This is a genomic window from Aeromonas genomosp. paramedia (genome assembly GCF_023093515.1).
In the GTDB taxonomy this organism is placed as follows: domain Bacteria; phylum Pseudomonadota; class Gammaproteobacteria; order Enterobacterales; family Aeromonadaceae; genus Aeromonas.
In genome coordinates this window covers 225,790-338,743 of record NZ_JAAROG010000001.1, presented here as the reverse complement: position 1 = coordinate 338,743, position 112,954 = coordinate 225,790, and the positions used below count along the sequence as shown (strand labels likewise).

109 protein-coding genes and 1 pseudogene (2 of these 110 running past the window's edge) are annotated in these 112,954 nt (G+C 63.3%); 36 read left to right on the top strand and 74 right to left on the bottom strand.

The genetic code is table 11. The features are described 5' to 3' along the window. The 12 genes from HB860_RS01720 to rlmD form a co-directional block, all read right to left on the bottom strand. Window positions 1-64: the beginning of a YqaA family protein gene (locus HB860_RS01720; RefSeq protein WP_162519102.1), read on the bottom strand. It extends 518 nt beyond the left edge of the window; 64 of the gene's 582 nt are visible here — the first part of the coding sequence; it begins with the start codon at window positions 62-64; its stop codon lies beyond the left edge, outside the window. Further along, entirely contained in the window at window positions 61-678 is a 618-nt protein-coding gene (locus HB860_RS01715; protein ID WP_005332743.1) for a protein-L-isoaspartate(D-aspartate) O-methyltransferase, read from the bottom strand. Before HB860_RS01715 ends, HB860_RS01720 begins: the two co-directional genes overlap by 4 nt. A 4-nt stretch (window positions 679-682) precedes the next feature. Next, the gene (surE, locus tag HB860_RS01710) at window positions 683-1,444 is read right to left on the bottom strand and encodes a 5'/3'-nucleotidase SurE (RefSeq protein ID WP_205642448.1); all 762 of its coding nucleotides are present in this window, start codon (window positions 1,442-1,444) and stop codon (window positions 683-685) included. After that, window positions 1,425-2,483, bottom strand: a complete 1,059-nt coding sequence (truD, locus tag HB860_RS01705) for a tRNA pseudouridine(13) synthase TruD (RefSeq protein WP_247625599.1) — start codon at window positions 2,481-2,483, stop codon at window positions 1,425-1,427. Before truD ends, surE begins: the two co-directional genes overlap by 20 nt. Continuing rightward, window positions 2,483-2,959: a 2-C-methyl-D-erythritol 2,4-cyclodiphosphate synthase gene (ispF, locus tag HB860_RS01700; RefSeq protein ID WP_247625548.1), complete on the bottom strand. Its 477-nt coding sequence runs from the start codon at window positions 2,957-2,959 to the stop codon at window positions 2,483-2,485. The genes truD and ispF overlap by 1 nt, the downstream gene beginning before the upstream one ends. A gap of 79 nt (window positions 2,960-3,038) precedes the next feature. Further along, entirely contained in the window at window positions 3,039-3,749 is a 711-nt protein-coding gene (gene ispD / locus HB860_RS01695) for a 2-C-methyl-D-erythritol 4-phosphate cytidylyltransferase (protein WP_247625547.1), read from the bottom strand. Beyond that, entirely contained in the window at window positions 3,742-4,059 is a 318-nt protein-coding gene (gene ftsB, locus HB860_RS01690) for a cell division protein FtsB (RefSeq protein WP_025328246.1), read from the bottom strand. Before ftsB ends, ispD begins: the two co-directional genes overlap by 8 nt. 288 nt (window positions 4,060-4,347) lie before the next feature. Next, complete coding sequence (eno, locus tag HB860_RS01685; protein WP_139434028.1) at window positions 4,348-5,646, bottom strand: phosphopyruvate hydratase; 1,299 nt, start codon at window positions 5,644-5,646, stop codon at window positions 4,348-4,350. Between the two features lie 89 nt (window positions 5,647-5,735). Then, window positions 5,736-7,373 carry a glutamine hydrolyzing CTP synthase gene (gene pyrG / locus HB860_RS01680; RefSeq protein WP_139434027.1) on the bottom strand — a complete coding sequence of 546 codons (1,638 nt, stop codon included), beginning with the start codon at window positions 7,371-7,373 and terminating at the stop codon, window positions 5,736-5,738. A 141-nt stretch (window positions 7,374-7,514) separates the two neighbouring features. Further along, window positions 7,515-8,312, bottom strand: coding sequence for a nucleoside triphosphate pyrophosphohydrolase (gene mazG / locus HB860_RS01675; protein WP_247625546.1), 798 nt, complete (start codon window positions 8,310-8,312; stop codon window positions 7,515-7,517). Between the two features lie 179 nt (window positions 8,313-8,491). Continuing rightward, the gene (gene relA, locus HB860_RS01670; protein WP_005332770.1) at window positions 8,492-10,702 is read right to left on the bottom strand and encodes a GTP diphosphokinase; all 2,211 of its coding nucleotides are present in this window, start codon (window positions 10,700-10,702) and stop codon (window positions 8,492-8,494) included. A 251-nt stretch (window positions 10,703-10,953) separates the two neighbouring features. Further along, window positions 10,954-12,276 (bottom strand): 23S rRNA (uracil(1939)-C(5))-methyltransferase RlmD, encoded by a 1,323-nt coding sequence (gene rlmD, locus HB860_RS01665; protein ID WP_247625545.1) that lies wholly within the window; start codon window positions 12,274-12,276, stop codon window positions 10,954-10,956. A gap of 272 nt (window positions 12,277-12,548) precedes the next feature. Here rlmD and barA point away from each other — a divergent pair, with 272 nt between their 5' ends. From barA to HB860_RS01645, 4 genes and pseudogenes are all read left to right on the top strand, one after another. Next, on the top strand, window positions 12,549-15,269 hold the full coding sequence (barA, locus tag HB860_RS01660) for a two-component sensor histidine kinase BarA (protein WP_247625544.1): 2,721 nt from the start codon (window positions 12,549-12,551) through the stop codon (window positions 15,267-15,269). 63 nt (window positions 15,270-15,332) lie between these two features. After that, window positions 15,333-15,818 carry a DUF1456 family protein gene (locus tag HB860_RS01655; protein ID WP_139434022.1) on the top strand — a complete coding sequence of 162 codons (486 nt, stop codon included), beginning with the start codon at window positions 15,333-15,335 and terminating at the stop codon, window positions 15,816-15,818. A gap of 41 nt (window positions 15,819-15,859) precedes the next feature. After that, window positions 15,860-16,777 carry an N-acetylmuramoyl-L-alanine amidase gene (locus HB860_RS01650; protein ID WP_247625543.1) on the top strand — a complete coding sequence of 306 codons (918 nt, stop codon included), beginning with the start codon at window positions 15,860-15,862 and terminating at the stop codon, window positions 16,775-16,777. A gap of 33 nt (window positions 16,778-16,810) precedes the next feature. Continuing rightward, a pseudogene (locus tag HB860_RS01645) lies at window positions 16,811-16,939 on the top strand (N-acetylmuramoyl-L-alanine amidase); the annotation flags it as partial. Between the two features lie 63 nt (window positions 16,940-17,002). Here the strand turns inward: HB860_RS01645 and pdxJ are convergent. From pdxJ to rpoE, 10 genes are all read right to left on the bottom strand, one after another. Further along, window positions 17,003-17,740, bottom strand: a complete 738-nt coding sequence (gene pdxJ / locus HB860_RS01640) for a pyridoxine 5'-phosphate synthase (protein WP_041205039.1) — start codon at window positions 17,738-17,740, stop codon at window positions 17,003-17,005. An 84-nt stretch (window positions 17,741-17,824) separates the two neighbouring features. Continuing rightward, entirely contained in the window at window positions 17,825-18,535 is a 711-nt protein-coding gene (gene recO, locus HB860_RS01635; RefSeq protein ID WP_005332779.1) for a DNA repair protein RecO, read from the bottom strand. Continuing rightward, entirely contained in the window at window positions 18,536-19,435 is a 900-nt protein-coding gene (era, locus tag HB860_RS01630; protein WP_139434018.1) for a GTPase Era, read from the bottom strand. A 61-nt stretch (window positions 19,436-19,496) separates the two neighbouring features. Beyond that, on the bottom strand, window positions 19,497-20,168 hold the full coding sequence (gene rnc / locus HB860_RS01625) for a ribonuclease III (protein ID WP_111910479.1): 672 nt from the start codon (window positions 20,166-20,168) through the stop codon (window positions 19,497-19,499). Further along, entirely contained in the window at window positions 20,169-21,092 is a 924-nt protein-coding gene (gene lepB / locus HB860_RS01620; RefSeq protein WP_139434017.1) for a signal peptidase I, read from the bottom strand. It lies immediately after the preceding gene. 3 nt (window positions 21,093-21,095) lie between these two features. Then, a complete protein-coding gene (gene lepA / locus HB860_RS01615; protein ID WP_139434016.1) occupies window positions 21,096-22,889 on the bottom strand; it encodes a translation elongation factor 4 in 1,794 nt (597 codons plus the stop codon). A 170-nt stretch (window positions 22,890-23,059) separates the two neighbouring features. After that, window positions 23,060-23,521, bottom strand: coding sequence for a SoxR reducing system RseC family protein (locus HB860_RS01610; RefSeq protein ID WP_247625598.1), 462 nt, complete (start codon window positions 23,519-23,521; stop codon window positions 23,060-23,062). Between the two features lie 90 nt (window positions 23,522-23,611). Beyond that, window positions 23,612-24,592: a MucB/RseB C-terminal domain-containing protein gene (locus HB860_RS01605; RefSeq protein WP_025328262.1), complete on the bottom strand. Its 981-nt coding sequence runs from the start codon at window positions 24,590-24,592 to the stop codon at window positions 23,612-23,614. A 21-nt stretch (window positions 24,593-24,613) separates the two neighbouring features. After that, window positions 24,614-25,201, bottom strand: coding sequence for an RseA family anti-sigma factor (locus HB860_RS01600; RefSeq protein WP_139434015.1), 588 nt, complete (start codon window positions 25,199-25,201; stop codon window positions 24,614-24,616). 23 nt (window positions 25,202-25,224) lie between these two features. Further along, on the bottom strand, window positions 25,225-25,806 hold the full coding sequence (gene rpoE / locus HB860_RS01595; protein WP_005332791.1) for an RNA polymerase sigma factor RpoE: 582 nt from the start codon (window positions 25,804-25,806) through the stop codon (window positions 25,225-25,227). A gap of 181 nt (window positions 25,807-25,987) precedes the next feature. Between rpoE and nadB the strand changes: the two genes are divergently transcribed. Further along, window positions 25,988-27,595, top strand: coding sequence for an L-aspartate oxidase (gene nadB / locus HB860_RS01590; protein ID WP_247625542.1), 1,608 nt, complete (start codon window positions 25,988-25,990; stop codon window positions 27,593-27,595). Window positions 27,596-27,662: 67 nt separating this feature from the next. On the opposite strand, the gene HB860_RS01585 is transcribed toward nadB, so the two are convergent. Together HB860_RS01585 and HB860_RS01580 are read right to left on the bottom strand one after the other, a co-directional pair. Next, the gene (locus HB860_RS01585) at window positions 27,663-28,037 is read right to left on the bottom strand and encodes a protein YgfX (protein WP_247625541.1); all 375 of its coding nucleotides are present in this window, start codon (window positions 28,035-28,037) and stop codon (window positions 27,663-27,665) included. An 18-nt stretch (window positions 28,038-28,055) separates the two neighbouring features. After that, entirely contained in the window at window positions 28,056-28,325 is a 270-nt protein-coding gene (locus HB860_RS01580) for a succinate dehydrogenase assembly factor 2 (protein ID WP_025328266.1), read from the bottom strand. Between the two features lie 119 nt (window positions 28,326-28,444). Here HB860_RS01580 and ygfZ point away from each other — a divergent pair, with 119 nt between their 5' ends. After that, entirely contained in the window at window positions 28,445-29,350 is a 906-nt protein-coding gene (gene ygfZ, locus HB860_RS01575; protein WP_282101148.1) for a tRNA-modifying protein YgfZ, read from the top strand. Window positions 29,351-29,356: 6 nt separating this feature from the next. On the opposite strand, the gene HB860_RS01570 is transcribed toward ygfZ, so the two are convergent. Beyond that, entirely contained in the window at window positions 29,357-30,238 is an 882-nt protein-coding gene (locus HB860_RS01570) for a LysR family transcriptional regulator (protein ID WP_247625539.1), read from the bottom strand. Window positions 30,239-30,370: 132 nt separating this feature from the next. Between HB860_RS01570 and HB860_RS01565 the strand changes: the two genes are divergently transcribed. Continuing rightward, window positions 30,371-30,808, top strand: a complete 438-nt coding sequence (locus HB860_RS01565) for a PACE efflux transporter (protein WP_247625538.1) — start codon at window positions 30,371-30,373, stop codon at window positions 30,806-30,808. A 77-nt stretch (window positions 30,809-30,885) separates the two neighbouring features. Here the strand turns inward: HB860_RS01565 and HB860_RS01560 are convergent, their stop codons facing one another. Beyond that, entirely contained in the window at window positions 30,886-31,227 is a 342-nt protein-coding gene (locus HB860_RS01560) for a hypothetical protein (RefSeq protein ID WP_025328270.1), read from the bottom strand. Window positions 31,228-31,421: 194 nt separating this feature from the next. On the opposite strand from HB860_RS01560, the gene cutA reads away from it, so the two are divergent. The 4 genes from cutA to HB860_RS01540 all read left to right on the top strand — a co-directional run bounded on the left by cutA (window position 31,422) and on the right by HB860_RS01540 (window position 34,544). Further along, on the top strand, window positions 31,422-31,739 hold the full coding sequence (gene cutA, locus HB860_RS01555) for a divalent-cation tolerance protein CutA (protein ID WP_139434009.1): 318 nt from the start codon (window positions 31,422-31,424) through the stop codon (window positions 31,737-31,739). Then, a complete protein-coding gene (locus HB860_RS01550) occupies window positions 31,736-33,511 on the top strand; it encodes a protein-disulfide reductase DsbD (protein WP_247625537.1) in 1,776 nt (591 codons plus the stop codon). Before cutA ends, HB860_RS01550 begins: the two co-directional genes overlap by 4 nt. Beyond that, window positions 33,512-34,045: a GNAT family N-acetyltransferase gene (locus HB860_RS01545; protein WP_247625536.1), complete on the top strand. Its 534-nt coding sequence runs from the start codon at window positions 33,512-33,514 to the stop codon at window positions 34,043-34,045. Between the two features lie 79 nt (window positions 34,046-34,124). Beyond that, window positions 34,125-34,544 carry a hypothetical protein gene (locus HB860_RS01540; protein ID WP_139434006.1) on the top strand — a complete coding sequence of 140 codons (420 nt, stop codon included), beginning with the start codon at window positions 34,125-34,127 and terminating at the stop codon, window positions 34,542-34,544. Window positions 34,545-34,573: 29 nt separating this feature from the next. On the opposite strand, the gene HB860_RS01535 is transcribed toward HB860_RS01540, so the two are convergent. The 9 genes from HB860_RS01535 to HB860_RS01495 all read right to left on the bottom strand — a co-directional run bounded on the left by HB860_RS01535 (window position 34,574) and on the right by HB860_RS01495 (window position 44,428). Next, window positions 34,574-35,878: an NAD(P)/FAD-dependent oxidoreductase gene (locus HB860_RS01535; protein ID WP_247625535.1), complete on the bottom strand. Its 1,305-nt coding sequence runs from the start codon at window positions 35,876-35,878 to the stop codon at window positions 34,574-34,576. A 210-nt stretch (window positions 35,879-36,088) separates the two neighbouring features. Continuing rightward, window positions 36,089-37,168, bottom strand: a complete 1,080-nt coding sequence (fbaA, locus tag HB860_RS01530; protein ID WP_005332814.1) for a class II fructose-bisphosphate aldolase — start codon at window positions 37,166-37,168, stop codon at window positions 36,089-36,091. 116 nt (window positions 37,169-37,284) lie between these two features. Next, complete coding sequence (locus tag HB860_RS01525) at window positions 37,285-38,448, bottom strand: phosphoglycerate kinase (RefSeq protein ID WP_202047212.1); 1,164 nt, start codon at window positions 38,446-38,448, stop codon at window positions 37,285-37,287. A gap of 66 nt (window positions 38,449-38,514) precedes the next feature. After that, window positions 38,515-39,525, bottom strand: coding sequence for an erythrose-4-phosphate dehydrogenase (gene epd / locus HB860_RS01520; RefSeq protein ID WP_139434003.1), 1,011 nt, complete (start codon window positions 39,523-39,525; stop codon window positions 38,515-38,517). A 49-nt stretch (window positions 39,526-39,574) separates the two neighbouring features. Next, window positions 39,575-40,504, bottom strand: a complete 930-nt coding sequence (locus tag HB860_RS01515; RefSeq protein ID WP_247625534.1) for an ROK family protein — start codon at window positions 40,502-40,504, stop codon at window positions 39,575-39,577. A gap of 187 nt (window positions 40,505-40,691) precedes the next feature. Then, the gene (gene hemE / locus HB860_RS01510; protein ID WP_247625533.1) at window positions 40,692-41,759 is read right to left on the bottom strand and encodes a uroporphyrinogen decarboxylase; all 1,068 of its coding nucleotides are present in this window, start codon (window positions 41,757-41,759) and stop codon (window positions 40,692-40,694) included. Window positions 41,760-41,895: 136 nt separating this feature from the next. Continuing rightward, the gene (gene nudC / locus HB860_RS01505) at window positions 41,896-42,678 is read right to left on the bottom strand and encodes an NAD(+) diphosphatase (protein ID WP_247625532.1); all 783 of its coding nucleotides are present in this window, start codon (window positions 42,676-42,678) and stop codon (window positions 41,896-41,898) included. Window positions 42,679-42,847: 169 nt separating this feature from the next. Beyond that, the gene (locus HB860_RS01500) at window positions 42,848-43,453 is read right to left on the bottom strand and encodes a TIGR04211 family SH3 domain-containing protein (protein ID WP_139433999.1); all 606 of its coding nucleotides are present in this window, start codon (window positions 43,451-43,453) and stop codon (window positions 42,848-42,850) included. Window positions 43,454-43,606: 153 nt separating this feature from the next. After that, on the bottom strand, window positions 43,607-44,428 hold the full coding sequence (locus HB860_RS01495; RefSeq protein WP_247625531.1) for a potassium channel family protein: 822 nt from the start codon (window positions 44,426-44,428) through the stop codon (window positions 43,607-43,609). A 32-nt stretch (window positions 44,429-44,460) separates the two neighbouring features. Here HB860_RS01495 and HB860_RS01490 point away from each other — a divergent pair, with 32 nt between their 5' ends. From HB860_RS01490 to glnE, 3 genes are all read left to right on the top strand, one after another. Beyond that, a complete protein-coding gene (locus HB860_RS01490; protein WP_247625530.1) occupies window positions 44,461-45,711 on the top strand; it encodes a methyl-accepting chemotaxis protein in 1,251 nt (416 codons plus the stop codon). 204 nt (window positions 45,712-45,915) lie between these two features. Next, the gene (locus HB860_RS01485) at window positions 45,916-46,356 is read left to right on the top strand and encodes a GNAT family N-acetyltransferase (RefSeq protein WP_247625529.1); all 441 of its coding nucleotides are present in this window, start codon (window positions 45,916-45,918) and stop codon (window positions 46,354-46,356) included. Between the two features lie 138 nt (window positions 46,357-46,494). Continuing rightward, the gene (glnE, locus tag HB860_RS01480; RefSeq protein WP_247625528.1) at window positions 46,495-49,389 is read left to right on the top strand and encodes a bifunctional [glutamate--ammonia ligase]-adenylyl-L-tyrosine phosphorylase/[glutamate--ammonia-ligase] adenylyltransferase; all 2,895 of its coding nucleotides are present in this window, start codon (window positions 46,495-46,497) and stop codon (window positions 49,387-49,389) included. A 67-nt stretch (window positions 49,390-49,456) separates the two neighbouring features. Here glnE and HB860_RS01475 read toward each other — a convergent pair whose 3' ends face one another. The 4 genes from HB860_RS01475 to HB860_RS01460 form a co-directional block, all read right to left on the bottom strand. Continuing rightward, a complete protein-coding gene (locus tag HB860_RS01475; RefSeq protein ID WP_247625527.1) occupies window positions 49,457-50,191 on the bottom strand; it encodes an SDR family oxidoreductase in 735 nt (244 codons plus the stop codon). A gap of 55 nt (window positions 50,192-50,246) precedes the next feature. After that, on the bottom strand, window positions 50,247-50,783 hold the full coding sequence (locus HB860_RS01470) for a GNAT family N-acetyltransferase (RefSeq protein ID WP_247625526.1): 537 nt from the start codon (window positions 50,781-50,783) through the stop codon (window positions 50,247-50,249). A gap of 175 nt (window positions 50,784-50,958) precedes the next feature. Further along, complete coding sequence (locus HB860_RS01465) at window positions 50,959-53,124, bottom strand: AsmA family protein (protein ID WP_247625525.1); 2,166 nt, start codon at window positions 53,122-53,124, stop codon at window positions 50,959-50,961. Between the two features lie 149 nt (window positions 53,125-53,273). Beyond that, window positions 53,274-55,421: a prolyl oligopeptidase family serine peptidase gene (locus tag HB860_RS01460; protein ID WP_247625524.1), complete on the bottom strand. Its 2,148-nt coding sequence runs from the start codon at window positions 55,419-55,421 to the stop codon at window positions 53,274-53,276. A 218-nt stretch (window positions 55,422-55,639) separates the two neighbouring features. Here HB860_RS01460 and HB860_RS01455 point away from each other — a divergent pair, with 218 nt between their 5' ends. The 8 genes from HB860_RS01455 (at window position 55,640) to HB860_RS01420 (ending at window position 62,326) form a co-directional block, all read left to right on the top strand. Beyond that, complete coding sequence (locus HB860_RS01455; RefSeq protein WP_247625523.1) at window positions 55,640-56,851, top strand: threonine synthase; 1,212 nt, start codon at window positions 55,640-55,642, stop codon at window positions 56,849-56,851. Then, on the top strand, window positions 56,848-57,513 hold the full coding sequence (locus tag HB860_RS01450; RefSeq protein ID WP_247625522.1) for an amino acid ABC transporter permease: 666 nt from the start codon (window positions 56,848-56,850) through the stop codon (window positions 57,511-57,513). The genes HB860_RS01455 and HB860_RS01450 overlap by 4 nt, the downstream gene beginning before the upstream one ends. Before the next feature lie 92 nt (window positions 57,514-57,605). Then, a complete protein-coding gene (locus tag HB860_RS01445) occupies window positions 57,606-58,268 on the top strand; it encodes an amino acid ABC transporter permease (RefSeq protein WP_247625521.1) in 663 nt (220 codons plus the stop codon). After that, the gene (locus HB860_RS01440) at window positions 58,265-59,026 is read left to right on the top strand and encodes an amino acid ABC transporter ATP-binding protein (RefSeq protein WP_247625520.1); all 762 of its coding nucleotides are present in this window, start codon (window positions 58,265-58,267) and stop codon (window positions 59,024-59,026) included. Before HB860_RS01445 ends, HB860_RS01440 begins: the two co-directional genes overlap by 4 nt. Then, entirely contained in the window at window positions 59,023-59,859 is an 837-nt protein-coding gene (locus HB860_RS01435; protein ID WP_247625519.1) for a transporter substrate-binding domain-containing protein, read from the top strand. The genes HB860_RS01440 and HB860_RS01435 overlap by 4 nt, the downstream gene beginning before the upstream one ends. Before the next feature lie 207 nt (window positions 59,860-60,066). Continuing rightward, window positions 60,067-61,326, top strand: a complete 1,260-nt coding sequence (locus HB860_RS01430; protein WP_247625518.1) for an MgtC/SapB family protein — start codon at window positions 60,067-60,069, stop codon at window positions 61,324-61,326. A gap of 74 nt (window positions 61,327-61,400) precedes the next feature. Beyond that, window positions 61,401-61,991, top strand: coding sequence for a sugar O-acetyltransferase (locus HB860_RS01425; protein WP_247625517.1), 591 nt, complete (start codon window positions 61,401-61,403; stop codon window positions 61,989-61,991). Next, window positions 61,988-62,326 carry a DUF1294 domain-containing protein gene (locus HB860_RS01420; protein WP_247625516.1) on the top strand — a complete coding sequence of 113 codons (339 nt, stop codon included), beginning with the start codon at window positions 61,988-61,990 and terminating at the stop codon, window positions 62,324-62,326. The genes HB860_RS01425 and HB860_RS01420 overlap by 4 nt, the downstream gene beginning before the upstream one ends. Before the next feature lie 132 nt (window positions 62,327-62,458). Here the strand turns inward: HB860_RS01420 and ptsG are convergent, their stop codons facing one another. The 4 genes from ptsG to HB860_RS01400 form a co-directional block, all read right to left on the bottom strand. Then, window positions 62,459-63,913 carry a glucose-specific PTS transporter subunit IIBC gene (ptsG, locus tag HB860_RS01415; protein ID WP_247625515.1) on the bottom strand — a complete coding sequence of 485 codons (1,455 nt, stop codon included), beginning with the start codon at window positions 63,911-63,913 and terminating at the stop codon, window positions 62,459-62,461. A 108-nt stretch (window positions 63,914-64,021) separates the two neighbouring features. Next, complete coding sequence (locus tag HB860_RS01410) at window positions 64,022-65,269, bottom strand: ABC transporter substrate-binding protein (protein WP_247625514.1); 1,248 nt, start codon at window positions 65,267-65,269, stop codon at window positions 64,022-64,024. 109 nt (window positions 65,270-65,378) lie between these two features. Next, on the bottom strand, window positions 65,379-66,821 hold the full coding sequence (locus HB860_RS01405) for a sensor histidine kinase (RefSeq protein ID WP_247625513.1): 1,443 nt from the start codon (window positions 66,819-66,821) through the stop codon (window positions 65,379-65,381). Further along, a complete protein-coding gene (locus tag HB860_RS01400) occupies window positions 66,811-67,515 on the bottom strand; it encodes a response regulator transcription factor (protein ID WP_139433979.1) in 705 nt (234 codons plus the stop codon). The genes HB860_RS01405 and HB860_RS01400 overlap by 11 nt, the downstream gene beginning before the upstream one ends. 197 nt (window positions 67,516-67,712) lie before the next feature. Here HB860_RS01400 and HB860_RS01395 point away from each other — a divergent pair, with 197 nt between their 5' ends. Beyond that, window positions 67,713-67,925: a hypothetical protein gene (locus tag HB860_RS01395; RefSeq protein ID WP_111873993.1), complete on the top strand. Its 213-nt coding sequence runs from the start codon at window positions 67,713-67,715 to the stop codon at window positions 67,923-67,925. A 156-nt stretch (window positions 67,926-68,081) separates the two neighbouring features. Here HB860_RS01395 and HB860_RS01390 read toward each other — a convergent pair whose 3' ends face one another. The 4 genes from HB860_RS01390 to HB860_RS01375 form a co-directional block, all read right to left on the bottom strand. Beyond that, window positions 68,082-68,744 carry an FMN-binding negative transcriptional regulator gene (locus HB860_RS01390; RefSeq protein ID WP_247625512.1) on the bottom strand — a complete coding sequence of 221 codons (663 nt, stop codon included), beginning with the start codon at window positions 68,742-68,744 and terminating at the stop codon, window positions 68,082-68,084. Between the two features lie 141 nt (window positions 68,745-68,885). Continuing rightward, the gene (locus HB860_RS01385; RefSeq protein ID WP_247625511.1) at window positions 68,886-69,404 is read right to left on the bottom strand and encodes a DUF4865 family protein; all 519 of its coding nucleotides are present in this window, start codon (window positions 69,402-69,404) and stop codon (window positions 68,886-68,888) included. 5 nt (window positions 69,405-69,409) lie between these two features. Beyond that, on the bottom strand, window positions 69,410-69,802 hold the full coding sequence (locus HB860_RS01380) for a tautomerase family protein (protein ID WP_247625510.1): 393 nt from the start codon (window positions 69,800-69,802) through the stop codon (window positions 69,410-69,412). Beyond that, window positions 69,793-70,119 carry a carboxymuconolactone decarboxylase family protein gene (locus HB860_RS01375; protein ID WP_139433974.1) on the bottom strand — a complete coding sequence of 109 codons (327 nt, stop codon included), beginning with the start codon at window positions 70,117-70,119 and terminating at the stop codon, window positions 69,793-69,795. The genes HB860_RS01380 and HB860_RS01375 overlap by 10 nt, the downstream gene beginning before the upstream one ends. A 96-nt stretch (window positions 70,120-70,215) precedes the next feature. On the opposite strand from HB860_RS01375, the gene HB860_RS01370 reads away from it, so the two are divergent. Further along, entirely contained in the window at window positions 70,216-71,106 is an 891-nt protein-coding gene (locus HB860_RS01370; protein ID WP_247625509.1) for a LysR substrate-binding domain-containing protein, read from the top strand. Between the two features lie 456 nt (window positions 71,107-71,562). Here the strand turns inward: HB860_RS01370 and HB860_RS01365 are convergent, their stop codons facing one another. The 7 genes from HB860_RS01365 to argC all read right to left on the bottom strand — a co-directional run bounded on the left by HB860_RS01365 (window position 71,563) and on the right by argC (window position 78,467). Beyond that, window positions 71,563-72,090, bottom strand: a complete 528-nt coding sequence (locus HB860_RS01365) for an RBBP9/YdeN family alpha/beta hydrolase (protein WP_139433972.1) — start codon at window positions 72,088-72,090, stop codon at window positions 71,563-71,565. 55 nt (window positions 72,091-72,145) lie between these two features. Then, window positions 72,146-72,517, bottom strand: a complete 372-nt coding sequence (locus tag HB860_RS01360; protein ID WP_247625508.1) for a hypothetical protein — start codon at window positions 72,515-72,517, stop codon at window positions 72,146-72,148. A gap of 186 nt (window positions 72,518-72,703) precedes the next feature. Beyond that, window positions 72,704-74,089 (bottom strand): argininosuccinate lyase, encoded by a 1,386-nt coding sequence (argH, locus tag HB860_RS01355; protein WP_247625507.1) that lies wholly within the window; start codon window positions 74,087-74,089, stop codon window positions 72,704-72,706. A gap of 340 nt (window positions 74,090-74,429) precedes the next feature. Continuing rightward, window positions 74,430-75,665: an argininosuccinate synthase gene (locus tag HB860_RS01350; RefSeq protein ID WP_202047235.1), complete on the bottom strand. Its 1,236-nt coding sequence runs from the start codon at window positions 75,663-75,665 to the stop codon at window positions 74,430-74,432. Between the two features lie 54 nt (window positions 75,666-75,719). Next, window positions 75,720-76,631, bottom strand: a complete 912-nt coding sequence (locus HB860_RS01345; RefSeq protein WP_247625506.1) for an ornithine carbamoyltransferase — start codon at window positions 76,629-76,631, stop codon at window positions 75,720-75,722. A 25-nt stretch (window positions 76,632-76,656) separates the two neighbouring features. Then, window positions 76,657-77,436 carry an acetylglutamate kinase gene (gene argB, locus HB860_RS01340; RefSeq protein ID WP_005324857.1) on the bottom strand — a complete coding sequence of 260 codons (780 nt, stop codon included), beginning with the start codon at window positions 77,434-77,436 and terminating at the stop codon, window positions 76,657-76,659. Between the two features lie 23 nt (window positions 77,437-77,459). Beyond that, complete coding sequence (gene argC, locus HB860_RS01335; protein WP_247625505.1) at window positions 77,460-78,467, bottom strand: N-acetyl-gamma-glutamyl-phosphate reductase; 1,008 nt, start codon at window positions 78,465-78,467, stop codon at window positions 77,460-77,462. 261 nt (window positions 78,468-78,728) lie between these two features. Between argC and argE the strand changes: the two genes are divergently transcribed. Together argE and ppc are read left to right on the top strand one after the other, a co-directional pair. Then, entirely contained in the window at window positions 78,729-79,874 is a 1,146-nt protein-coding gene (argE, locus tag HB860_RS01330) for an acetylornithine deacetylase (protein WP_247625504.1), read from the top strand. A gap of 214 nt (window positions 79,875-80,088) precedes the next feature. Beyond that, window positions 80,089-82,722: a phosphoenolpyruvate carboxylase gene (ppc, locus tag HB860_RS01325; protein WP_202047237.1), complete on the top strand. Its 2,634-nt coding sequence runs from the start codon at window positions 80,089-80,091 to the stop codon at window positions 82,720-82,722. Between the two features lie 80 nt (window positions 82,723-82,802). On the opposite strand, the gene HB860_RS22140 is transcribed toward ppc, so the two are convergent. After that, the gene (locus HB860_RS22140; RefSeq protein WP_282101137.1) at window positions 82,803-84,284 is read right to left on the bottom strand and encodes a GGDEF domain-containing protein; all 1,482 of its coding nucleotides are present in this window, start codon (window positions 84,282-84,284) and stop codon (window positions 82,803-82,805) included. Window positions 84,285-84,482: 198 nt separating this feature from the next. On the opposite strand from HB860_RS22140, the gene ybaK reads away from it, so the two are divergent. Continuing rightward, a complete protein-coding gene (ybaK, locus tag HB860_RS01310; protein ID WP_202047239.1) occupies window positions 84,483-84,944 on the top strand; it encodes a Cys-tRNA(Pro) deacylase in 462 nt (153 codons plus the stop codon). Window positions 84,945-85,063: 119 nt separating this feature from the next. Here ybaK and HB860_RS01305 read toward each other — a convergent pair whose 3' ends face one another. From HB860_RS01305 to HB860_RS01290, 4 genes are all read right to left on the bottom strand, one after another. Continuing rightward, window positions 85,064-86,329, bottom strand: a complete 1,266-nt coding sequence (locus HB860_RS01305) for a DUF1479 domain-containing protein (RefSeq protein WP_247625503.1) — start codon at window positions 86,327-86,329, stop codon at window positions 85,064-85,066. A 216-nt stretch (window positions 86,330-86,545) separates the two neighbouring features. After that, window positions 86,546-87,268 (bottom strand): GNAT family N-acetyltransferase, encoded by a 723-nt coding sequence (locus HB860_RS01300; protein ID WP_247625502.1) that lies wholly within the window; start codon window positions 87,266-87,268, stop codon window positions 86,546-86,548. Next, complete coding sequence (locus HB860_RS01295; protein ID WP_247625501.1) at window positions 87,258-87,707, bottom strand: rhodanese-like domain-containing protein; 450 nt, start codon at window positions 87,705-87,707, stop codon at window positions 87,258-87,260. The genes HB860_RS01300 and HB860_RS01295 overlap by 11 nt, the downstream gene beginning before the upstream one ends. A gap of 17 nt (window positions 87,708-87,724) precedes the next feature. Continuing rightward, on the bottom strand, window positions 87,725-88,192 hold the full coding sequence (locus HB860_RS01290; RefSeq protein ID WP_247625500.1) for an OsmC family protein: 468 nt from the start codon (window positions 88,190-88,192) through the stop codon (window positions 87,725-87,727). 142 nt (window positions 88,193-88,334) lie between these two features. On the opposite strand from HB860_RS01290, the gene HB860_RS01285 reads away from it, so the two are divergent. Next, complete coding sequence (locus HB860_RS01285) at window positions 88,335-89,762, top strand: PLP-dependent aminotransferase family protein (protein ID WP_247625499.1); 1,428 nt, start codon at window positions 88,335-88,337, stop codon at window positions 89,760-89,762. Window positions 89,763-90,143: 381 nt separating this feature from the next. Next, entirely contained in the window at window positions 90,144-91,055 is a 912-nt protein-coding gene (locus HB860_RS01280) for a hypothetical protein (RefSeq protein WP_247625498.1), read from the top strand. 3 nt (window positions 91,056-91,058) lie between these two features. Here the strand turns inward: HB860_RS01280 and HB860_RS01275 are convergent, their stop codons facing one another. Further along, the gene (locus HB860_RS01275; protein WP_202047244.1) at window positions 91,059-91,943 is read right to left on the bottom strand and encodes a LysR family transcriptional regulator; all 885 of its coding nucleotides are present in this window, start codon (window positions 91,941-91,943) and stop codon (window positions 91,059-91,061) included. Window positions 91,944-92,068: 125 nt separating this feature from the next. Here HB860_RS01275 and HB860_RS01270 point away from each other — a divergent pair, with 125 nt between their 5' ends. Both HB860_RS01270 and HB860_RS01265 read left to right on the top strand, forming a co-directional pair. Continuing rightward, window positions 92,069-92,470, top strand: a complete 402-nt coding sequence (locus HB860_RS01270; RefSeq protein WP_106885769.1) for a CidA/LrgA family protein — start codon at window positions 92,069-92,071, stop codon at window positions 92,468-92,470. Continuing rightward, window positions 92,463-93,152, top strand: a complete 690-nt coding sequence (locus tag HB860_RS01265; protein WP_247625497.1) for an LrgB family protein — start codon at window positions 92,463-92,465, stop codon at window positions 93,150-93,152. Before HB860_RS01270 ends, HB860_RS01265 begins: the two co-directional genes overlap by 8 nt. A gap of 63 nt (window positions 93,153-93,215) precedes the next feature. Here the strand turns inward: HB860_RS01265 and HB860_RS01260 are convergent, their stop codons facing one another. Continuing rightward, entirely contained in the window at window positions 93,216-95,684 is a 2,469-nt protein-coding gene (locus HB860_RS01260) for a bifunctional aspartate kinase/homoserine dehydrogenase II (protein ID WP_247625496.1), read from the bottom strand. Then, window positions 95,684-96,862, bottom strand: a complete 1,179-nt coding sequence (gene metB, locus HB860_RS01255; RefSeq protein WP_139433955.1) for a cystathionine gamma-synthase — start codon at window positions 96,860-96,862, stop codon at window positions 95,684-95,686. Before metB ends, HB860_RS01260 begins: the two co-directional genes overlap by 1 nt. 223 nt (window positions 96,863-97,085) lie before the next feature. On the opposite strand from metB, the gene metJ reads away from it, so the two are divergent. From metJ to HB860_RS01240, 3 genes are all read left to right on the top strand, one after another. Further along, a complete protein-coding gene (gene metJ, locus HB860_RS01250) occupies window positions 97,086-97,409 on the top strand; it encodes a met regulon transcriptional regulator MetJ (RefSeq protein WP_005327165.1) in 324 nt (107 codons plus the stop codon). Window positions 97,410-97,444: 35 nt separating this feature from the next. Then, a complete protein-coding gene (locus tag HB860_RS01245; protein WP_247625597.1) occupies window positions 97,445-98,191 on the top strand; it encodes an AraC family transcriptional regulator in 747 nt (248 codons plus the stop codon). Between the two features lie 84 nt (window positions 98,192-98,275). Beyond that, complete coding sequence (locus HB860_RS01240; RefSeq protein ID WP_247625495.1) at window positions 98,276-98,614, top strand: tRNA-binding protein; 339 nt, start codon at window positions 98,276-98,278, stop codon at window positions 98,612-98,614. A gap of 72 nt (window positions 98,615-98,686) precedes the next feature. Here the strand turns inward: HB860_RS01240 and HB860_RS01235 are convergent, their stop codons facing one another. From HB860_RS01235 to nudE, 3 genes are all read right to left on the bottom strand, one after another. Continuing rightward, the gene (locus HB860_RS01235; RefSeq protein ID WP_247625494.1) at window positions 98,687-99,952 is read right to left on the bottom strand and encodes an aromatic amino acid transport family protein; all 1,266 of its coding nucleotides are present in this window, start codon (window positions 99,950-99,952) and stop codon (window positions 98,687-98,689) included. A gap of 412 nt (window positions 99,953-100,364) precedes the next feature. Next, entirely contained in the window at window positions 100,365-101,177 is an 813-nt protein-coding gene (cysQ, locus tag HB860_RS01230) for a 3'(2'),5'-bisphosphate nucleotidase CysQ (RefSeq protein WP_247625493.1), read from the bottom strand. A 41-nt stretch (window positions 101,178-101,218) separates the two neighbouring features. Next, a complete protein-coding gene (gene nudE / locus HB860_RS01225; RefSeq protein WP_005327154.1) occupies window positions 101,219-101,827 on the bottom strand; it encodes an ADP compounds hydrolase NudE in 609 nt (202 codons plus the stop codon). 146 nt (window positions 101,828-101,973) lie between these two features. Between nudE and yrfG the strand changes: the two genes are divergently transcribed. Further along, window positions 101,974-102,642, top strand: a complete 669-nt coding sequence (gene yrfG / locus HB860_RS01220; protein ID WP_139433952.1) for a GMP/IMP nucleotidase — start codon at window positions 101,974-101,976, stop codon at window positions 102,640-102,642. Window positions 102,643-102,742: 100 nt separating this feature from the next. On the opposite strand, the gene tyrS is transcribed toward yrfG, so the two are convergent. Beyond that, entirely contained in the window at window positions 102,743-104,011 is a 1,269-nt protein-coding gene (tyrS, locus tag HB860_RS01215; RefSeq protein ID WP_247625492.1) for a tyrosine--tRNA ligase, read from the bottom strand. A gap of 144 nt (window positions 104,012-104,155) precedes the next feature. Between tyrS and HB860_RS01210 the strand changes: the two genes are divergently transcribed. Next, complete coding sequence (locus tag HB860_RS01210) at window positions 104,156-105,037, top strand: helix-turn-helix transcriptional regulator (protein ID WP_247625491.1); 882 nt, start codon at window positions 104,156-104,158, stop codon at window positions 105,035-105,037. 53 nt (window positions 105,038-105,090) lie between these two features. Here the strand turns inward: HB860_RS01210 and chbG are convergent, their stop codons facing one another. The 8 genes from chbG to exeN form a co-directional block, all read right to left on the bottom strand. Then, window positions 105,091-105,861: a chitin disaccharide deacetylase gene (chbG, locus tag HB860_RS01205; RefSeq protein WP_247625490.1), complete on the bottom strand. Its 771-nt coding sequence runs from the start codon at window positions 105,859-105,861 to the stop codon at window positions 105,091-105,093. Window positions 105,862-105,909: 48 nt separating this feature from the next. Continuing rightward, window positions 105,910-107,256, bottom strand: coding sequence for a 6-phospho-beta-glucosidase (locus HB860_RS01200; protein ID WP_247625489.1), 1,347 nt, complete (start codon window positions 107,254-107,256; stop codon window positions 105,910-105,912). 151 nt (window positions 107,257-107,407) lie between these two features. Continuing rightward, on the bottom strand, window positions 107,408-108,235 hold the full coding sequence (gene chbR / locus HB860_RS01195; protein WP_247625488.1) for a transcriptional regulator ChbR: 828 nt from the start codon (window positions 108,233-108,235) through the stop codon (window positions 107,408-107,410). Window positions 108,236-108,267: 32 nt separating this feature from the next. Then, window positions 108,268-108,621: a PTS N,N'-diacetylchitobiose transporter subunit IIA gene (gene chbA, locus HB860_RS01190; RefSeq protein WP_247625487.1), complete on the bottom strand. Its 354-nt coding sequence runs from the start codon at window positions 108,619-108,621 to the stop codon at window positions 108,268-108,270. 56 nt (window positions 108,622-108,677) lie between these two features. Next, window positions 108,678-110,060 carry a glycoside hydrolase family 1 protein gene (locus tag HB860_RS01185; RefSeq protein WP_247625486.1) on the bottom strand — a complete coding sequence of 461 codons (1,383 nt, stop codon included), beginning with the start codon at window positions 110,058-110,060 and terminating at the stop codon, window positions 108,678-108,680. Window positions 110,061-110,114: 54 nt separating this feature from the next. Further along, window positions 110,115-111,476: a PTS N,N'-diacetylchitobiose transporter subunit IIC gene (gene chbC, locus HB860_RS01180; RefSeq protein WP_247625485.1), complete on the bottom strand. Its 1,362-nt coding sequence runs from the start codon at window positions 111,474-111,476 to the stop codon at window positions 110,115-110,117. Window positions 111,477-111,486: 10 nt separating this feature from the next. Beyond that, window positions 111,487-111,807 (bottom strand): PTS sugar transporter subunit IIB, encoded by a 321-nt coding sequence (locus HB860_RS01175; RefSeq protein ID WP_247625484.1) that lies wholly within the window; start codon window positions 111,805-111,807, stop codon window positions 111,487-111,489. Between the two features lie 609 nt (window positions 111,808-112,416). Continuing rightward, a protein-coding gene (gene exeN / locus HB860_RS01170) for a type II secretion system protein N (RefSeq protein WP_247625483.1) crosses the window boundary here: on the bottom strand, window positions 112,417-112,954 show its 3' portion. Its footprint extends 221 nt past the window's final position; the window shows 538 of its 759 coding nt (coding positions 222-759); its start codon lies off the right edge, out of view — the gene reads right to left on this strand; its stop codon occupies window positions 112,417-112,419.

Here is a 112,954-nt window from a genome sequence, read left to right as displayed (position 1 = left end):
AGGGGGCGTGCTTGTGGCGGGCCCACTGCATCACCAGTACGTACAAACGGGAAAACAACTTCACTCCACATCTCCGTCAATCAGGGGGACAAAACGCACCGGCTCCAGGATCCGGCTGGTCAGCTGGGAGCCGGATCGCTCGATCAGCTGCAGAGTCTGCTGGCTATCCCCCACCGGCAGCACCAGACGCCCCCCTTCGGCCAGCTGATCGGTCAGGGCCTTGGGCACCTCGCTCGCCGCGGCCGTCACCAGGATGGCATCGAACGGTCCCTTGTTGGGCCAGCCCAGCCAGCCATTGCCGTGCTTGGCCGAGACATTGTGCAGGTCGAGCTGGCGCAGCCGGCGCCGGGCCTGGAACTGCAGCGACTTGATCCGCTCCACCGTGTAGACATGCTCCACCAGATGGGCCAGCACTGCGGTCTGATAGCCGGAGCCAGTGCCGATCTCCAGCACATGGGCCGGATCGTTCTGGATCAGCAACTCTGTCATCCGCGCCACTATGTAGGGCTGGGAGATGGTCTGGCCGTGGCCGATGGGCAGGGCCGTGTTGTCCCAGGCCTTGTGGGCCATGGCTTCATCCACAAACAGCTGGCGTGGCACTTTCGCAATCGCCGCGAGCACGCGGAAATCACGAATGTCCTGGGCAATCAGTTGATTCAACAGGCGCTGTACTATCACAACGTCATCCCTGCAGATCCAGCCAGGCACCCAGACTCGCCAGACTGTCATAGGCAGTCATGTCGATGGTCAACGGGGTGATGGAGACATAACCCTGCTCGATGGCGGCGAAATCCGTGCCGTCTCCCGCATCCTGCTGGCTGCCGGGGGGGCCTATCCAGTAGATGGGCTGGCCACGGGGATCCTCGCTGCGGATCACCGACTCGGCGGGATGGCGGTTGCCAAGGCGGGTCACCCTGATCCCCTTGATCTGTTCGAGGGGCAGGTCAGGCACGTTGACGTTGAGGATCCGATCGGCAGGCAGGGGATGTTTCATCAGCCCCTCCACCAGCAGGACCGCATAGTGGGCCGCCGTGGCGAAATGGGTCTTGCCCACTAGAGAAATTGCGATGGAGGGGAAGCCGAGGTGGCGCCCCTCGGTGGCCGCCGCGACCGTACCCGAGTAGATGACATCGTCCCCCAGGTTGGCGCCGTGGTTGATCCCGGCCACCACCATGTCCGGCTCCGGGCGCACCAGCTCGTTGACCGCCAGGTGCACGCAGTCGGTCGGGGTACCCTTCACCGCATAGCTCTCGCTGCCATTAAAGCCGGTTTCGCCAAGGCGTGTAACCCGCAGCGGCACTTCCAGCGTCAGGGAGTGACTCGCGCCGCTGCGGTTGCGATCCGGCGCCACCACAATGACTTCGCCGCAGGCAGTCAACGCCTCGCTGAGGGCACGAATGCCCTCGGCATGTACTCCATCGTCATTACTGACCAGAATTCGCATCGGTTGGGTTCCTGAAACCGTGATCGGCCTCTTCGGCCTGCATTAACTCGCGCACCACGCTGGTGGCAAAGGCACCGGCCGGCAGGAAGAAGGAGAGGGTCAGCACCTCGCCATCCTGCTGCCAGCTCATCTGCTCCGGCTTGAGCAGCAGCGGACGCCTGTCCTGATCCAGTCCGGCCTTCTCCAGCCCGTCACACCATTCGGCGTAAGGAGCCAGCACCGCCTGTTCAAACTCGGCGGCGGCACCCTGGCTCGCCAGCCGGCCACGGCCCCACTGGGGAGCGGTGAGCTGCACGTCGCCGGAGGCGAGGCGCGCCTCCAGCTCGGGAGTCAGCACCTCTTCACTGAAGATGGAGTGGCTGCCCCTCAGCATCACGCAGTCACCGGCCAGCAGCTGGTGTGCCAGCCCCTGCTCGATGCGGGCGCTGACGATGGCGTTGAACAGCATGCTGCGGGCGGCGGAGAGATAGAGGGAGCGCTTGTTGCGATCCTTGATCCGCTTGCCGGCAAACATCGCCTTGGCGGCCTCCAGGTTGTTGCCATCCCGGCCAAAGCGCTGCTCGCCGTAGTAATTGGGCACGCCCTGAGTGGCGATGGCCTGCAGCCGGGCTTCCAGATCGCCCGCCTGTTCCAGACCGGTGAGGCGCAGGGTGAAGTGGTTGCCCTTGAGGTAGCCAACCCGCAGCTTTTTGTTGTGGCGTTTGGCCTGCAGGATCTGGATGCTGTCGCTCTGGATGACAGAGAGATCCGGTTCGCCCTTGCCCGGCAGATGAATGCCGAACCACTGCTCGGTCACCGCGTGGCGATCCTTGAGACCCGCCCAGGTCACCGCATTGCGGTTGACGCCGGCCGCATCGGCCAGCAGGCCCGCGACCCAGGCGGTGTTTTCGCCGGTTTTGCGCACCCGCACGAAGATGTGCTCCCCCTCCCCGCAGGGTTCGAAGCCGAGATCTTCATTCACCACGAAGTCGGCGGCCTCGGCCTTGAGGATGCCGCGGGCAGTGGGCGCCCCGTGCAGATAGCTCAGCTGTTCCAGCATCATTGTTTCACCAGTAAGACGACGGCTTCGGTGGCGATCCCTTCCTTGCGCCCCGTAAACCCGAGTTGTTCTGTGGTGGTCGCCTTGACATTCACCCGGTTCAAATCACATTGCAGATCGGCTGCCAGCACGGCGCACATGGCCGCGATATGGGGCGCCATCTTGGGGGCCTGGGCGATGATGGTCACATCCAGGTTGCCGATGACGTAGCCAGCCTGCTGTACCCGGGCAAAGACGTTCCGCAGCAGGATGCGGCTGTCGATCCCCTTGAACTCGGCCGCAGTATCGGGAAAGTGGCGGCCGATGTCGCCGGCACCGATGGCACCGAGCAGGGCATCGCTCACCGCGTGCAGCACCACGTCGCCATCGGAGTGGGCCAGCAGGCCCTGCTCATAGGGTACCGGGACGCCACCCAGCATGCAGGGGCCAACCCCGCCAAACTTGTGCACGTCAAAACCATGTCCAATTCGCATCATGCCTGCTCCCCCCTCAATACACAGAAATCTGTCTCATCAAAATCATGTCCAATGCGGATCATGCGGGCCCCTCTGCGGGTCAATCGGGTCGCGCCTGCTGGCGCGCACTCTGTTGTTGTAAAAAGAGCTCGGCCAGGGAGAGATCTTCCGGGCGGGTCACCTTGATGTTATCGGCACGCCCCTCCACCATCTTCACGATAAAACCGGCGCGCTCCATGGCGGAGGCTTCGTCTGTGATGAGGGCCCCCAGGGCCAGCCCCTCCTCCAGCGCCCGCTTCAGGGTGCCGGTGGGAAACATCTGCGGCGTCAGGGCATGCCAGAGCTGTTCGCGCTCGACGGTCGCCACTATGTTGCCAGCCCCGTCGGTGCGTTTCATTGTGTCACGCACCCGGCTGCCGAGGATGGCGCCATCGCACGCCATGGCACTGGCTATCAGGGCATCGAGATCCCCCTGGGTCAGACAGGGACGGGCGGCGTCATGCACCAGTACCCACTTCCCCTCTGCCACATGCAATGCATTGAGCACGGAGAAGGCGCGCTCGCTTCCCCCTTCCACTCGCAGCACCCGCGGATCGGCGGCCACGGCCAACGTCTCAAACCAGCGATCGTGGGGCGCCAGCGCCACTATCACCCGGGCTATGGCCGGATGGGACAGTAAACAGCCGAGCGTATGCTCCAGGATGGTTTTCCCTGCCAGTGTCAGGTACTGCTTGGGGCAGTCTGCTCCCATGCGGCTGCCGATACCGGCGGCCGGAACTATGGCGGTCAGCCCGCTGTGGCAATCAGTCATCGTAGGGGACGCCGTCCGGCTCCGTTGCTTGGTCTTTGTCTTTGGGAATGATCCGGTAGAAGGTCTCGCCCTGCTTGATGTAGCCAAGATCGTTGCGCGACAGCTCCTCGATGGCCTCAAGGCCCGAGGTCAGATCGTCGATCTCCCGGTAAATCAGGTTGTTGCGGTCCTTGAGAACCAGATTGTCCTGCTGTTGCCGCTCGATGGCATTGGAGAGCTCCCGATAATCGGATAGGCCGTTTTTCCCCAGCCAGAAGTCATATTGCAGCCCTCCCAAGAGGAGGAGCAGGATAAGAGTGAGTAGCCGCATGCACTGAGTCTCCTTCAAGCGGCCTAGTTTCCCATATTCGCAGGCAAGACAAAAGAAAGCCGGTGTGCCAGACGGGGCGGGGGACTAAAAAAGATGACGGGGCCCCGCAGACGAGGGCCAAAAAACCGCGCAGTTCCCAGGACGGACCGCCTTGGCGCCAGGTTGGCGGCAACCACAGGAAAACCGCCGCCGATCAGGGGCGGGCCTGACAATGGAGTGGCGACGGATACAAAAAAGCCCCGCCAGAGTGGCGGGGCTTTTCAACAGCTTAAGAATTGCAGGCAGTAATTACTGGCCTTTGACTTCTTTCAGACCGCGGAACGGAGCCTTGGCACCCAGGGCTTCTTCGATACGGATCAGCTGGTTGTACTTGGCAACACGGTCAGAACGGCTCATGGAACCGGTCTTGATCTGGCCAGCAGCGGTACCCACGGCCAGGTCGGCGATGGTCGCGTCTTCGGTCTCACCGGAGCGGTGGGAGATGACGGCGGTGTAGCCAGCGTCCTTGGCCATCTTGATGGCAGCCAGAGTTTCGGTCAGGGAACCGATCTGGTTGAACTTGATCAGGATGGAGTTGGCGATGCCGTTGTCGATGCCGCGCTTCAGGATCTTGGTGTTGGTTACGAACAGGTCGTCACCCACGATCTGGATTTTCTTGCCCAGTTCAGCAGTCTGGTAGGCGAAGCCTTCCCAGTCAGATTCGTCCAGGCCATCTTCGATGGAGACGATCGGGAACTTGGTGGTCAGGTCGGCCAGGTAGTCGGAGAACTCGTTGGAGGTGAAGATACGACCTTCGCCCTTCAGGTTGTACTCTTTCTTCTCTGCGTCGTAGAACTCGGAAGCAGCGCAGTCCATGGCCAGGGTGATGTCGGTGCCCAGCTTGTAACCGGCAGCGGCAACGGCTTCGGCGATCACTTCCAGCGCTTCGGCGTTGGACTTCAGGTTAGGTGCGAAACCGCCTTCGTCGCCCACTGCAGTGGCGTAGCCTTTGGACTTCAGTACCTTGGCCAGGTTGTGGAAGACCTCGGCACCCATGCGGATGGCTTCTTTCAGGGTCTTGGCGCCAACCGGCTGGATCATGAACTCCTGGATGTCGACGTTGTTGTCGGCGTGCTCACCACCGTTGATGATGTTCATCATGGGCAGCGGCATGGAGTAGACACCCGGGGTGCCGTTCAGCTCGGCGATGTGGGCGTACAGCGGCAGGCCCTTGGCAGCAGCAGCGGCTTTGGCGTTAGCCAGGGAAACGGCCAGGATGGCGTTGGCGCCGAACTTGGATTTGTTCTCGGTACCGTCGAGGTCGATCATGATCTGGTCAACGGTGGCCTGGTCCTTGGCATCTTTACCCAGCAGAGCCTGAGCGATCGGGCCGTTGACGGCTTCGATGGCTTTCAGCACGCCTTTACCCAGGAAACGGCTCTTGTCGCCGTCACGCAGTTCCAGCGCTTCGCGGGAACCGGTGGACGCGCCAGACGGAGCGGCTGCCATACCAACAAAACCACCTTCCAGGTGAACTTCGGCCTCAACGGTCGGGTTACCACGGGAGTCGATGATTTCACGACCGATCACTTTAACGATCTTGGACATGTGTATTTCCTCAGGTTTCGTAAAAAAACAACAAAAATATGCCAAAAAAAGCGGCTGCGGCACAGAGCCCCAACCGCATTTATTTTCAATTACTTCAAATTACGCTTCTGATATTCGCCTGCCGCCTTCACAAAACCGGCGAACAGGGCGTGGCCATCACGGGGAGTCGAGGTGAACTCCGGGTGGAACTGCGCCGCCACGAACCAAGGGTGATCCGGAATCTCGATAATTTCCACCAGCTTCTTGTCGGCGGAGAGACCGGTCACCTTCAAGCCGGCCGCTTCGATCTGCGGCAGCAGCTTGTTGTTCACCTCATAACGGTGACGGTGGCGCTCGTAAATGGTCGGGCTGCCGTACATCTGGCGCACCTTGGAGCCTTCCACCAGGTGGCAGAGCTGGGAACCCAGGCGCATGGTGCCGCCCAGATCGGATTTCTCGGTACGGGTCTCGACGTTGCCCTCTTCATCCACCCACTCGGTGATGAGGCCGACAACCGGATAGGCGCAATCTTTCTTGAATTCGGAGGAGTGAGCACCGGCCATGCCCGCCACGTTGCGAGCGAATTCGATCATGGCAACCTGCATGCCGAGGCAGATACCCAGATAAGGGATCTTGTTCTCGCGGGCATACTGGGCGGCCAGGATCTTGCCTTCCACGCCACGCTCACCGAAGCCACCCGGCACCAGGATGGCGTCCAGACCTTCCAGCAGCTCGGAGCCACGGGTCTCGATGTCCTGGGAGTCGATGTACTTGATGTTGACGGAGAGACGGGTCTTCAGACCACCGTGCTTGAGCGCCTCGTTGACGGACTTGTAGGCATCCGGCAGGGAGACATACTTGCCGACCATGCCGATGGTCACTTCTGCGGTCGGGTTGGCCTCTTCATAGACCACCTGTTCCCACTCGGACAAGTCGGCTTCCTTGCACTCCAGGCCGAAGCGGGCGATGAAGTAGTCATCCAGATTCTGGGACTTGAGCAGCGCCGGGATCTTGTAGATGGAGTCGACGTCTTTCATGGAGATGACGGCGCGCTCTGGCACGTTGCAGAACAGGGCGATCTTGGCACGCTCGTTGGCCGGGATGGCGCGATCGGAGCGGCAGATCAGCACGTCTGGCTGGATCCCGATGGAGAGCAGCTCTTTGACTGAGTGCTGGGTCGGCTTGGTCTTCACCTCGCCGGCGGCGGCCAGGTAAGGCACCAGGGTCAGGTGCATGAACATGGCATTGTCGCGGCTCACTTCGGCAGCCAGCTGACGAATGGCTTCGAGGAACGGCAGGGACTCGATGTCGCCCACGGTGCCGCCCACTTCGACGATGGCCACCTGATGGCCTTCGGCGCCGGCAATCACCCGCTCCTTGATGGCGTTGGTGATGTGCGGGATGACCTGGATGGTGGCGCCCAGATAGTCACCACGACGCTCTTTGCGCAGCACGTCGGCATAGATGCGGCCGGTGGTGAAGTTGTTGCGACGGGTCATCTTGGTGCGGATGAAACGCTCGTAGTGGCCCAGATCCAGATCGGTCTCGGCCCCGTCCTCGGTTACGAACACTTCACCGTGCTGGGTCGGGCTCATGGTGCCCGGATCCACGTTGATATAGGGGTCCAGTTTCATGATGGTCACATCCAGACCACGGGCTTCCAGAATGGCTGCCAGAGAAGCTGCGGCAATGCCTTTGCCGAGGGATGAAACAACGCCACCAGTTACAAAAATATATTTTGTCGTCATGCTGAACCTGAAAGAAGTTTAGGGAATTTTAAGGGGTGCTTCGGGGATGAAGCAGGACGGGGAAACAGTATACCAAAACCCCCTCTCCCAAACAATGAACAAAAATCTATCAGGCTCCCCGCCGCCTCGTCTTGCGCCAAATCAACTTTGCTCGGTTTCCTTGGCCTTGTTCCAGGCCTCGTCCAGCTTCTCCAGGGAGCAATCGGTCATTTTCAGCCCTTCCGCGGCAATAAACTGCTCAACCTGACGAAAACGGCGTTCGAACTTGGCGTTCGCGCCCCGCAGTACCTGCTCGGGATCCTTGCCCAGATGGCGCACCAGATTGACGGTGGCAAACAGCAGATCGCCGAGCTCGTCGCTCACCCGTGCCTCGTCCACGTCGACCATCAGCGCCTCTTCCATCACCTCCTCGATCTCTTCGTGGATCTTGTCCACCACAGGCCCTAGCGTCTTCCAGTCGAAGCCGACGGTGGCGCAGCGCTTCTGGATCTTGGCGGCGCGGGTCAGGGCTGGCAGCGAGAGGGGGATGTCATCGAGCACGCTCTCCTTGTCGAGCGCGGCCCGCTCCCTGGCCTTCTCCGCCTCCCAGTTCACCTTGACCGCCTGCTCGTCACCGAGGTTCGCATCGGAGAACACGTGAGGATGACGGCGAATGAGTTTCTCGCTCACCGCATCGACGATGTCGGCAAAATCGAACAACCCCTGCTCCTTGCCAAGCTGGGCGTAGAAGACCACCTGGAACAGCAGATCCCCGAGTTCCCCCTTCAATCCTTCCCAATCCTGGGTCTCGATGGCATCGGCCACCTCGTAGGCCTCCTCCAGGGTGTGGGGCACTATGGTCTGGAAGCTCTGCTTGAGATCCCAGGGGCAGCCCCCGTCCGGGGAGCGCAGTTGAGCCATGATGTCGAGCAGTTGAGGGAGGTCGTAACGTTGGGACATGGGATGTTCGCTTTCGATTCGTTAAAGGGGGATTACCTAGCATCAGGCCACGCAGCCGGTCAATCTCATGTCGGGCAACTGGGGCAGGTCGTCACCTTGGAACATGAGAGGGTCGCTTCACTTCGTTCAAAGAGTTAAAACAGGACCGGCCACGGGGGCCGGTCACTTTTTATCGGGTATCAGAGGCGCTTGGCGCTGATCACATCGTTGAGCTGGCTGAGCTTGGCCAAGGCCCGGTTGAAGGCGTTGATGTTGTAGATCTCCAGCTCCATGTCGATCTCGGCGGTCTGCTCGCGCACGTTGGAGCGCGAGCGCACCCCCATGACGTTGATCTTCTCGTTGGCCAGCACCGTCGTGATGTCCCGCAGCAAGCCGGATCTGTCGTTGGAGAGGATGCGGATGGTGAGACCATAGCCGCCGGAGTAGTTCTCCCCCCAGACCGCGTCGATCAGTCGCTCCGGGTTGCGGCGCGACAGCTCTTTCAGCTGTTCGCAATCTTCCCGGTGGATGGAGACGCCGCGGCCCATGGTGATGAAGCCCTGGATGGAGTCCCCCGGGATGGGCTGGCAGCAGCGGGCAATGTGGGTCATCAGATTGCCGACCCCTTCCACCACGATGTGATCCTTGGCCTTGGGGCGGAAGGGCGCATTGGCCTTCTGCTCCAGCTTCTCCAGCAGACGGCGGTCTTCTTCCTCCGCCGTCGGCTTGTTGTAACGGGTGTCGAGGTAGTTGAGCAGCTGGTTGATGCGGATGTCGCCGCTGCCGATCCCGGCCAGCAGGTCCTCCAGCTCCTCCGCATGGAAGCGCTCCAGCACCACCTTGTCCACCTTGGAGAGCGTCAGGTTGTGCCTGTCCAGCTCCTTCTCCAGCAGCTCCTTGCCGGCGGCGATGTTCTTGTCCCGATCCAGCTTTCTGAACCAGGTCGCCACCTTGGCCCGCGCCCGGCTGGAGCGCAGGAAGCCCGCATTGGGGTTCATCCAGTCGCGGCTCGGGTTCGGCTCCTTCTGGGTGATCACCTCCACCTGATCGCCGGTCTGCAGCGTGTAGGTAAAGGGCACAATGCGGCCATCCACCTTGGTCCCGATGCAGCGGTGGCCGATCATGCTGTGGACGTGATAGGCGAAATCGAGCGGGGTGGCCCCCGCCGGCAGGTCGATGACGTCCCCCTTGGGGGTGAACACATAGACCCTGTCCTCGAACACCTGACTGCGCAGATCGTCCAGCAGGGAGCCGCTCTCGGAGAGATCCTCCTGCCAGGCGAGGAGCTTGCGCAGCCACTCGATCTTGTCTTCGAAGGTGCTGGTCTTGGCGGCGGCCTGGGCCCCTTCCTTGTAGCGCCAGTGGGCCGCCACGCCGAGTTCGGCATCCTGATGCATCTGCTCGGTGCGGATCTGGATCTCCACCGTCTTCCCCTCCTCCCCCACCACCACTGTGTGGATGGACTGGTAGCCGTTGGGCTTGGGGTTGGCGACATAGTCGTCAAACTCGCGGGGAATGTGGTGGAAATGGGTATGGACTATGCCGAGCGCCGCATAGCAATCCTGCAGCCGTTTGGTGATCACCCGCACCGCGCGCACGTCGAACAGCTCGTTGAATTCGAGGTGCTTCTTCTGCATCTTGCGCCAGATGCTGTAGATGTGTTTCGGGCGGCCGTAGACTTCGGCCTCGACCCCGGCCTCCGCCAGCGCATCGCGCAGGGACTGCACGAACTCGCGGATGTAGCGTTCCCGATCGAGTCGTTTCTCGTCGAGCTGCTTGGCGATCTGCTTGTAGGTATCCGGGTGCAGGTAACGGAAGGCGAGATCTTCGAGCTCCCACTTGAGCTGACCTATGCCGAGGCGGTTGGCGAGGGGCGCATAGATGTTGGTGATCTCCTGGGCCATCAGCACCCGGGTCTCCTCATCCGCCAGCTTGGCCTCCCGCAGGCAGGCGATCCGCTCCGCCAGCTTGATGACGACGGCGCGCACATCCTCCACCATGGCGAGCAACATGCGGCGCACGTTGTCCACCTGCTCCGGGGAGGTCTCGCTGCGGTGCAGGGTCTGCAGGGAGCGGATGGCCTCCATCTCCAGCACCCCTTCCACCAGCTTGGCGATCTTGGGACCGAAGTCCTCGTTCACCTTCTCCTGCTTGATGAGGCCGGCTTCGACAAAGGGATAGAGAATGGCCGACTTGAGGGTGGCGAGATCCATGCTGAGCATCAGCAGTATGCCCACCATCTCGACGCCACGCACCAGCAGGCGGTTGGTAAGCGCCTCGTCGCCAAGCGTCAGACAGTACTGGTAGACGGTTCGCAGTTGATTCTTGTCGCTTTCACTCAGGGTAAGGGAACTGACCCACTCCTCCAGAGTGAAATTGTCTTTCAAATGAATTTCGCGCACCGCAACCATGGTATCAATCCTTAAAATTGTGGGGCCGAAAGCCGATGCTTTCTGCCATCCCCTCATCAGCTGATGACTGCCTCAAATGGGGATGCACGGGAGAGTTTTCAAGGCGTGTTGCCGATCCCGGCAACAGGTTTCTCTCGCACATCAGGCCCATTTTTGCAGATCTAGATTACCCTAATCACCCCTGCGCAAACAGCGCTACCGGCATCGGAAGGCCGACAAAACGCAGCCCCGGCAATCTGAAAACAGCCTGCTCAATCCCGTTCAAACAGCGCCATGGACTCCAGATGACCGGTGTGGGGGAACATGTCCAGCATCCCCAGGCGAGCCAGTCGATAACCCCCCTTCACCAGCACCTGGCTGTCCCGGGCCAGGGTGACAGGGTTACAGGAAACATAGACCACCCGCTTGGGCGAAAGTGCCGCCACGTGGCTCATGACTTCCAGCGCTCCGGGCCGGGCCGGATCCAGCAGCACCAGATCGAAGCCTTCCCGCGCCCAGGACATACCGACGATGTCGCCGCTCAAATCCGCCTTGTAGAAACGGGCGTTGTCGATGCCGTTGCGACGGGCGTTCTCCTCGGCACGGGCCACCATGGCGAGCTCCCCCTCGACCCCCACCACTTCACGGGCCTGACGAGCCAGCGGCAGGGTGAAGTTGCCGATGCCGCAGAAGAGATCCAGCACCTTGTCGTCCTTGGTCGCCTCCAGCCACGCCAGCGCCTGGGTCACCATGCTCTGGTTGATGGGGCCGTTGACCTGAATGAAGTCGCCAGGGGCGAATGCAAGAGACAGGCCATCGAGGGTGTAGCTCGGCTGAAATTGTTGACGCAGGGGTTCGATGCGCTCATCCGCCGCCTGCAGATAGAGGTCTATCCCCTGGGCCTCGGCAAATGCCACCAGCAGGGCGCGATCCGCCTCGTTGGGGCGACCCGTGTGGCGCAGCAGCATCATGATGCCCTGTTCGGCCTGGATGAGCTCCGCATGCCCCAGCTCGCGCTGGCTCTTCAAGCGATTGAGGCACTCGCGCAGGGGGGTGATGAGGGCAGAGAGGGGATCGGCCAGCACGGGGCAGCCCGCCACCTCCACCAGGTCATTGGATTGACGGCGGCGGAACCCCACCCGGGTGCAGCGACCGTTCTTGTCAAACTTGATGGCGAGACGGCAGACCCGGCGATAGCTGCGGGACTCTCCCTTGAGCACGGGCTCGAGCACCGGTGCCTTGATGTTGCCAAGGCGCTCGAACAGGCTGACCAGCCCGGCCTCCTTGACCGCCTGCTGATCCGCTTCGCCGAGGTGCTGGGCACTGCAACCGCCGCACTCGCGATAATGGGGGCAGAAGGGATCGATGCGATTGGCCGCCGGGGTCACTATCTGTTGCAGGGCGGCGTGGGCATAGTGCTTCTTGTCATCGACGATGCGAGCCTTGATCAGCTCACCGGGGAGTGCCCCTTCGACAAAGATGGCCTTGCCCTGATGACGGCCGACACCGACACAGTGGTGGTCCAGACTGTCTATCGTAAATTCAATACGTTGGGGCTGGGTGGATTTCTTTTGGGGCTTGAAAAACTGGGCCATAAAACTTGGTGCCTATAGGTGGCTATGTCATGATTGTGGAATCTGCAGCAGGCCATTGTCCCACAAGAATAATAGTATGACCAAATGCGGCCTGAGGGCCCGAGCTGCGGCCTCTGCCCCATTGCCCAATCTGACCATAAGTGGCCCATTGATATGACAGGATACGGCCTGAGCGCCCGTACGGTGACATCGACTGTATTGCCAGCCCTCCCCCTGCGCCCACACGCCCCCGGGGCTATGGTCTTCATCATGTTTGCCGGCGGTTTATCAGCATGACCAAGTACGGCCTCAGAGCCCGTGTACTGGCATTTACCATATTGCCAACCCTGATCATCGGCGGCCTGATCGCCGGTTACTTCACCTTCCACCGCTACCATCAGCTGGAAAACAACCTGATCGATCAGGGCATCAACATCATAGAGCCCCTGGCCATCGCCAGTGAATACGGCATGACCCAGCACAGTCGCGAATCCCTCAAGCGGCTGATCGGGCTGACCCATCGCAAGAACTCCCCCTTCATCAAGTCCATCGCCGTCTTCACCCAGGAGAACCAGCTGTTCGTGACGTCCAACTATCACAGGGACTTCAGCCAGCTGCGCCTGCCGGACGGCAGCGCCATCCCGGCCCTGACCAGCGTCACCTTCAATGGCGATGACATCATCTTGCGCACCCCCATCCAGGCCGAGACCAGCCTGGACGGCTTCCCCCTGCCGAGCGATCTGGAGCCGCCTGTCATCGGCTACATCTCCATGCAGCTCGCCACCGACAGGGCCATAGTCCTGCAGTATCGCGACGCCTTCTTCGCGGTGATCATAGTGCTCATCGGCCTCGCCATCAGCACCCTGTTCGGCTTCCGCCTGGTCAAGAGCGTGACCCAGCCCATCACCGACATGGTGCAGGCGGTGCACCGGATCAGGGAGGGGCGCCTCGATACCCGGGTCAGCGGCCAGCTCACCGGCGAGCTGGACATGCTGAAAAACGGCATCAACGCCATGGCCAAGGCGCTCTCCGAATACCATGAGGAGATGCAGCAGAACATCGATCAGGCGACCTCGGATCTGCGAGAGACGCTCGAACAGATAGAGATCCAGAACGTCGAGCTCGACATGGCGAAGAAGCGGGCGCAGGAGGCGGCCCGGGTCAAATCCGAGTTCCTTGCCAACATGTCCCACGAGCTGCGCACCCCGCTCAACGGCGTCATCGGCTTCACCCGCCAGTTGCTCAAGACCAGCCTGACCCCGAGCCAGACCGACTACATGCAGACCATAGAGAAGTCGGCGCGCAACCTGCTCGGGATCATCAACGACATCCTCGACTTCTCCAAGCTGGAGGCGGGCAAGCTGCAGCTGGAGCACATCCCCTTCAGCCTGCGGGACACCCTCAACGAGACCATGCACCTGCTGGGACCAAGCGCCCACGACAAGCAGCTCGAGCTCTCCTTGCAGGTGGATGCCGCCGTGCCGGACTACCTCACCGGCGACCCCATGCGCCTGCAACAGGTGCTGACCAACCTCACCGGCAACGCCATCAAGTTCACCGAGCGAGGCAACGTGGATGTGCGCGTCGAGCAGACCGGGGCCCCCAACGGCAGCAAGGTTCGCCTGCGAGTCCTCATCCGGGATACCGGTATCGGCATCTCGGAGGAGCAGCAGCGCCAGCTGTTCCAGGCCTTCAATCAGGCCGACTCCTCCATCTCCCGCCGCTATGGTGGCACCGGGCTTGGCCTGGTCATCACCCAGAAGCTGGTGCAGCAGATGGGAGGCCAGATCCGATTCGAGTCCGAGCTTGGCAAGGGCTCCGTCTTCTCCTTCAATCTGGAGCTGGATGTCTCGCCCCTGCCCCAGACCGAGCGGCTGCCGCTGGATCGCATCCTGGGCAAACGGGTCTGGCTGCTGGAGCCGGATCCCTTCACCCACGCCTCCCTGCTCGCCCTGCTGGCCGAATGGCAGCTGGACGTGCACTCCCTGACCATGGCCGACGACTGGCCCGAGATGGGCAGCCAGGACATGGTGATCATCGGCAGCAGCACACTGCATACCCCCCAGCAGGTGATCACCCGTCTCGATGGCCTCAGCGGGCAACAGAACACCATAGTGCTGCTCAGCAGCCACGAGCCGGCGCTCTATGACGCCATGTTGGCCCATGGCGCCGCCCACTGCCTCTCCAAGCCCATCAACCACCGCAAGCTGCTGCACGCCCTGCTCTCCCCCGAGGCGGCCAGGCGCACGCCGCTGCCCGCGCCGGCCCCCCACCGGGTACAGGCCGTCAAGGTGCTGGCAGTGGATGACAACGCCGCCAACCTCAAGCTCATCGCCGCCATGCTCAAGGAGATGGTGACCGAGGTGGTGGTGTGCAAGAACGGCAAGGAGGCGGTCAACCTGGCCCAGAGCCAGCCGTTCGACATCATCTTCATGGATATACAGATGCCCGTCATGGATGGCATCAGCGCCACCCAGGCGATCCGCCATCACTCCCTCAACACCGAGACCCCCATAGTCGCGGTCACCGCCCACGCCATCCCGGGCGAGCGGGAACGGCTGATCCGCCAGGGCATGGACGACTACCTGGCCAAGCCCATCGACGAGGGCATGCTGGCGCAGCTCATCACCGACTTCGCCCACAGGCGCCACCAGAACCAGGGGGATCAGCAGATAGACTGGACCCTGGCGGTGCGCCAGGCGGCGGGCAAGGAGGATCTCGCCAAAGAGATGCTGACCATGCTGCTGGCCAGCTTCGACGAGGTGGAACCCATGCTGGACGAGGCGCTGGCGGGGGAGGTGGAGGATGCCGAGGTGCTGGCCCAGCTCCATCGCCTCAACGGCGGCTGTGCCTACTCGGGGGTGCCCGGCCTGCAGCGCCTGCTCTCCCAGCTCGAGCAGCAGCTGCGCGACGGCGTGCCCGTGAGCGAGCTCGAACCCGAGCTGCTGGAGCTGCAAGATGCCCTGGAGCAGGTGAGGCAGGAGGCCCCTCGCTACCTCTCCCTGGCCGAGTGAGGCGCTTTTTCTGACTGCGGGGCCCGCAGATGGTAAAATCGCGCCGTTTCCACAGGAGTCAACATGACCAACAACGATATTCTGCGCCGCCTGCGCTACGCCCTCACCATCAGCAACGATCAGATGGTCGAGATGTTTGCCAAGGGCAACCTGACTGTCACCCACGCCCAGCTCCACAGCTGGTTGCTGAAAGAGGCCGCGGAAGGGGAAGAGCAGGAAGCCGGCTATGCCGCCTGCCCGGACTCGGCCCTGAGCCAGTTCCTCGACGGCTTCATCGCCGTGCGCCGCGGTGTGCGGGAAAATGCCCCGCCCCAGGTGATCCCTAACCGGATCAACAACAACCTGATCCTGCGCAAGCTGCGCATCGGCCTCGACTACAAGGAAGAGGACATGCTGGGCACCCTCAAGCTCGCCAACTTCAACCTATCCAAGTCCGAGCTGAGCGCCCTGTTCCGCGCCAAGGATCACAAGCACTACCAGGATTGCGGGGATCAGATCCTGCGCAACTTCCTCATCGGCCTCACCGCCAAGTACAGGACAGCGCCATGAGCCCGCGCGCGCGTGTCACCCTCAGACAGCGCGCCTGAGCCATGGGCCAGCGCACCTGCCCCCCGTCATTCCGCCTGGGCGGCAGGCCGCGCTGGCCATCCCTTGTTGTCTGTGCCCCCTCGCCAGGCAGATGCCGCACCATACTGCTGTCACTCTGCCTGCTGGGGCTCGGCGGCTGCCAACCGGCGCCTTATCAGCTCAACACCCGTCATGTCAGCGCCAACCAGAATGAGCGCATCGCCTTTCTGATCCTCCACTACACCGACGAGGACGACGCCCGCTCCCTGCGCCTGCTGACCGAACCCGAGCACAAGGTGAGTGCCCACTACCTGATCCCCCGCGACACCGACGAGCGGCCGCTTCCCGTTTACCAGCTGGTGCCCGACAGCCAGCGCGCCTGGCACGCCGGTCGCAGCCGCTGGCATCAGTATGCCGGGCTCAACGCCAGCTCCCTCGGCATCGAGATAGTCAATCTGGGTTATCCCGCGGAAGACGAAGCCCTGCCTGCTCACCAGCGGCGCTGGCAACCCTATACCCGGGCCCAGATCGCCGCCCTCGGCGCTCTGGCCCGGGATCTGGTCGATCGCTATCGCATTCCCCCCACCCAGGTGCTGGCCCACAGCGACATAGCCCCGGAACGCAAGCAGGATCCCGGCCCCCACTTCCCCTGGCGCGAGCTGGCCCTGCACCATGGCGTCGGCGCCTGGCCAGACGAGGCCAGGGTGGCCGAGCTGCGCCAGGCACAGCTCATCCCCTGGGATGCGCTGCAATGGCAGCAGCGACTCGCCCGCTACGGCTACGGCCTCCCCCAGCACGGCACCTGGGATGAGCAGAGCCGCGCCGCCATGCGTGCCTTCCAGCTCCATTTCCGTCCCGCCCTGATCACCGGCGAGCCGGATGCCGAGTGCCAGGCCATCCTGACGGCCCTGCTGGAGCAGTACTTTCCCGAGCCGGGCTGATGTTGTCCCGATATTTCCGCTGACGCAGCGTGTTCCCAAGCCGCGATGCGCCTCCCTGCCGAACTCCATTTCCGCCCCGCCCTGATCACCGGTGAGCCGGATGCCGAGTGTCAGGCCATCCTGATGGCCCTGCTGGAGCGGTACTTTCCCGAGCCGGGCTGAGCCTCCGAAAGCAACAAGGGACGCCGAGGCGTCCCTTGTCTGTGCGATGCAGGCAGACCGGCATCAGATCCCCTGACGGGCTTCCTGCATCAGCAGACGCATGTCGCTGACCGCCTTGGCCAGACCGTCGAAGGCGGCGCGGCCTATGATGGCGTGGCCGATGTTGAGCTCATAGAGCTCGGGAATGGCGGCGATGGCCTTGACGTTGTGGTAGTGCAGGCCATGGCCGGCATTGACCTTCAAGCCCTTGCCGGCGGCATAGGAGGCGCCAGCGGCGATGCGCTTGAACTCGGCGTTGCGCTCCGCATCCGTGGTGGCATCGGCATAGCGGCCGGTGTGGATCTCGATGAAGGGGGCACCACTCTCGGCGGCCGCATCGATCTGGATGGGGTCGGCGTCGATGAAGAGCGACACCTGGGCACCGACGGCGGCGAGGCGGGTCACCGCATCGGTCACCTTGTCCAGCTGACCAGCCACGTCCAGGCCACCCTCAGTGGTCACCTCGGTGCGCTTCTCCGGTACCAGGCAGACGAACTGGGGCTTGATGCGGCAAGCGATGCCGATCATCTCCTCGGTCACCGCCATCTCCAGGTTCATCCTGGTCTGGATGGTCTGGCGCAGTATCTCCACGTCGCGGTCGGTGATGTGGCGGCGATCTTCACGCAGGTGAACCGTAATGCCATCGGCACCGGCCTGCTCGGCCACGAAGGCGGCCTGGACAGGATCCGGATACTGGGTGCCGCGGGCATTGCGCAGGGTGGCGATATGGTCGATGTTCACACCCAGATAGATTTCACTCATTGAGGACTCCTTGAAACTCTTCATCTGTTGACTGCGCGGTCAGCGAATCACTCCGCGCCGATATCCATATGTCGGTAATCTGTGTCAGCCTTGCATGCTGGCTTTACGTTTTAAAAACAGCTCCCGGCTCTTGAGCTGGCGTTTGCCAAGATAGGGCTGCAGCGCCAGCCGGCTGAAACGCTTGGCCGCCTGCAGCAAGGGAGGGGTATCGAATCGCCCCTCGGCGAAGGCCAGCAGGTGGGCGCCGAGGAACAGGGTACGGGGATCCGGCGCCCGCTCGCAAGCGACAAAGCCGAGCTCCCGCTCGAAGCCGTAGAGCAGATCGGGCTGGATCGGGGTGTCGTCGTCGGCGGCATATTCGAAATCCACCGCATAGCCCAAGGCCTGCAGCAGCAGGAACTCGAAGCGGCGCAGGGGCAGCTCCGGCGTCTCGCCATCCGCCAGCGCCATCAGGGCACGGGCATAGGCGTCGAACACCTCGGGGAAGGGGGTATGGGCTTCGAGCAGGTAGTAGACCAGCTCGTTGAGATAGAGGCCGTAGAAGAGGCGATCGCCACCGAGTCGCAGGGAGTGATCCGGGCATTCGACCTGGGCGAGGTTCTTGAGATCGCCCTTGCCACGCCAGCTCATGGTGAGCAGGGTGAAGGGTTGCAGCAGCCCCTTCAGAGGGGAGCGTGGCCCGCGGGAACCGCGAGCCACCAGGGTAAATCGGCCGCTATCCTGGGTGAAGACCTCGACCAGCTGGCTGGTCTCCCGATAGGGCCGACTGTGGATGACGAAAGCCGGGTTCAGCAATCAGTCGTCACCATAACCCAGGCTGCGCAGGGCGCGCTCGTCATCGGCCCAGCCGGACTTGACCTTGACCCACAGCTCCAGGTGCACCTTGTTCTGGAACAGCCGTTCCATGTCGAGGCGCGCTTCGGTACCTATGGTCTTGATCTTCTCGCCCTTGTTGCCGATGACCATCTTCTTCTGGCCATCGCGCTCCACCAGGATCAGGCCGTGAATGTGGTAGAGGCCGTTCTCTTCCACCTTGAAGCGCTCGATCTCCACCGTCACCGAGTAGGGCAGCTCCTCGCCGGTGAAACGCATCAGCTTCTCGCGGATGATCTCGGAGGCCATGAAGCGGGACGAACGGTCGGTCACGTAGTCTTCCGGGAAGAAGTGAACGTTCTCCGGCAGCAACGGCTTGGCCCACTCGCGGATCTTCTCCACGTTGGTGCCCTTCTCGGCGCTGATGGGCAGAATGTGGGCAAAGTTCATCTGCTGACCCAGCCACTCCAGGTGAGGCAGCAGATCTTCTTTCTCTTTGACGTTGTCGATCTTGTTGACCGCCAGCACCACGGGACAGTGCAGGTGGCGCAACTTGCCGAGCACCATCTCGTCGTCCTTGGTCCAGTGGGTGCCGTCGACCATGAAGACCACCATGGCCACGTCCCCCAGGGAGCTGGTGGCGGCGCGGTTCATCAGGCGGTTGATGGCCCGCTTCTCTTCGATGTGCAGACCCGGGGTATCCACATAGATGGTCTGGTAGTTATCCTCGGTGTCGATCCCCAGGATCCGGTGACGGGTGGTCTGGGGCTTCTTCGAGGTGATGCTGACCTTCTGGCCAAGCAGCTTGTTGAGCAGGGTGGACTTGCCCACGTTGGGGCGGCCCACGATGGCGACAAAGCCGCAATAAGTGGTATCTGTCATGCCAGTGTTTCCAATGCCTGTTGTGTCAAAAGACCGCGCCTTTTCAAATCGGTAGTATCTGTCATGACAGTTTTTCCAGTGCTTGCTGCGCCGCGGCCTGTTCGGCCTTGCGGCGGCTGGTGCCGACCCCGACCAGCGGACCATCCAGGCCATCCACGTCACACTGGACGGTGAACTCCTGGTTGTGGGCTTCGCCCTTGACGTTGGTCACTGTGTAGGTCGGCAGGGATTTGCGGCTTCCCTGCAAAATTTCCTGCAGTCGGGTCTTGGGATCCTTCTGCTCGATGCCGGGCTTGATTTCATCCAGGCGGCTGGCGTACCAGCCGAGCAACAGGGTCCGCACCCGCTCCAGATCGGTATCCAGATAGACGGCGCCGATCACCGCCTCGACAGTGTCGGCCAGGATAGACTCGCGCCGGAACCCGCCGCTTTTCAGCTCGCCGGGCCCCAGGATCAGGTGATCCCCGAGGTCAAACTCCCGGCCGAGTTCGGCCAGCGTCTTCTCCCGCACCAGGGTGGCGCGCATCCGGCTGAGATCCCCTTCCGCCGCTTGCGGGAAGCGGTGGAAGAGGTCATCGGCAATCACCAGACTCAGGATGGAGTCCCCCAGAAATTCCAGTCGCTCGTTGTGACGGGAACCGGCGCTGCGGTGGGTCAGCGCCCGGGTCAGCAGCTCTTGATCCTGAAAGACATGCCCGAGACGGGACTGCAGTCTGTTCATCTTGATATTCATTTACTTGATTCCGCCAATGCGGTTGAAGCGCACACCGGTCGGCACCCAGCCTGGCAAGCTGGATCCTTCCTCACGCTCAAATTCGAAACTGATCCAGATGGCAACCGCCTTGCCCACCAGGTTCTGCTCGGGCACGAAGCCCCAGAAACGACTGTCGGTACTGTTGTCGCGGTTGTCACCCATCACGAAATAGTGGCCTTCCGGCACCACCCACTCATCCGGGTAGGTGCCGGGCTGGCGATAGTAGCGATCCACCAGGTCCGGCATCAGGGGGTTGCGCAGGGTCTCGTGAGAAACTGTGCCCAACTGTTCGGTGTAGCGATCCAGCGGGATCCCCATCTGGCTGAACTCACCCCGTTGCTCGAACTTGACGTCGAGCTTCTTGAAGCCCGGGCACGTTTTCCCTTCCTGCTCCTCGCACTTGGGCCGGATCATCAGCTCCTTGTTGCGATAGATCACCCGATCGCCGGGCATGCCGACCACCCGCTTGATGTAGTCCACCCGGGTATCCAGCGGATACTTGAACACCACCACGTCGCCACGCTCGGGAGAACCCGTCTCGAGGAACTTGGTGTTGGTCACGGGGTCACGCAGGCCGTAAGCGAACTTCTCCACCAGGATGAAGTCGCCCACCAGCAGGGTGGGCATCATGGAACCAGACGGGATCTGGAACGGCTCAAAGATGAAGGAACGCAGGATCAGCACCAGCGCGATGACCGGGAAGACACCGCCGGTCTGCTCGATCCAGACCGGCATGGGGGCCACCTTGGCCAGGGTCTTCTCATCGATGTTCGAGCCGGCGTTGGCACGGGCGGCCGCAATCTTGGCCGCCCGCTGCTTGGACCAGACCAGCTTGTCGACTGTCCAGATGATGCCGGTCAGCAGAGTGACTATGGCCAGGATCAGGGAAAAGGTGCTTGCCATCTATTAATCCTTTCCGACGTGGAGAATGGCGAGGAAGGCCTCTTGCGGCACGTCGACACGGCCCAGGGACTTCATCCGCTTCTTGCCTTCTTTCTGCTTGTTCAGCAGCTTTTTCTTACGGCTCACGTCACCGCCGTAGCACTTGGCGGTCACGTCCTTGCGCAGGGCCTTGACCGTGCTGCGGGCGATGATCTGGTTGCCGATGGACGCCTGGATGGCGATGTCGAACATCTGGCGCGGGATCAGCTCGCGCATCTTCTCCACCACCTGGCGACCGCGATACTGGGCGTTCTCCTTGTGGGTGATGATGGCCAGGGCATCGACGCGCTCACCGTTGATCATGATGTCCAGACGGACCATGTCGGAGGTTTCGAAGCGCTTGAAGCCGTAATCCAGGGAGGCGTAGCCGCGACTGGTGGATTTGAGGCGGTCGAAGAAATCGAGCACCACTTCCGCCATCGGGATCTCGTAGGTCAGCGCCACCTGCTTGCCGTGATAGACCATGTTGGTCTGCACGCCACGCTTCTCGATACAGAGGGTGATCACATTGCCCATGTACTCCTGCGGCAACAGTATGTTGCACTCGGCGATGGGTTCGCGCATCTCTTTGATGTTGTTGACCGCAGGCATGGCAGCCGGGCTGTCGATGTGGATGGTCTCGCCGTTGTTCAGCTCGATTTCATACACTACGGTCGGCGCCGTGGTGATGAGATCCAGATCGTATTCCCGCTCCAGACGCTCCTGGATGATCTCCATGTGCAGCATGCCGAGGAAGCCACAACGGAAGCCGAAGCCCAGTGCGGTGGAGCTTTCCGGCTCGAAGAACAGGGAGGCATCGTTCAGGGAGAGCTTGTCGAGGGCGTCGCGGAACGACTCGTAGTCATCGCTGGAGATGGGGAACAGACCCGCATAGACCTGCGGCTTCACCTTCTTGAAACCGGCCAGCGCCTTGTCGGCACCGTTCTTGGCCTGCGTCAGGGTATCACCCACAGGAGCGCCGTGGATGTCCTTGATGCCGCAGACGACCCAACCTACCTCGCCACAGCCCAGACCCATGGTGTCCACCTGCTTGGGAGTGAAGATACCGATGCGATCTACGCCCCACACCTGACCGGTGCTCATCACCTTGATCTTGTCGTTCTTCTTGAGGGAACCGTTCTTGATCCGCACCAAGGAGACAACCCCCAGGTAGGAGTCGAACCAGGAGTCGATGATCAGCGCCTGCAGCGGGGCATCCGGATCACCTTCCGGTGCCGGGATGCGGGCCACTATCTCTTCCAGCACCAGATCGACACCCAGACCGGTCTTGGCGGAGCAACGCACCGCATCCACCGCGTCTATGCCGACGATGTCCTCGATCTCTTCCGCAACCCGCTCGGGTTCTGCGGCAGGCAGATCGATCTTGTTCAGGATGGGCACCACTTCCAGCTCCATCTCCATGGCGGTGTAGCAGTTGGCCAGAGTCTGTGCCTCAACCCCCTGACCGGCATCCACCACCAGCAGAGCCCCTTCACAGGCAGCCAGGGAGCGAGAAACCTCGTAGGAGAAATCCACGTGGCCCGGGGTGTCGATAAAGTTCAGCTGATAGGTGTTACCGTCTTGTGCCTGGTAGTTCAGGGTCACACTCTGTGCTTTGATGGTAATGCCGCGCTCGCGCTCCAGATCCATGGAGTCAAGCACCTGAGCCTGCATCTCGCGGTCGGACAGGCCGCCACAAGTCTGGATCAGACGGTCCGACAGGGTCGATTTACCGTGGTCGATGTGCGCAATAATCGAAAAGTTACGAATGTGTTTCATCGAGCAAGAATCACTCAAAATTAAGTTAGGGTCGGATATGAGGGCAGGATTTTACTGGATAACCCGGTCGACGGCCAATCTTTAGTCGGCGGGCACCAGAAATAGCGCCTTGTCTGGCGGGCCCTCGGCACCAAAACGGCGGCGACGGAGCCAGAAAAGGGTCGCGCCGCTCAGGAGAGGTGGCGAGTATTGAGTACCACGCCGAGCATGCGGGGACCATATTCCCCTTGCTCGAGCCGGGCAGAAAAGTAACGAACCAGTAAAAATCCGATGGTGCCGCCGAGCAGGCAACTGAGGATGGTCACCCCCTCCCCCGCCGACAGCAGCGGCGCCAGCCAGAGCTGACCAAGCAGGGCGCCAAGCAGCAGGCAGAACAGCGGCAGCACATAGACCAGGGCAGCGCCGCGCAGGATGCTCGCCTGGGGAATGCCGAGCCTGATCTGCTGACCGACCATGACCTCGCCGGTCAGCGCCACCCGCAGTCGCTGCGACTTCAGGGGAAAGGCCTTGGCGACGGTGCCGGTACCGCAGTTTGACTGCTGATGGCAGCCGCTGCAGGCGGAGCGCCGTTCGCACTCCACCCAGGCATAAGCCCCCTCGACGGCCACCACGGTTGCCAGCTCTTCGCTCATGTTACTCACAGGATGACTCCAGACGAACGGCTATGGATTTACCCGATCTCAGCACGGTCGTCCCGGTTCGGCAAGTGGCAGCATGCCGCCTCACTGAACCGCCTCGTTGCGGGCCAGCGGCTGCACCGACTCGGCGATGCGCTTGGCGGTCTCGGTGGGGACCTCCCCGACCACGGTGATCTCCACCCCGACCTCGTTGACGAAGCTCACCAGCGAGGTGGCCCCCTGGCGGATCAACTGCTGGCGCACCGCCTGCTTGGGATCGACCCGGGAGACGTAGACGGAGAGATCCACCACGCCGTCCGACAGCATCATGTAGTCCACCGGCAGGCTGGTGCTGACCAGCTGGTGCCTGTCCTGAGAGAGCACCTTGAATCCACCCGGCAGCCAGGTCAGGTGCCAGTTCAGGGTCTGCTGGGGGGCGGGATAGGCGTCTTCCAATGCCAGCGCATCGGGCAGCTTGCTGCGGGCCAGGGTGACAAGCCAGGGCGCGGGCGCCGGCTGCCTGTCCAGATCCACCCCAAGCACCTGCTCGACCAGGTTGCCCTCCTTGTCCACCATGTCCACCCGCAGCAGCAGGTGGCTCTGCTCATCGACCCAGAGCACAAAGCCGTACTTGTCCGCCTCCTTGGGCACCAGTCTCACGACCTGGGCCACCAGGCCAGCCACCCGGCTGCGACCGGCCAGCACGGGATCATAGCTCTCCAGCACCCGGGGCAGCGGCATCTTCACCAGGCTCGACCAGACGCCCGGGAAACGCGCCCCCTTGAGGGTGTAGGGTTCGTGGGTGTTTTCGAAGAAGGTGTATTCATTCTGGCGTTGCAGGTACTCCACCGCCTTGCCGTCGAGATAACTCAGATGAGCGACCTCCTTGCCATCGATCACCCCGTGGCTGAAGCGAATGGGCTCGAGGCGTCCCTGACGGGCCTTGACCATGGACAACTCAAAATTTTGTTGCGAAACGGCACTCTGCATCTGCTGCAACAAGGCCTCGGCCGACAGATCGTCGGCCGAGGCCTTGGCACAAATCAGCAGGAGAGAGGCCAGCAGAATGAGGCTGGACTGGCGCACGGTCTGATCCCTAAAGATGCGTTATTCCTGAATCTGCTTGTCTTGCAGCAGACGCTGTTGTAATTGATGGTCTCGCAGGAAGGCGTTGATGCGCTCGCGCTGCTCCTGCATCTGTTGCTCGTTCAAGCCTTGCTGGCGAGGAGTGGCACGGTTGCCCTCCTGGGGATAGTGCACGCTCACTGGCGTCGCACTGCCACCGACCGGAATGGTGTTGAGCACAGGGTTGGCCGGCATGCCGTCGTTGCCCTGATACTGCTGCACCCCGAAGATGACGGCGGCAGCCACGGAGGCCGCAATGGCATACTGCCCCATCTGCTGACCAAAGCGACGGACCAGAGGTATCACCTTGCCTGCAGGCTTCACCTGAGGCGAAACAGGTTGCACCGGCTTGGGCGCCAGTATGACGGGTTCGTCTTCCAGTGCCAGCATGATGCTGTCACTGAGATCCAGTTGCAGATTGACCGGCAGGTCTCCCCGCATGGCATCACCGATCAGATGGTAACGAGCCCAGGTATCTTGCAGAGCGGGATCCGTTCCCAGCTCGTTCAGAACCTCCATGTCGCTGAGGTCACCATCCATCAGGGCTGAAAGTTGCTCTTTATTTGCCATAAGTTTGCCTGTCTTTCCCCAGTTTAATTCTCGATCAGAGGTTGCAGCTTTTTATCGATTGCTTCCCTCGCCCGAAAGATACGGGATCTCACCGTACCCACAGGGCAATCCATGATCTCTGCAATCTCTTCGTAGCTCAGCCCTTCCATTTCACGAAGGGTGATCGCTGTTCTCAAGTCTTCTGGCAAGGCTTCTATGGCGGCAAACACAGTGCGCTTGATCTCGTCGGTCAGCGCCAGGTTTTCCGGGGTGGCCACTTCTTGCAGGGCTTCACCACCACCATAATATTCAGCCTCGTCCGCTTCGACATCACTGCTGGGCGGTCTGCGCCCCTGTGAGGTCAGGTAATTTTTGGCCGTGTTGACGGCGATCCGATACAACCAGGTGTAAAACGCGCTCTCGCCACGGAATGTCGGCAACGCACGGTAAGCCTTGATAAAGGCCTCCTGCGCCACATCCGGCACATCGCCCGGATTGTTGACATACCTGGCCACCAGGTTGACCACCTTATGCTGGTATTTTCTTACCAACAGGTTGAATGCATTTTTATCGCCACGCTGGACCCGTTCAACCAGCTGTTCGTCCAGTAGATTCTGGTCGCTCATCAGAGCCGTAAAACCCCCATCAGGTTATCGTTCTTCTTTTCCGGCCCCTTCTAAGCGCACAAGTTCAGACAGGAGGAATCAGAGAAAGTTCGCTTGCATTGAAAAAAATGTGATGCGGGCTGCATCACAACCCCCCTTGGGCTACCATGGGGCCAGTTCTTAATCCAGGCCAATGATACTTATGAAAGCAAGTGTTGAATACCTTTGCGACGTACTGATCATTGGCAGCGGTGCCGCCGGTCTGTCCCTCGCGTTGCGATTGGCAGACCAGGCCAAAGTCCTGGTTCTGAGCAAGGGGCCCATCAGTGAGGGGGCCACTCTCTATGCGCAAGGAGGCATCGCTGCCGTGTTCGACGAGACCGACAGCATCGAATCCCATGTGAGCGACACGCTCAACGCCGGCGCCGGGTTGTGTGACCCGGCCGTGGTGGAGTTCACCGCCCGCAACGCCCGCGACTCCATCCAGTGGCTGATCCAGCAGGGTGTGCCCTTCGATCAGGAAGAGGATGCAGAGGGGGAATCCCACTATCACCTGACCCGGGAAGGGGGTCACAGCCATCGCCGCATCTTCCACGCGGCGGACGCCACCGGCAAGGCGGTGCAGCTCACCCTGATCGATCAGGTCCGCGCCCACCCCAATATCCAGCTGATGGAACGCTTCAACGCGGTCGACCTCATCACCACCCGCAAGCTGGACCTGCCGGGCAACAGGGTGCTCGGCGCCTATGTCTGGAACCGCAACGTCGAGCAGGTCGAGGTGATCCGCGCCCGTTTCGTGGCGCTGGCCACCGGCGGCGCCTCCAAGGTGTACCAATACACCTCCAACCCGGACGTGAGCTCGGGGGACGGCATCGCCATGGCGTGGCGCGCCGGCTGCCGGGTGGCGAACCTGGAGTTCAACCAGTTCCACCCCACCAGCCTGTTCCACCCCGATGATCCCAACTTCCTGCTGACCGAAGCCCTGCGCGGGGAAGGGGCCTATCTGCGCCGTCCCGACGGCAGCCGCTTTATGCCGGACTTCGACGAGCGGGCCGAACTGGCGCCGCGGGACATAGTCGCCCGCGCCATCGACCACGAGATGAAGCGGCTCGGCGCCGACTGCATGTATCTGGATATCAGCCACAAGCCGGCGGACTTCATCATCAAGCACTTCCCGACCATCCACGAGCGCTGCCTCGCGGTCGGCATCGACATCACCAAGGAGGCCATGCCCATCGTCCCAGCGGCGCACTACACCTGTGGCGGCGTGATGATCGACAACAACGGCCAGACCGACATACCGGGTCTCTACGCCATCGGCGAGGTGACCTACACCGGGCTGCACGGTGCCAACCGCATGGCGTCCAACTCCCTGCTCGAATGCGTGGTCTACGCCCATCAGGCGGGGGCCGACATCCTGGCCAAGCTGCCCACCAGCGTGGAGCCGCCGAGCCTGCCCGCCTGGGACGAGAGCCAGGTGGACGACTCGGACGAGCAGGTGGTGATCCAGCACAACTGGCACGAGCTGCGGCTGATGATGTGGGATTACGTGGGGATAGTGCGCACCAACAAGCGCCTGGCCCGCGCCAAGCGCCGCATCGACCTGCTCAAGCAGGAGGTGCAGGAGTACTATGCGAACTTCCGGGTCTCCAACAACCTGCTGGAGCTGCGCAACCTGTTGCAGGTGGCCGAGCTCATCGTCAACTGTGCCCTGGAGCGCAAGGAGTCCCGCGGACTGCACTATAACCTCGACTACCCGGACATGCAGCCGAATCCCAAGCCGACAGTGCTGACGCCGGAGCGGGAGTAAACAACCCACCGCAGTCCAATAGATGACCCCGCTTCGGCGGGGTCATTTATTGGAGGGCAGGATGGGGTCAGCGAGGAGCGGCGAGGTGAATGGCCCGGGCCAGGGCGCAGTAGTGCTCGGGTGCCAGGGCGTCGGAGAAGAGCCAGAGGTGGCACTCGGCGCCCTCGTCAGCCACCAGCCTCAGCCAGAGCACCCCGGGCAGGATGCGGCTGCGGTCATCCAGGCGATGGCGCCGGCCCTGCCACTCCAGCCACTCCCCATCCCAGAGCAGCGCCTGGCGCCCTGGCGTGACGGAGCGCCAGGCCAGCCAGAGCCCCAGCAACCAGCAGGGAAGAAACAGCCCCCATTGCCAGCCCTGGATCAGGCTGGCGGTGGGCCAGAGCAACAGCCCAAACAGGGCAAGCAGCAGCAGGCGCTGCCGCCGGGAGGGAATGACGGGCATCAGGACCCGCATCGGGGATCAGCTCAGGCGATCATGACGGGCCTGATTGCGCTCCAGGATCAGGGGGATCATGGCGGCGAAATCGGGGTCGCTCGGCACACCGTGGCCCATGCTCCAGCGGAACAGCTCGGGATCCTCGCACTCCAGCAGACGGATGAAGGTCTGCTGCTCGGCCTCGCTCAGGGAGTCGAACTCGTGCTCGAAAAAGGGCATAAAGATCACATCCAGCTCGAGCATGCCGCGACGGCAGGCCCACTTCAGGCGGGACTTTTCAATTGGGCTCAACATGGAACTCTCCTTACAAAGACCCGGGGATGGTAGCAGCTGGATTTTCCGGCTGACAAACATTCCTTACGTCTTTACCATGCAGGTCACATACTTTCTGTCTCTGGAATACCATCGTGAGCCTGCCGACCCCTGTTCTTCCTGCCGAGCCAACCCTGTTTCCCCTGACCGATCTGGCCATCACCCGCCTCACCGGCAATGATCGCGTGAAATATCTGCAAGGCCAGGTCACCTGTGACGTCAACGCCCTGCAACCTGGCCAGAGCACCCTCGGCGGCCATTGCGATCCCAAGGGCAAGCTGTGGAGCGATTTTCGCCTGTTCTGCCTCGATGAGAGCCTGCTGCTGCTGACCAAGCCGTCGGTGCTGGCGCGCCAGCTGCCCGAACTCAAGAAGTTTGCGGTGTTCGCCAAGGTGGAGATCGGCGAGTTCCAGGGCCAGGCGGTCGGCCTGGCCGGTCAGGGCACGGATGCCTGGATCGCGACGCAATACGGCCTTCAGGAAACCGGCCTTGTCGAGGGCGGCATGGCGGTCAGGGTGGAAGCCGATCGCTGGCTGCTGGCAAGCGAGTCGCCGCTGGCGCTGAGCCTGCCTGTCGGCGACGAAGCGCTCTGGTGGGGTCTGGACATCAAGGCAGGCATCCCGCACCTGGAGGCGGTCCATCAGGGGGAGTACATTCCCCAGATGCTGAACCTGCAGGCCCTGGACGGCATCAGCTTCACCAAGGGCTGCTACATGGGGCAGGAGATAGTAGCCCGCGCCAAGTACCGCGGCGCCAACAACCGCGCCCTCTTCGTGCTGGCCGGGCAGGCCAGTGACCCCGTGGCCAGCGGCGATACCCTGGAGATCCAGCTCGGTGACAACTGGCGGCGCAGCGGCATGGTGCTGAACGCCTGGCAGCAGGATGGCCAGGTGTGGCTCACCGCCGTGCTGCCCAAGGACACCGAGGCCGATGCCAGCTTCCGCCTCAAGCAGGAGGAAGGCTCCCGCCTCGCCCTGCAGCCCCTGCCCTACTCCCTGACCGACTAAGGTCCGCTAACGAGGCACCCGCGCCAGCAGGGCCTCCTTCAGCCAGCGCCCCGCCTGCCCGAGCGGGCGGGCGCGATACCACTGCAACTCCAGCTCCAGCTCGGCCAGGGGAAGGAAATCCGGCTTGAGTACCACCAGCTCCCCCCGCGCCAGCGGCCGGTGCAGCAGAAACTCGGGTACCGCAGACCAGCCCAGCCCCAGCTTGACCAGCTCCAGGATCCCGAGATCCCCCTCGACCCACCACACCTGGGACGAGAGGCGGAAGCGATGGCGCTCCGTGCCCTCCCGCCGTCCCGTCACCATCAGCTGGCGGGCCCCTTGCAGGTCGCTCTCGTGCAGCGGTGTCTTGTGGGCCAGGGGGTGATCCGGGGAGACCACCAGGGGCATGGCGACACTCCCCAGGGAGCGGGAGACCAGCTCCCGCTCCGGGTGCGCCTTCTGGTAGCTGATGCCGAGCTGGGCCCGCCCGCTCTTGAGCAGCTCGGTCACATCCTCCATCAGCGGGAACAGCAGCTCCAGCTCCACCGTCGGATAGCGGCCGGCGAACTCCTCCAGCAGGGCGCCGAGCCAGGGCAGGTGGGAGTCATCGTCGATGGCCAGGGTGAGGCGCGACTCTATGCCGCTGGCCAGCTCCCCGGCAATGGCCTGCAGCCGCTCGCTCTGGGCCAGCAGCACCCTCGCCTCCTGGCTGATGCGGGCCCCCGCCTCGGTCAGCACGGGGTAGCGGCCGCTGCGATCAAACAGCTCGAGGCCGAGATCTATCTCCAGGTTGGCGATGGCGGTGCTCACCACCGACTGCGCCTTGCCCAGGCTGCGCGCCGCCGCCGAGAAAGATCCCGTCTCGGCGGCCGCCAGCAACGCCTTGAATTGTTCCAGTGAAGGGGTCATTCGCCTGCTCCTGCCCTGATTATTGCACCCAGATCCATCTATTTTAGCGATAGATACTAACGTGAACCTATCGAAAAATAGCGATAAATTGGCCGCCATACCCACCCGGAAAGAGAAACAGAGAGACAGACCATGCGTAATACCCGTGATCGCCTGCGCCACGCCATCGGCTTCGAATTGATTGGCCTGCTGATCGCCGCCCCCCTGGCAAGCTGGGTCACCGGCCTCGGTCTCAACCACATGGGCCCGCTGGCCCTGTTCTTCTCGGTGGTCGCCACCGTCTGGAACTATGTCTACAACATCGGGGTGGACAGGCTGCTGTTGCGCCTGCAGGGCCATACCCACAAGAGCCTGTGGCAACGGGTGCTGCATACCTTGGGTTTCGAGGGGGGCTTGCTGATCGTCGCCCTGCCGGTGATGTCCTGGTGGCTCGACATCGGCCTGCTGGAGGCGCTGGTGCTGGATCTGGGCTTCGTGCTGTTCTACCTGGTCTATGCCTTCGTCTACAACTGGAGCTATGACAAGGTGTTCCCCATCCCGGGCCAGGGGGGGCGGCCGGTCACGGGGTGACAAGAGAAGGGAAAAATCGAGGCACCATCATGCGACTGGCATGATGGTGCTGATCTGGATCCTCGAGGGGCAGGTATTCAGGCTTGCGCCTTCACCTCGTCGGCAGGGGCCTCGGTCTGGGCCGCTTCCTGGTTCAGCATGGCCTCGAGGTCGCTCTGATACTGGTTCAGCATGCGCTGGGCCGCGACCATGTCCCCCTTGTGCAGACGCTCGAACAGATGGTGTTGCACCACGCCGTTGAGGTACTCCACCGTGATGGGTTGCTCCAGGGCAGACAGCAACTCCTCTTTTTCCAGCTCCGCATTGATTTCATCGACACTGGTACGCAGCAGACCGGCCAGTTGCACCAACATGCGGCGCTCGCCTTCACGCAACAGGCTCAACATGCGGTTTCTCTGCTGCTCATTCTGTTGGGTCATACATTTCCTTACGTAGAGTGGGAACAAGCCCGCTCATTCTGCCCTGTCCTTTTCACAGCGTCTATCTCGGGCGCATCACTAATTGAGCGTCCCGCCAGCGGGGCGCGGGCCGGGTGCTATTTGCCCCTTTGCCCGGTATAGTAACCGCTGTTCCAGAGGGCCTTTGCGCCCCCGCTGACGAGACCGCCAACCCCATGACCGACGCCATTCTGGTGCTCTGCACCTGCCCTGATGAAGCCAGTGCCGACCTCATCTGCGAGCAACTGCTCGACCAGCGCCTCGCCGCCTGCATCAATCAGCTGCCAGGGCTCACCTCCGTCTATCGCTGGCAGGGGAAGACTGAACGGGCACGGGAGATCCAGCTCATCATCAAATCCCGCCAGCCGCTCTTTGCCGAGCTCGAGCGGTGCATCCTGGCTCACCACCCCTACCAGGTGCCGGAGATCCTGGCGATCCCCGCCAGCCAGGGTCATCAAGCCTACCTCGACTGGTTGACACAGGAGACCTCATGACTCTTCGCCCCCTGCTTTTCCCCCTGCTGCTCCTGCTGAGCCTGCTCGCGGCCCCCGCCCAGGCCAGCAGTCAGGATCTGCTCGGCAGCCTCGGTATCCAGGCCAGTGCCCAGCCCAAGTTTCTGAAAGTCGACGAGGCCTTCGTCCTCGAGAGCGAACAGCACGGAAACAAGCTGCTGCTGACCCTGCGCCTCGCCGACGGTTACTATCTCTATCGCCACAGCATCAGCGTCAAGGGGGACAACCTCGCCTTCGAGCCCCCAGTGCTGCCCGCAGGCACCGAGCATGAGGATGACTTCTTCGGCAAGACCCGGGTCTTCTATCAGGAGCTGCAGATCCCCGTCACCTTGACCCAGGTGGGGGACGCCGCCAGCCTCAGGATAAGCTATCAGGGTTGCACCGAGGGCCTCTGCTATCCCCCCACCGACAAGCGGATCCCGGTGCAGCCCCTCGCGGCCACCGGCGACGCCGGGCAGACAGGCCCCGCAGACGCCATAGAGACGCCGGCCAGCAGCCAGCAGGACAGACTGGCGGCCGCCCTCGGCAGCCAGGGCTTCTGGCTCAGCATCGCCGCCTTCTTTGCGCTGGGGCTGGGGCTTGCCTTCACCCCCTGCGTCTTCCCCATGTACCCCATTTTGACCGGCATCATCGCCGGTGCAGGTCAGCACCTCTCCACCCGCCGCGCCTTCCTGCTCTCCTTCGTCTATGTGCAGGGGATGGCGGTCACCTACACCCTGCTCGGGCTGGTGGTCGCCTCGGCGGGGCTGAAGTTCCAGGCGGCGCTGCAGCACCCCTATGTGCTGATCGGCCTCTCGGTGATGTTCGTGCTGCTGGCGCTCTCCATGTTCGGGCTCTACAGCCTGCAACTGCCGAGCAGCCTGCAAACCCGGCTCTCCGGCCTCTCCAACCGCCAGCAGGGCGGCTCCGTGGTCGGGGTCACCATCATGGGGATGATCTCCGGCCTGGTCTGCTCCCCCTGCACCACGGCGCCGCTCTCCGGCGCGCTTATCTATGTTGCCCAGAGCGGCGATCTCTGGCTCGGTGGTGCGGCCCTCTATGCCCTGTCGCTGGGCATGGGGCTGCCGCTGCTGCTGCTCGGCACCTCGGGGGGCAAGTTGCTGCCCAAGGCGGGCGCCTGGATGGATGTGATCAAGCAGCTGTTTGGTTTTGCGCTGCTGGCGGTGCCCATCCTGCTGCTGTCACGGCTCTTGAGCGACCAGGTCGCCACCCTGCTCTGGCTCGGCTGGGGGCTGGTGCTGTGCGGCTATCTCTATCACCACAACCAGCATCGCCCCCACTCGGTGGGCAAGAGTCTCGGCGGCTTCGTGCTGCTGCTGGCCATGATGGGCCTGGTGGTGGTGGGCAAGGACCTGCTGCTGCCCGAGCCTGGCGTCAAGGCCAGCACCGGGACCCAGGCGCCCCGGTTTGTCCGCATCAAGACCCTGGATGACCTCAAGACCCGGCTCGAGGCCGCCCGCGGCAAGCCGGTGCTGCTGGACCTCTACGCCGACTGGTGCGTGGCCTGCAAGGAGTTCGAGCACAAGACCTTCAGCGATCCCGAGGTGCGGGCGCGCTTCGCCGACATGGTGCTGCTGCAGGCTGACGTCACCGCCAACGACGATGCCGATGTGGATCTGCTCAACGGCCTGAACGTGCTGGGGCTGCCGACCCTGATCTTCTTCGATCGCGATGGCAACGAGGTGAGCGGCCAGCGGGTGACCGGCTTTATGGGCCCCGCCGAGTTCCTCGGCCAGCTGGACAAGCTGCGCTAGATGGAGCTGCGACGCCTATCATCGGCTCACTCGAGCCACATAGCGTGGCTGGAGGAGGTCGTGCTGGCGGCGCCTGCCTACAGTTGGCTGACGGAAGGCAAGGCACCCAACCCTGCGGATGCCCTGGAGATACTCAGGGCCTGCCCGCCTGGCATAGGAGAGCATGACAAGTTTGTGCTGGCCATCCTGGAGGGAGAGGTGCTGATTGGCTGCATCGATCTGGTCCGCGGTTATCCGGATGAGCAGACGGCCTATCTTGGCCTGCTGCTTTTGAAGGAGTGCTGGCAGCGACGGGGGATGGGTAGCGAGCTGGTCGCACACGTCATGGGGATGGCGGCTGGCTGGGGTTGCACCACCCTGCGACTCGGGGTCATCGAGACCAACGTCCCCGCCCTGCATTTCTGGTCGAAACACGGCTTTAAGCAGGTGGATCGCAAGCAGATAGCCGGGTTCACCGGCGATACCCTGGTCATGACCCGTGCCGTCTGCCACCCAGATGGGCCCAATCCTGCCAACTCGGCCACCGCGCGCTGATTTTTCTGGCCATCCCTTGTATATGACAGGCGCCATGGCAGAATTTGCCCTTTCCCGTCTCGCATCGTCCGGAGTTTTGATGAAAAAGTGGTTCATCCCCCTGCTGGCCTGCTGGCTCTATGGCTGCAACTCAGGTCCAGGTGAAGAGGCGATCCAGAGCCAGGTCACCGCCAGGCTGCAGGCCGAAACCGACGCCAACCTGTTCGAGATCAGCGACTTCGCCGTGCTCGGCAAGGAGGAGCGGATGGAGGGGGTCTACCTGGTCAGGGTGAGCTACCGGCTCCACTTCAAGCAGGGGTTGGATCAGCTGCAGGTGCTGCACGACGAAGATCTGGTCTATGACAGGGTCGGCCCCTTCCAGCAGGAGATGGCCCTGATGGAGCTGGAGCGCAAATACGGCGAGTTCGAGGCAGGCCAGGCGCTGGCGCAGGAGAGCCAGGTCTGGATGATGAAGACGGAGCAGGGCTGGCAGCTGGCAGAACCGGCGCAGCAGGGATAAGCACCCTCCTCCCTGCCGCCAGCCCTCCCCTAGAGCAGATCCTTCATTCTGTGCCACAGCATCCCGAGCGCCAGCAAGGGGGAGCGCAGGGCAGGCCCGCCGGGGAAGGTCATGTGGGGCACGCGACTGAAGAGATCGAAGCCCCGGCTCTCCCCCCTGATCGCCTCGGCCACCAGCTTGGCAGCCATGTGAGTGGCATTGAGGCCGTGTCCCGAGTAAGCCTGGGCATAGAACACATTGGGGTTCTCCTTGAGGCGCCCGATCTGCGGCAGCCGGTTGGCGCCTATGCCTATCATGCCCCCCCACTGAAACTCGATGGCGGTGCCCGCGAGCTCCGGGAAGACCCGCAGCAGCTTGGGCAGCATAAACGCCTTGATGTCCCTGGGATCGCGCCCCGAGTAGTTGCAGGCCCCACCAAACAGCAGGCGACCATCCGCCGACAGCCGGTAGTAGTCGAGCGCCACGTTCTGATCGCACACCGCCATGTTTTGTGGCAGCAGACGCTGGCGCAGCCGCTTCTCCAGCACCTGGGTGGCGAGTATGTAGGAGCCCGCCGGCAGCACCTTGCCCCCGAGCTCAGGATTGAGCTCGTTGAGGTAGGCGTTGCAGCCGATCACCAGGTAGCTGGCGCGGCAACGGCCGTGGGCCGTGGTCACCTCGACCCGATCGCCGTAGTCGATGTGAGTCACCCTGGAGTGCTCGAACAGGGCGACGCCCAGGCTGGCCGCCGCACGCGCCTCACCGAGGGCCAGGTTGAGGGGATGCAGGTGGCCTGAGCCCATGTCGATCATGCCGCCGATATAGCGATCCGACCCCACCACCGACTTGATCTCGCTTTTGGGCACCAGCCTGACCTCGTGCCGGTAGCCCAGGCTGGCCAAGTGTTCGGCATCCTCCTCAAATCCCCTGAGGTGGCGCGCCTTGGTGGCGAGATCGCAGTAGCCCCAGGTCAGGTCGCAGTCGATGTTGAACCGCGCGACCCGCTCGCGCACCAGTTGCACCGCCTCCAGCCCCATCAGATCCAGCTCGCGCACCCCTTCCTCGCCAATCCAGCGGGCAAACTGGCTGGTGTCGTGGCCTATACCGCGAATGAGCTGGCCGCCGTTGCGGCCGGAGGCGCCCCAACCGATGCGGTTGGCCTCAAGCAAGACCACCTTGTAGCCCGCCTCGGCCAGGTTGATGGCGGTGTTGAGGCCGGTGAAACCGCCGCCTATGATGCAGACGTCGGCATCCAGCTCACCGCTGAGCTCGGGCCACTGCCGATGGTCGTTGCGGGTGGCCGCGTAATAGGAGGCCACGTGCTCCTGGTGTCCGTTGTGTCTTCCTGTCTGCATGCTCAGCATCCTGCCTTGGTTGCACTTGTTTACTAAATTAAACGCAGTGTCATCGATAATACCCAGCCCAGGGTCACCAATCCAGCCTGTCAGGATCACAGAAATGCAAAAGGTGTCCCGAAGGACACCTTTTGTGAGGCCAGCCGAGGGCCCAAAATGAAAGAGGCGCCCCAGAGGGCGCCTCTTCAGCAATCAAGATACGGTAACGAATTACAGTACGTTGATGGCGTTCAGGTCGGAGAAAGCTTTCTCCAGACGGGCGATCATGGAAGTCTGACCGGCACGCAGCCATACGCGCGGATCGTAGAACTTCTTGTTCGGCTTGTCGGCGCCTTCCGGGTTGCCCAGCTGGCCTTGCAGGTAGGCTTCGTTGGTCTTGTAGAAGTTCAACAGACCTTCCCAGGTAGCCCACTGGGTGTCGGTGTCGATGTTCATCTTCACGACGCCGTAGGAGATGGATTCGCGGATCTCTTCCAGGGTGGAACCTGAGCCACCGTGGAACACGAAGTCCAGGGACTTGGCAGGCAGACCGAACTTCTCGGAAACGTATTTCTGGGAAGCATCCAGGATGGACGGGGTCAGCTTGACGTTACCCGGCTTGTAAACACCGTGCACGTTGCCGAAGGAGGCAGCGATGGTGAAACGCGGGCTGATCTTGGACAGACGCTCGTAGGCGTAAGCCACGTCTTCCGGCTGGGTGTACAGGGCGGATTGATCCATGTGGCTGTTGTCCACACCGTCTTCTTCGCCACCGGTGCAACCCAGTTCCAGCTCCAGAGTCATGTTCATCTTGGCCATGCGGGTCAGGTACTCGCAGCAGATGTCGATGTTCTCTTCCAGAGACTCTTCGGACAGATCCAGCATGTGGGAGGAGAACAGCGGCTTGCCGGTCTCGGCGAAGTGCTTCTCGCCCGCTTCCAGCAGACCGTCGATCCACGGCAGCAGCTTCTTGGCGGCGTGGTCGGTGTGCAGGATGACAGGTACACCGTAAGCTTCGGCAACGGCGTGCACGTGCTTGGCACCGGAGATGGCACCGATGATGGCAGCCTGCTGGCCTTCCAGCTTCAGACCCTTGCCGGCGGTGAACACGGCACCACCGTTGGAGAACTGAACGATGACCGGGGCTTTGACCTTGGCGGCAGCTTCCAGCACGGCGTTGACGGAGTCGGTACCCACGCAGTTCACGGCAGGCAGAGCGAAGCCGTTCTCTTTAGCGATGGCGAACACTTTCTGAACGTCATCACCAGTGATCACGCCGGGTTTTACGAAGTCGAAAATTTTCTTAGACATGTTTAATCGTCCTGTTCTCGTATGCCGTTAATAAAAAATGGGGGGTTCATCATGAACCGGCACAGCGGCCACATGATAAACGAAACGGGAGGCTTTTGCCCCCCGTCCCGGGTCAATTAGGCTTTGGCGCGTTCTTCAAGAATCGCGACAGCCGGCAGTACCTTGCCTTCTACGAACTCCAGGAAGGCGCCGCCGCCGGTGGAGATGTAGGAGACCTTGTCGGCGATGCCGAACTTGTCGATGGCGGCCAGGGTGTCACCACCGCCAGCGATGGAGAAGGCCGGAGAAGCGGCGATGGCTTCGGCGATCACCTTGGTACCTTCGGCGAACTGGTCGAACTCGAACACGCCGACCGGGCCGTTCCACAGTATGGTCTTGGCGTTCATGATGATGTCGGCCAGGGCCTTGGCAGAGTCAGGGCCGATGTCGAAGATCATGTCGCCGTCGGTCACATCGCTCACGGACTTGATGGTGGCCGGGGTGGACTCGGAGAACTCGGCACCGACAACCACGTCTGTGGTCACCGGAATGTTGGTCTCGGCAGCCAGCTTCTTGGCGGTATCGATCAGGTCGTGCTCGCACAGGGACTTGCCGACGTTGTGACCGGCAGCGGCGATGAAGGTGTTGGCGATGCCACCACCGACCACCAGCTGGTCAGCGATCTTGGAGAGGGATTCCAGCACAGTCAGCTTGGTGGAGACCTTGGAGCCGCCAACGATGGCAACCATGGGGCGCTCGGGCTTCAGCATGGCCTTGCCCAGGGCGTCCAGTTCACCGGCCAGCAGGGGGCCAGCACAGGCAACAGGGGCGAACTGGGCCACACCGTAGGTAGACCCTTCGGCGCGGTGAGCAGTACCGAATGCATCCATTACAAAGACGTCACACAGGGCGGCGTATTTTTTGGCCAGCTCTTCGGTGTTCTTCTTCTCGCCTTTGTTGAAACGGCAGTTTTCCAGCACAACCAGCTCACCGGCGGCGACGTCTACGCCATCCAGGTAATCCTTGGCCAGGCGGACCGGGCAGGACAGAGCGTCTTTCAGATAGTTGACTACCGGGGCCAGGGAGAATTCTTCGTTGTATTCACCCTCGGTCGGACGACCCAGGTGGGAGGTGATCATCAGCTTGGCGCCCTTTTCCAGAGCCAGCTTGATGGTCGGCAGAGTCGCCACGATACGTGCATCGGAAGTGACCTTGCCGTCTTTTACCGGCACGTTCAGGTCAGCACGGATCAGAACGCGTTTACCCGCCAGATCCAGGTCGGTCATCTTGATAACAGACATATTCAGTCCTCTATATATTTTCAGGTAATGTTAAAAAAACAGTAACCTTGCGCCCGGTGCAGACTCTCAGCCTGCGGCCATCATGGCCCGGGTGGTATCCAGCATGCGGTTGGCGAAGCCCCATTCGTTATCGCACCACATCAACATCTTGACGAGGTTGGCATCGCTCACCCGAGTCTGGGTACCATCAATGATGCAGGAGTGTGCATCATGATTAAAGTCTACGGAGACCAGCGGCTCTTCCGTGTAGTCCAGGATACCCTGTAATGTACCTCTGGATGCCCGTTGCAGGGCTTGATTTACGTCACTAACTGTCACTTTTTTACGAACAGTAATGCTCAGATCCATGGCGGTGACGTTGATGGTCGGCACCCGCACCGCGATCGCCTCGAACTTGCCGGCGAAGTGAGGGAGGATTCGCTCCAACCCCTTTGCCAGCTTGGTATCCACCGGGATGATGGACTGGCTGGCGGCCCGGGTTCGACGCAAGTCGCTGTGATAGGCATCGATGACTTGCTGATCGTGCATGGCCGAATGAATTGTCGTAATAGTACCACAATTTATCTCGAATTCTCGATGCAATGTTTCGATGACGGGCACCACGCAGTTGGTGGTACAGGAGGCATTGGAGACGATCCGCTCCCGTCCCGTCAGCACCTGATGGTTGACCCCGTAGACTATGGTGGCATCCACGTCCGCATCCGCCGGATGGGAGAAGAGCACCTTGCCCGCCCCCGCCCCCAGATGCAGCTCGGCATCGGCCCGGGAGCCGAATACCCCGGTGCAGTCCAGCACCACATCCACCCCCAGCGCCCGCCAGGGCAGCCTGGCCGGATCCCGCTCGGCAAACAGGGCGATGAGATCCTCCCCCACCAGCATGCTGTTGCCCGCGAGTTGCACCGGGTAGCCGAAGCGACCGTGGCTGGTGTCGAAGCGGGTGAGGTGCACCATGGCCTCGGGGGCCGCCAGTTCGTTGATGGCGACTATCTTAAGCTGGTTATCGCGGCCGCTCTCGTAGAGGGCCCGCAACACGTTGCGACCGATGCGCCCGTATCCGTTGATGGCAATCTTGATCATGAAAAATCTGTGTCCTTACCTGCGACAAAGTGACGGGTCCCTGACTGGTTCACGACAGCAGGGCCTCCTGGAAGACGCCCCTGGCCAGCAGCGCGGCCCCGAACACACCGGCACTGTCTCCCAGGGCCGGGGCAATGAGGGGGGTGGCGAAGCGGGGGTTGAACAGAAATGGCAGCACAGTCTGCCGACCGACGCTGTAGAGGCTCTGCACATTGCCCACCCCGCCGCCGATGACGATGACGTCCGGATCCAGGATGTTGACCACGTTGGCCAGGGCCTGGCCGAACAGCAGATGCAGCCGGTCCATGGTGAGCTTGGCGACGTGGTCGTGAGCCGTCGCCGCCGCTATCTGGGCCAGTGACAGGTGGCGCCTGGCCTTGGCCTCATACCAGGCCTCCAGCGCCGGGCCGCTGATGAAGGTCTCGACACAGCCGCGCTTGCCGCAGTAGCACTCCGGGCCGTCGGGAGAGAGCACGTTGTGGCCCCACTCCCCGGCGATGCCGTGATGGCCGTTGAGGATCTGGCCGTTGATGACGATGCCGGAGCCCACCCCTGTGCCCATGATGATGCCGAACACTACCTTGGCATCGGGATGGTGCTGGCGCACCGCCCCCAGATGGGTTTCCGCCAGGGCGAAGCAGTTGGCGTCGTTGGCGATCGGCACAGGAATGCCGAGCCTGCGCTCCAGATCTTCCTTGAACGGCTTGCCGTTGAGCTCTGTGGTGTTGCAGTTCTTCATCAGCCCGGTCTGGGGATCCCGCGCCCCCGGGGTGCCCATGCCGAGGATGGCGGGACGCTGGCCGAGCCGCTCGGCGCACTCGTCCACCAGTTTGGCGATCTGGCCTATCATGTGCTCGTAACCGCCACGGCGCTCGGTGGGGATGCGATGGCGCAGCAGCACCTCGTCACCCTCGAGTACCACGCACTCGCACTTGGTTCCGCCAAGATCGATTCCCCAGTCCCATGCACTCTTGCCCATCCTGCCTCCTGCCATGTTCGACGACGCCCTCACCGGGTCGTCAGGAGGTGCACTCGCCCATCCTGTCCGCGACCCTGTTCAGTGGTGGTGCAGTGTAACCCGAGCGGTGACCAGGATGCAGCCCCCGCGAGGCCGGGCAGCAAAACGGGGCCCGCAGGCCCCGTTCTCATCGTGCTGTCTGCCGCGCTCAGCGACCGTGGTACTGAGCCGACAGCTCGTGCACCGCGTTCACAAACACCCCGGCGTGCTCCGGGTCCACATCCTGATGGATGCCGTGGCCCAGGTTGAAGACGTGGCCGTTGCCGCTGCCAAAGCCCGCCAATATGGTGGCGACCTCTTCGCGGATGCGCCCAGGCGCGGCGTAGAGCATGGAGGGATCCATGTTGCCCTGCAGCGCCACCTTGTCGCCGACCCGGCGCTTGGCATCCGCGATGTCAGTGGTCCAGTCCAGGCCCAGGGCGTCGCAGCCGGTGGCGGCGATCTGCTCCAGCCACTGGCCGCCGTTCTTGGTGAACAGGGTCACCGGCACGCGGCGCCCCTCATTCTCACGGATCAGGCCATCGACGATCTTGTGCATGTACTGCAGGGAGAAGTCGCGGTAATCGCGGGGGGTCAGCACGCCGCCCCAGGTGTCGAACACCATGACGGACTGGGCACCTGCCTTGATCTGGGCGTTGAGGTAGGCGATCACGCTGTCCGCCAGCTTGTCCAGCAGCAGGTGCAGGGTCTGCGGCTCTGCATACATCATCTGCTTGATCTTGGTGAACGCCTTGGAGCTGCCCCCCTCCACCATGTAGGTGGCCAGGGTCCAGGGGCTGCCGGAGAAGCCGATGAGCGGCACCTCGCCCTTGAGCTCGCGGCGAATGGTGCGCACCGCGTTCATCACGTAGCCGAGTTCGTCTTCCGGATCCGGGATGGGCAGCGCCTGCACGTCCGCCATGGAGGTGATGGGGCGCTCGAAGCGCGGACCTTCCCCGTGCTCGAAGTAGAGGCCAAGCCCCATGGCGTCGGGCACGGTCAGGATGTCGGAGAAGAGGATGGCGGCATCGAGGGGATAGCGGCGCAGGGGCTGCAGGGTGACTTCACAGGCCAGCTCGGCGTTGCGGCACAGGGACATGAAGTCCCCCGCGACGGCGCGGGTCGCCTTGTATTCCGGCAGGTAGCGGCCAGCCTGACGCATCATCCACACCGGGGTCATGTCCACATCCTGGCGCAGCAGGGCACGCAGGTATCGATCGTTCTTCAGCTCTTTCATCCCAGTTCCTGAGTTCATATCCAGCATAAAATGGCGGATATGATACCACTTTGTGCAAGGCTAAGGGCGGCACAAACGCGCCGCAGGGTCGCCGGAGTGCAAAGATGTGAGGGGGCGCAAACCAGGGCCCCGCTTTTCAGGGCCTCTCTGCCGCGAGGCTCTGCTCGATCAGCCGCCGCGCTATGGTGCCGTGGGGGGGCAGCCGTGGCAGCCGGTCCGCCTCGAAGAAACCGGCGGCCACCAGCTCGTCGTCCTGCACCTTGATCTCGCCGCTCTGGTAGTCGGCGGTGAAGCCCATCATCAGGCTGTGAGGAAACGGCCAGGGCTGGCTCGCCACATAGCGCACATTGCGCACCCGGATGCCGCTCTCCTCGAACACCTCCCGCGCCACGCACTGCTCCAGGTTCTCCCCCGCCTCCACGAAGCCCGCCAGCACGGTATACATGGGATCCTCCGCCTGATAGTGACGGCGATGGGCCGCCAGCAGGATCGCCGGGCCCTTGCGCACCGCCACTATGATGCAGGGGGAGATGCGCGGGTAGACGACATGACCATGCCGGCACACCTGTGCCCACTCCCCCGCCTTGGGGGTCATGGGGGCGCCGCATTCGCCGCAGAAGCGATGGGTGCGGCGGAAGGTAGCGAGCTGCCAGGCGCGCCCGGCGAGGCGAAAACCCTCCTCGTCCCCCGCCACCATCAGCTGGCGCAGCCCCGCCAGAGAGGCGATCTCGGCATCCGGTCCCAGATCCAGCAGATAACAAGGCAGGCCGCCCCACTCGTCGAAAGCCTCGAAATGGGCGGCGTGCAGATGGGCGGGCAGGCTGGCCTTGGGGCCCCGGGGGATCTGCCCCCGTTCATCCAGCAGGACGAGGTGATCGCCCCCCAGCACGAACCAGCGGGCCTGTTCGGTTGATGACATATGTTGAAGGCTCTTGTTGAGAAGGGTGCGCAGGGCACGGGATAGTTCGGCTCATCTTACGGCCGCAGAGGTCCCCTGGCGACCCCGACCGGGTCAGGAATCCGCCCCGGTGCGCGCCCATGAAAAAAGGTCGCCATGGCGACCTTTCTCGTTGCGACCGCCAGGGCGATCAATTCATCCAGCGCTCGCTGCTCTTGCGGCGACGAGGCAGCATGGGGAGCAGTATGCCGAGCAGTATGCCCCCCAGCACCATGGCACCACCGCGGATGAACCAGTCCATCTGCATGTCGTGCTCCTGGTTGTCATAGCTCTGGGTCAGGGCGTCGTTCTGCTCCTTGAGGCTGCTCATCTCTGTGCTCTGGCTGGCGAGCTGGGCCTTCAGGCTGGCGATCTCCTTGCTCTGCTCGGTGATCTGGCCATCCTTCTCGGCGAAACGACGCTCGTTGTCGCCATTGAGGTTCAGCAGACGGGCCTTGGCCTCATCCAGCTCTTTCTGAACCTGGGGCAGACGCTCGCGCAGGCTGATCTCCCCCTGCAGTTCGCTGTTCTTGATCCAGCCTTCACGACCACGGCCGTCCACCACCTGGGTGAAACCGGCGTCGTTGTTCACCGCCTTGACCTCCAGCGGTTCACCGGCCTTGACGCTGCCGAGGATCCGGTACTGGGTGCCAGGACCGTTGTGGATATAGGTAAAGATGTTGTCTGAGACATAACGGGTATCGGCCAGTACCTGTTGGGCACACAAGCAGATCAAGATCCCGAGAAGGGCGCGCATGGTCGATCGATTCTCTTCGTTGAATTAGGTTGCAGGCCGAATGTTAAGCCGCCAGCGGGTCAAAGGACAAGCAAAGAAAAGCGGCGCCCCCCTGACTGAGAGGCGCCTCACGGCTTCCCCCGTTTGCCACGCGACCATTCCAGACGCCGCAGGCTACTTCTGTTGCAGTGCCTTCACCTCGGCGCGCAGGGCCCTCAGCTCCTGCAGCAGTTGCGCCTGCTGCTCGCTCTGCTGGCGCCGCCACAGGGTGGTGTCGTCGTTGGTCTTGCCGGGATGGACGAACAGGCTGGCCATGAAACCGCTGAGGGCGCCAAACAGACCCACACCGAACAGGATGAGCAGGCTGGCGACGAAGCGTCCCTCCTCCGTCTTGGGCACCAGATCCCCGTAGCCCACGGTAGAGAGTGTCACCAGCGTCCACCAGAAGGCATCGTAGGGGGTCTGGATCAGGCTCCCTGGCTGGCCCGTCTCCAGCCAGTACATGACGCCGGAGCCCACCCCCAGCAGCAGGAAGAAGAGGAACAGAATGCCGGAGAGGGTTGTCTCGTTGCGCTCCCGGCGAAACATGCCCAGCAGGTCCGGCCTGTCTCGCAGCAGCTGATAGACCCGCCACAGCTGGATGAGCCGCGCCCAGCGCAGTTGCTCCACCATGGGCAGGCTGCCCGGCAGATAGAACCAGTTGGCCTTGAAGAAGGCCATGCGATCCGGGGCCCTCACCCAGCCATAGGCGAAGTGGGCGAGGAAGAAATAGCAGATCAGGCTGTCGACGTCATAGAAGAGTTGCAGGGTCTGCGGGCTCCACTCGCGGTGACCCCACCAGCGGGCACAGACCAGGCAAACGGAGATCACCGACAGAAACGCCATCAGCAGATCCATGGCGCGCAGGTGAGTTAAGTGATGTCGCATACAATTTCCTACTTTAGGCACGGTGCGAATTAATAAAAAGGAAGATAATGCCGATAGTCCTGAGGACAAAGGAAAACCGGCCATTAAGAAGGAGAAAGATTATGCAGTTAAACTCGCTGGAGAGGCGAATGAGCAACATCCGACTGGTGCCCAAAGTGGTGCTGCTCATGGTGTTCAGCACGCTGCTGCTGCTGGCCAAGCTCTGGTTCGATGCCAGCAACCTGGAAGCCACCCTGCTCGGCGAGGGCATAGATGCCACCAAGGCCAATGCCATTGCCGATCGCCTGCTCTGGACCGGTCTGATGGAGACGGCGCTGATGGGGGTCGTCTTCGTGGTGCTGCTGCTGACCGGCTCCCGTCTCATGGTCAAGCAGGTGCACTATCTGGTAGGCCTGCTGGAGCGCTTCGCCCGCAAGGATCTCAGCCACAGCGTGCTGCTCAAGTCCCGGGACGAGTTCGGTGACATCGCCAAGGCGGTCGCCCACTCCCAGGAGAACCTCAAGGAGGTGTTCGGCACCCAGCGCGCCGCCTGCAAGGAGCTCAACGACATCGCCTCCCAGGTGACGCTTTGCATGGATGAGGCCAACGAGGCGATCAACGAGGAGTTCACCCAGATAGAGCAGCTCGCCAGCGCCATGAGCCAGATGGTGGGCGCCATTCGCGAGGTGGCCAACCATGCGGAGCAGGCCTCCCACGCCACTGCCGACGCCAGCGCCCTGGCCGAGGAGGGGAGCCGCTGCGTGGCCGCCACCGTCAGCACCATAGACACCCTCTCCGGCAACATCCAGCGCTCCTCCGCCGTGGTCAACGAGGTGGAACACGGGGTCGATCGCATCGGCTCAGTGGTGGACACCATCCGCAGCATCTCGGAGCAGACCAACCTGCTGGCCCTGAACGCCGCCATCGAGGCCGCCCGCGCCGGCGAGGCGGGGCGCGGCTTCGCCGTGGTCGCCTCCGAGGTGCGCGAACTCGCGAACCGGGCCCAGGCCGCCACCGTCGAGATCCAGAAGATGATCGAGCAGTTGCAGGGCAATGCCCGCCAGGCCGTCGGCCTGATGGCCGAGAGCGTGCAGCAGGCGGACAAGGGGGTCGAGCAGGTGACCCAGGCCGGCGATCAGCTCGCCACCATAGTGCAGCGGGTACAGGGGGTGGCCGACATGAACCGCCAGATCGCCGCCGCTTCCGAGCAGCAGAGCTCGGTGGCCGAAGAGATGAACGCCAACCTGGAGCAGGTCAAGCAGGTGGTGGAAGGCTCCGTGGTGGTACTACGGGAGCTGAAAGATGCCTCCGAACTGGTGGAGCACCACAGCCAGACGCTGGACAATCATATCCAGGCCTTCAAGCTGGCCTGATGGCATCAACCTGGTACTAACAAGGGCCCCGTCAGGGGCCTTTCTTATTGCTATCACAGCAAGGTGTCGGAAAGAGAGGCGGACCACAGCCAGACGCTAGATACCCACATCCAGGCCTTCAAGCTGGCCTGAGGTCGTGATTTGAGTAAACTGGAAGGCCCCGCGAGGGGCCTTTTTCATCTCATGACACGGCAAGGAGCCAGGATGCAGCACACCCCATCCCCACTGGAGATCAGCGACGACAAGGGACGGCTCGATGTCCCGCTCATTCACCGTTTCCTGTCCGAGGAGGCCTACTGGAGCCTCGGCATTCCCCTCTCCACAGTGCAGCGGGCCATCAATCATTCCCTCTGCTTCGGCGGCTATGTCGACGGCCAGCAGGTGGCCTTCGCCCGGGTCATCACAGACCGGGCCACCTTCGGCTATCTCTCCGACGTCTTCGTGCTGCCCGAGCATCGCGGTCGCGGCCACAGCAAGGCTTTGGTCACGGCCATTGTCGATCATCCCGCCTTGCAGGGGCTGCGCCGCCTCATGCTGGCCACCTCGGATGCCCAGGGCCTCTATGCCGGTTTTGGCTTCGCGCCGCCCCTCGCCCCCGGCAGCCTGATGGAAAAGTACGACCCCGAGATCTATCGGCGCCCCTGAGCCCGCGCCGGCGGCCCATTTTCCTCGCCGGCTCATGCTTCTCTCTCCCGGGCTGTGACGCGGGCACGGGACAATGCTAGATTGGCTGCCGGTGTTTTCATTCCCTCTGCAGACCCGTTAATCACAAGGACGGCAACCGTGGCCCAGCATTCCTCTTCTCTTCCCCCATCTCCAGCATCCCTCTCCACTCTGTCCCCCCTGCTGCAGGATCAGGCCGGGCGCCAGTGGCAGCGGCTGCTGGCGCTGGTCCCCGAATATGGCAATTTGCCAGCGATGGAGCAGCAGACCCTGCTGACCCTGTTTGGCCTCTCCGATTTCGTCGCCGACTCCCTCATCAAGCAGCCCGAGCTGCTGGCGCAGACCCTGGCCGCCGGGGATCTGGCGCTGTCCGAGCGCTGGCCCGCCTACGAGGGCGATCTGGCGGCCCTGCTCGCCGAAGTCCATGACGAGGAGGCGCTCAAGCGCGTGCTGCGCCAATTCAGGCGCAGCCGCATGCTGGTGATCGCCTGGCGCGAGCTGCTGGGGGAGTCAGAGGTCGAAGAGAGCTTTGTCCATCTCACCAGGCTCGCGGACGCGCTGATCTGCGGCGCCCGGGACTGGCTCTACGCCAGGCAATGTGCCGAGCTCGGCACCCCCATGGACGGCAACGGCGACCCCCAGCCCCTGCTCATCCTCGGCATGGGCAAGCTGGGTGGCGGCGAGCTGAATTTCTCCTCGGACATCGACCTCATCTTCACCTTCCCCGACAACGGCTACACGGTCGGCGGGCGGCGGGAGCTCGCGAACCAGCAGTTCTTCATCAAGCTGGGGCAGCGCCTGATCAACGCCCTGCACCAGCCCACCCAGGATGGTCAGGTATTTCGGGTCGACATGCGGCTGCGTCCTTTCGGCGAGGCGGGGCCGCTCGCCATCTCGTTTGCCGCCATGGAGGACTACTACCAGCACCATGGCCGCAACTGGGAGCGCTACGCCATGGTCAAGGCGCGGGTGCTGGGGCCCCAGTGCGAACACGCCCAGGCCCTCACCGAGCTGCTGCGCCCCTTCGTGTTCCGCCGCTACATCGACTTCGGCGTCATCGACGGCCTGCGTCAGATGAAGGCGATGATAGCCGCCGAGGTGCGCCGCAAGGGGCTGGAGGGCAATATCAAGCTGGGGGCCGGCGGCATCCGCGAGGTGGAGTTCATCGCCCAGGCGCTGCAGCTCATTCGTGGCGGCCGCGAGCCCGCCCTGCGGGTGCGCCACCTGCCCGAGGCCCTGGCGGCCATAGCACAGAGCGGTGCCCTCGACGAGGAGCGCTGCGCGCGCCTGCTCCAGGCCTATCGCTTCCTGCGCCGGGTGGAGAACATCTTGCAGGAGATCGGCGATCAGCAGACCCAGACCCTGCCCACCGAGGAGCGGGATCGCCAGCGACTGATCGCCGCCACCGGGTTCGCAGACTGGGAGCGCTTCATGACGCACCTCGACGAGGAGATGGCCATAGTCCATCAGGAGTTCGTCGCCGTGGTGGGGGAAGAGAAGGAGGCCCCCGCCCACCTGGAGCAGCTCTGGCTCGACTTGTGGCGCACCGAGCTCGATGCCGCCGAGCTGGAGAAGCTGCTCACTACCCAGGGGGTGGGCGATCCGGTTCCGCTCTGCGCCGCCCTGCTGCGCTTCAAGGAGGAGTACAAGCGCCGCCAGGTCGGGCCCCAGGGGCGCATCGCCCTGGACTGGCTGATGCCCGAGCTGCTGCGACTTGTGGTGGCGAGCCGTGAGCCCGCCCGCCTGTTCGAGCGGGTCTGCACCCTGCTGACCCGCATCTTCACCCGCAGCGCCTATCTGCAGCTGCTGGCGGAGAACCCCGCCGCCCTGCGCCAGCTGGTGCGCCTGTGCGACGAGAGCAACCTGGTGAGCGAGCAGCTCGCCCGCTACCCCATCTTGCTGGACGAGCTGCTGGATCCCCAGCACCTCTACCACCCCACCCCGCTGGATCAGTACAAGCCCCAGCTGCGCCAGTTCCTGCTGCGCATCCCCGAGGAGGACGTGGAGCAGCAGATGGAGGCGCTGCGCCAGTTCAAGCAGGTGCAGCTGCTGCGCATCGTCGCCGCCGACATCGCCGGCGCCCTGCCGCTGATGAAGGTGAGCGACCACCTCACCTGGCTGGCGGAGGCCATCACCGAAGAGGTGGTCAATCAGGCCTGGACCCAGATGAGCGAGCGCTACGGCGTGCCCCCCGAGGTGGCGCTGAGCGGCCAGCGCGGTTTTGCGGTGGTGGCCTACGGCAAGCTAGGCGGCATCGAGCTCGGCTACGGCTCGGATCTCGACCTGGTGTTCCTGCACGGCGGCGACCCCAACAGTTACACCGACGGGCGCAAGCCCATCGACAGCCGCCAGTTCTACCTGCGCCTGGCCCAGCGGATCCTGCACCTGTTCAGCACCCGCACCCCCTCCGGCATCCTCTACGAGATCGACATGCGGCTGCGCCCCTCCGGCGACGCCGGCCTGCTGGTCTCCTCCCTCGCCGCCTATGAGCAGTACCAGCAGCAGGAAGCCTGGACCTGGGAGCATCAGGCCCTGGTACGGGCGCGCCCCATCTATGGCGATGATGCCGTGGTCGCCGAATTTGCCCGCATCCGCCGCGACGTGCTGGCCAAGGATCGCGACCTGCCAACCCTGGCCCGCGAGGTGCGGGAGATGCGCCACAAGATGCGGGATCACCTGCTCAAGGCCGGCGAGGGGGAGTTCGATCTCAAGCAGTCCCCCGGCGGCATGGTGGACATCGAGTTCATCGCCCAGTACCTGGTGCTGGCCCACGCCTGCGGCGAGCCCGAGGCCCTGACCCGCTGGTCGGACAACGTGCGCATCTTCGACGAGTGCGTGATGGCGGGGGTATTGACCCTGGAGCAGGCGGAGGGGCTCAAGCACGCCTATCTGGAGATCCGCAACCTTGGCCATCGTCTCAACCTCTCCGAGGTTTCCCGCAAGGTGGGGGACGATCAGCTGCTGACCGAGCGGGGCCATGTGCTGGCGGTCTGGCAACAGCTGCTGGGGGAGTAAGGCTCTCGCCGCATCGACAACAAGGGGCGCCATGGCGCCCCTTGTTGTACCCACCCTCGGGTCAGGATCAGCGCCCGCCAGCCACGTCGATAAAGGTGCCGGTGGCGTAGGAGGCCTCGTCCGACAGCAGCCAGGCGATGGCGGCGGCCACCTCCACCGGCTGACCGCCCCGTTGCAGCGGAATATTGCCCTTGATCCTGTCCACCCGGCCGGGTTCGCCGCCGTCCCCGTGCATCTCGGTATAGATAAAGCCCGGGCGCACCCCGTTGACCCGGATCCCCTGGGCCGCCACCTCCAGGGACAAGCCCCTGGTCAGCACGTCTATGGCCCCCTTGGAGGCGGCGTAGTCCACATACTCCCCGGGGGAGCCCAGGCGCGCGGCGGCGGAGGAGACGTTGACGATGGCGCCCCCGCTCGTCATGCGGCGCACCGCCTCCCGGCAGCAGAGAAAATAGCCGGTCACATTGGTGGTCAGGGTCTTGTTGATGCGCTCGGCGCTCATCTCCAGCACCTTCATCTGGGGCTGGAGTATGCCCGCGTTGTTCACCAGATGGGTGATCACCCCGAGCCGGGCGTCCATCTCCTCGAACAGGCGCACCACCTCGGCCTCTACCCCGACATCCGCCTGCACGGCTATGCAGGAGACCGGATACCGGGCCCGGATCTCGGCCACCAGCGCCTCGGCACTGGCCTTGTCATGACGATAGTTGAGGCACAGATGATAGCCCTGCCCCGCCAGATAACGGGCCGTCGCCGCCCCTATCCCCCTGCTGCCACCTGTGATCAGCACCCGTTTGTGCATGGACCCTCCTGGTCGTGTCGCGGATTGAACTACTGCGAGATGGATGGCGGCCGCGTCAGGCCGGGCCGTGATCCATCACGGTCTCCACCAGCACCTGGTTGAAACGCCGGTACCCCTGCTCATCGAGCGGGGCCGGATAGCTAAGCACCCGCAGCGCATGGCCTTGATGATCCGGCTGATAGGGCGGGTGCACATGGTCATGATCGCTCAGGCAAAAACCCAACCCCTGATAGAAGCGCAGCCGGCGAATGGCGATCTCGTCCTCTGGCGGATCTATCTCCAGGATGACGGGGCGCCCGGCCTCCCGGCAGAATGTCGCCAGCAGGCGGGAGCCGTGGTTCTGGCCGCGCAGGGCCGGGTTGATGGCCAGATGCTCGATGTAGATCTGCTCGCCGCAGTCCCACCAGAAGATAAAGCCGAGCAGCTGCTCGCCCTGATAAAAGAGCTGGCAGTGAAAGCGGGAGTCTCCCATCTTGAGCTGCTGATGCTGCGGCTGGCGCTGTTCGTAGCGGGGAAAGCTGCTGCCGTAGATCTGCCAGACCAGCGGCCAGTCCGGATGGGATATCTCTCTTGCGATTTCACTGCGACTCATTCATCTGCTCCTTGGTAAAACCACAGTGATACCATCTTTGTCCGGCCCAAACACCCCTCTCTTTCACTACCGGCGCAGGCGGCGTCGAGTCCCGCCTCCTTGCCCGAGCGCAGAGCAACACGCACAGAGCCCGCACTGGGCGGGCTCTGCATGGCGATAACACGAAAGGTCCAGGCTATTTGAACAGGCCCTTGAGCAGCTGATCCGCCACCCCCTTGATCTGCTCGTCGTCGCCCTTGTCTCCCAGCAACTTCTTGAGGCCGCGCTCGGCCTCCTTGCGGGCCTTCTCCTCCAGCACCTTGTTGTTGCCGAGCAGCTCCTTCACGTCGAGCCGGTAGCTGGGTGACTGCCAGTGGCCGCCGATGCGCACCGGTATGGTGACGTCCTTGAGCTCGTCCACGCTCTTGCCCCCCTGCCCCTTGCTGCTCTCCACCACTGAGGTGAGGAACAGGAAGTCGAGGGTCTCGGGCACCAGGGCTGTCTGACCCTGGCCCTTCACCCGCAGGGCGGGGGCGAGCAGCTGGATGTCGTCGCTGCGCGCCACGCCATTGGCGATCCGGAAGCTGGCGGTCAGGGCGCTGAAGTCGGTCTTGCGCGCCTCCTTCACCTGATCCGCCCCCTTGCCGGTCAGGGTGGCCCGCGCCTCGCGGATCATCTCGGCCAGGTTGATGCCGTGCAGGGCACCGTCCCTCAGCCTGAGGCTCGCCTTGCCCTGCATCTGGCTGCGCAGGGCCTGCTCGGAGAGGCCTGTGCCCTGCACCTGCACCTCGAGATCTCCCTTGCCTTCCAGTCGATCGTTCTGGGCCAGGGTCTGCAGCAGGGGGCGAATATCCACCCCCTGTATCCGCTTGTGCACCTGATAGCGGGCCGGCTGCTGACGGGCATCGAGCACGCCGCTCGCCGTCACCTGACCACCGGCCACCCCGGCGCTGAACTGCTTGAGCGTTAGCTGCCCACCGGCCAGGACGAGCTGCAGGTCGACGGCGCCGAGATCCAGCCCCTTCACCCTCAGGCTGCCCAGTTGCAGCCGGCCGGCCAGGTCCACCGCCTTGAGGGCGGCGAGATCGGGCTCCATGGTGGAGAGCGCCCTGGTGGCGGGAGCCGCGGCCTGCGCCTTTGTTCCGGCCGGTGCAGCCGCCCCCGAGGTGGCCGCAGCGGGCGCCGCCTTGTCTGGCTGACCCAGCCAGCCGTCGAGGTCGAGTTTTTCCCCCTTGAGGTCGAACTCCACCCTGGGCACGGCCCCCAGATGCACAGTGCCGTTGCCGCTGAGCAGGGCGTCATCGGCCCCCATCACCAGGTTGCTCAGGGTGACGCTCTGCTTGTCGAGCTCCGCGCGGGCAAAGCCCGCCAGCTTGAGGTTCATCTGCGGGCGCGGCAGGGCATCGCCGCTGAGCTTGGCGGCCAGCACGGCATCCGACACCTCCAGCAGTTGCCGTTTCTCGTCGAGCCGCGCCTTGAGGGTCCCCTCCAGGGTACCGGCCAGGGTCGGCTTGTCCGCCTCCCCCTGGGTGCCGCTCAGGTTAAGGGTCAGGCTGCTCCACTGCCCCAGCGCCAGCCGATCGGCCTTGAGGGTGAAGGCATCGAGCCGCTGCGATGGCTGGCTCAGGCTGCCGCTGAGGCTGAGATCCTTGAGCTCGCTCTTCATTGCCTCCTGGGCCGGTTTGAGCTGGGCCTCTCCCTTGAGATCAAACCCCAGATCCCCCTGCGCCCCCTTGGCGGCCAGGGTCACCGGCACCCACTCCCCCGGGGTCAACTGTCCCAGATCGAGATCCAGCCGGTCGAGACGGGAGACGGCGCCGCTGCGATCGTCCCGCACCAGGGCGCTGGCCTCGACCAATGCCACCCCTTGCAGGCTGATCTGCCAGGGTTGGTCTTCACTGGCGGCAGGGGCGGCGGGCTGGCCATCGCCGGCAGGGGATTGAGCGCCATCGCCCTTGTCGGCGGTGACAGTCTTGACCAGACCGCTCAGGTTGGAGCTGCCGTCGGCCCTGGTCTGGATAAAGAGATGGGCGCCGCTCAGGGTCACCTTGCCAATCTCCAGCCGATGGGAGAGCAGCGGCAGCAGGGCGACAGAGGCGTCACCCTGCGCGAAGCGCAGCAGGTCCGGCTCGGCAAAGCCCGCGGGGTTGCGAAGCTGCACCTTCTCGAGAGAGAGGCCGAGGCTCGGCCAGAAGCGCCAGCCGATATCCCCTTCCATCACCAGCTCGCGGCCCGTGCTCTTGCGCACCTGCTCCGCCAGCTGGGGCTTGAACTGATTGGGGTCAACCAGAGACACCAGGGCGGCGATGGCCACCACGGCCGCCAGCGCCAACCCCAGCAGTATGTAGATGATCTTCTTCACGACGAACTCCTCAATGCAGATCCTGTGGCTGACTATACCACCGGGGGCGCGGCGCAGGCTGTACCGGCCCCAAAACGGGCAAATGGCGAGACAGGGATGGTCGCGCCCGCCTGTCCCACCACGGAAAAGGGCCCCGCAGGGCCCTGGTCTCACTGGACGGTCGGCAGGTGCCGGTAGCCCATCTCGTAGAGGGTGAAGGCATAGAGGTCCGCGCTCTGCTCAATAAGCTTGGTCACCGGCGTGCCCGCCCCGTGCCCCGCATTGGTCTCGATGCGGATGAGCTGGGGATGGGGGCCGGCGTCGTCCGCCTGCAGGGTGGCGGCGAACTTGAAGGAGTGGGCCGGCACTACGCGATCGTCGTGATCCGCCGTGGTCACCATAGTCGAGGGGTAGCTGACCCCGGGCTGCACCTGGTGCAGGGGCGAGTAGCCCTTCAGATACGCGAACATGGCCTCATCGTCGGCGCTGGTGCCGTAGTCATAGGCCCAGCCCGCCCCGGCGGTGAAGCTGTGGTAGCGCAGCATGTCGAGTACCCCCACCGCCGGCAGCGCGACCCGCACCAGATCCGGCCGCTGGGTCATCACAGCCCCCACCAGCAGACCGCCGTTGGAGCCACCGCGGATCGCCAGCCGGTCGGTGCGGGTGTAGCCCTCGGCCTTGAGGTACTCGGCCGCGGCGATGAAGTCGTCGAACACGTTCTGCTTGTTCATCCTGGTGCCCGCCAGGTGCCAGGCCTGGCCGTACTCGCCACCCCCGCGCAGGTTCGCCACCGCATAGACGCCCCCCAGATCCAGCCAGTTCGCCACCGACACGCTGAAGCTCGGGGTCAGGCTCACGTCGAAGCCGCCATAGCCGTAGAGGATGGTCGGGTTGCTGCCATCGAGCTTGAGCCCCTTGCGGTAGCTGATGATGAGCGGCACCCGGGTACCGTCCTTGCTCCGGTAGAAGCGCTGCTCGGAAACGTAATCCTCCGGTTTGAACGGCGCCGCCGAGGCGCGATAGAGGCTGATGGCCCCGCTCCTTGGCTCGAACTGGTAGAGGGTGGGCGGCTGGGCATAGTTCTCGAAGCCGAAGTAGAGGGCGGGATCGTCGTGCTTGCCGTTGAAGCCGCTGACGCTGCCAAGGCCGGGCAGCGCCACCTCGCGCACCCGCTTGCCTTCGTAGTCGAACTGCTCGACCCGGGCGGTGGCATCCACCATGTACTCGGCGAACAGGTAGCCGCTGCCGCTGTGCACCCTCAGCACCTGCTGGCGCTCGGGGATGAGGTCGCGCCACTGTTCGGGGCCCGGGTTGGCGGCCTCCACCGTCACCAGCCGGCCGTTGGGGGCGTCCCGGTTGGTCTGCAGGTAGAGAGTGCCGCCCTGGTTGTCCACCAGGCTCACGTCCGCCTCCAGATCCCCCTGCACCGTCAGCAGCGGTGCGTTCTCCCGGCTCAGATCCTTCACGTAGAGGCGGTTGCCGGAGGTGGAGTTCGCCGCCGAGATGAGCAGGAAGCGGTCATCCTCGGTGACGCTGGCCCCCACGTAGCGGTGCTTTTGCGCCGGAATGGCGCCAAACACCAGCCGATCTTCCTGCTGCGCCGTGCCGAGGCGGTGGAAATAGAGCTTGTGCTGATCTGTCTTGGCCGACAGCTCGCTGCCGTCCGGCTTGTCGTAGCTCGAGTAGAAGAAGCCCTCGTTGCCGAGCCAGCTGATGCCGCTGAACTTCACGTCCTTGAGGGGCGTCTCCAGGGGTTGTTTGCTCTCCACGTCCATCAGGTGGATTTCGCGCCAGTCGCTGCCAGCCAGCGACAGGGAGTAGGCCAGGATGCGGCCATCCCGGGAGAAGCTCAGCTGATCCAGCGCCGTGGTGCCGTCGGGGCTGAGGGTATTGGGATCGAGGAACACCTCCGCCGGTTTGCCCGGCAGCTGGCGCCACAGCACGTTCTGGTTCTGCAGGCCGTCGTTCTTGAAGAAGTAGTGGTAGCGCCCCTCGCGAAACGGCGCCCCCTCCTTGGCGTAGTTCCAGGACGAGGCCAGCCTCTCCTTGATGGCCGACCGATACGGGATCTGCGAAAGGTAATCCTGAGTTACCCGGTTCTGGGCCTTGACCCAGGCCTCGGTCTCGGGGCTGCGGTCATCCTCCAGCCAGCGATAGGGATCGGCCACGGCCTGGCCGAAGTAGTGATCCACCTGATCCCCCTGGCGGGTGACGGGGTAGTGAAGGCGCGTTTTCCCTGACATGGCATCCTCTTCGGTTGACTGGCCGCTGCACGCACACAGCAGTGACAGGGCCAGCAGGCTGACAATGGCTCGCATCGAGGCGGCTCCCTGCAATTTCGGTGAAGCGGGCAGGTTAGCAAAGAGTGCCGTACGGCCCAACCCCCCGGCCGGTGGCGACGGGCGGTGTCCCCGGCAAAGACGGAGTCATATGAATTTTTTCACTTAGGTTTGCCGCTTTATTTTGTTTGTTATCCGGCCCCTGAGTCACAGGATGGAATAAGAAACCAGCCAACGTGACCCATTCAGGATAAAGCATGCCCTACAGCTACCTATCACATCTGAGGTGCAGCAAGACCGGCGAGGCCCATGATGCCGATCGGCCCCAGCAACTGAGCAGGGCGGGGGCGCCGCTCTTGGCCAGCTACGACCTTGAGGCCCTGAAGCAGGCCTGGCACCCGGCCTCCCTGCTGGGTCGCCCCGCCAGCCTGTGGCGCTACCACGAGCTGCTGCCGGTGCGCGACCCCGCCCAGGTGGTCACCCTGGGGGAAGGCTTCACTCCCCTGCTGCCCCTGCCCACCCTCGGCAAGCAGATTGGCATTCCGGATCTCTGGATGAAGGATGAGAGCGTCCTCCCCACCGGCTCCTTCAAGGCCCGTGGCGCCGCAGTCGGGGTCTCCCGCGCCCGGGAACTCGGCGTCACCCACTTCGCCATGCCCACCAACGGCAACGCCGGCGCCGCATGGGCGCTCTACGGCGCCCGCGCCGGACTGCGCAGCACCATAGTCATGCCCCAGGCGGCCCCCGCCATCACCAGGCTGGAGACCTCTCTCGCCGGCTCCCGCCTCTATCTGGTGGACGGCCTCATCAGCGACGCCGGTCGCCAGGTGGCCCAGGCGGTGGCGGAGCAGGGGCTGTTCGACGCCTCCACCCTCAAGGAGCCCTACCGCATCGAGGGCAAGAAGACCATGGGGCTGGAGATCGCCGAGCAGCTCGGCTGGACCCTGCCGAACGTGATCCTCTACCCCACCGGCGGCGGGGTCGGCCTCATCGGCATCTACAAGGCGCTGCGGGAGTTACAGGAGCTGGGCTGGGTCAAGGGCGACCTGCCCAGGCTGGTGGCGGTACAGGCGAGCGGCTGCGCCCCCATAGTCCAGGCCTGGCTGCAGGGGGAGCGCGAGTCGCGCTTCTGGCCCGACTCCCAGACCCTGGCCTTTGGCATCAATGTGCCCAAGGCGCTGGGGGACTTTCTGGTGCTGGACGCCCTCTATCGCACCGAAGGCTGCGCCATAGCAGTGGACGACGGCGCCATCCAGCGCGAGATCCGCCAGCTCGCCGCGCGCGAAGGCAGCTTCGTCTGCCCGGAAGGGGCGGCTGCCTTCGCCGCCGCCCGCCAGCTGCGGGAAGCGGGCTGGATCCAGGGAGGCGAGCGGGTGGTGGTGCTCAACACAGGCGCCGGCATCAAGTACCCGGACGCCATCACTGTGCTGCCCCAGCGGCTGCGCCGCGACGGGAGCATCCCCGCATGAGCTTCGACTGGTCCTTTGTCCTCACTACCCTGCCAGCCTTTGGCAAGTCGGTCTGGGTCACCCTGCAGCTCGGCGCCCTGGTGATCCTCACCTCCCTCGCCGTGGCACTGCTCAATGTGACGCTGCAAAGCCTGCACAGGCCCTGGCTGAACCGGGTGATCCGCGCCTATGTGGAGCTGGCCCGCAACACGCCGCTGCTGATCCAGCTGTTCTTTCTCTATTTCGGGCTGCCGGCGCTCGGCTTGTCGCTGTCGGGCTTTGCCACTGCGGTGATCGCCATGACCTTCCTCGGCGGTGGCTACCTCACCGAGGCGCTGCGGGCGGGCGTTCAGGCGGTCCCCCCCAGTCAGCTGGAGGCGGGCCGGGCCATCGGCCTCTCCCACTGGCAGCTGCTGCGCCATGTGCAGTTGCCCCAGGCCTGGCTCGCCAGCCTGCCGGCGCTGTTTGCCAACTTCATCTTCCTCTTGAAAGAGACCACTGTGGCCTCGGCGGTAGCGGTGCCCGAGCTGCTCTACACCACCAGGAACTACATCGCCCTCTACTACAAGACCTACGAGATGCTGGCGGTGCTGACCCTGATGTGCGTGCTGATCTTCCTGCCGCTATCCCTTGCCCTGCGCGTCGTTGAAAGGAGGCTACAACATGGTCAGTTCGGTCACTGAATCGCTGATGCAGGCGAGGATCCCGATGTGGACACTTATCTTCCTGCTGCCGCCGTCACTCGCCACCCATGCACAAGAAAGGAGGGATCAATATGGTCAATTCGGTCACTGAGCAGCTGACGCAGGCGCTGCCGCTGCTGGCGGTGGGCGCGGGTCAGACCCTCGCCATCTCCCTGCTCGCCATCCTGTTCGCCACCCTGGGCGGGGTCGGTTACGGCGTGCTGGCCCAGCAGGGGGGAAGGCTGACTCGGGGAGCACTGCGGGTCTATCTGGAGCTGTTTCGGGTGGTGCCCGTGCAGGTCTGGCTCTACCTCTTCTTCTTCGGGCTGCCGATCTTCTTTGGCCTGGACATCCCGGCCTTCTGGTGCGCCGTGCTGGTGCTCTCCCTCTGGGGGGCCAGCGAGGTGGGGGAGGTGGTGCGCGGCGGCCTGGGATCCCTCGCCCGCGGCCAGCAGGAGGCCGGCCTGGCGCTCGGGCTCTCCCGCTGGCAGCTCTATCGCCACGTGCTGCTGCCCCAGGCGCTGCAACGGCTCACGCCGCCGACCATCAACATCCATACCCGCATCATCAAGACCAGCTCCCTGGCGGTGCTGATCGGGGTGGTGGAGGTGATCAAGGTGGGCCAGCAGATCATCGAGCGCACCTATGGCTCGCTGCTCATCTACGGTCTGCTGTTCCTGTTCTTTTTTCTGGTCTGCTATCCGCTCTCGCTCGCCTCGCGCCGGCTGGAGCAACAACGGGGTAATGCGGTATGACACCTCTGCTTGAACTCAATGCTGTCAGCAAACAATTCGGCCAACACCGGGTACTGGACGAGGTCAGCCTCACGGTGAACGCCGGGGAAGTGATCGTCATCCTGGGGCCGAGCGGCTGCGGCAAGAGCTCCCTGCTGCGCACCCTGAACGGGTTAGAGCCGATTCAAGGGGGCGAGATCCGCTTCGACGGCGTGCTGCTGGATGGTGACACCGACTGGCAGCGGGTACGCCAGCGCATCGGCATGGTGTTCCAGAGCTATCACCTCTTCCCGAACCTGACAGTGCTGGAGAACGTGCTGCTCGGGCCTCTGCAGGTACAGAAGCGGGAGCGGGCCGAAGCCCTGCTGCAAGCGGAGCAGCTGCTGACCCGCATCGGCCTGTGGGAGCGGCGCCACGACTATCCGCGCCAGCTCTCCGGCGGCCAGCAGCAGCGCATCGCCATCGTGCGGGCGCTGTGCATGAACCCGCAGGTGATGCTGTTTGACGAGGTGACCGCTGCGCTGGATCCCGAGATGGTGCAGGAGGTGCTGGAGGTGATCCGCGACCTCGCCGGCAGCGGCATGACCCTGCTCATCGTCACCCACGAGCTGGCGTTCGCCCGGGCGGTGGCGGATCGCATCCTCTTCATGGACGGTGGCCACATCCTGGAGCAGGCCGCGCCCCGGCAATTTTTCGACAACCCCAGGAGCCAGCGTGCACGCCAGTTCCTCGCCAAGTTCTCTTATACAACTGTCATCAAACGAAAGGAGTCAGCATGAAAATAATCACTTCGGTTCTGTTTAGCGCCCTCATAGGCCTGGGCCTCGCCAGCGGCGCCGCCCAGGCGGCGGACGGTTCCCTCGCCAAGATCAAGGAACGCGACAAGCTCATCGTCGGTGTCTTCACCGACAAGCCCCCCTTCGGCTATGTGGACGAGAAGGGCAACTACGTCGGCTTTGACACCGACCTCGGTCGCCGTTTCGCCAAGGATCTGCTGGGGGACGAGAACAAGGTCGAGTTCGTGGCGGTGGAGCCCGCCAGTCGCATCCCCTTCCTGCAGAGCGACAAGGTGGACCTCATCCTCGCCAACATGACGGTGACCCCGGAGCGGCGCGAGGTGGTGGACTTCACCAACCCCAACCTCAAGGTCGCGGTGCAGGTGCTGGTGCCAGAAGGGAGCCCCGCCAAGCAGCTCGACGATCTGGCCAGCAAGACACTCATCGTCACCACGGGCACCACGGCGGACATCTGGCTGACCCGCAACCACCCGGAGTGGAAGGTGCTCAAGTTCGAGAAGAACAGCGAATCCCTGCAGGCCCTGGCCCAGGGGCGCGGTGACGCCTATGCCCAGGACAACCTGGTGCTGTTCAGCTGGGCCAAGGAGAACCCGGGCTATCGGGTGCTGCCCGAGAAGCTGGGCTCGGAAGACCCCATAGCGCCGGCGGTGAAGAAGGGCAATATCGAGCTGCGTGACTGGGTCAACGACCGCCTCGCCAGGCTGGGGGAAGAGAAGTACCTGCTGAAACTCTACGACCAGTACGTGCGCGATCGCTTAAGCGCCGACACCGATCCCAACGATGTCATAGTGGAAGGAGGCAAATGGCAGGGTTGAGCCTGCCGAGGGAAGTGCTGAGTGTGTGATCTTTGGTTCCGTTGGTCTTCAAACCGCAAGGTTTGGTTTTCAGGCGTCCCCCTTGGGTGGCGCCTTTTTTGCGTGCCTGGCAGGCGCCAGGCGGTGCGCCCGCTCTGTGAGCCAGCTCCCCCTGCTGGCGCACCGTCTGTGCCATCCTGACAGGGAGAGCAATGAGAGGAGAACCCCATGTGGATCGAGGCGGAGCCCGTCTACGGCGCCCTGGTGTCACTGGCCATAGGGCTCATCATCGGACTGGAGCGGGGCTGGCAGGTACGCCAGCTGGGGGACAACCAGCGCATCGCCGGGATGCGGACCTATGGTCTCATCGGCCTGCTCGGCGGCGTCTGCGCCCTGCTGCTGCCCACCCTGGGTGCCTGGCTGGCCCTGCTCGGCCTGCTGGCTGTGGTCATCGGCTGCGGCCTCTCGGTCTGGCTGGCCCAGCGCTGGCAGGGGGAGTTTGGCCTCACCAGCTCGGTGGCCATGGTGCTCACCTACCTGCTGGGGCTGATGTCTGTGCTGCAGAGCCCGAGCGAGGCGGTGGCTTGCGCCGTGCTGGCGGCGCTCTTGATGGGACTCAAGGGCCAGATCCAGCAGGGGATGCTGTTCTTGAGCGAGACGGAATTTCACGCCACCCTGCGCTTCCTGCTCATCTCCCTGGTGCTGCTGCCGGTGCTCCCCGACGTCGAGATGGGCCCCCTCGACGCCTTCAATCCCTTCAAGATCTGGCTGATGGTGGTGGTGATCGCCGGCATCTCCTTCTCCGGTCACTTCGCGGTGCGCCTGCTCGGCACCCGCGCCGGTCTGGTGCTCACCAGCATGCTGGCGGGGCTCGCCTCCTCCACCGCCCTCACCCTGCAATTTGCCCGCCTCAACAAGGAGCAGCCCGGGCTGGAGCGGCTGCTGGCCACCGGCATACTGCTGGCGGGGGCCACCATGTGGTTGCGACTGCTGGTGCTGGTGCTGCTCATTCACAACGAACTGGCCATGCGCCTGGCCCTCCCCCTGCTGCTGCTGGCAGCCACCGTCTACGGCTTCGCCTTCTGGTTCTGGCGCCAGCGCGAGGAGATGAGCGACAACCCGGTGCAGCCCGAAACCCGCAACCCGCTGGATCTCGCCACCGCCATCAAGTTCGGCCTGCTGCTGGCGCTCATCGGCTTCATGGCCACCTTGCTGCAGAGCAAGGTAGGCAACTCCGGGGTCTATCTGCTGGCGCTGGTCTCCGGCATCACCGACGTGGACGCCATCACCCTCTCCCTCTCCCAGCTCTCCCACAAGGAGCTGGCCCTGGAGGTGGCGGCCCGGGCCATTCTGCTGGCCGGCCTGGTCAACTCCCTGGTGAAGGGGCTGCTGGCCCTGGTGATCGGCGGTCGCCGTCTGGGGCTGAGGGTCATGCTGCCCTACCTCCTCTCCACCCTGCTGATCCTGCCCCTCCTCTGGCCGGGCTGACCCGGCCACCAGGCCTGACGCCGCCCTGCCGGTCACGTATACTGGCGCCTCTTGGCACATGAGAGGAGGTGAGCATGGCAAGCGACTGGGACAAGGTACTGGCGGGGGGCGCCCTGAACAGCCAGAGCGAGGAGATAGCGAACGACCGCATTCGGGGCCAGGCCCTGCTGGCGAGACTCAACGCCACACCGGCGGGGGATCACGAGGGGCGCCAGAACCTGTGTGCCGAGCTGTTCGGCCACTGCCCCGACTCCTGCTGGATAAGCTCCCCCTTCATCTGCGAGTTTGGCCGCAACATCCATCTGGGGGAGAAGACCTTCTTCAACTTCAACGTCACCATACTGGACGTGGGCGAGGTGCACATAGGCAGCCATGTGCTGCTGGCCCCCAACGTGCAGATCTACACCGCCACCCACACCATGGACTATCTGGAGCGCCGCAACTGGACCGCCTACAACAAGCCGGTGCGCATCGGCGATGACTGCTGGATTGGCGGCGGCGCCATCATCTGCCCCGGCGTCACCATAGGGCCGCGCTCCATCATAGGCGCAGGGGCCGTGGTGACCCGCGACATACCGGCGGACTCCCTGGCGGTGGGCAACCCGGCCCGGGTGATCCGCACCCTCAGCCCGGACGCGCCCCGGGATCCGGCGCTGCTGTCATGATGGCCCTGGCCCTGCTCCCCCTGATCTGGGCCGCCTGGCTCGGCATTGAGGAGGCCAACTGGTGGCCGCTGGCCCTGATCACCATTATGAGCCTGATCACAGTGCTGGCCTACGCCCACGACAAGCGCCAGGCCATTCGCGGCGGCTGGCGCATCCCGGAATCCCGCCTGCACCTGCTGGAACTGCTCGGCGGCTGGCCCGGCGCCCTGGTGGCCCGCCACTGGCTGCGCCACAAGACCCAGAAGGGGAGCTACCGGCTGCGGTTCTGGGCCATAGTGCTACTGCACCTCGGCCTGTGGGGGCTCTGGATCAGCCGGCCGCTCTGGCAGGCATGACCCCTTTTCTCGCGCGGCAAGCACAGAGAGGGCCCAACCATGGGGTTGGGCCCTCTCGTCATTGCGAGTGCATCAACACCTGCCGACCGCCCGGCCATCTCGGCCCAGACAGGGTCGGCGCGGCTGCCGTATTCACACCGCCAGGGCCGCCGACATCTCTGTCTTGATGTTGTCGGATCGGGTGCCGAAGATGGCCTGCAGGTTGTTGCCCACCACCAGCACGTCGATGGCGCCGAGGGCCTTGATGCGCGGGATATCCGCCAGCTTGATGTCATGCAGGCTGACCCGCAGCCGGGTGATGCAGGCATCCAGATGCACTATGTTCGCAGCCCCGCCCATGGCCTCGACCAGATCCAGCGCCAACTCGTCTTTCTCCTTGATGTCCACCGCCTGCAGCGGCTGGCTCTCCCGCCCCGGGGTCTTGAGGTCGAATTTGCGGATGAGGAAGCTGAACAGGCTGAAATAGAGCAGCGCCCAGAGCGGCCCTATGATCAGGAACCACCAGGTATTGTGGGTCTGTGGCAGGTTCAGGTAGAGGAAGAACTGCAAGGCGCCGTGGGCGAAGTCGGTGCTGTGCACTATCCCCAGATAGTTGGTCAGGGCGAAGGCCACCCCGGTCAGCAGGGTGTGGATCACATAGAGCATGGGCGCCACGAACAGGAAGGCGAACTCCACCGGCTCGGTGATCCCGGTCAGCCAGGAGGTAAAGGCCGCCGACAGCATCAGGCCCCCCACCAGCTTGCGTTTTTCCGGGCTGGCGCAGCGATAGATGGCCAGAGCCGCGGCAGGCAGAGCCCACATGGAATACATGTATCCCCCGGCCAGCCCACCGGCACTGGGGTCTCCCTTGAAGAAGCGCACCAGCTCCCCGGTCACCACCTCCCCGGTCTGGGGATTGGTCCAGCTACCCAGCTCGTTGAAGAAGAAGGCGTTCCAGATATGGTGCAGGCCGGTCGGGATCAGGGCCCGTTCCACCAGGCCATAGAGGCCGAAGGTGACGGACTTGTTCAAGGTGCCCAGGTAGGCGGTGAACTCGAAGATGGCGGAGCCCACCACGGGCCAGATGAAGCCGAGCATCACCCCGAGGAAGATGCCGCTAAAGCCGGTGATGATGGGCACGAAGCGCTTGCCGGCGAAGAAGCCCAGGTACTCGGGCAACTTGAGGGTATGGAAACGATTGAAGAAGTAAGCCGCCAGGGATCCCATCAGGATGCTGCCGAGGATCCCCATGTTGAGGGTGGGAATGCTCAGCACCTCGGTGTTGGTCTCCAGGCCGCGCAACACCACCGTCTTGCCGAGGGCGGCATTCATGGTGATGAAGCCCACCACGGCGGCCAGGGCGGCGGTGCCGTCATTGTTGCGGGCAAGGCCGATGGCGATGCCGATCAGAAACAGCAGCGGCATGTTGCCGAAGATCCAGTCCCCCGACACCATGAGCACGCTCCAGAAGGAGGGAGGTAGGAAGAGGTGCCCCTGGGCACCGAAGTTGCCTATCCCCAGCATCAGACCGGCGGCAGGCAGGGTCGCCACGGGGAGCATCAGGCTGCGCCCGACCCGCTGCGCCTGGGAAAAAAATGATCCGGACATGTCTCAATTCCTCTTTGATGGTTGTCCTGAACAGGGTATAGGGTCGGCGCCAGCCATGAGTATCAATAGGCTATGGGATTGTAATCAAACACTTACAAAAGGGATGCCTCATCCCTTGCTGGAGGCGCTGCGCGCCACTGTGCCGAGGCGGCGGATCACCCCCTCCCTGTCGAGCTCGGGCTGATTGAAGAAGCGATAGAGCTCGCTCTCCACCGCCTTCTGGTAGAGGGGATGCAGGGCCATGGAGTCTGCCACGCTCGGCATCAGGTTGCCCGCGGCTTCCGCCCTGTCATAGTCGACGCGCGACAGCTGGGCGCAGGGGTTGAAGTCGGCCAAGGAGAGATCCCGGCGCACCGGGATAGAGCCCTTGGCCCGATTGAAGGCGAGCTGAAAATCCGGGTTCGCCAGGGCCCTGGCAATGGTCAGATGATCTTTGGGCAGGTTGGCGTTGAACATCACAAAGCTGTCCATGTTGTAGACATAGAGCCCCTGGGTGCCAGGGGCTGGCAGACATTGCACCTGCTCGGGCACGGCCACCCCACGGGCCAGCAGATCCCCCAGCACCCAGTCCCCCATCAGCTGGAAGGCCGCTCTGCCCTCGGCGAGATCGGCAGTGGCCTGATCCCAGCTCTGGCCGCTCAGGGTGGGCAGCACCAGTTCGCTCAGCTCGCGAAAGCGGTCCAGGATCTGGCGACTGGTGTCGCTGCCGAGCGCCACCGGGTCCAGCTCGACGAAGGCCTTCTGGTAATACTCCTTGCCTCCCATCCCCAGCGCCAGGCTCTCGAACAGCAGGGCAACCTGCCAGGGGTCGTTGCCGAGCGCCAACGGCTTGATGCCCTTGGCCCTGAGGGCGCGCACCGCATCGAGAAAGCCGGGCCAGTCGGTGGGGGGGGCCATGTCGAGGCGGGCCAGCAGGGCGCGGTTGACCCACATCCAGTTGAGGCGATGCACGTTGACCGGGATCCCCATGTAGTGTCCCTCGATCTTGTTGACCCTGGGGGCCACCCCCAGCAGTTGCCGATCCCACTCCTGTTCACCTGCCACCTCGTCCTGAGGCTGGATGAAGCCAAGCAGGGTCCAGGAGGCGATGGCCTGCCCCTCCAGCTGGGCCAGAGCCGGAGGATTGCCCGCGATGGCCCGGGCCTGCAGCACCTCCATGGCGCTGTTGCCCCCGCCACCGAGGATGGCGGAATTCTTGAGTTCTACTCCGGCCCCTTGTAACTGCGCCGTCACCACGGCGAAGGCGGCCTGCTCCCCGGGGGAAGTCCACCAGTGCAACATCTCCACCTCGCCGGCCAGGGCGTCATGGAGCGGCAGGGCCAGCAACCAGGCCAGGGCGCGCAGGGAATTAGTCAAGGTTGAGCTCCAGTACCAGGGTCAGACCATGGGGTTGATGGTTGTGAAGATGAATGTCGCCGCCGTGGATGCGGGCGATGGTGAGCTGCCGGGCAGGGCGCGCAGGAAATCAGTCAAGGTTGAGCTCCAGTATCAGGGTCAGACCATGGGGTTGATGGTTGTGAAGATGAATATCGCCGCCGTGGATGCGGGCGATGTGGCGGGCTATGGTGAGGCCGAGCCCGCTGCCGGGCAGGGCCTTGGTCGACGCGACCCTAAAGTAGGGGTCAAATACCCGCTCCATCAGCGCCGGACTGATACCCGGCCCCTGGTCGCTGAATGCGATCCTCACCTTGTCCCCCTGATGCGTCACTTGTACCCGCAGGCGCTCTCCGTACTTGATGCCGTTGTCTATGATGTTTTGCAGACAGCGCTTGATGGCCAGCGGCTTGCCGACCAGCATCAGGCTGGGGGGCCCTTGCAACGTCATCCTGGGTTCATCATGGTTATGGAGCTCGCTACAGCGGCGCAGCATCTCCATCAGATCCAGCGCCTCTATCTCCTCGTGAATGTGGGTCTCCTTCATGCACTGCAGTGCCCCCTTCACCATCAGCTCCATCTCGTCCAGGTGGGCGGCAAACTTGCTCTGCTCCTCTGGGTCCGCCAGCATCTCGGTACGCAGCTTGAGACAGGCCAGCGGGGTCTTGAGATCATGGGACATGGCGCTGAACAGCAGATCCCGCTCGTGCAGATGACTGCGAATGCGCCGCTGCATCTTGTTGAAGGCATGGATGGCGGCCCGGGTCTCGCTGCTCCCCTCCTCCTGTACCTCGGGGACCTCCCGCTTGCTGTCGAGCAGGGTCGCGGCCCGGGCCAGATTGCGGATGGGCCTTATCTCCTTGCGCACCACCCACCAGGTGGCGATCAGGATGATCAATGCCGACCCCAACATGAAGCCGAGCTGGCTCGGGGTGAAGAAGCGGGGATCCAGGCTCTCGTAAGGGGCGGGCAGGGCCGCCGCCAGATAGAACCAGGCGCCGGGCGCGACGGCAATCTGGATCACCAAGATCGGTGGATTGAGTTCGCCCAGGGCCAGGCTGTAGTGGGCCCAGTTCAGGGGCAGGTCGTCGATGGGGATCTCTGTGTTGAATACCCGCAGATCGGCTCGGCTGGTGAAGTCGACCCTGCTGGTCACCTCGTGACCCAGCTCCTGTTGCAGCACCCGCTCCACTTCTCCCACCATCTGGGTCCGGCGGTGCGAACCCGAGATGGGAGTCACCGGCAGCGGGTGGTTGTTGAGGGAGACAAAGAAGCGGGTGCCTCCCATGTTGCGCAGCTGCTCCAGCACCAGATGACGGTAATCCTGAGGCAGCTTGCGAAAGAAGGCGATGGTGGAGGAGGCGCTCAAGGCCATGCTGCGCACCGTGCTGATCAACCCCTGCTCCTGGGCCTGGTTGCTGTGGCGATACCAGAAAAAACCGGCGCACAGCTCGGCCGCCAGTATGACGCACAGCAGAAACAGGCTGGTACGACTGGCCAGGGAGCGTGGCCCCCAGCCCCGACTAGGCCTCATAGACGGTCTCGGTCGCCAGCATGTAACCCTTGTTGCGCACCGTCATGATCAGGGTGCGATCCTTGTCATCCAGGGCCTGGCGCAACCGGGAGACTTGCACATCTATGCCCCGCTCGAAGGGGTCGCTCTCCCGTCCCCAGATCTCCTGGGAGATGAGATCCCGACTGAGCAACTCGTTGGGGTGGCGAATGAAGAGACCGAGCAGGGTGTAGTCGGCCCCCGACAGCTGGCGTGGCGCCTCCCCCGCCCGGGAGAGCTGGCGGGTCACGCTGTCCAGGGTCCAGCAGCCGAAGCTGATGCGCCTGGCGGTCGCCGCCTGCTGGGTGAGGCGACTGCGTCGCAGCAGCGCCTTGATCCGGGCCAGCAGCTCGCGGGGATTGAAACTCTTGGTGAGGTAATCATCCGCCCCTATCTCGAGCCCGGCGATGCGATCGGCATCCTCGGTCACTGCGGTCAGCATCATGATGGGCACGTTGGAGAGGCGGCGCAGCTGGGAGCAGAGGGTGAAGCCGTCATCCCCTGGCAGCATCACATCCAGGATCACCAGATCCGGCATGCCCTGGCGCACCTGCTGCCACATGGCCTCGCCATCGCAGGCGGTGCGGACCTCGAAGCCGGCGCGGCCCAGATACTCGGTGAGGGTATCGGTCAGCGCCTGGCTGTCATCGACGATGAGAATGACTTTACTGTCCATGGCATTATCAATCTGGCTACGAAGATCGGCCCTAAGTTACCAGCACAGACGCGCCAGGGTCGAGGCAATTGGCGGGCTTTTTGTAACCAGACGCTTACAAATCGCCGTCACCCCGACCGGTCACTGGGCAAGGTTCCCCCAGGGTGACAGAATGGCTGTACTCACCCCCGACGGGGAGCAGATGACAGGGAGGCAATATGAGTCTGTGGACAGGCATAGTCCTGATCGTCTTTATCAGCGTGCTGTTTGGCTATCTCGGCAAGCGCGCCCGCTACCAGCTGGGGGATGTCCGCATCACGGATCGCCTCGGCAAGCAGGATCTCATCATCAAGGAGTTGCAGGAGCGGGTCGCCAACCTGGAGGCCATAGTGCTGGAGCAGGAGAAGCGCCGCCCCTTCGACGAGCTATAAAGATACCGCCTCGTACACGGCTGGAAAAGGGCGACCCGGCATAGCCCCTTTCAACGACAAGCCAAGGCAGGGGCGCGGGCGCGGCAATAAAAGAAACGGCAACCTTGGTTGCCGTTTCTTTTGTTCGCTCTCACCCCGGACTCCGGGGCGGCGCGGCTAGTCTGCCGCAGGCGCTGCGGCCCCCGCCATGGCCGCTGGCATGCTCTCTTGCATGGCCTTGGCCAGCGCCTCCCCGCCCCGCTCACGGGCCCCCTGGATGGCGCCCTCCCTGTCTGCTTTCTCCTTGTTCTGACTCAGCTTGAACTTGCCGACCAGCCGATCGATCTCGATTTCGATGCCCACCACGGCCTGCACCATGGCTTCGAGATAGTCTCTCGGCGCATCCGCCATCTTCCAGGGAGCGGGCTCTTCAGCCTCCTGGGTCCGGGTCAGGGTGGCGAGCAGGCGGCGCACGAAGCGGGCATCGTCCCGCACCCGGATGCGGCCGTGGGCATGCACCACGGCATAGTTCCAGGTGGGCACCTGTTTGTGGTGCGCCTGCTTGCTCGGATACCAGTTGGGGGAGATATAGCCCTCCGCGGCCCTGAAGATCACCAGCACTTCCTGCCCCTCCTTCACCTCCTGCCAGAGCGGGTTGTTGCGCGCCACATGGGCCCGCAAGATCCCATGCTCCCCCTCATCGGCATCGAACTCGAACGGCAGGTGGTTGGCATCCAGCCCCTGCTCGCCCTGGGTGACCAGGGCCCCCAGGGGATGAGCGCGCATCAGCTGATGCAGCGCCTCGGGATCGGTGGCGGCGAAATGGGGTGGCAGGTACATGCAAGCTCCTTTATCCGTGGTGGTGTGTCCGTACTAAACCCGTCAAGATGATCCCATGGCGGGAGAGCATCATCTCGAGTTTGCCTGCCAAGCGCCACCGAAGAAAGCCTTGGCCGCCAGCGGAGAACAGCAGCCACCCGCTCAGGGCAAAAGACTCCCTTTGGCTAGGTAGCCGATGTGATAGGCATCGGCCCCTGCCGGCATCACTTGTGGGAGCGACGGCAAGAGATCCACCTCCAGCCACTGCCAGCGGGAAAGATCCCAGCCGCTCACCATGGCCCCGGGGTGCAGCTCGGCCAGGCAGGCATGGGGGGCAATGGCAGTGCGCCGCAAGATGGCCACCCTGGCCTGCTCGAGATCCTCCCTCTGCGGGGCTGACAGCAGATGCCAGGTCTCGATATGGGGCCAGCCGAAATGCCTGGTGAGCGCGGCAAAGCCTTCGCTTGCCAGGAATCGGTGCATCGCCTCGGCGCTTTGCCACACATAGAAGGGGGCATAGCGGTTCTCCCGGTATGGCAGTGCGGCCTCGTCATGGCGGCCATAGAGATAGGCCTTGAACAGCAAGCCGGGGAAGCCGTCGAGTCTGGCCCCGTTGCTGGCAATCCGCGCCTCGATGAGCCCCATGTCGTAGTCTGCGGGCAGGGTGAATCTGTAGTGCATGGCGATCATATGGCCACCCCCTGCCGGAACATCAGACCCCGTCCGAAGCTCCACTCCTCGCTGCCGTTTTGCTGGATCACCACCATGAGGTTGTCGGGATGGATCCCCAGCTCCTCATGCAGCCGCTCGGCGAGCCGCCCATAGAGCCGCTCCTTGACCTCAGTGCTGCGCGGCTTCCCCGCCAGGATCTGGAAGAGGATGAAGTCGCCGTCCCGGCGGCCGGTCTGGTAGTGGGGGTGATAGACGAGCGCCTTGGCCGGCAGGATCTCCAGGATCTGGAACTTGTCCTCCGGCGGCACCTCGAACACCTCCACCAGGGTCTGGTGATAGAGCACGGAGAGCTGCTGCAGGCGCGCGTCGCTCATCCCCTCGCGCACTGTGATGCGGGTCAGCGGCATGGGTTGGCCTCCTCGCGGGCGGGCAGCAGGCTCACTGCGGTGACAGCGGCGGGCAAGCCGGCGTAGAAGGCGAGATGGGTGAACAGCTCCTCCAGCTGATCCCGTGTCAGGCCGTTTTGCTGGGCGAACGCTATGTGCCACGGCAGCTGTTGCACCCGCCCCAGCGACGCCAGTATGGCCAGGGTGATCAGGCTGCGCTCGCGGGCTGACAGGGCGGGCCGCTGCCAGATATCGCCAAACAGCGTATCTTCCGCCAGTTGGGACAGTCTCGGCGCCACCAGCGCCAGGTCGTCACGATCAAGAACAGGATGGGTCATGGCAATCTCCTTGGATGGTGAAGCCACTCTCTCCCACTGCTACAATTTAGAAAATCGAAATATCAAAGACCATAAATCCCGATTATCAGGACAATTATGCAACCCATTCCCCTGAACCTGGATCTCGATGCCCTGCGCAGCTATGTCGTCGGTATGGAGTGCGGCAACTTTGCGCTGGCGGCGCAGCGACTGTGTCGTTCCACCTCGGCGGTCAGCGCCCAGTTGAAAAAACTCGAGCAGCAATGCGGCACGGCGCTGGTCGCTCGCAGCGGGCGCCACCTGGTCCCGACCCCCCAGGGCGAGCTGCTGCTGGGCTATGGGAAACGGCTGCTAGATCTCAATGACGAGGCCGTGCGCGCCCTCAAGGGGGAGCTGCTGCAAGGGGAGCTCAGGCTGGGGGTACAGGAGGACTTTGGCGAATCTTTGCTGCCAGCAGTGCTGGGGCCCTTCTGTCGCCTGCATCCCGGGCTTCGCATGACGACCCGCATCGATCGCAATGGGCCGCTGACAAAGGGGATCAAGGAGGGCAGCCTCGACATGGCCCTGACCTGGCAGCCACAGGATGAGAGCATGGATGCCCGGCTCATCGATCTCGTGTCACTGCAATGGATAGCGCACCCGGACTGGGAGCTCGCCCCTCTGCTGGCACGGGGGGAGCCTCTGCCCCTGGTGGTCTTCGATGCCCCCTGCCTGATGCGATCACGGGCCACCCGGGCCCTCGACGAGGCCGGGATCCCCTGGCGCATCGCCTTCACCAGCCAGAGTCTAGGGGGGATCTGGGCGGCCTTGCAGGCAGGGCTCGGGCTCACGGTGCGATCCACCATCGGCATGCCGGCCAGTCTGGTGCCCCTCGGCGGCGTGCTGCCGTCACCGGGCACATTGGGGGTCGCCCTGCTCAGCGCCAACCACCAATCCAGCGAGGCCGAGCGCCAGTTGCAGGCACTGCTTACCGACGCCGTGCATCGGGCCAGTGCCCGCAAGGGCTGAGAAGACGTGCTGCCATAGCTGCGGGCCTCGCCCCTGTCGCTATTGCCCAGAGCCATCACCGCCCCCAGCCTGTCCCCCACCTCCTTGTGCTGGCTCAGCTTGAACTTGCCGACCAGGCGGTCGATCCCTGTCTCCACCCCTACCACGACCTCGATATAGTCTCGCGGTGCATCCGCCATCTTCCAGGGATCGGGCGCGCATCAACTCGTGCATGGCCTCGGGATGGGGGCTTCGAAGTGAGGGGGAAGAGACATGACGGCTCCCTGGACAATGGCAGGCCTGCGATCCGCACGGGCAACATGGGCAACATGGGCAACATGGGCACCCATACTCTCCCACAGCCAGGGAGATGCATCACCCGATGATGGTTAAGATGGCTCTCCTGGGCGAAGCAGGGGAGAGATCAGCTTTTCCCTCCCATGGCTGATGACAGCGATGCAACTATATGCGCCGCACTCAGGACAGGGTCAGCGCATTTAGCAAGTCATGACCCGCTGGCCAGGAACCCAGCCCGCTGGCGCCATTGATATGACCGGCTTCGCCAACATTGACCAGCTCACTCCCCCAGACTGCCGCACACTGCTCGGCATAGGCGATTGCGCCATAGGGATCATCGGTACTGGCAATGACCATGGAGGCGAATGGCAGAGCCTTCCGTGGCAGTGGCGCGAATCCCGTTGCCTGCGCTGGAAAGTTCGGGCCTTGCGGATTGGGCACCGCAACCAGCAAGGCACCCTTGATCTTTAGCGTCGTCTGCGCCGCCCAATGGGCAACCAGCAGACAGGCCAGGCTATGGGCAACCAAAATCGTCTCTTCCCCATGGTGCTTGACGCTGGCCTCCAGTGACGCCACCCAGTCGGCACAATGGGGGCTGTCCCAATCACGCTGCTCGACGCGCACATATTGGGGGTTGGCTTGCTCCCAGTGACTCTGCCAATGGTCTGCTCCCGAATTTCCGATCCCGGGCAATATCAGTACTGTCATGCTGCAATTTTCCTTTTGCACTTTAAATTAAGATCTGTAACTTCGATAAGTTAAATTATTTATTTTTACAAATAAACTGAACCAGATCATATTTGCTAGATCCCATCACGAGCGGAGTCCATTTAGATTTTTTAGACCAGTCTGTAAGTGTCTTTGTGGGTTTATTCTGTAAACCATCCTCACTGACACCTGCCAACTCAAAATACTGATTCAATGAGCAATTTATTTTAACCTCTGTAAAATCAGTGTACTCGCTGTTTTTTCCCACTCGGCTAGTTAATACCCTCCTTACACTAGCGTTAAGTTTTTCATTACTTAAAACATAATATGTGCCACTATCTCCGGAAGTCGGATGGCGATATATTTCATTAGCATAAGAAGAATTCGATACAAGTGTTATGAGCGTCGCCACCAGATAAGTTTTCATTCTTTAACTCTCACTTATAAGTGCTATATAACATCTAACAATGTCTTTCTGTCCGGAATTTTAACCAACCCTACGCGATAATCTTCTGATTTAGAATAACCATGGCAGGCTTCTGGATAGTGAACCTATGAGCAATAAAACGGCAACCTAGGGTTGCCGTTGTTAACTCGTTCGAACTGCTATCTATCAACCTGTGCGCTTGGCCAGCCAGGCTTCGGCGGCGGTGAGGGCCGCTTCTATCTGCTCCCGGGCGACACCGCCCTTGGCGACCCGCTTGGCCAGGGTGGCTTCCAGCTCCAGGTTCGGATAGACATCCTCCCCCACCACAGGGCTGAAACGCTGGAACTCAGGCAAAGAGAGATCTTCCAGCGGCTTCTTCACTTGGATCGCGTAGACCACGGTCTCGCCGACAATATGGTGCGCCTCGCGGAACGGAATGCCCTTGGCCACCAGGTAATCCGCCAGCTCGGTGGCGTTGGCGTAGCCGCCCTGGGCCGCCGCCTTGGTGCGCTCGCCATTCACCTTCAGATCGATCAGCACCAGGGCCGCCATGTCGAGGCAGTCGTGCCAGGTGTCGAGGGCGTCGAACAGCCCTTCCTTGTCTTCCTGCATGTCCTTGTTGTAGGCCAGCGGCAGCGCCTTGAGGCTCATCAGCATGCCCATCTGGGCGCCGACCACCCGACCAGTCTTGCCACGAATGAGCTCAAGGGCATCCGGGTTCTTCTTCTGGGGCATCAGGGAGGAGCCGGAGGTGACCGCATCGGAGAGCTCGACGAAGCCCGCCTCGCCGGTGTTGTAGAAGATAAGATCTTCCGCAAAGCGCGACAGGTGCGCCATGGAGAGGGACGCCACGTGCATCAGCTCCACCACGTGATCCCGATCCGACACAGAATCCAGGCTGTTGCGGGTGGCGCCGGCAAAGCCCATGTCGAGCGCCAAGGCTTCGCGGTCGATGGCATACGCCGTGCCCGCCAGGGCGCCGCAGCCGAGCGGGCTGGTGTCGAGGCGCTTCAGGGCATCCTGCAGGCGGGAATAGTCCCGCTCCAGCATCTCCACATAGGCCAAGGCCCAGTGGGCGAAGGTGACCGGCTGGGCCCGCTGCAAATGGGTGTAACCCGGCAGCACGGCGGCTTGATTGGCACGGGCAGAGGCGACCAGCCCCTGTTGCAGCGCCGTGATGGAGCCGAGCAGCAGCTCGCCCTGTGCCTTGCACCAGAGTTTGAGGTCGGTGGCGACCTGATCGTTGCGCGAGCGGCCGGTGTGCAGCTTCTTGCCCAGGGTGCCGACGGCATCGATGAGCTTGCCCTCGACCCAGGAGTGGATGTCTTCGGCATCCGAGCTCAGGATCTGCTGGGGATCCTGCTGCACCGAGGCGAGCAGCACCTCCATCGCCTGTTGCAGCTTGCCCTGCTCATCGGCGGTCAATACGCCCACCTTCACCAGCGCACGGGCCCAGGCCATGGAGCCCTGAATATCCTGCTCCGCCAGCCGGTAATCGAACTGCAGCGAATCGTTGAACTGCTTGAACCGGCTATCGGCTCCCTGACTGAAGCGTCCACCCCAAAGTGCCATACTGCTCTCCTTGAATGCGTTGTCGGCGGCGCCTTGCGCCGTCGAGCTTGAAATCGTGCCCTGTTTATCTGCATGACAGTGCGGTAGCGAGCGATGTTGCTGCTGTCACATCAAGTAACTGCGAACCGGTGCCTTCTCCCGCAAGCGGAGAAGGGGGCAAAGCACACCCCTCATTGAAAGCTGCCCCTGTTATCTCACAGACACGGCCCGGGCGCTGCCGCTCTTGTCACAGCTCATCGGTTATCCTTCCCCCGCTTACAGACGAGGGAATTCGGTCGCCGCTTATAAGTGAGGGGGCCAAGCCCCCTCACCGGTTGTCTGCGGCTTGAAACCTCGAGGGTTAGCCGTGGGTGTGGTCACCACCAATGGCCTGATGCTGCTCCTTCATGGCGCGGATCCGGCTGGCCAGGGTGTAGAGACGGATAAAGCCTTCGGCATGGCTCTGGTCGTACACTTCGTCGGCGCCGAAGGTGGCGAAGTCTTCGGAGTAGAGGCTGTTCGGCGACTTCTTCTGCACCGCAGTGACCTGACCCTTGTACATCTTCAGCACCACTTCACCGTCGAGATCCTCGGCGATGGCGTTGGCGGAGGCGACAATGGCCTTGCACAGCGGGGTGAACCAGCGACCGTCATACACCAGGTGGGAGAACTCGGCACCCAGCTTCTCGCGCCAGGCGCGGGTCGGGCGATCCAAGACCAGCTCTTCCACGGCCCGCAGCGCAGCGACCATGACGGTACCGCCCGGGGTCTCGTAGCAGCCACGGGACTTCATGCCCACCATGCGGTTCTCTGTGATGTCGATACGGCCCACGCCGTGCTTGCCGGCACGCTCGTTCAGGGTCATCAGGATCTGGTGCGGGGTCAGCGGCTGGTCGTCAACGGCCACCACTTCACCCTGGGCCACGGTCAGCTTGACGTATTCCGGCTCGTTCGGTGCCTGCTCGGCGGAGACAGTCCACTGCCAGACCGCTTCGGACGGCTCGTTCCAGGTGCTCTCCAGCTCGCCACCCTCGGTGGAGATGTGCCAGGCGTTGGCATCGCGGCTGTAGATCTTCTTCAGGGTCGCCTTGCAGGGGATGTTGCGGGCTTCCAGATAGGCCAGCAGATCTTCCCGGGAGCGCATGTCCCACAGACGCCAGGGGGCGATGACCTTCAGCTGGGGGGCCAGGGCGGCCACGGCACCTTCGAAACGCACCTGATCGTTGCCCTTGCCGGTACAGCCGTGGGAGATGGCGTCGGCCCCTTCCGCCAGGGCCGCTTCCACCATCGCCTTGGCGATGATGGGACGGGCCATGGAGGTGCCAAGCAGGTAGGTGCCTTCGTAGACGGCGCCTGTCTTCAGGGTCGGATAGACGTACTCTTTGACGAACTCTTCCCGCAGATCCTTGACGATGCACTTGGTGGCGCCGGAGGCGAGGGCTTTTTGCTCGATCCCTTCCAGATCGTCACGCTCCTGGCCCACGTCGGCGACGAAGGCGATGATCTCCGCATCGTAGTTCTCTTTGAGCCAGGGAATGATGGCCGAGGTATCCAGTCCGCCCGAGTAAGCCAGTACGATCTTGTTGATTCCGCTCATTTACTTCTCTCCGTGATGATTCGATAAGGTTGTGATTCAGGGTCGGTCGCCGGCTTATTTATGATCCAACAGCGTCAGCAGCACGGCATTCTGGATATGCATCCGGTTTTCTGCCTCATCCATGATGAGGGAGGCTGGTCCGTCCATGACCTCCGAGGTGATCTCCAGCTCCCGATGCGCCGGCTGACAATGCAGCACGTGGGCGATGCCGGTGCGATCGAGCAGGGCCTGGTTGATCTGATAAGGCATGAAGATATCTTTTACCTGCTCCATTGGTGTGTTGTCACCCATGGAAACCCAGGTGTCGGTATAAACCACGTCGAAGCCTTCGATGGCGCCCACGTCATCGCTGATGTTGATGTGCGCGCCGGATTGCGCCGCCAGCGCCTGGGCCTGCAGGAAGATCTGGGTATCCGGGCCATGGCCCTTGGGGCAGACCAGGGTCACGTCTGTGCCGAGGGTCGCCCCCAGCAGCAGCAGGGAGTGGCTGACGTTGTTGCCATCGCCCAGATACGCCAGCTTCACCTTGGACAGATCCGCGTAGTGCTCGCTGATGGTCATGAAGTCCGCCAGCCCCTGGCAGGGGTGGTAGAGGTTGCACAGGCTGTTCACCACGGGCACAGAGCCATGCTCCGCCAGCTCGACCAGGGTCTGGTGATCGAACACCCGCGCGACTATGGCGTCACACCAGCGCGACAGGTTGGCGGCGAAATCCTTCACCGATTCGCGCTTGCCGAGCGCGCCGTTCTGCTGATCCAGGTAGACGCTGTGACCGCCCAGCCGGGCGATGCCGATGTCGAAGGTGACCCGGGTGCGCAGGGAGGGCTTCTCGAACAGGGTGACCACGCTCTTGCCTGCCAGCGCCTGGCCGTACTTCTTGGGGTCCGCCTTGACCGATTTGCCCAGGGCGATCAGCGCCTCTATCTGGGCCTTGCTCAAGTCGCTGTCTTTCAGAAGATGTTGCATCGGATGTTCCTTTTTCCGGCCAGGGTTAGAGGGTGACTTGGGTGCCGACGGCGCCGCCCGCCAGCAGCTTGAGCAGTTGGTCCGGGTAGCGCCAGCTGGCGACACAGACTGGCTTGCCCAGAGTCTCGGCGGCGTGCAGGGCAGCCTTCACCTTGACCGCCATGCCATCGCGAATCACGCCCTTCTCCATCAGGTCCAGCGCGCTCTGCTTGTCCAGCTGCGGCACCAGCTTGCCCTTGCCATCCAGGATGCCGCTCACATCCGACAGCATCACCAGATCGGCGCCCAGCGCCTCGGCAATCGCCGTGGCCGCCTGATCCGCGTTGACGTTCATCAGCTGACCGTCGGCGGTGATGCCGATGGAGCTCACCACCGGCAGGAAACCCTGTCCCAGGATCCCGGCCACCAGCGCCGGGTTGCCCGGCTGGCAGTCACCGACGGCGCCGAGATCCGGATCGAGCTGGGTCACCTGGCACAGGCCGCCGTCGGCGAGACAGAGCCCCACGGCAGGGATGCCGGTGGCGATGGCCTTGGCCATCATCATCTTGTTCGCGGTGCCCGCCAAGGCCCCGGCGATGAAGGGGATCTGCTCGAACGGGGTGACCCGCAGGCCGTTCTTCTTGGTGGAGGTCATCCCCAGTCCCTTGAGCAGGTCATCCACCAGGCAGCCACCACCGTGCACCAGCACCAGGGGACGGTGCTGATCGTCCAGGAAGGTTTTCAGGGTGGCGAACAGGGCGGTCAGGGCCTCGTCGTTCTCGATCAGGGCGCCGCCCAACTTGATTACCAGCGTCTGCTTGTCCATCTTCTCGATCCTTCCTTAAAGCGTTAAATCAGGCCGGTGGCCGGTTCAAAACCAAACTTGATATTTATGCACTGCATCGCCTGGGAGGCGGCGCCCTTGAGCAGGTTGTCGATGGCGGACACCACCACCAGCATGTTGCCCTGCTGCTGCCAGGCGAGGTCGCAGTAAGGGGTATTGGCCACGCCACGGATGGAGGGCATCTGGCCGGTGAGGCGCACCAGGGGCTTGCCTTCATAGGCCTTGAGATAGGCTTGATCCACCTGGGTCTGCGTCACCCCGTCCGCCAGTTGCACATAGATGGTGGCCAGTATGCCCCGCACATAGTTGCCAAGGTGGGGCTGGAACAGCACCCCCTTGCCGAGGTGGTGGCTGATCTCCGGCTGGTGTCTGTGATTGAAGGTGCCATAGGGGCTCAGGCTCACTTCGCAGAAGCTGGTGTTGATGGCGGCCTTGCGACCGGCCCCGGAGACACCGGAAACCGCGTTGATGATGGGCTGCCATCCCTCGGCAATCAGACCGACCTGCTGCAGCGGCTTGAGGGCGCAGAGGGACGCGGTCGGGTAGCAGCCGGGCACCGCAATCAGCTGGGCGGCGGCAATGGCATCGGCATTCCACTCCGCCAGACCGTAGACGGCCTGATCCAGCCACTGCTCACTCTCGTGGGTGAAACCGTAGAAGGAGGCGTAGAACCCCTGATCCTTGACCCGGAAGGCACCGGAGAGATCGAACACCGGCAGCCCCTTGGCCAGGAACTTGGGGGCAAGCTCGGCGCTCACCTCATGGGCGGTGGCCAGCAGCACCAGGTCAGCCTGGGTCAGGATCCGGGTCATGCCGTCCTCGTCCAGCGGCAGCAGCGGCTGATCCAGCTCACCGACCCACTGGGGATGCAGGGAAGAGAAACGCTTGTGGGCGTCCTGGCTGCCGGCGGAGACATAGAGGCCGAACAGCTTGAGCTCTGGATGGTTCTGGACCAGTGCGGCCAGTTCGGCCCCCGCGTAGCCACTGGCACCGACGATAACGGTATTGAGCATGTTTGAGTATTCCAAGTCTGGGTTCGAAATTCACAGCGTGGTGCTGCGGTGCAAGGGGTCGGCTATCGCCCCTTAGATGCAACGAGTGCGGAGGGGCAATTCAGGCGGATATGCGTCGTCGGTTACAGATCAGGTGACAGAACATTAACTTTCCCTTACAACTAGAAGCCTTGTTGATGAGCACTCGAATAGAATATTCATGCAATCACTTTGCATTTGTATTTTCTAACAGAAACACTCCGGGGACGCAAGGAGGAGCTGATGGCCAATCTGGATTTTTTTTCACTTTATAAGAATATTATTGCGATTCCCTCAATCAGCAGCACGGATCCCCGCTGGGATCAGAGCAATGAGGCGGTGATCCGGCTACTGGCCGACTGGTTCGGCCAGCTCGGGTTCCAGTGCGAGGTGACGGCGCTGCCCGACCTGCCGGGCAAGTTCAACCTGGTGGCCACCTATGGCCAGGGGGAAGGGGGCCTGCTGCTGGCGGGCCACACCGATACTGTGCCGTTCGACGAGGGGGGCTGGAGCAAGGATCCCTTCAAGGTGACCGAGGAGGGCAACCGCTTATATGGGTTGGGAACCATCGATATGAAGGGCTTCTTCGCCTTTATCGTGGAGGCGCTGAAAGATATCGATCTGACCACCCTCAGCAAGCCGCTGCGCATCCTGGCCACCGCCGACGAGGAGACCACCATGGCGGGGGCCCGTGCCATCGCCGCGGCCGCCGAGATCAAACCCGACTATGCGGTGATAGGTGAACCCACCGGCCTGGTGCCCGTGGTGGCCCACAAGGGGCACATGTCGGAGGCGATCCGCATCACGGGCAGGAGCGGCCACAGCTCGGATCCCGCCAACGGCGTCAACGCCATGGAGATCATGCACCAGGCCATGGGCCAGGTGCTCAAACTGCAGCACAGCCTGAAGGAGAAGTACGCCGACCATCGCTTTGCGGTGCCTCAGCCCACTCTGAATCTGGGCTACATCCAGGGGGGCGACAGCCCGAACCGCATCTGCGGCTGCTGCGAGCTGCACATCGACATGCGCCCCACCCCCCAGGTGGGTCCCGACGAGCTGATGGGCATGCTCAAAGAAGCCCTCTCCCCCATCGAGATCCACCAGCCGGGCTGCCTGCACCTGCAGCACCTGCACGAGCCCATTCCGGCCTATGCCTGCGAGGATGACTCGGATCTGGTACGCGAGGCCGAGAAGGCGAGCGGCCGGGCCGCGCAATCCGTGAACTATTGCACCGAGGCCCCCTTTATTCAGCAGCTTGGCTGCGAGACCATAGTGATGGGCCCGGGCCATATCACCCAGGCCCATCAGCCGGACGAGTACCTGGATCTGTCGTTCGTCAAACCGACCACGGCGGTGCTCCAGCATCTGATCCGGCGTTTCTGCGTCTAGCTCGACGGGAATGTAAGTAAGTTACATGACATGCTGGGACGGGACAGGTGAGGGAAATACATGTTCTGAATCGGCTTGTTATTTGACCTTGCGCAGACAATCTGGGTAGATTGTCCCCCTAAGATGACGGAGCATATGTTGTAATCGCACAACAATAAGTGAGGTCGCCTCCCGCCTGGAAGGTCAGGGGGCACCAACAAAATAAGGATGTGGAATGAACGAAAAGTACGCCGCACTACGGGCCAACGTAGGCATGTTGGGCCAGCTGCTGGGCAAGTCCATCAAGGATCATCAGGGGCAGGCCTTCCTCGACAAGATTGAGACCATTCGTCAACTGGCCAAGTCTTCCCGCAAGGGGAACGAGGCAGACAGAGAGCGCCTGCTCGAGACCCTGCGCACCCTCTCCGATGACGAGCTGTTGCCGGTGGCCCGCGCCTTCAGCCAGTTCCTCAACCTTGCGAACGTGGCGGAGCAGTTCCACACCATCTCTCGCCGCTGCGAAGAGCAGGTCTGCACCCCGGATCCCCTGGAGCAGATGTTCGCCAAGCTCAAGGCGTCCAACCTCTCCCAGGAGGCCATCATCCAGGCGGTGCGCGAGCTGGACATCGATCTGGTGCTGACCGCCCACCCCACAGAGGTGACCCGTCGTACCCTGATCCACAAGCACGTCCAGCTCAACGACTGCCTGGAGGCGCTGGAGCTCTCCGATCTGCTGCCCCGCGAGCGGGACAAGATCCTCAATCGCATCGAACAGCTGGTCAATCAGGCCTGGCACACCAACGAGATCCGCGAGCAGCGCCCGACCCCGGTGGACGAGGCCAAGTGGGGCTTCGCCGTGGTGGAGAACAGCCTGTGGCCGGCCATTCCCGAATTCATGCGCAACCTGGACGAGCGTCTGCAACACCACCTGGGTGTGCGACTGCCGCTGGATGCCGCGCCGGTCAAGTTCACCTCCTGGATGGGCGGTGACCGCGACGGCAACCCCTTCGTCACCGCCAAGGTGACCGCCGAGGTGCTGGAGCTGGGCCGCTGGATGGCGGTCAACCTCTTCTACAAGGACATCAAGGAGCTCACCTCCGAGCTCTCCATGTCCGATTGCACCGACGCCGTGCGCGCCCGGGTCGGTGACAACCCCGAGCCCTACCGCGCCCTGGTGCGCGAGTTGCGCGAACAGCTGCGCGAGACCCAGGAGTTCCTCACCGCCAAGGTGCAGGGTCAGGCGAGCGAGAGCCGCGATCTCATCAAGAGCACCGCCCAGCTGCGCGAGCCGCTGGAGCTCTGCTACCACTCCCTGCACGCCTGCGGCATGGGCAACATCGCCGACGGCATGCTGCTGGACGTGCTGCGCAAGCTGGCCTGCTTCGGTATCCATCTGGTCAAGCTGGACATCCGCCAGGACGGCGAGCGTCACGGTCAGGTCTTCTCCGAGCTGACTCGCTACCTCGGCATGGGGGACTACGCCGAGTGGAGCGAGGACGACAAGCAGGCCTTCCTGCTCAACGAGCTGAACTCCCGCCGCCCGCTGATCCCCACCGACTGGGCACCGAGCGACGAGACCCGCGAGACCATAGACACCTGCCGGGTGATCGCCGGTCACGACCCGGATGCGTTCGGCATCTACATCATCTCCATGGCCGGTGCACCCTCCGACGTCCTGGCGGTGCAGCTGTTGCTGAAAGAGGCCGGCTGCAAGTTCCGCATGCCGGTGGCGCCGCTGTTCGAGACCCAGGAAGATCTGATGGCGGGCACCGCCGTGATGGATCGCCTGCTGTCGGTGGACTGGTATCGCGGCTACATCCAGGGTCGCCAGTACGTGATGATCGGCTACTCGGATTCCGCCAAGGACGCGGGCATGATGGCCGCCGGCTGGGCCCAGTACGCCGCCATGGAATCCCTGGTGGGGCTGGCTGAAGCCAACAATATCCGCCTCACCCTGTTCCATGGCCGTGGCGGCACCGTGGGTCGCGGCGGCGCCCCCGCCCATCAGGCGATCCTGTCCCAACCGCCGGGATCCCTGCGTGGCGGTCTGCGGGTCACCGAACAGGGGGAGATGATCCGCTTCAAGTTCGGTCTGCCCAAGGTCGCCATCCACAGCCTGAACCTCTACACCAGCGCCGTGCTGGAGGGGAACCTGCTGCCGCCGCCCAAGCCCAAGGAGTGCTGGCGCGCCGTGATGGAGCAGCTGGCCACCGTCTCCTGCGATCACTACCGCAGCATAGTGCGCGGCCACCCGGACTTCGTGCCCTACTTCCGCGCCGCCACCCCGGAGATGGAGCTCGGCAAGCTGCCGCTGGGTTCCCGTCCCGCCAAGCGCAAGCCCAACGGCGGCGTCGAGAGCCTGCGCGCCATCCCCTGGATCTTCGCCTGGACCCAGAACCGGCTGATGCTGCCGGCCTGGCTCGGTGCCCACAAGGGGCTGCAGCAGGCCATAGATGACGGCCAGAAGAGCGTGCTGGACGAGATGAGCCGCCAGTGGCCCTTCTTCCGCACCCGTCTCGAGATGCTGGAGATGGTGTTCCTCAAAGCCGACCTCTGGCTGGCGGAGTACTACGACACCCGTCTGGTACCGCAAGAGCTGTGGGCCCTCGGCAAGCAGCTGCGTCAGGAGCTTGCCGACTCCATCCAGGTGGTGCTGGAGCTGCGCCCGCAGGGAGACCTGCTGGACGACCAGCCCTGGATCAAGGAGTCCATCAAGCTGCGCAACCCCTACACAGACCCGCTCAACGTGCTGCAGGTCGAGCTGCTTGGCCGCTCGCGCAAGAACCCTGAGACCCTGCACCCCGAGCTGGATCAGGCGCTGATGGTCACCATCGCCGGCATAGCAGCTGGCATGCGCAACACGGGTTGATGGCCGGGCTACCCAGCTTCATTTCCTGACATAAAAGGGCGCCTATATGGCGCCCTTGCTATTTCTGCTGTCTGGCCAGGCTAGGCAATCCGGTTGCGTCCCCGGCGCTTGGCCTCGTAGAGGCGCTGATCCACGCACAGCAGCCAGTCATCCATGCAGCGGTAGCTCATCTGATAGGGGGTGAGGCCCACGCTGATGGTGACGGCTATTGCCTGGTGCTGATGCAGGAAGGGGTGCTGCTCTATCTGCTGGCGGGTGCGATCCATGATGGCGCGGGCCTCCTCCAGGGTGGTGCCGCGCAGCAGCATGATGAACTCCTCCCCGCCGAACCTCGCCACCAGATCCTGGCTGCGCACAGCCTGCATCAGCAGACGGGCCAGCTCCTCGAGCACCGCATCCCCGGCAAGGTGGCCATGCTCATCGTTGATCTGCTTGAAGAAGTCGATGTCGATCAGGGCCAGGCAACAGGCTTCCCCCTCGGCCGGATGGCGCTGGATGTGCTCGAGCAGCACATTGGCCTGGCTGAAGAAGCTGCTGCGGTTGGGCAGCCTGGTGAGAAAGTCGTGCTCGGCGTTGAAGCGCAGTACCCGCTCCATCCGGCTGCGCTCGTCCTCCAGATTGCGGGCGTGGATCAGGGTGCCCAGGGCCGTGGTGAGCGGCTCCAGCAAGCTCACCAGGGTTTCGTCGAAGCCGCCCGGGCGGTTGGCCAGGGCTATCATGCCGATGGCCTCCCCCTTGTGGCGGATGGGGATGCCGAGAAAGCTGTCCAGATGGGGATGACCCCGGGGAGAGACGCCGCGACTCGCCGGATGACTCGGCAGATCGTTGCAGCACACCAGGGTGTTGTGGGTGACCACGTGGCCGAACAGGTTGTCGAGCTTGCTGAAGATGAGCCCCCCTCGGCTCTGGCGTTGCTGCTCGTACCAGGCGTGGGTCGCCTCGTCCCAGGAGATGTTGGAGATGGAGGGGATGTAGAGGCTGGGGCGATCCTCTTCGTACTGGATGATGCCGATGAAGCCGTAGGCGCTCTGGCTCACGCTCAGCAGCCGCTCGAACACGGTGTCGCAGGCGGAGCCGAGATTGCGATCGAGCAGAAAGCTCTGGTGGGCGGCCACGACGATGTCGAACAGCTGGCTCTGCTGCTCGACCCGTTGCTTGGCCAGCACCTCTGAGGTGATGTCGTGGGCCAGCTTGATCACCCCGAGCAGGGTCCCCGCCTCGTCGGTGACGGGCATGTAGGTGGCATGGATCCAGACACTGCCGCCCCCGCGCATGATGCGGCGAAACTCCCCCGAGCGGATCTCGCCGCTGAGTACCCCCTGCCAGAAGCTATCGTGCTTCTCCTGTTGCTCGGGGGGAAGAAACAACAGATGGGACTGGCCTATCATCTCCTCGGCCCCATAGCCGAGGAGGTCGCAGAACAACCCGTTGACCGACACCATGCGGCCATCGAGATCGAACTCGACTATGCCATAGGCCCGGTCCAGGGCGGTCAGCCTGGCAAGGGCGTCATAACGCCCCAGGGGACCCATGTCGATGAAGCTGTTTACCGGGGTATTCATGGCCAGGATTCCTTTCGATCGCCAACACCTGATCACAGCCAGTATAGGCAGGGGAAGAGACAGCCCCAGATCATAGGTGTGACGAGGCCGTTTCGCTATTGGGGCCCGCTCGAGATGCGCGCCATCGAGGACGACCACTTGCCATGCCCGTTGCCCGGGCGCAGACTGTCTGGCCTTGTTCCGGCCCGAGGAGACCCCATGACACCCGCCATCAACCTGCTGAAGAAGCTCAAGATCCCCCACAAGCTCTACCCCTACGAGTGCGAGGCCCACGACGATTTCGGCAAGCATGCCGCGACCCAGCTGGGCCTGCCCCAGGCTCAGGTGTTCAAGACTCTGCTGGCCCACCACGACAAGCAGGCGGTGGTCGCCATAGTCCCCTCCTCCGGCATGTGCAGCCTCAAGCAGCTCGCCAAGGCCACCGGGCTCAAGAAGGTGGAGATGATGAAGCCGGCCGACGCCGAGAAGCTGACCGGTTACAAGGTGGGTGGCATCAGCCCGCTGGCCCAGAAGAAGCTGCTGCCGACCGTGCTGGACGACTCCGCCATGGCCTTTGGCGAGATACTGGTGAGTGGCGGCAAGCGCGGCCTCTCGGTCGGGGTAGCCCCGGAGGACATGGTGCGCCTGATGAACTGGATTGCCGCCCCCATAGGCGAGTGATACTGCGCAAGCGATGCAGATGACAAGGGCGGCCCGATGGCCGCCCTTGTCGTTTCTCCCTGTCCCGTGACGGGTCGCACCTCAAGGCACCAACCCGATACAGCTGGCGAAGGAGGCCATCAGTCCTCCATCGCCAGCGCCCGTCGGCCATTGCGGTTCAGATCGGCCGTAGTGAAGCGATCACGCCAGTCGGTCTCGTAGTCCTCCCGCGGGAAGTCGCCCGGCGAGGCGCCAAGCTCCAGCGCCGCCCTCACCTTGTGCGCATAGACCCGGTTCTTGTCGCACATGGGCGCCGCCGGTATATACATCACGTTGCCCCAGCCTTGCTGGTCGGTGACCGGGGCCACCGAATGGATGAGATCGCAGTGCCACCAGACGGAATCACCCGCCTCCAGCGCAGGGATCGAGGTCAGGGCCTTGATCAACAAGGGGTGCCACTGCTCGGAGACGGGCAATACCCTGCCCGGCGCGACGCCGCAGAGCTCGTCTTCCGGCACGTCGTCCAGCAGCGGGCGCAGCAATATGTACGCCATCGCCTCGGGAATGGGTACCACATGGAGCAAACCCTGCCCCGGGATCATGTCGGAGAGCGCGGTCCACCCCTGGAAGGTGCGGAAGACGGAGCACTTGGTGGTGTTGTCGACCGTATACTCATCCACCTCGGTGCGGTGCGCGGCATCCCAGGGATCATAGCTGTCGAGCCGGCCATCGAAGACCCTGGCGAATACCCGCTGGTAGGCCGGCAGCAGCCAGCGCTCCAGCGCCCCCGAGTCGGTATGGGCCCCCAACCCCTTCGAGGTCGTGCCGGGCGGGCGGCGGCGGATCCGGTCCGGATAGATCACGCTGATGTCGGGGTCGAACCACCGCTTGCCATCGCGCTCGAAGGTCCAGAGCCGATTGAGGAAGGACTGCGCCGACGCCATCTGCTCGCTCTGGCGTGCCTGCATCTGTGCCTGTGACCAGTAGATGGGATAGATCTCGGGCCGCGAGGCCTCCAGAGAGCCGAAGAAGCTGTCGCCGGGGCCCTGGTAGATGTCGTCGAAGCGGTTATGGTCCAGGTACGCCAACATCGACTGATCCCAGGCCAGCGCCTGCTCGCGGGGGAAATGGCCCTTGATGACGGCACAACCCCGCCGCTTGATCAGCTCGCGCACCGACTCCGGCACGCAGCCTGCGGCGACATCGCGATAATCGAGCACCGGCCACACGGGGTCTCCGCTCGCCTTCAGCCGTTCAATCTCGGCAAGGCGCTCTTCGATCCTCTGGCTCAGCCGCCGAAACAGCGCGTTCACATCGCCAAGCCGGGCGCGCAGCGCCCGCTTCATCTCGCGGATAGCCGCCTTGTGATCGGCGGGCAGTGTTTCACAGGTAAAAGTGTCAGCCATGATATCCCTCGCTCCCTTCCTTTTTGCTTTCGTTCGAAAGACTAAAATCTTTAAATGTAAAATACAGTAAGCTGAAGTTAATGCAAGGGGAGAGATGTAAAGAGAAAGGCCTAGGTTTCTTCGGGACCTGAAGGTGGCCCGCGTGCAGAGAAGGGAGATGGCTGGGGAGATGACAAGGGCGGCTCGATGCCGCCCTTGTCGCTACCACTCATTCGCCTAGGTGCGGTGCACCTCGGCGGTCAGCTCGGAGAGTCGCAACCGCTGGCGCCCCTGCCCGTCGAAGTTATCCTCCGCCAGCCAGCGCTCGAAGGCCGTTTTCAGTGCCGGCCACTCGCCGTCTATCACCGAGAACCAGGCGGTATCCCGACTGTGCCCCTTGTCCACCCGGGCCTGGCGGAAGGTCCCTTCGTAACTGAAGCCGAGACGCAGCGCCGCCTTGCGCGAGGGCCAGTTGAGCGCGTTGCACTTCCACTCGTAGCGGCGATACCCCAGGGCGAAGGCATTGGCCATCATCAGCGCCATGGCCGCCGTCGCCAGCCGCGACTGCTGCAGGGCCGGCGAGAAGTGCAGCCAGCCCACCTCCACGCTGCCCGCGACGGGGTCGATGCGCAGGTAGCTGGCGAGCCCCAGCGCCCGGCCGCTCCCCGCATCGACAATGGCATAGAACTGGGGATCGACCTTGGCGGCGACGCCTCGCAGCCAGGCCAGCATGGCCGCCTCATCCTCGAAGGGGCCGCTGGTGAGATAGGTCCACATGGCCCCACTGTCGGCACTGAAGGCCTGCCACAGGCTGCCGCCGTGGCGCTCGGGATCAAGCGGTTCCAGGCGACAGCCCCAGCCGCTCAGCACGCGGTGAGGGGGAAACTCGGCACCCCGCCAGTCTGGCAGCGCACTCCCCAGAGGCTGGCCATGGCCGTTGAAGAGGGGTTCAGCAGGCACAGGCGATCCCCCCTTCCAGCAGCACCCCAGGTTCGCTACCGGTGGCGACGGCGAAGCCGTCCTGGCGCCACCAGTGCAGGCCGCCGATCAGCTCCTTGACTCTGAAGCCGAGCGCCGCCAGCTTGTACGCTCCCTGGGTCGAGCCGTTGCAGCCGATGCCATCGCAGTAGCAGACATAGACACTGTCCCGCGACAGCCCCTGGGTGGTCGCCGGGCTCATGGTGCGATGGGGGAAGTTGATGGCCCCCGGGATATGGCCCTCGGCGTAGTGCGCGGGGGAGCGGGTGTCGATGACCACTATGCTGCCCCCCTCACCCACCTCCCCGGCTAACAGATCGGCGGCGAGATCCGCCGGATCGGTGCGAAACTTCAACTGGGCCTCGAAGAAGGCGCTGGCCTCCAGCGGGCTCGCAACCCCGGTACTCAATACATGACTCATCCTGAACCTCCTTGTGATTACAGTGCTATCTCTGTGGTGACGACGGTGTTGACCGAGTTGGCGATAAAGCACTCCTCGTGGGCCTGGTGGTGCAGCCGCTCCAGCGCGGCGAGATCGGGCCGGCGTTCGCCGCCAAACACCACCCTGGGGCGCAGAGTGACCCGGGTGATGGACTGGCGACCTTTCTCATTCGGCTCCATAACGCCGACGGCCTCATCCCGGTAGCTCTCCACCAGATAACCCGCCCTGGCGACCAGCCAGAGGAAGGTCAGCATGTGACAGCTGGAGAGGGATGCGACGAAGGCCTCCTCGGGATCCACGTGCTCGGCCACCGAGTAAGGCAAGGGCACCACATGAGGGGAGGAGGAGGCGGGCACCCTGACCCCACCGTCAAACGCCCACTCATGGGCCCGGCTGTAGCGCTGATCGACAAAGGGTTCGCTGGCCCCTCGCTGCCAGCTGATGGTGGCACTGTATTCCGACATGCAGACTCCTTCTGTAGCCAATGTGTGTTGCCAATGGGATTGCTTCACTTCCTTGTCCACCAATGTAGCGACAAAATGGCCTTGCCACGCCGACCAATTTTGCCAATATGGGCAGACCAATTTATCCGCAACGGGAAGTGCCATGACAGTCCTGCCGACCCTCTTTGCCGACCAGCAGCAAAACGATCTTCCCCTGCACGAACAGCTGGTCCGCACCCTGCGGGAGGCAATACTGGCGGGCCATCTGCCGCTGCACGGCAGGCTGCCGGCCAGCCGCATGCTGGCCCGGGATCTCGGCGTCTCCCGCAGCACTGTGGAGCTGGCCTATGGCCGGCTGGAGGCGGAGGGGTATCTGGTGCGCAAGGTGGGAGCCGGCAGCTTCGTCGCCCTGGCGGCGGTGCGCCCAGCTCCGCGCCCGCCCCAGTCGGCGGCGGGGCTCTCCCGCCGTGGTCAGGAGCTGGCGCAAGGGGGGGCCTGCCACGAGGTGCCCGAGGTGGGCAACTCCTTTGCCTCCAGCCAGCCGGATCCCCGCCTCTTTCCCCAGGCACTCTGGGGTCGCCTGATGCAGCAGCAGTGGCGCCGGGGGGCCAGCGACTGGATGAATTACGGGGATCCCCAAGGGCTTGGGGAGCTGCGCACCGCCATCAGCAGCTACCTGGTGCAGTCGCGGGGCGTGGTGTGCGAGCCGGAGCAGATCCTGATCCTCACCAGCTCCCAGCAGGGCATATTGCTGGCGACCCAGCTGCTCATCGATGCCGGTGACACCGTCTGGGTGGAGGATCCGGGTTATCCCGGGGCCCGCACCGCCATGGAGAGCGCCGGCGCCCGCATCCATCCGGTGCCGGTGGACGCCGAGGGGCTCAACCCTGCCGGTGAACACCCCAGCCCCAGGCTCATCTACTGCACCCCGGCCCACCAGTACCCCCTGGGCGTGCCCATGAGCCTGCCGCGCCGCATGGCGCTGCTGGCGGAGGCCGAGCGGCGCGGGGCCTGGATCCTGGAGGACGACTACGACGGGGAGTACCAGTACGATCAGCGGCCGCTCCCCGCCCTGCAGGGACTGGATAGCCAGGGGCGCGTCCTCTATGTGGGCACCTTCAGCAAGGTGCTGTTTGGTTCCTTGCGCCTCGCCTACCTGGTCTTGCCACGCCCCCTGATGGAGGCCTTCAGCCGGGCCCGCGCCGCCGTCGACGGCCACAGCAACCAGCTGCAGCAGGCGGTCACCGCGGACTTCATCCGCGCCGGCCACTTCGCCACCCACCTGCGCCAGAGCCGCCTCGTCTACCAGAGCCGGCGGGATCTGCTGCTGGCCGAGCTGGCCGAACACTGCCCCAGGCTTACCCCCATCCACAGCGGCGCCGGGCTGCAGTGCGCCGTGCTGCTCCCCGCCGGGGGCGAGGCCCGCTGGACAGAGGCGGCCAACGCCCGGGGGCTGGGGGTGCGCCCCCTGCGCCAGTATCACCTCGCCCCTCCCACCCGGGAGGGCTGGCTGCTCGGCTTCGGCTGCCTCGACAACCAGACCCTGCGCCGGCTGTGTCGTCAGCTGGGTGCCCTGATGGAAACCCTCTGAGACGAGCCACACAAGTCAGAGGTGTTGGGGCAATCCACTGTGTCGCCAATCGGGCTTGTTGATGGAACCGCTTGGGATAGGCCTGGAGGCCCGATGCGTCCGGGCCCCAAAGCCGTCTGGGGCCAGGCCCAGAGGTCAGAGGAGCCGGGGGCCAATCGCACTGTGTCGCCCATCGGGTTTGCTTATGAAAGCCGTCTGGGGCCGGGTTCAGAGGTCAGAGGAGCCGGGGGGACAATCGCACTGTGTCGCCAATCCGGTTTGCTTATGAAAGCCGTCTGGGGCCAGGCCCAGAGGTCAGAGGAGCCGGAGGCCAATAGGGCTGTGTCGCCGGTGGGGCAGCGAACTATAATGGGCACAATCCCGTTGTAGAACCCGGCCAAGATGTATCGACTCCTGCTCCTGCTCCTCACGCTCTCCCTCTCCTCCTCCCCGATGGCGGCCACCCGATTTACCCTGCTCAGCCCGGAAAACGAACAGGATGCCCGCATGGACTACTACCGGGAGGCGATGCGGCTGGCGCTGGAGAAGACCCGCCAGCAATACGGCGACTACGAACTGCATGACTCCCTCAAGATGAACAAGGCGCGGATGCGGCTCGAGGTGCAAAAACCGGGCAAGAGTGCCCTCTTCATCGTCGACAGCTGGCCCCAGAAGACGCCTCACCCCGAGGTCAGCCTGATCCCCTTCCCCATCGATCTCGGCATTCTCGGTTACCGGGTCTGCTTCGTCGCGGCTGACCGCGCCAAGGATCTGGCCGGGGTCCGTACCCTGGCCCAGCTTCAGGCGTTCAGTCAGGGGACAGGCAAGGAGTGGCAGGATGCCGACATCCTGCGCCACAACGGCTTCCAGGTGCAGGAGGTGGACAACTACGAGTCGCTGTTTCGCATGGTGGCCCGTGGCCGGGTCGATCTCTTCTGTCGCGGCGCCAACGAGATACTGGCGGAGTGGGAGACCCACCACCCCAGGCTGCCGACCCTCGCCGTCGATCGCCATGTGGCCCTCTTCTACCCGCTGATCCACGCCTTCTACAGCCATGCCACCTACGACAAGGAGCGCGAGCGCATCCAGCTCGGCCTGCGGCTGGCCTGGCAGGACGGCTCACTCAAACGGCTCTGGCGCCAGCACTTCCAACCCTCCCTGGCGTTCACCCAGCTGGCCTCGCGCCAGCTGTTCAGGCTGAGCAACCCCCAGCTGCCCGGCGAGGGGAGCGACTACAGATCCTATCTCTATGATCCGGCCCAGGATGCCTTCGGTGTGCCTCCCCACGACAAGGAGGATAAGATCGGCAAGTAGCGCCTAGCCCCGCGCCCCCTGCTCGCGACACAGGGCGAGCCAGGCCTCGGCGGTGCGGGAGAGGTAGCGCTTCGCGGGCCAGATCACCCCGAGCCGCCAGCTCAGCTCCGGCAGCAAGGGCCTCAGCACCAGGCCGTCCGGGGTCAGCCGCCGGCAGATGGGCTCGGGCAGGAAGGCGACCCCCATGCCGCTGCGCACCATGGCAGTGAGAAAATCCCACTGGCTGCTGCGCGCCGCCACCTGGGGCACGAAGCCCGCCTGCCGGCAGGCCTGCTCCAGCCGCTCGCTCAGGGTGAAGGCCTGGGTGTAGAGCAGGAAGGGCTCCTCCTGCAGATCCGCCAGCCGGATCTCGCTATCCCCGCGCCAGCGGGGCAGGTCAGGCAGCACCACCTGAATGGGATAGCAGTCCAGCTCCAGGGCGCTCAGCACCCCCTCTTCCCTGGTCGGCAACATGGTGATGGCGAGATCCAGCTCCCCCTCCAGCACCGCCTGCTCGATGCGGCGCCCGCCGTACTCGACGATGGAGAGCTCCACCTTGGGGTAGCGGCTGCGGTAGGCGCGGATGAGATCCGCATAGACGTGGCCCACCATGGGGGGGATGCCCAGCGCCAGGCGCCCGTGCTGCAGGCTCTGCAGATCCGCAAGCTCAGCCTCCAGCTGCTGCATCTGGGCCAGGATCAGCTGGCCGCGGGCAAACAGCACCTGGCCGCTGTCGGTCAGGGTGAAGCTGTGCCCCTCCCGATTGAGCAGGGGCTGGCCCAGCTCCTCCTCCATGCTGCGGATCATCTTGCTGATGGTGGGCTGGGTGACGAACAGCTTCTCGGAGGCGCGGGTGAAACTCTTCTCCCGCACCAGTTCGACAAAGTAACGCAGGGCTCGGATATCCATGGGACGCTCGTCTGGGGTGATCGCCAAATAATGCCAATTTGGCATATTTTTCATAATTTAAATTCATTTTTTGCAGGTTTGGCCCCCGCTTATACTGTGACCAGGTTCACAGAAAGACGCCCATCATGAAAGCCTTCTGCCTTCGCTGGTTGCAAACCCCCTTCCAAATCGCCCTGCTGGCGGCCATCTGGCTGCTGGCCGACACCGCGGTACGCACCTTCCACCTGCCCCTGCCCGCCAACCTCACCGGCATGCTGCTGCTGCTGATCTGCATCCTGCTCGGGGTGGTCAAGGCCCAGTGGTTCAGCGCCGGGGCCCGCTGGCTGCTGGCGGAGATGCTGCTGTTCTTCGTCCCCGCCGTGGTGGCCGTGGTCAACTATCAGGATCTGCTGCTGCAGGAGGGGTGGCGCATCATGGTGGTGCTGGTGACAAGCACTGTGCTGGTGCTCGGCACCACGGCCCTGGTGGTGGACAGGGTCTATCGCCTGGAGCTGAAGCTGGCCCGCCGGAGTCGCCGCCATGTCTGACACCCTGCTCGGCCTGCTCTGCTTCGTCCTCACCCTGCTGTTCTACTACGCCAGCAAGTGGCTCTATGGCAAGAAGCGCATCCTGCCCCTGATGCCGCTGCTGCTGGCCCCCGCCCTGCTGGTGGCCGTGGTGGTGCTGTTCCACATCCCCTATCAGGACTACATGGCCGAATCCCACTGGCTGCTCTGGCTGCTGGGCCCGGCCACCGTCGCCTTCGCGGTGCCCGTCTACGAGAACCGCGCGCTGATGCGCCGCCACTGGCTCTCCCTGTCGGTGGGGGTGATCGCCTCTGTGGTGATGGCGGTGGGCAGCACAGTACTGCTGGCCCGCTGGCTCAACCTCTCAGAGCTGCTGCAGCGCAGCATGGCCATGAGATCCATCACCACCCCCTTCGCGGTGGAGGCGACCCGCTCCGTGGGCGGCAACGCCGATCTCACCGCCCTGTTCGTGGTGCTGACCGGGGTGATCGGCATGGCGGTGGGGGAAAGCGTGCTGACGGTGCTCGCCATCCGCAGCCGCCTCGGCAAGGGGGCGGGCTTTGGCGCCTCCGCCCATGGCGCCGGCACCGCCAGGGCGTACCAGATGGGCAACGAGGAGGGGGTGGTCTCCAGCATGGTGATGATGATAGCCGGCATGGCGACTGTGCTGCTCGCCCCCCTGCTGGGCAGGCTGTTCTGGTAAGGCATTACGACCACCAACGAGAAGAGGCGCCCTTGGGCGCCTCTTCTTCATTGCTCTCAACCATTACAGGCTGGCGCAGATCTGCCACAAGTCGTACTGAATGGCGGCGGCCGTCACCTCGCGCCCCGCTCCCGGCCCCTGGATGACCAGGGGGTTGGTGCGATAGCTGTCGCTCTCGATGGCAAACACGTTGTCGCAGGGCAGGAGGTTGGCGAACGGATGGTGGGGCTCCAGGGTCTCCAGCCCGACCCGCGCCTTGCCGTCGTGCTCGAAACGGGCGACGTAGCGCAGCACCTTGCCGACCCGGCGTGCCCCCTCGAACGCGGTCTGGATGGGATCATCCAGCTCCTTGAGCCTGTCCATGAACTGATCCGTGCTCACCTTGCGCAGGGAGACGGGCACCAGGTTCTCCAGCTCGATGTCGGCGGAGTCGAGCTCGAAGCCCGCCTCCCGCGCCAGGATCAGCAGCTTGCGGCGCACGTCCTGACCGGAGAGATCCTCCCGGGGATCCGGCTCGGTCAGACCGTGCTGCCAGGCCTCGTCCACCAGCTCGGAGAAGGGGCGGCTGCCGTCATACTGCTGGAACAGCCAGGAGAGGGTGCCGGAGAAGATGCCGGAGACTCCCTGGATGCGATCCCCGCTCTGGCGCAGCATCTGGATGCTGGACTGGATGGGCAGCCCGGCCCCCACGGTGGCGTTGTAGCGCCACTGCACCTGGTGATCGCGGCAGCTCTGCTTGATGCGCTGGTAGAACTCGCTGTCGGCGGCGCCGGCAAACTTGTTGGCCGCTATGATGTGGCAGCCGAGCTGGGCGAAGTCCGGGTAGTAGCGGCTCACCGTCTCGCTGGCGGTCATGTCGAGGGCGATCAGGGAGTCAAAACCGTGCTGCTCCAGCTGGGAGAGCAGCTCCGGCCAGATAAGCGGCCTGGGGTTGAAGTTGTCGCGCACCTTGAGGGGATCCAGCCCCTCTTCATCCAGCAGTCCGCCCTTGGAGTCGAACACCCCGTAGAGAGTGAGCGCCAGATTGAGCTCGTGCTCGAGGCGCGCCTTCTCCCGGGCGTAGAGCGCCAGCCAGTGACCCCCTATGTTGCCCTTGCCGAACACCACCAGACCGACCCGGGTCGGGCGGCTGAACAGGGCGCTGTGCAGGGCGATGAGCAGGGGCTCCAGCACCACCTGGCGCAGCACGGCCACCAGGCTCAGGCCATCTCGGGCCACCTGGACGAACTCCAGGGGCTGATCCGCCAGCAGCTGGTAGAAGCGGTGACACTGCTCGGCGTTGTCGGTCACCCCTGCCCCCACCAGGGCCACCAGGCTGAACCCCTCCTTCTGGATGAGGCCGGTGAAGCTGCCCTGCAGCTGGAAGTCCCGCAGCACCTCGAAGGCCCCTTGCGCCACCTCCAGGGTGTAGGCCAGGCGCAGCACTCGCCGATCCGGCTGGCGCTGCAGGGTGAGCGGGTGGAGGCGATGGCGGGCCAGATGGGCCTCGATAGCCGCCACCGTCTGCTCATAACCGGTCTGGGGCAGCACCTTGAGCTCGATGAGGGCTATCTGATCCACCGAGGAGACGATGCGCGCCCCGCCGGAGCGCGGCGCCCGGCGCAGGATATGGGTGCAGCCCTCGTCCGGGTTGTAGCTGCAGCGCAGGGTGAGGCGCTGGCGGCTGTCGGCCACCGGCTGCAGGGTGCGGGAATGGAGCACGGAGGAGCCGAGGCGGGCCAGCTCGTTGGCCTCCGCCAGGCTCAGGCGCTCCAGCAGGCGCGCCTCCTTCACCCGGCGCGGATCGGCGCTGTAGACACCGGCCACGTCACTCCAGATGGTGGTGGACTCCCCGTCCGCCAGGGCGGCCAGCAGGCTGGCGCTGTAGTCGGAGCCGTTGCGGCCGAGCAGCAGGGAGCGTCCCTCCATGTCGGCGGCGATGAAACCGGTCACCACTATGCGGCCGGGGTGCTCCGCCAGGCGGGCCTTGAGCAGCTCGCTGGAGATGGCGGTATTGACCTTGACCAGGGCGCCATCCTCGGCGCGCAGGAAGCTGCGGGCGTCGAGCCAGATGGCCTTGTCGCCGCGGCTGCTGAGCAGGGCGGCCAGCAGACGCGCCGACCACACCTCGCCAAAGGCCAGCAGGCCGTTGCGCTCGAAGCGATCAAACTGCCCTTCCAGGGTCTTGGCGATCTGCTGCATGTCGTCGGTCAGCTGCTGGCTCAAGTCGAGCAGCAACTCCCCCTCCAGCAGGCCGTCGATCAGGCTCTGCTGGTAGGCGTGCAGGGCAGTGATGGCCTCCCCTGCGGCCTCGTCACCCGCCTCGGCCAGTTCCACCAGCTGGATCAGCCGGTTGGTGGTCTTGCCGGCGGCGGAGACCACCACCAGCTCCCTGCCCCCGCCCTGCTGCTCGGCCTGTTGTTCGAGAATGCTGGCGACCCGGCGATAGCAGACAGGATCTGCCAGGCTGCTGCCGCCAAACTTGTGCACATGACGCCGCTTCAAGGCTCTCTCTGCCGCCACCGCACTCTCTCCTTGCTGTTGCTGTTCCATTACTTCACCTGCTCTGCCTGTTGTGCCAACTGCGCCTGTTCAAAGCCTTGAGCCAGATCGGCCACCAGGTCTTCACCGTGTTCTATGCCCACCGAGAGGCGCAGCAACTGGGCGCTGATGCCCGCCGCCTGCTGCGCCGCCGGAGTCATGGCCCTGTGGGTCATGCTGGCCGGATGGGCCACCAGACTCTCCACCCCGCCGAGGGATTCCGCCACCGAGAAGAGGCGCAGCGCCGCGAGGAAGGCGCGCAGCCCCGTCTCGTTGCAATCGAGTTCAAAACTTAGCATGGCGCCGAAGCCGGACTGTTGACGGCGCGCAATCTCGTGGCCCGGGTGGCTCGGCAGGCTGGGATGATAGATTTTTTTGACCAGCGGCTGCTGCTGCAGGAAGGCCAGGATCCTGTCCGTATTCTCCTGATGGGCACGCAGGCGCGGCGCCAGGGTGCGCAGACCGCGCAGGGTGAGGTAGGAGTCGAAGGCGCCGGAGGTGAGCCCCAGACAGTTGGCCCACCACACCAGGGACTCGGCCAGCTCGGCCTCCTTGGCGATCGCGACCCCGCCCACCACGTCGGAGTGGCCGTTGATGTACTTGGTGGTCGAATGCACCACCACATCGGCACCCAGCGAGAGCGGCTGTTGCAGCAGCGGGGAGAGGAAGGTGTTGTCCACCACCACTTTGGCACCCACCTCATGGGAGGCGGCGGCGATGGCGGCCACGTCCACCACCCGCAGCAGCGGGTTGGAGGGGGTCTCTACCCACACCAGGGCCGGTTGCTGCGCCAGGGCCTCGGCGAGCGCCGCCTCGTCCCCCTGATCGACGAACTGCACCCGGTAGTGGCCCTTGGCCGCCAGGTACTCGAACAGGCGCCAGGTGCCGCCGTAGCAGTCGTGGGGGGCGATCAGCAGATCCCCCGCCTTGAGCAGGGCCGTGGTCACCAGGTGGACGGCTCCCATGCCGGTGCCGGTCACCACGGCGCCTGCGCCCCCTTCCAGGGCCGCCAGGGCGTCCGCCAGATTGGTGCGGGTCGGGTTGCCCGAGCGGGCATAATCGTATTGACGAGGCTCGCCAAAGTCGGCAAAGGTGTAGTTGCTGGAGAGGTAGATGGGGGGCACCACGGCACCGTGTTGTGTGTCTGTCTCAATCCCGGTGCGTACCGCCAGGGTGGCCTTGTGGGTCATGTCACTCTCCTTGATGTGTTGCCGGAGCCGGTCCGCCTCGTGGGTCGTCCTGCCCCGCTCTCATTTGCGCTGGCCGGAGTGCCGGCCCATGGTGCATCACACTACGCCACCTTAAAAAAGCCGTCAACACTTCTAGACGTCTAAATGGCTTTGCTGTTGGATTGCCATTGAGATCCTTAAGGGTTAAAATCCGCGCTCACGGCCAAACGAGAACAGGTGGAACATGGGTACAGAGTGGAACGGCGACTACGTCAGCCCCTATGCGGAGCACGGCAAGAAGAGCGAACAGGTCAAGAAGATTACCGTCTCGATCCCGCTCAAGGTGCTGAAGGTGTTGACCGATGAGCGCACCCGTCGCCAGGTGAACAACCTGCGTCATGCGACCAACAGCGAGCTGCTCTGTGAGGCCTTCCTGCACGCATTCACCGGTCAGCCGCTGCCCTGTGACGACGATCTGCGCAAGGACCATCCGGACAGCGTCCCCGCCGAGGCCCGCGCCATCATGGAGGCGCTCGGCAAAGAGATCGAAGATTTCGACGCCGAGTAATCCGGTGGCCCATGGCACATAATCCCCCCTCTTCGATGACGCGGCCCGGTGCCGCGTCATCTCTATCCGCCCCCTGCCCGTTCAGCCTGCGCCGCTACCAGAGCGACATCAGCAGCCACAGCCACGACTTCGCCCAGCTGGTGATCCCCCTGGACGGTCCCCTCGAGATCGAGGTGCAGGGCCAGGGTCGCCGCCTCGCCCCTGGCTTTGCCTGCGTCATCGCCCCCGGTCTTCGCCACGACTACGCCGCCGACCCGGCGCTCTCCTTCCTGGTGCAGGAGAGCCACTGGCTGCCCGAGGCCCTTGGCGAGCGCCCCTTCATCCCCCTGGACGAGCCCCAGCGCCACTACCTCGCCTTCCTCCATCAGATGGTGCGCCAGGGTCGCCATGTGGCCGGCATGGAGCAGGTCTGGCTGGGCCTCCTGGCCCAGGGTCAGGGCATGGGCCCCACCCTGGCCCCCCGCATGACAAGAGTGCAGCGCCATATCGAGGCCCACCTCGCCGAGCCCCTTGGCAACGAGCGGCTCGCCGCTGTTGCCTGCCTCGGCCAGAGCCAGTTCAAGCACGCCTTTCGCCAGCAGTTCGGCATGAGCGCCTCCCACTACATCCGCGGGCGGCGCATGGCGCTGGCACGTACCCTGCTGGCTCACAGTGCCCTGCCCATATGCGAGGTGGCCAACCGCTGCGGCTATCAGGATCAGGGCGCCTTCGCCGAGCGTTTCCTGGCCGAGACGGGCCTCACCCCCTCCCGCTGGCGCCAGCAAAACGGCCCGCAGCCATAACAGTCCGGCTCCTTGCCGAAGACAGGGGCTGCCGTTTCGAGGCATGCTGGGGTCAATGCAAGGTGTGTGAAAGGAGGAGCCAAGATGCAGACCATAAGCTGGCAGCAGTTCGAGATGGTGGAGCTGAGAGTGGGCACCCTGGTGCGGGTCGAGCCCTTCCCCGAGGCGCGCAAGCCCGCCTACAAGGTATGGGCGGATTTCGGCCCCGAGCTCGGGGTGCGCAAGAGCAGCGCCCAGATAACGGATCTCTATCGGCCGGAGGATCTGGTGGGGCGCCAGATCGTCGCCGTGGTGAACTTCCCGACCAAGCAGATAGGCCCCATCCAGTCGGAGTTTCTGCTGACCGGCTTCTACCGGGCCGATGGCGCCGTGGTGATGGCCATCCCGGAGCAGGCGGTGGAGAACGGCGCCAAGCTGGGTTGAGGTACTGTGCCCCATGAAAAAGAGAGAGGCGACCCCGGGGTCGCCTCTCTCTTTTTAGCCACCGCGCCGCTGTTACTTCAGCAGGCTGAAGAGCAGGGCCGAGACCGAGAGCGAACCGGTCAGCAGGATGAAGCCGTTCACCCAACCCTGACGGAAGCGGGCCAGCGCCTCCACCCTGTAGATGGCCACCACCGGCATGATGAAGAGGATCATGGCGATGACGGGACCGGAGAGGGTCTCCATCAGGCCGAGGATGCCGGGGTTGATGACAGCCGCCCCCCAGATGGCGAAGAACATCAGGGCGATGCCGAGCCGGTCCGCCTTGGCCAGCGACAGCCCTGTGGGCTTGGCGATCAGGCTTTTCAGGCTCTCCCGGGCGCCGAGGAAGTGGCCGAGGAAGGAGGAGCTGATGGCGATGAAGGCGATGAGCGGCCCCAGGGTCACTATCACAGGGTTGTCTGTGATGTTGGCAAGATAGGAGAGCACGGAGACGTTCTGGACCTTGGCCTCGGCCAGCTGGGTCGGGGAGAGGCTCAGCACGCAGGAGAAGACGAAGAAGAGCACGAAGCCCACCAGCATAACGGTGGTGTTGCGCAGGATCAGGCCGCTCTTGGCTTCGGCCTGCTCGCCATATTCCCGGCGCTGCACGTTGGCAAAGCCGGAGATGGCGGCGGCGTGGCTGAAGGCGAACACTGTGACCGGCAGCGCCAGCCAGACGGTGTTGAAGAAGCTGGCCCCCTCGAACGCGGTCGCTTCCGGCCAGTGCCACTGGGGAATCAGGTAGCAGGAGAGCGCCGCCAGAATGGCCGCCAGCGGGTAGACCATGAAGGCAAAGGCCCGCAGCATCGCCTTCTCCCCCGCCATCATCACGGCGATCATGGCGAACACCAGCAGGCCGGAGAGCATCACCCGGTTCGGGGCATCCATGCCGAGCTGGTTGATCATGAAGCTCTCCACCGTATTGGTCAGCCCGACCCCGTAGATGAGCAGGATAGGGAAGATGGAGAGGAAGTAGAGCGCCGAGATGAGGCGACCGGCCATCTTGCCGAAGTGCTCCTCCGCCACCTCGGTGAAGTCGGCGTGGGGGCGCGACGAGGAGAGCACGAAGCGCGCCAGCCCGCGGTGGGCCAGGAAGGTCATGGGGCCCGCCAGCACGGCGACGATGACCAGGGGCCAGATGCCCCCCAGACCCAGGTTGATGGGCAGGAAGAGGATGCCGGCGCCGACCGCGGTGCCAAACAGGCTGATGACCCAGTGGGTATCGTGACGACGCCAGCCAGTGCGGCTGATGGATGGGGAACCGGATAGCTCCCGGGTGACCTCTGCAGATGAACTCATTGATAAACCACTTATATATAGTATTAAAATCTAAAAAGATTGTGCTCCTTTAGCATTTAATTCTCAAAAAGCGGCATTGGCAGATCTCACTGGCAAAGTCAGGTTCAGCCAGTGAGATTGGGTGGCATTTCCAGTCCGCCCTGTTCGGTTAAACCTTTAAATAGCGAATAACACGAAATATAAAACTAAAATATAACCACTGGTCGATTTTTTATTTCGACCAATGCGAAGTTTTCAGAATTACCTGAAAATAGATGCCAGCACTTTGGGTTTGATTGTGATGATCCACTACAGCAATCCATTTAAGTAGCGAATACACCTGAATATGCCGCGCCAAGCCAGCAGATCACACCAGGCAATCAGGCGGCCACGGGGCCGCCTGATTGGATGAACTGGCTACATTTCAACCGGCTCAGTGAGTCAGGATCTTGCCCCAGGCGAGCTCCGGGTCCCCCATCACGATGAAGTCAGGGTTCTCCAGCGACTCCGTTTCGTTGTAGCTGAGCGGCTGCAACGCCAGGCTGAGGATGCGCCCCCCCGCCGCCTCGACGATGCACTGGGCGGCGGCGGTGTCCCACTCGCCGGTGGGGCCGAGCCGCACATAGCAGTCTGCTGCCCCTTCCGCCACCAGGCAGGACTTGAGGGAGCTGGAGCCAAGCGGGATCAGCTCGTAGTTGATGGCCGGGTTGAGGCGGCGGGTCAGGTTCTCCAGCTTCTGGCGGCGGCTGATGGCCACCACCAGGGAGTCGGGCTGGTCGTGCTCGTGGTGCATGGCGCTGATGGGGTACACCTCGCCATTCACCTCCTTGAAGGCGCCGTGGCCGCGCACCGCCCAGTAGAGCACGTCGGCCTCGGGGGCATAGATGACCCCGAGCACCGGGACATTGTCCCGCACCAGGGCGATCAGGGTGGCGAAGTCACCGCTGCCGGCGATGAACTCGCCGGTGCCGTCGAGGGGGTCCACCAGCCAGTATTGCCGCCAGTTGGCACGCTGGCTGAAGGGCACATCGGCCGCCTCTTCGGTCAGCACGGGCACATGGGGGGTGAGCGCCGACAGCGCCTGCTTGAGGTAGGCATCGGCAGCAAGATCGGCACTGGTGACCGGGGTCGCATCCTCCTTCAGCTGACGCTCGAACTGACCGCCGTGATAGATTTCGTGAAGGATCCGTCCCGCTTCGCGGGCTATCTCCTTGACCCCAGGTATCCAGGCCAACAACTCCTGCATCTTGTTATCCTCTGTTTTTATTACCTTTACCCAGGCTTGGGCTAGCTTTCCTGCTCCGCCAGCCATTTGCTGGCCAGCAGCAGGGCACTGATGCTGCGCGACTCGGTGAAGTCAGGTCGCGCCAGCAATTCGTCGATGCGATTGAGGGGCCAGGGGATCACCTCGAGGGGCTCGGGCTCGTCGCCCACCCGCTGCTCGGGGTAGAGATCCCGCGCCAGCAGTATGTCCATCCGGCTGGAAAAATAGCCGGGGGCCAGGGAGACCTGCTTGAGGGGGATCAGGTCACGGGCCCCGAAGCCCGCCTCCTCCATCAGCTCCCGGTTGCCCGCCTCGAAGGCATCTTCGCCCGGATCGATCAGCCCCTTGGGGAAGCCCAGCTCATAGGAGTGAGTGCCCGCCGCGTATTCGCGCACCAGCAGCAGGGTGTGGGCATCGAACAGGGGCACCACCATGACGGCACCCCGGTTGCCGCCGCGCATCCGCTCGTAGACCCGCTCCTCCCCGTTGCTGAATTTCAGGTGCAGGGATTCCACCTTGAACAGCCGGCTCTCGGCCACCAGTTCGGCCTTGATGATCTCCGGCTTGCGCTTGTCGTGGGCCATGGCCTCGACGCGGACGTGTTCGGGTTTGCACTTGTGGGGGTCACTCATCTGGGCTGACTGCTCGTTAAAAAAGAGTGCTTCAAGAGTAAACGACTCCCCGAGGGAACACCACGGGGCAAGGGCCGGAAAGGTGCCTGAAAAATCCGTTATAATGCCCCCCGTTTTCCCCACCCAGTCCGACACAAAGAGGCCCCATGCCCACCCCACTGCCCTGGCACCAGATAGACACAGTTCTGCTCGACATGGATGGCACCCTGATCGACCTTCATTTTGACAGCCACCTCTGGCAGCAGCTGGTGCCCGAGCGCTACGCCGCGCGCCTCGGCCTGCCGCTGGCCGACGCCAAGGCGCAGATCGATGCCCACTATCAGGCGGTCAGCGGTACCCTCGACTGGTACTGCGTCGATTACTGGAGCCGGACCCTCGGGCTCGACATCCGCGCCCTCAAGCAGGAGATACTGGACAAGATCCAGTGGCGGCCCCACGTCATCCCCTTCCTGGCCGCCCTGCGGGCGGCGGGCAAGCAGCTGGTGCTCTTCACCAATGCCCACCCCGCCAGCCTGTCGGTCAAGGATGCGCACCTCGATCTCGCCAGCCACCTGGATCTCATGGTGAGCACCCATGAGCTCGGCTGGTCGAAGGAGAGCCAGCACTGCTGGCAGGCGCTGGCAGAACGACTGGCATTCGATCCGGCCCGCACCCTGTTCGTCGATGACAGCGAGCGGATCCTGCGCGCCGCCGCCGACTACGGCATCGGTTATCAGCTCGCCATCCAGAACCCGGACAGTCGCCAGCCTGAGCAGCAGATTACCGCCTTCCCGGCGATCCGCGACTACGCCGAGTTATTGCCGCTGGCCGTGTGAATCGGCATTTTGCGCATCAATGGGGAAGCCACAGACCCCATGAGCAAGCGGACAAACAGAAGGGCTGCCTGGCAGCCCTTGCTCCTTGGGATCGGGCGTACTAGTCCACCCACTCCACCAGCCGGTACTGCTTCTTGCCCCGGCGCAGCAGCAGGTAGCGACCAAACAGCCGATCCGCCGCACTGAGCCATTCATCCTGTCTGATGGTGCCGTTGAGGCTGATGGCGCCCGCCCCCAGCAGCTCGCGGGCAACCCGCTTCGAACTCGCCAGACCGCTCTCCACCAGCAGGGTCACCAGATCCGCTTCCTTCTCGATACGGCAGCTCGGCATGCCATCCTGCGCCAACTGGGCGAGATCCCCCTCCCCGAGCCGAGCCACGTCGCCGCAAAACAGCAGCTCGCCGATGCGCCGCGCCGCCGCCAGAGCCCCCTTGCCGTGCACCAGTTCGGTCAACTCGTCCGCCAGCACCTGCTGGGCCTGCTTGCGCCCCTGCCGACCCGCATCTTCGACTTCCAGCGCCCTGATGGCCGCCAGCGGCATAAAGCTGTAGTAGCGCAGGAAGCGGTAGACATCCTCGTCCGCCGTGCCGAGCCAGAACTGATGGAAGGCGTAGGGCGAGGTGAGCGCCGGATCCAGCCAGATGGCGCCCCCTTCCGTCTTGCCGAACTTGGTGCCATCCGCCTTGGTGATGAGGGGCAGCGTCATGCCGTGCACCTGGGCCTGATGCAGTCGCCGGGTGAGATCCATGCCGCTGGTGATGTTGCCCCATTGATCGTTGCCGCCGATCTGCAGGGTGCAGCCGAGACGTTGGTTGAGCACGGCGAAGTCCTGGGATTGCAGCAGGGCGTAGGAGAACTCGGTAAAGGAGATCCCCTGATCCGGGCGAGCCAGCCGCTGGCGCACCGATTCCCGCGCCAGCATGGCGTTGACCGAGAAGTGCTTGCCGATGTCCCGCAGAAAATCGAGGGCGGACATCTGCCCCATCCAGTCGGCATTGTTGACCAGCACAGGGGCCGCCAGACCCTCGCTCGCCGGCAACAGCGCCCGGATCTGGGTCGACAGGCTGGCCACCCAGCCCTGCACGGTTTCGCTGCTGTTCAGGCTGCGCTCGGTCGCCTTGAAGCTGGGATCGCCGATGAGGCCGGTGGCGCCCCCCACCAGGGCCACCGGGGTGTGGCCAGCGAGCTGGAAGCGGCGCAGCATCAAGAGCGGCACCAGATGGCCTATGTGCAGGCTGCCGGCGGTGGGATCGAAGCCGCAGTAGAGGGTGCGCGGCGTGGCGAGATGGTCGGCCAGCGCCGCCGGGTCGGACATCTGGGCCACCAGGCCGCGCTCGGTAAGGTCAGTGAGCAAATGGGGGTCGATCATGGGGTCTCCAACAGCAGGGGAAAGTCGCCATACTCGCCCCTATGACTCGGGGCGGATATGTCCCCCAGGGGACAGTTTTGCCACTCTCGTGCTAGCATCCCGCCCATATCGGGGTGCTTTCCCCGCCAGCCGGAGCCCGTCGCCATGAGCCAGCCCCTCGCCACAGACTCGCTGACCCAGGGTCTGACCGCCGTCGTCGATGCCCTGCACAGCCCGGCCTTTGCGGCGGCCCTGGTGCGCCTCATCCAGCAGCAGGTGGCGTTCGACTGCGCCCTGCTGCTCGGGGTGGGGCAGCGCCCGGTCTACCTCCATGACAACCTGAGCCACCAGCGGGCCCTGCTGTTTGATCGCTACCTCACCAGCCACTTCAGCCAGGATCCCTTTATGCAGGCCCTGGAACAGGGTCTGGGGGCCGGAGTATGGACCCTGGCGCAGGTGTCCAAGGGGCGGCTCGATCCCGAATACCGCCACCACTTCTATCAGGCCACCGGCTGGCAGGAGGAGGTGGGGCTGATCCTGCCGGTGCGCGGCGGTCTCACCCTGATGCTGTTTCTGGGTCGCCTCGACAAGCGCCAGAGCCTTCGTCCACAGGAGCGGGCCAGGCTGGAAGCCTTGTTCCCCCTGGTGCACTCCCTGTGCCGCCAGCAGTGGAGCCAAAGCCAGCCACTGCTGGCCCAGAGCGCGGCGACGAGAGCCACGGATGGTGCTGCGAAAAGTGCAGCCAAGAGTACGGCAAAGGATGGGGTGCAAGGCGTAGCGGCCAGCCTGGACGGCGCCAGCCTCAAGGCCGCAGTGGAGCAGGCGATGAGCAGCGTGGGCGGAGACAGGCTCACCCGCCGGGAGCGGCAGGTGGCGAGCCTGCTGCTGCAGGGGCTGGACACCGAGGGAATCGCCGCCGAACTCGGCATCGGCAGCGGCACCGTGAAGAATCACCGCAAGCACCTCTACGGCAAGCTGCGGCTCGGCTCCCGGGCCGAGCTGTTCAGCCTCTTTCTCAACCACCTCATCACCACATCGACGAGCTAGCGCCCCACCATAGGCCTGAGCCCATCACAGTACAGCCCTGCCACCTTGGTGATTCAAGATGGCTGCCACCCCTGGTAGCTGGTGAGGCAATAGCCTCTCGCCGCGATCAACTCAGGCAAGGCCGGATCGGTGAGGATGGCAAGCTCGGTGAGCCTGGGTTGGTGATAAGCGCTGCGCTGCACCTCGAGATCGATAAAGGCGGGGTGGCACATGATCTCCAGGGAGCTGACCCCCTGTTCATTAGCGTCATCCAGCAGTTGCAGCAACAGCTCCCGGGTGAGTGACTCACCATAGAAGCGGCTGTCAAAGCGCTGGCAACTGAGCTCATGGTTGACGGTCAGGCCGTGACGGCGCACCTCCTCCCGATCGATGCGCATAGGGATGCCCTGCTGGCGGGCAAAGGCTTCCACCAGCGGATAGAGGCTCGGCAGCATATGCACATGGTGATGGCTGTCGATGTGGCTGGGCGAGCGGCCAAACAGGGCGATGAAACGATCGAACTGCTGCCTGAGCTCTTCCATGATTTCCCTTGCGACCAGCAGGCCCTGCTCGCTTTTTTGCCAGATGCTCTTGTCCAGTTCCCCCCGGACATTGACCAGGCAGGAGAGAGGAGAGAGCGGCTTGCCCCAAGTGAGCACGAAGTGCAGCCCGATGGGCAAGTCCGGGAAGCGCTTGGCCAGCCAGGCCGCATGCGCTATGGCCGGGGAATTGACCATGGCAGTGGTCGAGCTGACCACCCCATGCTCGAAGGCCTCCACTATGCCGTAGCTCTGGGCAGGGCAGAGACCAAAGTCGTCGGCGTTGATAATCAATCTTTTATGCATCTCTATCTCCTGTATTGCCCCGCCGATGATCAACGGGGCCCGGTGTTATCAGGCGAGATCCGCAATGGCGGCGGCAAACTTGGGCAAGTGCTCGCGGTGTGCCAGCAGCAGCTCCTGGGCAACGGTTTTTGCCTCGTTGTCCGAATGGATCAACGGATTGAGGTTCATGGCCAGCAGCAGGTCATCGAAGGAGCCGCTCAAGGCTGCCTGGGAGGCGGCAATCTCGAAGCTCTTGATGAGGTGAATGAGCCCGTTGACCTTGTCGTCGAAACGGGTGAGGCGCGGGTGAGGAATGGCACCATCACGACCCACCAGGCAGGTCATCTCGACAGTCCAGTCGGCCGGAATGTTGGTGACATGGCCATGGTGGGGGATGATCACATACTGTTCGCTGCGCTTGTCGTTATGGATGGCGCTGATCACCTCGCAGGCCGCATCCGAGTAGTAGGCGCCACCGCGCAGCTCCAGCTCCTTGGGCTTTTCGTCGAGTTCTGGGTTCTGGTAGAGCTCAAACAGCGTTTTCTCGACTTGTCGCACCACCTGGGCCCGGGCGCCGCCCTTGTAGAACTCGCCCATCTCGATCCCCAGCATCTCTTTCTCTTTGAAGTAGTAACGCAGGTAGGAGCAGGGCAACAGGCGCAGTCCGCGCATCAGGCTCGCATCGAAGGGCAGATCGAAGATGTTCTTGACCGAGCTGGAACTGGTGAGGCTGCCGTCTATCACCCCCTCGAGCAGTTCATCGAAACGCGATACCCCATTGACCAGCACGTCGCCGATGAACACCAGGTGATTGAGGCCGAAAATGTCGATGGAGAGGACGTCTTCTGCGGTGACCTTGAGGGCGTCGCGCACAAACATCTGCATGCCGACCGGAATGTTGCACACCCCGATGAAGCGGCGGAACTGGGTGTGGCGATGCACGGCTTCAGTCACCATGCCAGCCGGATTGGTGAAGTTGATGAGCCAGGCATCCGGGCAGATCTCTTCCACGTCGCGGATGATGTCGAAGATGACGGGGATGGTGCGCAGCCCCTTGAACAGGCCGCCCGCGCCATTGGTCTCCTGGCCCAGCAGACCGTGGCTGAGGGGAATGCGCTCGTCTTTTTCCCGGGCTTGCAACTGGCCGACCCGCAGCTGGGTGGTGACGAAGCTGGCGCCTTGCAGCGCGGCGCGGCGATCCAACGTCTTGTGCAGCGTCATGGGGATGCCGGCTTTCTGGATCATGCGCTGGCAAAGGTCGAAAATGATGTCCAGTTTCTCCTGACCTTCGGGGACATCGACCAGCCACAGCTCGTCGATTGGCAGCTCGGCGTAGCGTTTGATGAAGCCATCGACCAGCTCCGGGGTATAGCTGCTGCCACCACCTATGGTGACCACTTTAAGCTTCTTGTTCATAAGCACCTCTTCATCATTCTCAAATTGGGTTGAATAAGGGGCAGCCCTGCATCGGGGGTGCAGCGGGCCGCAGCCACCTGTGGCAGGGGCCGGTCAATCTGGGTCAGCGGTTTTGCCGCACATGGTTTTTAAAAAATACGGCTCGCCAATCTCAGGCCGGGGTTTCAAATTTCGGATAGAGATATTTTCGGTAACTGCCCGGGGTAAAGGAGGTCAACTTCTTGAAGTTTTTGATAAAGAGGCTGACATCGTTGTAGCCGGTCTCGAAGGCAATGTCGGCCACAGAGTCGTTGGTGACTTCCAGCTGCATCTTGGCGTAGTTGACCCGGATCTCGTTGATGATCTGCATCGGCGTCTTGTTGTAGTAACGCCGGGTGGCACGGGTCAGGTACTCCTGGCTCTTGCCGGAGAGATGGATCAGATTGGCCAGGGCATCGTCGGCAAACAACGAACGATCGTGCATGCGCTCTACCGCCTCATGGAGCCAGAGTGGAAGATCCTCGCTGGCTGAGGCGTCCTTGTAGTGACGCAGCCGGTTCATCACCGAGTAGGTCACCACTTCGAGAAATTCGGTCAGCGCCTCTTCCCGAAAGCCGGGAGAAACCAGTACCGACTCGATATAACTCAGGAATTCATGCTTGAGCGGATAGGCCTGGGACGCCACGAAGTGTTCCGGCAGCAGGTACTTGAAGTGCTCGTCAAAGTAGCTGCGGCTGATCCCGACGTTGAAGATCCGGGTGGTACCGAACTCGTAGAAGCTCTGATGGGATGAGCCCAGCGGAATGAACACCAGATCGCCGCGCTCGAGCAGTACCCGCTTGCCGTTGACCTCCTGATAGTAACGGCCGGTCAACACCAGGGTGAATTCGTAATAGTCGTGCTGATGCAAACCGGTACCGCTCACCTGCTTGTTGTAGATGAACATGTGAAAGGGTCTGTTGTTGAACAGCTCGTTTTCCCGGATGGTCTTGACGCTCATTATTCGCCCCCTATGGCTGGCCGATGCCGCTGTTATTTGCCGAGCAGTTTTTCGTGCACGTCGATGAGCTCGTTGATCAGCTCCCGTGCCAGCATGGAGGTCATCAGGTGATCCTGGGCATGAACCAGTACCAGAGTAACCGGCACCTTGCCCTCGCCCTGATCGCTCTCAATCAGCTGGGTCTGCACCAGGTGGGCGGCGTTGAGGGCCTCGCGGGATTGGGTCATCAGCAGGCGGGCGGTGGCTATGTCGCCCTCCTTGGCCTTCTTCAGGGCGCTGTAGGCCAGGCTGCGTGCCTGCCCCGAGTTGATGATGAGTCCCATCACCACCTCCTCCATGTCATCGCGAGTCGTGGTCTCTGCCTCTATGTTGTCCATATCGAACATCTCTTTATCCCCTTGATTACAGCTAGTTAATTGAAAGCGGTTTACTGGAATCCCACTTAATTGAAACCATGGTTGCGTGCCACCTCGGCAAACCAATAGCCGCTTTTCTTGATGGTGCGGGTCTGGCTGTCAAGATCCAGCCGGATCAAGCCATAGCGGTTCTTGTAGGCATTGAGCCAGGACCAGTTGTCGATGAAGGTCCAGAGGTGATAACCGCAGCAGGCGCTACCCTCTTGCAGGCCGCGATGCAGCCACTCGAGATGACCACGAATGAAGTCGATGCGGTAGTCATCCTCTACCCGCCCTTCGGACCCGATGAAGCGATCTTCTCCCTCGACGCCCATGCCATTTTCCGAGATGTAGCAGCGGGGGTTGCCATAGCCCAGACGTAGCTCGGTGAGGATGTCGTAGATCCCTTTCTCATAGATCTCCCAGCCCCGGTGCGGGTTCATCTTGCGCCCCGGCATCTCATAGAAATCGAACAGATCTTCGGGAGTGCGCGGCGCCCCCGAGCAGGCTTGATCCTTGGCCTTGACTCGCCGTGGCTGGTAGTAGTTGATCCCCAGCCAATCCACCCGTCCGGCACTGAGTAGCGCCTTGTCACCGGCGTCCACCGCAGGCAGTAGATCATGCTGGCGCAGCAGGGCGACCAGCTCGGGGTCATAGCCCCCTTTCAGGGCCGGATCGAGGAAGCTCTTGTTGAGCAGCAAGTCGGCCCAGCGCGCCGCCTGGCGATCTGCCGCCGAATCGGAGCGGGGGTAGGTGGGGCTCAGGTTCAGGATGATGCCAATCTCGCCGCTGGCACGGGCATCGCGAAAGGCCTTGACCGCACCGGCGTGGGCCAGGGCTGTGTGATAGGCGACCGTTACGGCGCGGCGAAAATCCACCACACAGGGGTAGTGGAAGTGGCCGAGGTAACCACACTCGACCGGCACTATGGGTTCGTTGAAGGTAAACCAGTGCTTGATCCGTGAGCCGAACAGTTCGAAGCACAGGCTGGCGTAACGCACATAGGCCGCTACCACGTCCCGGCTCTCCCAACCGCCTAGCTCCTGCATGCACAGCGGCATGTCGAAGTGGTAGAGATTGATGAAGGGGGTGATCCCCTCGGCCAGCAAGCGGTCAAATACGGCATGGTAGAAAGCGACAGCCTGTTGATTGACCTCGCCCGTCCCGTCCGGGATCAGTCGGGACCAGGAGATGGAAGTACGAAAACTGTTGTGATTGAGCTGCTTGAGCAGTGCGATGTCGCTCTCGAAACGATCATAGAAGGTCGAGGCTTGCGCCGGGCCTATGCCCTGGTGGAAGCGCGTCGGCTCAATGGCGTGCCAGTAGTCAAAGATGTTGTCGGACTTGCCATCTCGGCTGGAGGCTCCCTCCGTCTGGGGCGCCGAGCTGGCGCTGCCCCACCAAAAATCGTCCGCAAAGCGATACGTCATCTTCTTCTCCTTCGGCTTGAAGAGGGAGGAGCCAGGCTCCTCCCGGGAGTGTCATCAGAATTTCAGGGCCAGCGCGATATCCTCTTCGCTCTCCTGTTCTTCCTCGATAACGGCCTGGGCCTTGTTGGCAATCAGCACGAAGGGGACATACATCAGGGTGGCTATCCCCAGGTTGAATATCGCCAGCAGGGCCGCGGCTATGCTGCCGTTGGTATTGAAGAAGGCCCCCAATCCGGCTGGCATGGTCCAGGGCGCCATGTTGGTGATGGGCGGGATAAAACCGGTGTTGTAGGCAAACAGGGTGATGGTCGCCAGCACCGGTTGCACCATCACGAAGGGGATGAGCAACACAGGGTTCATGATGACCGGCAGGCCAAACAGGATGGGCTCGTTGATCTGGAAGATGCCGGCGGGCATGCCCAGTTTGGCCACCTGACGGTAGTCATCGCGACGGGACACCATAAACACTGCGAGGATGAGGCCTAGCGTTGCACCCGTACCACCGAGGAAGATGTAGGAGTCGAGCATCGGCTTGGTCCAGACGTGGAAGGTCTTGCCGGCGGCGATGGCGGCTTCAACGGAGCCGTATTGGGTATAAAGAGCGACGTTTTCCAGGGTGAAGGGCACCAGAATGCCGTTCTCCAGTGCCGACAGCGCCAAAGAACCATGAACCCCAAAGAACCAGAGCAGCGGGGAGAAAAGCACATAGACCCAGCCGACCAGGCCACCCATGTTGGACAGGGGGGTGGAGATGGTGTCCATGATGATCTGGTGGAAGTGGGTACCCTCTGTCTGGAGTAGGTAAGCGACTATCCCCATGATGGAGAGGATGATGAAGCCGGGGATCAGCGCCGAGAAGGAGCGTGCTACTGAGGTCGGTACGCTGTCAGGCAGGCGGATCACCCAGTTGCGACGAATGACGAAGGCAAACATCTCGGCCGAGACGAGACCAATGATCATGCCGGAGATGATGTTGGCACCACCCAGCCAGTTGGCGCCGACCGCATAGGCCTCGCCGACGCTGAAGGGGGTGACCGTCATGAAGGCGGCGACCGAGAGCAGACCGGCCGAGAGGGGATCAACCTTGCGCTCCTCTGCCATGGCATGGCCGATGAAGAAGGGAGCCATCAGGGACATGATCCCCAGGGTGCCGTTGTAGACGCTGCCACCAATGCTCTTGAAACCGTCCAGGGTGGCTATGGTAGCGGGATCGAGTCGCACCCCCATGGAGTAGAAGAAGGATCCTTCCCCAAAACTCAGGAAGACGTTGTTGATCAGGACAAACATGGCCCCGGCCAGGGTCAGGGGCATCAGTTTGATGAAGCCATTCTTGATGGCGTTGACATGAGGCTGCTTACCCAGCTTGACGGCAATGGGCAATATGGCCTTTTCCAGCGATGCGATTATGGTGCTCACGGTGTTCTCCTTACTGAGTGAGGCTCTTCTTGATGGATGCGACGGCGGCCTTGAGGACCCCTAACCCATCGACCTTGCCATAGAGCAGGGAGTCGATGACTTCGACCGGCTTGCCCGGCAACAGGGTCTGGATTTCCGGCAACATGTAGGCGATTTGGGGACCCAGCAGGATCAGGTCGGCATCCTGACCTTTCTCTCCCGCCAACGTTTCCGGATAGGCATCTATCTCCACGGGCACATCATATTTCTCAGCCTGCGCCTTCATCTTCGAGACCAGCAGTGACGTCGACATCCCGGCAGAGCAAAACAGGTAAATACGCTTCTTTCCCATAACCATTTCCCTCAACACTTGAAATCAGATGAATAGATCGGCCGAGATGGTTGCCTGTCGCGCTATCAAAACAAATCAATCATCTCCAATTGACCTCATTGTACCGACCACTGTGCTCCACCTGGTATTTCGATACTTATATCAATTGTCTCGGGTTGACCCTCTGTTTTGCCATTGCTCACATTTCTGATGGGCAGGCTCAGAGGTAATGAGGTGCAAAGAGGATATCCACCTTGGTTTAATCTTTATTTTTCAGTTAGTTATTTTTTGTGTTTGGAAGTAGGCCGAAATCAGGATGGAAAAGATCAATAACGGGTGGCAGCTCACATTTCACAAGCGATGCAACCTGATTGATATTCAGCTTGGCTGGGGGGGCTTGGCCATTTTTTAAGCGTGATGCGCACTCATTGACTATTGGCTGCAGATAAATTGCTGGGTGAGGCAAGCTGTTGCCGTATTGAGCGGGTTGGTGGGGAGGGTGTACAGAGTCACTATCGGGAGGGGACGTGGCGGTAAGTGAGGGCTGAGGGAGTCAGGGTAGTGAGAAGAGAGGGCACAAAGGATGAGAAAGTCGACCCCGGAGTGGCTCCGGGGTCGGCGGGGAGGGCGTTAGATCCGGCCCTGATAGCGCAGCGGGAAGCGGCCCTGACCGTCGGGTTGACCGAGGAAGGGCAGCCCCTGCTTCATCTGATCCGGCAGCTCGGGCCCAGGCTTGAGGGTGCCCTGGAACAGATACTGGCGATTGGCCTGCAACTCCAGCTTGCCCTGCACCTGCACCGCCTCGGAGCCTTGCTTGAGCTCGGCCACCAGACGGGAGTCGAGACAGGTCAGCTTGAGCTCGGGATCCCCCAGCAGCAGCTTGCCCGCCGGGGTGTCGGCCTCGGCGCCGTACCAGTTGAGGTTGCCATAAAGCTCCTCACACCAGGGCTTGCCCTGGGCGAACTGATCGATCTTGAGTTGCAGCTGACCCGCCGTCGTCAGGGGGAAGGGCAGGCGCGTGGGCACCCGCGCCAGCACCCAGGGAGCGGGGGCGTTGAGGGTGATGTCACGACCGAAGGCAGCGCCGTTCCAGCCGATCACCCCCTGACCGTTGAGGCCGGCGCGATCGCCGAAACGCACCGACACCTCGGGCGCCAGGCGCAGCAGG

Bases quoted from the DNA above. Each gene is read 5' to 3' on its own strand.
- ispD (WP_247625547.1), bottom strand. From the start codon at position 3,749: ATGACTGATTGCCACAGCGGGCTGACCGCCATAGTTCCGGCCGCCGGT.
- HB860_RS01235 (WP_247625494.1), bottom strand. From the start codon at position 99,952: ATGAGTTCATCTGCAGAGGTCACCCGGGAGCTATCCGGTTCCCCATCC.
- HB860_RS01270 (WP_106885769.1), top strand. From the start codon at position 92,069: ATGAAAGCCTTCTGCCTTCGCTGGTTGCAAACCCCCTTCCAAATCGCC.
- lepB (WP_139434017.1), bottom strand. From the start codon at position 21,092: ATGGCAAGCACCTTTTCCCTGATCCTGGCCATAGTCACTCTGCTGACC.
- HB860_RS01245 (WP_247625597.1), top strand. From the start codon at position 97,445: ATGACGCGGCCCGGTGCCGCGTCATCTCTATCCGCCCCCTGCCCGTTC.
- HB860_RS01560 (WP_025328270.1), bottom strand. From the start codon at position 31,227: ATGACCCAACAGAATGAGCAGCAGAGAAACCGCATGTTGAGCCTGTTG.
- metJ (WP_005327165.1), top strand. From the start codon at position 97,086: ATGGGTACAGAGTGGAACGGCGACTACGTCAGCCCCTATGCGGAGCAC.
- chbR (WP_247625488.1), bottom strand. From the start codon at position 108,235: ATGAGCGTCAAGACCATCCGGGAAAACGAGCTGTTCAACAACAGACCC.
- HB860_RS01350 (WP_202047235.1), bottom strand. From the start codon at position 75,665: ATGAGCGGAATCAACAAGATCGTACTGGCTTACTCGGGCGGACTGGAT.
- tyrS (WP_247625492.1), bottom strand. From the start codon at position 104,011: ATGATCGACCCCCATTTGCTCACTGACCTTACCGAGCGCGGCCTGGTG.
- argB (WP_005324857.1), bottom strand. From the start codon at position 77,436: ATGGACAAGCAGACGCTGGTAATCAAGTTGGGCGGCGCCCTGATCGAG.
- HB860_RS01280 (WP_247625498.1), top strand. From the start codon at position 90,144: ATGTATCGACTCCTGCTCCTGCTCCTCACGCTCTCCCTCTCCTCCTCC.
- HB860_RS01540 (WP_139434006.1), top strand. From the start codon at position 34,125: ATGAAAAAGTGGTTCATCCCCCTGCTGGCCTGCTGGCTCTATGGCTGC.
- HB860_RS01570 (WP_247625539.1), bottom strand. From the start codon at position 30,238: ATGACCCCTTCACTGGAACAATTCAAGGCGTTGCTGGCGGCCGCCGAG.
- lepA (WP_139434016.1), bottom strand. From the start codon at position 22,889: ATGAAACACATTCGTAACTTTTCGATTATTGCGCACATCGACCACGGT.
- barA (WP_247625544.1), top strand. From the start codon at position 12,549: ATGACCAAGTACGGCCTCAGAGCCCGTGTACTGGCATTTACCATATTG.
- HB860_RS01610 (WP_247625598.1), bottom strand. From the start codon at position 23,521: ATGAGCGAAGAGCTGGCAACCGTGGTGGCCGTCGAGGGGGCTTATGCC.
- HB860_RS01285 (WP_247625499.1), top strand. From the start codon at position 88,335: ATGACAGTCCTGCCGACCCTCTTTGCCGACCAGCAGCAAAACGATCTT.
- HB860_RS01295 (WP_247625501.1), bottom strand. From the start codon at position 87,707: ATGAGTCATGTATTGAGTACCGGGGTTGCGAGCCCGCTGGAGGCCAGC.
- HB860_RS01650 (WP_247625543.1), top strand. From the start codon at position 15,860: ATGGGCCAGCGCACCTGCCCCCCGTCATTCCGCCTGGGCGGCAGGCCG.
- pyrG (WP_139434027.1), bottom strand. From the start codon at position 7,373: ATGACGACAAAATATATTTTTGTAACTGGTGGCGTTGTTTCATCCCTC.
- ftsB (WP_025328246.1), bottom strand. From the start codon at position 4,059: ATGCGGCTACTCACTCTTATCCTGCTCCTCCTCTTGGGAGGGCTGCAA.
- HB860_RS01395 (WP_111873993.1), top strand. From the start codon at position 67,713: ATGAGTCTGTGGACAGGCATAGTCCTGATCGTCTTTATCAGCGTGCTG.
- ispF (WP_247625548.1), bottom strand. From the start codon at position 2,959: ATGATGCGAATTGGACATGGTTTTGACGTGCACAAGTTTGGCGGGGTT.
- cutA (WP_139434009.1), top strand. From the start codon at position 31,422: ATGACCGACGCCATTCTGGTGCTCTGCACCTGCCCTGATGAAGCCAGT.
- relA (WP_005332770.1), bottom strand. From the start codon at position 10,702: ATGGTTGCGGTGCGCGAAATTCATTTGAAAGACAATTTCACTCTGGAG.
- rnc (WP_111910479.1), bottom strand. From the start codon at position 20,168: ATGAATATCAAGATGAACAGACTGCAGTCCCGTCTCGGGCATGTCTTT.
- HB860_RS01545 (WP_247625536.1), top strand. From the start codon at position 33,512: ATGGAGCTGCGACGCCTATCATCGGCTCACTCGAGCCACATAGCGTGG.
- cysQ (WP_247625493.1), bottom strand. From the start codon at position 101,177: ATGCAGGAGTTGTTGGCCTGGATACCTGGGGTCAAGGAGATAGCCCGC.
- HB860_RS01210 (WP_247625491.1), top strand. From the start codon at position 104,156: ATGAGCCAGCCCCTCGCCACAGACTCGCTGACCCAGGGTCTGACCGCC.
- HB860_RS01500 (WP_139433999.1), bottom strand. From the start codon at position 43,453: ATGCGCGCCCTTCTCGGGATCTTGATCTGCTTGTGTGCCCAACAGGTA.
- eno (WP_139434028.1), bottom strand. From the start codon at position 5,646: ATGTCCAAGATCGTTAAAGTGATCGGTCGTGAAATCATCGACTCCCGT.
- chbG (WP_247625490.1), bottom strand. From the start codon at position 105,861: ATGCATAAAAGATTGATTATCAACGCCGACGACTTTGGTCTCTGCCCT.
- HB860_RS01405 (WP_247625513.1), bottom strand. From the start codon at position 66,821: ATGAGGCCTAGTCGGGGCTGGGGGCCACGCTCCCTGGCCAGTCGTACC.
- HB860_RS01515 (WP_247625534.1), bottom strand. From the start codon at position 40,504: ATGGGCAAGAGTGCATGGGACTGGGGAATCGATCTTGGCGGAACCAAG.
- ybaK (WP_202047239.1), top strand. From the start codon at position 84,483: ATGACACCCGCCATCAACCTGCTGAAGAAGCTCAAGATCCCCCACAAG.
- HB860_RS22140 (WP_282101137.1), bottom strand. From the start codon at position 84,284: ATGAATACCCCGGTAAACAGCTTCATCGACATGGGTCCCCTGGGGCGT.
- HB860_RS01370 (WP_247625509.1), top strand. From the start codon at position 70,216: ATGCAACCCATTCCCCTGAACCTGGATCTCGATGCCCTGCGCAGCTAT.
- HB860_RS01290 (WP_247625500.1), bottom strand. From the start codon at position 88,192: ATGTCGGAATACAGTGCCACCATCAGCTGGCAGCGAGGGGCCAGCGAA.
- nudC (WP_247625532.1), bottom strand. From the start codon at position 42,678: ATGTCATCAACCGAACAGGCCCGCTGGTTCGTGCTGGGGGGCGATCAC.
- HB860_RS01240 (WP_247625495.1), top strand. From the start codon at position 98,276: ATGCAGACCATAAGCTGGCAGCAGTTCGAGATGGTGGAGCTGAGAGTG.
- fbaA (WP_005332814.1), bottom strand. From the start codon at position 37,168: ATGTCTAAGAAAATTTTCGACTTCGTAAAACCCGGCGTGATCACTGGT.
- HB860_RS01185 (WP_247625486.1), bottom strand. From the start codon at position 110,060: ATGACGTATCGCTTTGCGGACGATTTTTGGTGGGGCAGCGCCAGCTCG.
- HB860_RS01470 (WP_247625526.1), bottom strand. From the start codon at position 50,783: ATGAGTCGCAGTGAAATCGCAAGAGAGATATCCCATCCGGACTGGCCG.
- HB860_RS01265 (WP_247625497.1), top strand. From the start codon at position 92,463: ATGTCTGACACCCTGCTCGGCCTGCTCTGCTTCGTCCTCACCCTGCTG.
- HB860_RS01655 (WP_139434022.1), top strand. From the start codon at position 15,333: ATGACCAACAACGATATTCTGCGCCGCCTGCGCTACGCCCTCACCATC.
- argH (WP_247625507.1), bottom strand. From the start codon at position 74,089: ATGGCACTTTGGGGTGGACGCTTCAGTCAGGGAGCCGATAGCCGGTTC.
- HB860_RS01435 (WP_247625519.1), top strand. From the start codon at position 59,023: ATGAAAATAATCACTTCGGTTCTGTTTAGCGCCCTCATAGGCCTGGGC.
- HB860_RS01175 (WP_247625484.1), bottom strand. From the start codon at position 111,807: ATGGGAAAGAAGCGTATTTACCTGTTTTGCTCTGCCGGGATGTCGACG.
- HB860_RS01550 (WP_247625537.1), top strand. From the start codon at position 31,736: ATGACTCTTCGCCCCCTGCTTTTCCCCCTGCTGCTCCTGCTGAGCCTG.
- HB860_RS01400 (WP_139433979.1), bottom strand. From the start codon at position 67,515: ATGGACAGTAAAGTCATTCTCATCGTCGATGACAGCCAGGCGCTGACC.
- HB860_RS01450 (WP_247625522.1), top strand. From the start codon at position 56,848: ATGAGCTTCGACTGGTCCTTTGTCCTCACTACCCTGCCAGCCTTTGGC.
- ptsG (WP_247625515.1), bottom strand. From the start codon at position 63,913: ATGTCCGGATCATTTTTTTCCCAGGCGCAGCGGGTCGGGCGCAGCCTG.
- HB860_RS01565 (WP_247625538.1), top strand. From the start codon at position 30,371: ATGCGTAATACCCGTGATCGCCTGCGCCACGCCATCGGCTTCGAATTG.
- epd (WP_139434003.1), bottom strand. From the start codon at position 39,525: ATGATCAAGATTGCCATCAACGGATACGGGCGCATCGGTCGCAACGTG.
- HB860_RS01200 (WP_247625489.1), bottom strand. From the start codon at position 107,256: ATGAACAAGAAGCTTAAAGTGGTCACCATAGGTGGTGGCAGCAGCTAT.
- nadB (WP_247625542.1), top strand. From the start codon at position 25,988: ATGAAAGCAAGTGTTGAATACCTTTGCGACGTACTGATCATTGGCAGC.
- ppc (WP_202047237.1), top strand. From the start codon at position 80,089: ATGAACGAAAAGTACGCCGCACTACGGGCCAACGTAGGCATGTTGGGC.
- HB860_RS01275 (WP_202047244.1), bottom strand. From the start codon at position 91,943: ATGGATATCCGAGCCCTGCGTTACTTTGTCGAACTGGTGCGGGAGAAG.
- HB860_RS01580 (WP_025328266.1), bottom strand. From the start codon at position 28,325: ATGTTGAGCCCAATTGAAAAGTCCCGCCTGAAGTGGGCCTGCCGTCGC.
- HB860_RS01475 (WP_247625527.1), bottom strand. From the start codon at position 50,191: ATGCACAAACGGGTGCTGATCACAGGTGGCAGCAGGGGGATAGGGGCG.
- truD (WP_247625599.1), bottom strand. From the start codon at position 2,483: ATGCTGGAACAGCTGAGCTATCTGCACGGGGCGCCCACTGCCCGCGGC.
- mazG (WP_247625546.1), bottom strand. From the start codon at position 8,312: ATGTCCCAACGTTACGACCTCCCTCAACTGCTCGACATCATGGCTCAA.
- rlmD (WP_247625545.1), bottom strand. From the start codon at position 12,276: ATGGCCCAGTTTTTCAAGCCCCAAAAGAAATCCACCCAGCCCCAACGT.
- metB (WP_139433955.1), bottom strand. From the start codon at position 96,862: ATGACCCACAAGGCCACCCTGGCGGTACGCACCGGGATTGAGACAGAC.
- argC (WP_247625505.1), bottom strand. From the start codon at position 78,467: ATGCTCAATACCGTTATCGTCGGTGCCAGTGGCTACGCGGGGGCCGAA.
- chbA (WP_247625487.1), bottom strand. From the start codon at position 108,621: ATGTTCGATATGGACAACATAGAGGCAGAGACCACGACTCGCGATGAC.
- HB860_RS01375 (WP_139433974.1), bottom strand. From the start codon at position 70,119: ATGACCCATCCTGTTCTTGATCGTGACGACCTGGCGCTGGTGGCGCCG.
- HB860_RS01385 (WP_247625511.1), bottom strand. From the start codon at position 69,404: ATGCACTACAGATTCACCCTGCCCGCAGACTACGACATGGGGCTCATC.
- argE (WP_247625504.1), top strand. From the start codon at position 78,729: ATGGCCAATCTGGATTTTTTTTCACTTTATAAGAATATTATTGCGATT.
- HB860_RS01455 (WP_247625523.1), top strand. From the start codon at position 55,640: ATGCCCTACAGCTACCTATCACATCTGAGGTGCAGCAAGACCGGCGAG.
- surE (WP_205642448.1), bottom strand. From the start codon at position 1,444: ATGCGAATTCTGGTCAGTAATGACGATGGAGTACATGCCGAGGGCATT.
- rpoE (WP_005332791.1), bottom strand. From the start codon at position 25,806: ATGAGCGACCAGAATCTACTGGACGAACAGCTGGTTGAACGGGTCCAG.
- HB860_RS01460 (WP_247625524.1), bottom strand. From the start codon at position 55,421: ATGCGAGCCATTGTCAGCCTGCTGGCCCTGTCACTGCTGTGTGCGTGC.
- HB860_RS01525 (WP_202047212.1), bottom strand. From the start codon at position 38,448: ATGTCTGTTATCAAGATGACCGACCTGGATCTGGCGGGTAAACGCGTT.
- HB860_RS01485 (WP_247625529.1), top strand. From the start codon at position 45,916: ATGCAGCACACCCCATCCCCACTGGAGATCAGCGACGACAAGGGACGG.
- HB860_RS01380 (WP_247625510.1), bottom strand. From the start codon at position 69,802: ATGCCGCTGACCCGCATCACAGTGCGCGAGGGGATGAGCGACGCGCGC.
- HB860_RS01420 (WP_247625516.1), top strand. From the start codon at position 61,988: ATGATGGCCCTGGCCCTGCTCCCCCTGATCTGGGCCGCCTGGCTCGGC.
- HB860_RS01345 (WP_247625506.1), bottom strand. From the start codon at position 76,631: ATGCAACATCTTCTGAAAGACAGCGACTTGAGCAAGGCCCAGATAGAG.
- HB860_RS01390 (WP_247625512.1), bottom strand. From the start codon at position 68,744: ATGTACCTGCCACCCCATTTCGCCGCCACCGATCCCGAGGCGCTGCAT.
- yrfG (WP_139433952.1), top strand. From the start codon at position 101,974: ATGCCCACCCCACTGCCCTGGCACCAGATAGACACAGTTCTGCTCGAC.
- HB860_RS01425 (WP_247625517.1), top strand. From the start codon at position 61,401: ATGGCAAGCGACTGGGACAAGGTACTGGCGGGGGGCGCCCTGAACAGC.
- HB860_RS01445 (WP_247625521.1), top strand. From the start codon at position 57,606: ATGGTCAATTCGGTCACTGAGCAGCTGACGCAGGCGCTGCCGCTGCTG.
- nudE (WP_005327154.1), bottom strand. From the start codon at position 101,827: ATGAGTGACCCCCACAAGTGCAAACCCGAACACGTCCGCGTCGAGGCC.
- hemE (WP_247625533.1), bottom strand. From the start codon at position 41,759: ATGAAAGAGCTGAAGAACGATCGATACCTGCGTGCCCTGCTGCGCCAG.
- HB860_RS01260 (WP_247625496.1), bottom strand. From the start codon at position 95,684: ATGGAACAGCAACAGCAAGGAGAGAGTGCGGTGGCGGCAGAGAGAGCC.
- HB860_RS01360 (WP_247625508.1), bottom strand. From the start codon at position 72,517: ATGAAAACTTATCTGGTGGCGACGCTCATAACACTTGTATCGAATTCT.
- HB860_RS01430 (WP_247625518.1), top strand. From the start codon at position 60,067: ATGTGGATCGAGGCGGAGCCCGTCTACGGCGCCCTGGTGTCACTGGCC.
- HB860_RS01600 (WP_139434015.1), bottom strand. From the start codon at position 25,201: ATGGCAAATAAAGAGCAACTTTCAGCCCTGATGGATGGTGACCTCAGC.
- HB860_RS01585 (WP_247625541.1), bottom strand. From the start codon at position 28,037: ATGCCCGTCATTCCCTCCCGGCGGCAGCGCCTGCTGCTGCTTGCCCTG.
- era (WP_139434018.1), bottom strand. From the start codon at position 19,435: ATGACAGATACCACTTATTGCGGCTTTGTCGCCATCGTGGGCCGCCCC.
- HB860_RS01365 (WP_139433972.1), bottom strand. From the start codon at position 72,090: ATGACAGTACTGATATTGCCCGGGATCGGAAATTCGGGAGCAGACCAT.
- HB860_RS01535 (WP_247625535.1), bottom strand. From the start codon at position 35,878: ATGCAGACAGGAAGACACAACGGACACCAGGAGCACGTGGCCTCCTAT.
- pdxJ (WP_041205039.1), bottom strand. From the start codon at position 17,740: ATGAGTGAAATCTATCTGGGTGTGAACATCGACCATATCGCCACCCTG.
- HB860_RS01305 (WP_247625503.1), bottom strand. From the start codon at position 86,329: ATGGCTGACACTTTTACCTGTGAAACACTGCCCGCCGATCACAAGGCG.
- HB860_RS01490 (WP_247625530.1), top strand. From the start codon at position 44,461: ATGCAGTTAAACTCGCTGGAGAGGCGAATGAGCAACATCCGACTGGTG.
- HB860_RS01440 (WP_247625520.1), top strand. From the start codon at position 58,265: ATGACACCTCTGCTTGAACTCAATGCTGTCAGCAAACAATTCGGCCAA.